The following is a 114917-nucleotide window of genomic DNA, read 5'->3' as shown; positions in this document are numbered from 1 at the left end:
CTGGGTTGGGGTCTGAAGAACCCACAGTCCGCTGAAGTGGGCCGCAGTGATGCACGCCGGCTCCGCCGGAAGCGAGCGAATGGAGATCAGCTGCGTGTCCGCACCGGGCAAGGCATAGACGCCGCGGGCTACCCGGGACACCGATCCCGCGGCCATCGCCGTCTTGAGCTGTGAATCGGAGACGCCCGCCGCAGCAATGTATTTGGCGCGGGCGACGCCGTCATGATTCGAGAGCACCTCGAGGATATTGGCCATTTACCCATCGTGGAGCCGCGGGCTGCGCCCGCGTAGTCGGATATCGCGCTATGTGGACAACCGCTCGGGCCGGTCAGGGCTGCAGCGGACCCGGACTGGGGAGGACTGGACATGTCCCGCGTACCGGCCCTGCGGCGGACAAGATGCCATTGTGCCCGGTCGAGCCAATGAAAAATGAGCATGTCCATCGGCCAGGGGTAGTGCCGAACAGATCCAACCATGAGGACTGGACATGTCCCGCGTGCCTACCCTGCGGCGGACAAGATGCCATTGTGCCCGGTCGAGACAATGAAAAATGAGCATGTCCCCTGAGGACAGCCGTGGGCGGGCCCTAGCCGGGCGGCCGACGGTACCGCCGGCACCAGGCGAGCATGGCCAGGGTGATGCCTGCGATGCCGAAGACCCAGATATTGCCCGAGGTGTCGCCGAGGACCAGGCGCTTGCCTGTTTCCAGGGTGGACCACCAGCCGGTCAGCGCGTAACAGAGGACACCGCATACCGCCGTCGGGACGACTGAACGGAACGCCGCCCCGAGCCAGAGCTGGACCGAGCCCAGCAGCACGAGCGCCGCGACAGCGCCCCACGGGACGTCCACGCCGTCCAGCACCAGATCATGCCGGTGCAGGGCCGTGCCTGCCAGGGCAACAAAAAGAGCTGCCGGTACGGCGGCGGCAATACCGCCTGCCATACCGGCAGCTCCCTTAATCACGTTTCAGCCAAAGCCCGGGGACCGGGATTAGACCTTGGCGCGGGCGCGGTTGGACTTGGCGCGCTGGTTGACGTCCAGGATGAGCTTCCGAATGCGGATGGATTCCGGAGTGACCTCGACGCACTCGTCTTCGCGGGCGAACTCGAGTGACTCTTCGAGGGTCAGGTCGCGCGGGGGCGTCAGGTTCTCGAAGGTGTCCGAGGAGGCTGCACGCATGTTGGTGAGCTTCTTTTCCTTGGTGATGTTGACGTCCATGTCGTCGGCGCGGGAGTTCTCGCCGACGATCTGACCTTCGTAGACCTCGGAGGTGGGCTTGACGAAGAAGGAGCCGCGCTCCTGCAGGTTGATCATGGCGAACGGCGTCACAACACCGGCGCGGTCGGCGATCATCGAACCGTTGGTGCGGTACTCGATCGGGCCGGCCCAGGGCTCGTAGCCCTCGGAGATGGACGCTGCGATGCCGGCGCCGCGGGTGTCCGTGAGGAACTTGGTGCGGAACCCGATCAGGCCACGGGCCGGAACGATGAACTCCATGCGGCACCAGCCGGTGCCGTGGTTCGCCATGTTGGTCATGCGGCCCTTACGGGCGGCCATCAGCTGGGTGACGGCGCCGAGGTACTCTTCGGGCACGTCGATGGTCATGTGCTCCATCGGCTCGTGCACTTTCCCGTCGACGGTCTTGGTGACAACCTGCGGCTTGCCGACGGTCAGTTCGAAGCCTTCGCGGCGCATCTGCTCAACCAGGATGGCCAGCGCGAGCTCGCCACGGCCCTGGACTTCCCAGGCATCAGGGCGCTCGGTCGGGAGCACCTTGATGGAGACGTTACCGATCAGTTCCTTGTCCAGGCGGTCCTTCACCTGGCGGGCCGTGACCTTGGCGCCCTTGACCCGGCCAGCCAGCGGCGAGGTGTTGATACCGATGGTCATGGAGATGGCGGGATCGTCAACGGTAATCAGCGGCAGCGGCTGCGGGTTGTCGACGTCGGTCAGGGTTTCACCGATGGTGATCTCCTCGATACCGGCGACGGCGACAATCTCACCGGGGCCGGCGGACTCGGCGGGTACGCGGTCCAGGGCCTTGGTGGCCAGCAGTTCGGTGATCTTGACGCTCTTCATTTCGCCGTTGGCACGTGCCCAGGCGACGGTCTGGCCCTTGCGCAGGGTGCCGTTGTAGATACGCAGCAGCGCGAGGCGGCCGAGGAACGGGGAGGCGTCCAGGTTGGTGACGTGGGCCTGCAGGACACCGTTCGGGTTGTAGGTCGGTGCCGGGATGTGCTCGATGATGGCCTGGAAGAGCGGCTCGAGGTCCTCGTTGTCGGGAGCCGAACCGTCGGCCGGCTGCTCGAGGGACGCGCGGCCAACCTTGGCGGCGGCGTAGACGACGGGGACGTTGAGGATCTTGTCCAGGTCGAGGTCCGGAACTTCGTCGGCGAGGTCGGACGCCAGGCCCAGGAGCAAGTCCATGGACTCGTGGACGACTTCTTCGATCCGTGCGTCGGGGCGGTCGGTCTTGTTGACCAGCAGGATCACCGGCAGGTGCGCGGCGAGAGCCTTGCGCAGCACGAAGCGGGTCTGGGGCAGCGGGCCCTCAGAAGCGTCGACGAGGAGGACGACGCCGTCGACCATGGACAGGCCGCGCTCGACCTCGCCACCGAAGTCGGCGTGGCCGGGGGTGTCGATGACGTTGATGGTGATGGTCTCGCCCTTGGAGGACGGTCCGTTGTAGGCCACGGTGGTGTTCTTGGCCAGGATGGTGATGCCCTTTTCACGCTCGAGGTCACCGGAGTCCATGACCCGGTCCTCGAGGTGGTTGTGCGCGGCAAAGGAGTTGGTCTGCTTGAGCATGGCGTCGACCAGCGTGGTCTTGCCGTGGTCAACGTGGGCCACAATCGCGACGTTGCGCAGGTCACTGCGCGATGCAGTGGCTACCGCGGTGTTGGTGGTGGTTTCAGACATGCGTTATTGCTCGATTCAGTGGTGAAGTCAGCTGTTGTATCGCGACATTTCCAACCGGAACGCACGACGGATAAGTCCCTTTGGCACAGGGCACCTTCTACCATTCTAAACGCTAGGTCATTTATTGGCCTAAAATGCGAACCGGGCGCTGGCCCTCGCGGGGTCGCCGGAGCAAGACAGGCGCACGGAAGTGCTTTATTACCTGTGAGTAAAATCACTGGATTTTCCGGCGCCCATGCACCATCATTGCTCTGATAGCAGCAAGCAAGCCCGGAGTCATTCATGCGAAACGCCTCGGCCGTGTCCAGCTTTGTCGCAACGATGATCGCCGTAGGCGTAGTTCTTGGCGGCTGCGGGACGGCCTCTTTTTCACCTGCGAACGACGCAGGCTCTTCCGTTGTGGACTCTTCCGACGGCGGATATTCTGGCGCAGGCTCTGCGGGCGCCCCCCTGACCGCCCGCCAGGCCGGAGCCGCCAACGGCGCCGGCGTGCCGGTCGCTGCAGGATCCGCGGTGGAAACGCGCATTGGCGCCACCATCGACCCCGCCGATCTGCCGGGCGGCTCGATCTACCGCAATCCAGCAAACGGCCGCAGTGAGATCATCGTCAAGAACACCAGCAACGTCGCCGTGCTCATTGGCGATTCACAGTCGGAACCGTCCTTTGGCTGGCCCAGGCAGGGTCTGGCCGCCGCCGGGTACAAAGTCTTCTTCTGCGGCCGGGGCGGCACCGGCTACGTGGCGTCGAACGGCAAGACCGGCAACTACATCGACGCGCTCCAGCGCGGCGACTGGAAACTCCCGTACGGCACCCCTCCCCTCGTGGTGCTCGAAGGCGGCGGGAACGACGCCGCGCGCGGGGCCTCGAACGCGCAGATCGTCGCCAACGCCGAGCGGCTGATCGCCAGCATCCAGCAGCGCTATCCCGCGGCCCGGGTAATCATGGTCGGAACGCTCGCGCGGGGTGCCCACAACGGCGGTGGGCGCCGGTCCGAAGTGGACACACTCCTGGGCAAGGTGGCGGACCGGCACGGGCTGACGTTCGTGAGCGCGGGCGACTGGCTCACCCGGTACAACCTCACGGGTTCGATGGCGGACGGGGTCCACCTGAACCGGCAGGGCCACGCGGCCCTGGGCGCCGTTTTCTCCCAGCGGCTGGAGTCACTAGGCCTTGACTACGCAGACCCCGGCATGCTCGCCGGGTTGTCCCGCTAACGCCGGTCCTCCCGCCAGGGTTATCCAGGGCGGGCACGCCCAGGATAAAAGCAAAGGAGCCGGCGCCCGCCCCAACGGGCGGACACCGGCTCCTTGCTGCTAGCGGCGGACTTGTTCAAGTCCTAGGGGAAGCGGCTCAGGCCACTTCAACCTCCGGCGGCAGCATGAGACCGGCGCCGGGAATGGCGTTGAGCAGCGCCCGGGTGTAGTCCTGCTGCGGCGCATCGAAGACGTCGTCCGTTGAACCCGTCTCCACCAGCTTGCCCTTCTCCATGACGCAGACGTGGTCAGCGATCTGCCGGACCACCGCGAGGTCGTGGGTGATGAACAGGTAGGTCAGGCCGAGCCGGGACTGCAGTTCGGCAAGCAGGTTCAGCACCTGTGCCTGCACCAGCACATCCAGGGCCGAGACGGCCTCGTCGCAGATGATCACCTCGGGATCCAGTGCCAGGGCGCGGGCGATCGCGACACGCTGGCGCTGGCCGCCGGAGAGCTCGTTCGGGTACCGCTGCATGGTGGACTGCGGCAGCGCCACCTGATCCAACAGTTCCCGGACCTTCTTCTCGCGGCTGGCCTTGTCCCCGATCTTGTGGGTCCGCAGCGGTTCCTCGATGGTCCTGAAGATGTTGTACATCGGGTCCAGCGAACCGTACGGATCCTGGAAGATCGGCTGCACGCGGCGCCTGAAGGCGAAGATCTCCTTGCTGTTCAGCGTGGAGGTGTCCACGCCGTCAAAGATGATCTTGCCGGAGGTCGGCGCCAGGAGGTTCAGGACCATTTGCGCCACCGTGGACTTGCCGGATCCCGACTCCCCCACGATCGCCGTCGTGGTTCCCCGCTTGACGCTGAAGGAGACGTCGTCGACGGCGGTGAAGTCCGTGGACTTGCCCAGGCCCGAACGGAGCTTGAAGACCTTCCGCAGGTTCTGGATCTGCAGGACCTCGTCCGTCTTGGACGGCTCAACCACGCCGGTCTCGCTCGGGGCGAGCATGTCCTCGGTTTCCACGCCCAGTTCCTTGGCGGCCTGGATGCGGCGGGACGCGAGCGACGGCGCCGAGGCGACCAGCCGCTGGGTGTACGGGTGCTGCGGGTTCTGCAGCAGCTCCAGGGAGGGCCCGGATTCGACAACCTGGCCGCGGTACATGACTACCACCTGGTCGGCGCGCTCGGCGGCGAGGCCGAGGTCGTGCGTGATCAGCAGCACCGCGGTGCCCAGTTCCGTGGTCATCCTGTCCAGGTGATCCAGGATCTGGCGCTGCACGGTGACGTCGAGCGCCGACGTCGGCTCGTCCGCGATGAGCAGGCGCGGCTGGCAGGCGAGCCCGATCGCGATCAGCGCGCGCTGGCGCATGCCGCCGGAGAACTCGTGCGGGTACTGCTTGGCGCGGCTACCAGCGTCCGGCAGCCCGGCCTGGGACAGGACCTTGGCGACGTCGTCGGGGCCGCTCGGGAGACCGTTGGCCTTCAGCGTCTCTCGGACCTGGTCGCCGATCTTCCACACCGGGTTGAGGTTGGACATCGGGTCCTGCGGGACCATGCCGATGCTGTTGCCGCGGAGTTCGATCATCCGCTTTTCGCTGGCGTTGGAGATGTCTTCGCCGTCGAACAGGATCTGGCCTGCAGCGACGCGCCCGTTGCCCGGGAGCAGGCCAATAGCGGCCAGCGCGGTAGTGGACTTGCCGGAGCCCGACTCGCCCACAATCGCAACCGTTTCACCCGGCATGATGGTGAGGTGGGCGTTGCGGACGGCGTTGACCTCGCCGTTGCTGGTGGTGAACCCGATGGCCAGGTCCTTGATTTCAAGCAGCGGGCGCTCAGTGACGTCTTCAGCTTCCAGGATTTCAACAGAGGCGCTCATGGTGTCCCCTTTCATCGCTTGCGGGCTTTGGGATCGAGGGCATCACGCAGGGCATCGCCCAGCATGATGAAGCTCAGGACAGTGATGGACAGCGCGATGGCCGGGTAGAGCAGCGGCATCGGGTTGGACCGGAGCGAGGATTGCGCCGCCTGGATGTCGTTGCCCCAGGACATGACGCTGGGCGGCAGCCCGATGCCCAGGAAGGACAGCGTGGATTCGGCCACGATGAACGTGCCCAGGGAGATGGTGGCCACGACGATGATCGGTGCCAGCGAGTTCGGCAGGACGTGGCGCATGAGGGCACCGAACTTCGAGACGCCCAGCGAGCGGGCGGCCGTGACGAAGTCGGCGTTCCGGACCTCGATGACGGCGCCGCGGGTGATGCGCGCGATTTGGGGCCAGCCGAAGATGATCAGGATGAGCACCAGCGTCCAGACCGTTTTGTTTGTCCGGAACGCAGGCAGCTGCATGAGCACGATCGCGCCCAGGATCAGGGGCAGGGCGAAGAAGATGTCATTGATGCGTGCCAGGACGGAGTCGATCCAGCCGCCGTAGTAGCCGGCCACGGCACCCAGGATGCCGCCGATCAAGAGGACCCCGATGGTGGTCAACAGGCCCACTGTGACCGAGGAGCGCGTGCCGAAGATGACGCGGGCGTAGACGTCGCAGCCCTGCTGGGTGAAGCCCAGGGGGTGGCCCGCGGCGGGGCCGGCGTCGGAGTTGGCCAGCTGGCACGCCTCCGAGGTCGGGTCGATCGGCGAGAAGAGCCCGGGGAAGAGGGAGACCGCCAGGACCACCAGGATCAGGAATGCTGAGATGAGAAAGAGCGGCTGCTTGCGCAGGTTCTTCCAGGCCTCGCCCCAAAGGCTCAGCGGTGCGGCTTCGTCCTTGACCCGGTCCGTTACCTGGAGCGGGGTCTCGGAGACATCGGCCACGAAGTGCTCGGACCGGCGGACCGGACGGGTGGCAACGGTGTGCCGTGCGGTGGTGGTGTTATCAGGAGTCATAACGGATCCTCGGGTCAAGCCAGCCGTACAGCAGGTCAACGAGCAAGTTGGACAGGCAGTAGATCAGCACCAGGACGGTGACGATCGAGACCACGGTGGGACCCTCGCCGGACAGGACGGCCCGGTAGAGCCGGTTGCCTACGCCCGGGACGTTGAAGATTCCTTCCGTGACGATTGCCCCGCCCATCAGGGCGCCGAGGTCGGCGCCGAGGAACGTAATGACGGGAATCAGGGAGTTGCGCAGGATGTGGACCCGGACCACCTGGAAACGGGAGAGGCCCTTGGCGGTGGCGGTGCGCACATAGTCGGCGTTCATGTTTTCAATGACGGACGTGCGGGTCAGGCGGAGGACATAGGCGAAGGAACCCAGTCCAAGCACAATCGCCGGCAGGATGAGGTCCTGGACGGTCGCGGCAGAACTGACGGTCGGCTTGGCCCAGCCGAGCTGGACGCCGATGGTGAACTGCAGCAGGAAGCCCAAAACGAAGATCGGGATCCCGATCACGATCAGGGAGGCGACCAGGACCGTGGCGTCAAAGAACTTGCCCTTGCGCAGGCCAGCGATGAGGCCGAAGACAATGCCGAAAACACCTTCGAAGATCAAGGCCATGATGGCCAGCCGCGCCGTGACGGGGAAGACCTCGCCAAGCACTGTGGCGATGGGGCGTCCGGAGAAGTCCTGGCCGAGGTCGAACGTGAAAATGCTCTTGAGGTAGAGCAGGTATTGCATCCAGAACGGCTGGTCCAGGTGGTACTGCTCCCGCAGTTTGGCGGCCACGGCCACGTTGACCGGCTTGTCGCCGAACAGTGCCACGATGGGGTCCCCGGGCAGGCTGAAGACCAGGAAGTAGACCAGCAGTGTTGCGCCCAGGAAGACGGGAATCAGTTGCAGGAAACGCTTGAGGATGTATGTCGGCATCAGCGAGTCACACCCTCGTTGGCAGGCATCCTGTCCAGGGATGCGGCGGAGTTGTTCATCAAAGAACCTTTTCACTATGGATGCAGACCGGCGCCGGTTCGTTCACGGCGCAGGGCTGCGAAAAGTTCGCCCGGAGAGCCGGGCATCAAGAAAATAAATGGCGGGAAAACACGACGACGGCGGAGGCCCCATAAAGGGCGGCCCCCGCCGTCGTTTAGGTGTTACTTACCGGTGACGTTGTAGTACAGCGGGACGCCGTCCCAGCCGTAGTCAACGTTGGAGACCTTGTCGCTCCAGCCGCCCTGGGCAACCTGGTACCACAGGGGGATGGCCGGCAGGTCCGTCAGGAGGATCTCCTGGGCCTTGTTCATGGCCTTGTTGCCATCGCTGACCGACGAGGCGTTCAGGCCGTCAGAGACGGCCTTGTCGAACGTCGGGTTGGCGTAGCCAGCGTCGTTGGAGCCGGCACCGGTCTTGTAGATCGGTCCGAGGAAGTTGTACAGCGACGGGTAGTCTGCCTGCCAGCCGGCGCGGATGGAGCCGGTGAGGGTCTTGGCGGTGGCGTCGTTGCGGGCTTCCTTGAAGGTAGCGTACGGCTTGCCTTCAACCTTGATGCCGAGGGTGTTCTTGAGCTGGTTGACAACTGCCTCAACCCAAGCCTTGTGTCCGCCCTTGTCGGCGTTGTAGGCAATGGTGAAGGTCTCGTTGGAGTCCCACTTCTTGATCGCGTCGGCCTTGGCCCAAGCTTCCTTAGCCTTGGTGGCGTCGAACTTCAGGTTGTCGGAACCGGCGATCGCGTCGCTGTAGCCGTCAAGCACGGGGGCTGTGAAGTCCTTGGCGGGCTGGCGTGCGCCGTTGAAGATCACCTTGGTGATCTCGTCGCGGTTGATGGCCATGGAGATCGCCTGGCGGCGGAGCTTGCCGGCCTCACCGCTCCATTCCGGCAGGTATTCCGGGATGGCGATGGTCTGGTTGCCGGCGTACGGCTTGTTGATGGTGCGGTCGCCGAGGTCAGACTTGAAGTTCTTCAGCTGGCTGGTCGGGATGGTCTGCAGGATATCCAGATCGTTGGACATCAGCGCCTGGTAGGCCGAGTCGTCGTTCTGGAAGATCTTGAAGGTCACGCCGGCGTTCTTGGCCTTGCGCGGGCCGTTGTAGTCCGGGTTCGGAACGAGCTGGATCTGCACGTTGTGCTGCCAGCCGCCGTCCGCAAGCTTGTACGGGCCGTTGCCGACCGGCTTCTCGCCGAAGCCCTTCGGGTCCTTCAGTGCGCCGGAGGGAACCGGAACAAACGCGGTGTAGCCGAGGCGAAGCGGCCAGTCGGATTCCGGCTGCTTCAGTTCAACGGTGAACGTCTGGTCGTCAACCACCTTCAGACCGGACATGGTCGTGACGGTGGAGCCTTCCTTGCTGGCTTCGTCGTAGCCCTTGATGCTTTCGAAGAAGCCACCGCTGAGCTGGGCGTTCTTGGCTGCGGCGCCGAAGTTCCAGGAATCGACGAAGGTCTTGGCCGTGATGGCCTCGCCGTTCGTAAACTTCTGGTCCTTCTTGACCTTGATGGTGAAGTGCTGGCCGTCCTTGCCCTCGATGGACTCGGCGAGTTCGTTGACCGGCTTGCCACTGGGGTCGTAGCTGACCAGGCCCGCGAAGATCATGTCGATGACCTTGCCGCCGCCAACTTCGTTGGTGTCGGCCGGCATGAGGGGACGCTGGGGTTCGGAGCCATCGGCGAAGATCACTTTGGTGGTGTCTCCGCCGGTACTGCCGCTACCGGTTGCAGAGCCGCTGGCACCGCATCCGGTCAGGGCGAGGGCGGCGATAGCCACCATGCCCAGTGCTTTGGAAGTGCGCGAAAAACGCATTCCGCCTCCTATGAGTTGTGGGAGTTCGTGAGGGAAAAACTTATGCTTCCCCGTAAGCAGGCACAGGGGTATCCCCTGTGACGTGGCCTACATATGGAAGTAGCCTAGCCCTTAACTGTCCAAATGTTGGAACTCCGTTGCCAAACCGTGATCCGACAATCTCATGACGGTTAACGTCAAGCGCGATGTATTTCAAGTCACACGCTACCGGCTGGTACTATATGTCCGCCGTGTGACCCGGGTTACCCGCGATTAACTGGAATCTGGCGGTTCTTAGCCCCCGGGGCACGCCTCAGCCCGCCCACGGGCACACCTCAGCTGGCCCCGGACAGCAGCTGCGCACGCAGTTCGCGGCGCTCGCGCTGCTTGTCCGGATCCGGCAGCGGAACGGCCGCCAGGAGCCGCTGGGTGTAGGGCTCCTGGGGATTTCGGAGGATCTGGTCCCGGGTCCCCTGCTCCACGATCCTGCCGCGCTGCATCACACAGATCCGGTCCGCGAGCACGTCCACCACTGCGAGGTCGTGGGTGACGAAGAGGCAGGCGAATCCCAGTTCCTTCTGCAGGTTCTGGAAGAGGTCGAGCACCTTGGCCTGGACGGAGACGTCGAGGGCGGATGTGGGCTCATCGGCGACCATCAACTTCGGCTTGAGCGAGAGGGCACGCGCGATCCCCACGCGCTGCTTCTGTCCGCCGGAGAGCTCGTGCGGGTAGCGGTTGCGGTAGTCCCGCGGCAGCTCGACCTGGTCCAGCAGCGCCTCAATCCGGTGCTGCAGTTCGGCGCCCTTCGCGGCCCGTGCCAGGAACATCGGCTCCCCGATGCTTTCCCCGATGGGCAGCCTGGGGTTCAGGGACGACGACGGATCCTGGAACACCATGCCCACATGCCGGCGCATCTCGCGGAGCTGGCGGCCGTTCTGCTTGGCGGCGGAAATGTCCTGCCCCACCACGCGCATGGTGCCTGCCGCCACCGGCAGCAGGCCGACGGCGGCCCGGCCGATGGTGGTCTTGCCGGAACCCGACTCGCCGACCAGGCCGACTACCTGTCCGGGATAGATGACCAGATTGGCCCCTTCCACGGCACGGAAGGCCGGCACCCGGCCCTGCTTCGGGTACTCGATCGCGACATCGCTGAGCTCCAGGACCGGCTCGCCCTTCGGCTTGGCCGCCTCGGCCACGGCCAGGGCAGCGGCATTTTCGCGCTCCCGCCGGATCAGCTCATCTTCCGGAATGGAGAGGATCTCGACGTGGGTCGCGGCGGCGAGAGGGGCGGTGACGTCCACGTCCGCCGCGGAATCGGCGCCACCCTGGCCCAGGTGCGGGACCGCGGCCAGCAGCGCCTTGGTGTACTCGTGCTGCGGGTTGTGGAAGATCTGCGCCGCCGTCCCGGTTTCCACGATCAGGCCCTTGCGCATGACGGCGATCCGGTCGGCGAGGTCTGCCACCACCCCCATGTCGTGGGTGATCAGCACAATGGCACTGTCCAGTTTGTTCCGCAGGTTGCGCATGAGGTCAAGGATTTCGGCCTGGACTGTCACATCGAGGGCCGTGGTCGGCTCATCGGCGATGAGCAGCTTCGGGTCGCAGGAGAGCGATTGCGCGATCATGGCGCGCTGGCGCTGCCCGCCGGAAAGCTGGTGCGGGTAGGACCGGAAGGCCTTCTCCGGATCGGGCAGTTCGACAAGTTCCAGCATGCGCAGGGCGCGGAGTCTGGCTTCTTCCGGGGATACTTCATTGTGCAGACGCACAGTTTCCACGATCTGCGCGCCCACGGTGTAGACGGGGTTGAGGGCCGTCATCGGCTCCTGGAAGATCACCGCGACGTCCTTGCCGCGTACTGCGCGGATATTGGCCTCGTTGCTCCCCAGCAGCTCACGGCCGCCGAGCTTGACACTTCCGCTCACGCGGCTGTTACTGGGCAGCAGGCCCAGGAGCGCCATTGAACTGGCGCTCTTTCCGGACCCGGACTCCCCCACGATGGCGAGGACTTCGCCGGCCCGGACCTCGTAGTTCAGGCCGATCGCAGCCGGGACCCATTTCTTGTCCACACCGAAATCCACGCTGAGATCCCGGACCTCCAGGACGGTTTCGCCTTTGCTAGGCGCGGGTGACGCCGGAGGATCGAGGGTGATGAAGTCAGTCATGATGGGCTATCCTTCCGCCCGGGCCGCCGGTGCACCGGGGATTAGTGCTGCGGCTCGGAATACTGAATTATTGGGGGCATGAGCTCTGCGCACGCCGGAAAAGTTGAAGTCTTCAAAGCACGAACCAACAAATGGTTCGCGTGGCTGTCCTGGGCGGTAGCCGCGTTCGGTGTTGTTGCCACGATCGTCATGGCAGGCCCGGCGGCGCTGGGCGGCGTCGCCCCGCTGGCCTTCATCGCTTTCATGGGCTGGCAATTGTTCTGGATGCCCTCCGTTGTGGTCCACGATGCCGGCGTCACCTTGGAAAATCCGTTCCGCTCGATTGAGGTGCCGTGGGCCGCGCTGGTGCACGTCGATACCCGCTTTGCACTGACGCTGGTCACCGCAGAGAAGAGCTACACGTCCTGGGCCGCGCCCGCCCCCGGCATCTGGGGCGGCCGCCACGCCCGCCCGGAAGACCTCCACGGCCTGCCGGCAACCAGCTACGGCCCCGGCAAGTCGGTCCGTCCGGGCGATCTGAAGACCACGGACTCGGGGCAGGCCGCCATGCTGGTGCGGGCGCGGTGGCATGAGCTGGTGGAAGGCGGGCAGCTCGCGGCCGGAGAGGCCTCCAGCACCGCCGCCACCGTCACTGTTCGCTGGGTGGCGATCGGCGCCGTCGTACTGCTCCTGGCGGCCAGCTACCTGGCGGTTACCGCCAGGTAGCCGGTGCCTGCACGGGGCCGGCATTTACTGGCCCCGTGTTCCGTCAGCCGGCCCGTCGTGCCCCGGCTCCTCGGGCCGGAACCCCGCTTGATCGGTGCCGTCCAGACCGGTCACAGTGCCTGCCTGCACGGCGGGTCCGCCGTGATCGGCAGCCTTCTTGGCATTGAACTTCTTCTGCCGCGGGTCAAAGGCGTCCCGCAGGCCGTCACCGATGAAGTTGATGCTGAGGCAGATGAGCACGATGAACATGCCCGGGAACCAAAAGAGCCACGGCCGGGTGGCAAAGGCCTGCTGGTTCTGCGAGATGAGCAGGCCCAGGGACGTGTCCGGAGCCTTGACGCCGACGCCGAGGTAGCTCAATGCCGTTTCCGTGAGGATCGCGGCGGACATTGTGAGGGTCACGTTCACAATCAGCACGCCGACGGCGTTGGGCAGGATGTGCTTGAAGATGATCCTGGCATTGCTGGCGCCGGAAATCCGGGCCGCATCGACAAACTCGCGTTCGCGCAGTGACAGGAACTCCCCGCGCATCAGGCGGGCCAGGGCGACCCAGCTGATCAGGCCCAAGAAGATTCCGAGGGCCAGTACGCCGTTGGTGCTGGCAAAGGAAGCAAACCAGCTTCCCTGGTCCCGGCGGCCGGCAAGCTGGGCCATGACGGCAGCCAGAAGCAGGGCGGGAATGATGATAATGACGTCGGTCAGGCGCATCAGGATGGCCTCGGCCCAACCCCGGAAGTAGCCGGAGATGGCACCGACCACCACGCCGATCAGGCCGGCGATGAGGCCGATCACGATCATGATGGTGATGGACTGCTGCGCACCGCGCATGGTCATGGCGAAGAGATCGCGGCCGATCCGGTCCTGGCCGAACGGATGTTCGCCCCAGGCCGGGGGCCACAATGAGGAGGTCGGTGCGCCGCCGTTGACGAGGGGGGAGACTTGCTCGTGCGTGTACTTCCACCAGCCGGGGATGCCCAGGTAGCCCACCGAGGTGAAGGCCAGGATGAAAATGAACGAGAACACCACGAGGCCGATGATGGCGCCGGAGTGTCCGAGGAACCGCTTTCGGACAATCTGGCCCTGGCTGAGGCCCTTTGCCTCGAGGACCGGCTCAATGCCGGCCGCGGCTGATATCCGCGAGGCTGCATCTTCGGCCATGATGACTTCCTGCTGACTTGGCTGGCTCATGATTTTACCCTTACGCGCGGATCCAGTGCGGAGTAGGCCAGGTCCGCAATGAGGTTGAAGACCATGGCCGTAATGGCGACGCAGATAAAGACGCCCATAACCGGGTTGGGATCTACGTGCGCAATCCCGTCCAGGAACAGGAAGCCCATGCCGCGGACCGAGAAGACGGTTTCGGTAATGACGGCGCCGCCGATCAGTGCTCCGATGTCGAAGGCGACGATCGTGGCGATCGGAATCAGGGCGTTGCGGAAGGCGTGGCGCATGACAACGGTCCGCTCGCTCAGGCCCTTGGCCCGGGCCGTGCGGATGTAGTCCATGTTCATGATTTCCAGCATCGAGGAGCGCGTGAACCGAGTGTAGCTGGCCAGCGAAATGAGGATCAGGGCCAGGGTGGGCAGGATCAGATGGGTGAACGAGTCAAGGCTCAGGACCCAGAAGTCGCCCTGGATGTTCGGTGTGGTGGCACCGATGGTGGCGATAGGGCGGCCGCGCACTCGGCTGTTATTGAAATAGGTGGGCCATGCCTGCATGTAGCGGTCCAGCAGGATCAGGAAGCCGACTAGGAACGAGGTGATGGCTGCCGCCCGCATGGACTGCCCGCGGTCGTAGCCTCCCACCAGATAGCCGATGCCCATGCCGATCAGTACGAAGGCGATCGCCAGCAGCACGATCATCACGAACGTGGCCTCGTTGAGCAGCGGCTGAAGGAGGAAGTACAGCACGACGCCGACGCCGACGGCAATGAGGGCGGACTGCAGGGCCTTGCGGTTTTTCAGCCCGGCGGAGAGCAGGGTCACAGCGAAGGCGATGCCCGACCCGGCGATGGCGATGACCACGGGGCCAAGGCCCGGCGTCTTGAACCATTCGGTGGCGGAAAAGTAGACGAGCACCGCGCTGACGAAGACGAAGGCGACAGCTCCGGCCAGCAGCCGGCGCTTCATGGCCCCGCCCGCCGCGATGGCTGTCAGCGCGCCGGCGACGACGCCGATGCCAAGCGCCACTGTCAGCGGCACCTCGGGGTTTCGCAGGAAGTCGTTAAAGCCGATTGCGCCGAATTCCTTGAGCAGGACGGCCACCCAGAAGATCGGCAGGGAGAAGAACAGGAAGGCCATGAACGTCACGCCGTAGTCCAGCGTGCTGTACTGCCGCAGGGCGGTGATGATACCCAGGGTGATGCCGATCAGGATGGCGAGCACAGTGGCCCCGGTGACCAGGGTCAGGGTCTGGATGAGCGCGTTGCCGAGGGCTTCAGTGACGGGCTGGCCTGCGATGTTTTTCCCGAGATCGCAGGTGTTGGCGAACGGGATGACGCACTGGATCGCGCCGCCGAACCACTTGAAATACCGCAGCGGGGCAGGGGTGTCCAGCTGCAGGAGCTCGGTCCTCGCGTCCATGAGCGCCTGCTTCTGCGGCGAGGGGTTGTCGCGGAACTGTTCAAGGGGATCTCCGGACGCCGCTGTCAGGAGATACACGAAGTAGGATGCGCCGAGAAGAATGAGGGCGGCAGTCACAAGCCGCCGGAAGATGTAGGTCACCATTGGAATAGAACCTCGGAGTTCGGGCCCGGGGATTGCCCGGACCGGTCGCGGAGTTTGGCCGGTTCCAGCCGATGTGGCGGCGGGGCCACGGCATCGCTAGGATATCGCCAGAAAGGCGTCGGGACCGAAGAAGCTGTGGTCCCGACGCCTTTCCAGCAGTGTTACTTGGGGTCGCGGGCTACTTCTGTGCCCATTCCCAGAAGTTCCACCAAACGCCGGTCTGGTTCGGCATGTACTTCACACCGGTGATGCGGTCGCTGTACGCGTCCACGCCAACCGACTGGAAGAGCGGAAGGCCATAGGCTGAATCCCAGATCATCTTGTCGATCTGCGTTACGAGGCCGTCCTGCTTGCTCTTGTCGGTGGTGACGATCAGTTCATCCATCAGCTTGTCCGCTGCCGGGTCGCTGAACTTGTTGAAGTTGGAGTCGTTGCCGGACTTGAAGATCTGCGGAACGCCGGACACGCCGACGCCCGAGTTGCTCCAGCCAAAGATGGTGGCGTCGTAGCTGCCGTCACCGAGGGCCTTGCCCCAGTCAGACTTGCCCAGGCCGCCGTCGACGATCTTGAAGCCGGCCTTCTTGGCGGACTCGCTGATCAGGGAGTAGGCGTCAACACGGTTGGGGTTGTCCTTGTTGTACATGATGCGGACCTCAGGGGTGGCACCGTTGAGGAGCTTCTTGGCACCCTCGATGTCCGCACCCTGGTACGCGGAGGAACCGTTGCTCTTGGCGGAGTCGGCGTACGGGGCCTGATCCGGAACGAAGAGCTGCGAGTCAAGCGGTGCAGCCTGCGGATCGAGCTTTTTGACGATCTTGTCGACGATGTCCGTGCGCGGGATGGCCTTCATGAACGCCTCGCGGACGTTCTTGTCGGCAAACGGGCCCGAATAGTTCAGGTCGATGTGGTCGTAGGCGAGCTGGTGGCCGACGTCGACCTTCACGCCCTGGCTTTCGAGTGCCTTGAGCTGCTCCACGGTGTCGGCGGACGCCTGCGGGGCAATGATGTCGGCCTCGCCGTTCTTGAGCGCCTGGACCTGGGCCGGTGCCTCGCCGATGTAGCGGACGGTGATCTCGTCCAGGTTGGCTGTCGGACCCCAGTTGTAGTCCTGGTTCTTGACCATGGTCAGGGACTGGTCCTGGTTGACGCTCTTGACGATGAACGGGCCGTTGGAGAGGTAGAGGCTCGGATCAGCCGGCAGGGTCTTGGTGTCGAAGCCGGTGTTCCACATGTCAGCCATGGCCTTGAGCTTGGCGTTCGCCGGCTTCGGGGCCTTGGCGTCGCCGCGGGGCATGCCCTTCAGGAGGTCAATGAACGCCTTCGTGTCCGCCAGACCCGCCTTCTTGGCCAGGACGTGGGCCGGGATGTCGATGCCCGGGCCGCCAAGGGCGATTTCCCAGTCAGCGAACGGCTTGGAGTACTTCAGCGTCATGCTGCGGCCGTCCTCGCCGAGTTCCGGGAAGTCGGTGAGGGCAAGACCGGTGGGGTCACCTGCGTACGAGAAATAGGACGTTCCGGTTTTCGCTTCCGCATTCGCGTCGTTGTAGTAACCGGAGAAGGCGGCCCACTGCAGCACAAGGTCGGCCGCGGTGACGGGCGTGCCGTCAGACCACTTCACGCCGTCGTTGATGGTGTACTTGACCGTCAACGGATTGTCGGAGACCTTTTCCATCTTGCCGAACTTCTCGTTACGGACAACGTTGAGCTTGTTGTCGATGTAGTAAAAGCCCGAGTGCGTGGCATAGCTGATCTTCGAGTTGATGTCAGTGTTGCCGTCGGCCGTGTTCGGGTTGAACGTATTGAATGCGTTGACCTCTACTACGGTTGCCGATCCGCCTTGTTTGCCTGCTGCGGCCGCGGTGGTCGGGGTTGTCCCGCCGCTGTTGCCTGCGCAGGCGCTGAGGGCGATGGCAGCTGCTGCCGCCACGCCCACTGCTTTGGAAATACGACCCAAGCGCATTCCGCCTCCTTGTTTCTGTGGTGTGGGTGAGACCGGCGCCGAAAGCGCCAGACAGACGTCCACACTCCCCCAGCGGCAGTGTGGTCCGTCTCACATGGCATGAAGCGTAAACCCCGAAGGCCACTTGGAGCCACCAAAGTTGACCCACCGTAAAGTTCGTTACCGAGCTGCAACGTTGGACACGGTCCGCAAAGCCGGCTTTCCATAAAAGCATTGACTGCTGCGCAGCAAAAAGATAAAAGAACCGCACACAGAAAAAGCCCCGATCCGAAAATCGAGGCTCCTCCAGTTAATCGTTAATTACTTGACAGAATTACCGCTCTGCCGGGCGGGGGACGTCAAACGTTGAAACGGAATTCGACGACGTCACCTCACGGAAGAACGCCTGGCCCCACTGCCCTGCGATCACAGCCGAGGCCAGGTTCCCGCGTCCGTTCCGGGACCATCGTCCGTTCAGGGCGATCCAGCAGTGGAGCGATTCCTCATCCCACACAGATACGTCGTGTCTAACCGGCGCAGACTTGGCTTCGGCCGATTCCTGCCCGTTGACCTGCGGCATCAGTATCTCGGGTGAACCTTCAGTTGTCCCCAGTACTCCGGTATGACGCGCGCGAACCTGTCCCCCGTTGCCAGCCACTCGACCAGTTCTTGCGACTGAGCCTCGTCCTGGAAGTCGCCGGGACGGTTGATGGTCAGCTTGCATGCCTTGCTGTCAGGCCTGTCGTCCCATTCGAGGAGGGAACCGAGATCGGTTTCGATGGCGCGACGCTGCGCCAGCAACTTCGACAAGCGTAGAATCGTGTTGTGGCCGGTACTGCGGCTCGCCCGCCATCGTTTCGTTCCCGCCGCCAGCTCCTGGCGCCAGCATCCGGCGTGGGCAGGCACCGGATGGCCATACGGTTGGCAGTGCTTACACTGGGACTTCTGACGGTCGCGCTGGCAGCTTGCAGCTCACCGGCGGGCAGCCCGTCCCCAACGCCCACCGCGGCATGGTCGCTGGCCGCATTGGGTGATTCCATACCGGCGGGCACCGCCTGCGATTGCACGCCGTACCCGCAGCTCAGCGCCTCGGACTTGTCGTCACCGGACGGACCTGCGGTCACGGCTTCAAACGAGGCGGTCGCCGGATTCACCAGCTTCGACCTGCTTCACCAGCTGAGCAACGCAAGCGCCACGATCGACCAGGTCAAGGCTGCGCGCCTGGTGGAGATCGAAGTGGGCGCGAACGACGTGGCGCCTTCCAGCTCGTGCGGAACCGACGTGGCCTGCTACCAGCCCAAGATCACGGATCTCAGGGCGAACCTGCACGCCATCGTGGACCGCGTGCACGAACTCTCCGCCGGCCACGCGGTGAAAGTAGTGCTGCTGGACTACTGGAGCGTCTGGCTTGGCGGCCAGTATGCACAACAGCAGGGCCAGGCCTACGCAGACGCGGCGGCTAGCGTCACCGACAAGGTCAACACGGAGATCCGGGAAGTCGCGGCGCAGACCGGGTCGCCGTACGTCGACCTGCGCGCGGCGTTCAAAGGCCCCGACTACGCCTACGACGAAACCCATTACCTGGCCACCGACGGCATACATCCCAACGCCACCGGCCACCAGCAGATCGCCGCCGCCCTTGGTGAGGTGGCGCAGAAACGGATGCAGCCGTGAGGGCTCCTCCATCCGGCCGGGCCAGCCTGCTGCAGCGACCAGATTACCCCGGCTGCACGATAACCCCGGACTTTGGCAAATCCCTGACGGGGCCGCTCAGCGCCCGCGGAGGCGCACCCTGAGCCATCGGGGAAGCACGGCTGAACTCTGGGCATGAGCGATCCGCAGACTGTGCCGGATGCTTCGTCAGAGCCACCCGGTCGCCGGCGCGACCGCCCTGGCGGCATTCGCGTGCACACTGGTCGCGGTGGTGCTCATCTGGAGCGCGCCTCGTGACTGCCCGTTCCACGCTCGTCGGGCAACGTGACGGAGCAGCTCATCTGCGCGGGCGTGACAGCGTCGTCCCAACCCAATTCGGCGCCCCGGTCCGGCATTATCTGGATATCGGAAGTGACACTGCGAACAGCAAGCTGCTCCGGGAACGTCGTCCCCGCGAAGGCCCTTCAGTGGCGCAGCGAGGCACCCTGCCGGAGGACATCAACGAGGCAACGAACCGGCCTTCCCTGAGGTGTTGCTAGCCGCTAGCGCGCTGGGCAAAGAGGTTGCGCTCCTGGGAGGAACTGGCCGCGCAGACGTACCAGGAGATCCGGCCCTTGCGCACGTAGATCGCGCCGCAGCCAGAAGCCTGCCCTCGTGCCGTGCCAGGTAAAGCACGCAGCTGCCCGGGTCCGCGGCATTCAGGGACCACCGGTGCATCCCCTCGAAGTAGGACACGGGCCGGCTGGGGGAATCGTCAAAAAGCGCATGGCCGCCAAGAACATGTGTTCTTGGCGGCCATCGCAAAAGGGCTCAGGAGCTATACGTTGAATCTAAATTCGACCACGTCGCCGTCGGCCATGACGTATTCCTTGCCTTCGATCCGGACCTTGCCGCGGGCCTTCGCCTCGGCCATGGAGCCTGCCTCGACCAGGTCATCGAACGAGACGACCTCGGCCTTGATGAAGCCGCGCTGGAAATCGGAGTGGATCACGCCGGCCGCCTGCGGGGCGGTGTCGCCCTGGCGGATGGTCCATGCCCGAGTTTCCTTGGGGCCGGCCGTCAGGTAGGTCTGCAGTCCCAAGGTGTGGAAGCCGACGCGGGCCAACTGGTCCAGTCCGGATTCATCCTGACCGTTCATTTCCAGCATCTCGCGGGCTTCTGCCTCGTCGAGCTCCACCAGATCGGACTCAAGCTTCGCGTCCAGGAAGATGGCATCGGCCGGAGCCACGAGGGCTCGCAGTTCCGCCTGCTTCTCCGGGCTGCCGAGGATGCCCTCGTCGGAGTTGAAGACATAGATGAACGGCTTGGCCGTCAGCAGGCCGAGTTCCTTGAGGTGCTCCATCTCCAGCTTGTCGCTCTTGATGGAGGAGAAAATGGTGTCGCCGCGTTCCAACACTGCCTGCGCCGCCAGGATGGCCGCGAGCTCGGCCGCATCGCGCTTCTTGATCTTTACTTCTTTTTCGATCCGGGGGATGGCCTTTTCGATGGTCTGCAGATCGGCCAGGATCAGCTCGGTGTTGATCGTCTCCATGTCGGAACTGGGATCAACCTTGCCGTCGACGTGGATGACGTCCGGGTCATCGAACACGCGGACAACCTGCGCGATGGCCTCGGCCTCGCGGATGTTGGCGAGGAACTGGTTACCAAGGCCCTCGCCCTCGGAAGCGCCCTTGACGATGCCGGCGATGTCCACGAAGGACACGGCGGCGGGCAGCAGGCGCGCGGAGCCAAAGATGCCGGCGAGCTTTTCAAGCCGGGCGTCCGGCAGATTCACGACGCCGATGTTCGGCTCGATCGTGGCGAACGGGTAGTTCGCCGCGAGGACCTGGTTGCGGGTCAGTGCGTTGAAAAGGGTTGATTTGCCGACGTTGGGCAGTCCGACGATGCCAATAGTAAGTGCCACGAGCATATATTCTACCCGCACGGACCGGTGATCGTTGCGGCGGCCGGTGAGGGCCGGCGAGCGGGATGGCATGACGGCCTGCACGGCCGGCCTGCACGCACGTTCCTGGGTGTAAGTCCGGGGCGTTCCGGGCGTCGCAGCCAAAACTGTCACAGGGGCATGCCACAGTGAAGTCATGGATGCTTTTGCACTGATTCTTGCCCTGCTCATGCTGCTCACGGGCGCCGTTGCCGGCGCCGCCGTCGTCTATGTTCTGCTCCGCCGGCGCTATCTGGCCGTGGAACAGGACTTTGACGGCGTATCGGCCCGGCTCTCCGACGTCAGCGCCCAGTTCGCCGCCGCCGACGCCGAGAGGCGCCTTCTCGCGGCACAGAACCGGGAACTGGGCGAGTCCCGGAACCAGGACGGCAGTGTGCTCCGGGCGCTGGCGCCCGTGGCGGAGAAGCTCACGGCCGTGCAGCAGCAGGTGTCCCTGCTCGAACGCGACCGGCTGGAGCAGTATGGCCAGCTGGCCCAGCAGCTGCAGGAGGCCCGCCTGTCCGATGAGCAGCTGCTGCGCTCTACGCATGCGCTGGAGTCGGCCCTGCGCTCCAACAGCGCCCGCGGCCAGTGGGGCGAGGTCCAGCTGCGCCGGGTGGTCGAGGCAGCAGGCATGCTCCGGCATGTGGATTTCCATGAACAGGTCCACAGCGGGCAGGCCCACAGCTCCGGGCCGGACGGCAGCCTCCGGCCCGATCTCGTGGTGCAGCTGCCCGGGGACAAGCAGCTCGTTGTCGACGCAAAGGTCCCGCTGGCGGCGTATCTCGCCGCCCAGGACCTCGGAGCCGCCCAGTCGGGCCAGCAGTCCTCGCAGCTGCCCGGCAGCCAGCAGGCGCACCTCGCGGCGCATGCCAAGGCCCTCAAGACCCACGTGGACGCGCTGGGCAGCAAGAAGTACTGGGACATCCCCGGCAACTCTCCGGAGCTGGTGGTGTGTTTCCTGCCGGCGGAGTCCATCCTGGCCGCCGCCCTCTCGGCGGACCCGGCCTTGCTCGACTATGCCCTGTCCAAGAACGTGGTCCTGGCCTCTCCCGGGACGTTGCTGGCGGTGCTGAAGTCGGTGGCGTTCACGTGGCGGCAGGACGTGTTGACGGACAGCGCCCGGGAGCTCTTCGAACTGGCACGGCAGCTCTATGACCGGATGGGCACCCTCGGCGAGAACGTCACCAAGCTGGGGTCATCGCTGAAGACTTCGGTGGAGCGGTACAACTCCATGGTCGGAACCCTTGAGGCCCGGGTCCTGCCCACGGCCAGGAAGCTGAACGCCCTCGAATCCGCCGGTCTGGTCACTCCGCCTGCAGTCGAGGTCACGCCGCGGGCAGTGGCGGCCCCGGAGCTGCAGCCCCGGCACCAGTCCGAAGAGTCCGCGGCTTAGGACTGGTGCCAAGGGTTTTCGGTGCCCGGGACTGGTCAGTACCTGCGACTGATCAGCGCCTAGGACTGTTCGGGGCGGGTGCCGCGGCCGCCGAGGGCGCGGGTGACGTCGCCGGCCTGCTTCAGGGTGGCCCGGAGTTCCTTCGGCAGGGAGAAAAGAAGGTCTTCCTCGGCCGTGACGACTTCCTCGACCGATCCGTAGCCATAGTCGGCCAGGAGCCGGAGCACGTCCTTGACGAGAACTTCCGGGACAGAGGCCCCGGATGTCACGCCCACCGTGGCGACGCCCTCGAACCAGGTCTCGTCGACCTCGTTGGCGAAGTCCACCCGGTAGGAGGCCTTGGCACCGTATTCCAGTGCCACCTCCACGAGGCGGACGGAGTTCGATGAGTTGGCGGAGCCCACCACGATCACGAGTTCCGCCTGGGGCGAGATCTTCTTGATCGCCACCTGGCGGTTGGTGGTGGCGTAGCAGATGTCGTCGCTGGGCGGATCCTGCAGGGTGGGAAACCGTTCCTTGAGCAGGCGCACAGTCTCCATGGTTTCGTCCACGCTGAGGGTGGTCTGCGAGAGCCAGATGACCTTCTCCGGGTCGCGGACCGTGACCTTGTCGACCTCGTGCGGGCCGTTGATGATCTGGATGTGCTCAGGAGCCTCGCCGGCGGTGCCTTCCACTTCCTCATGGCCGTCGTGGCCAATCAGCAGGATGTCGAAGTCATCTTTGGCGAACCGGACGGCTTCGCGGTGCACCTTGGTGACCAGCGGGCACGTCGCGTCAATGGTACGCAGGCCGCGGTCCTCGGCGGACTGGACGACGGCGGGCGAGACACCGTGCGCGGAAAAGATCACGAGGGCCCCTTCCGGGACCTCGTCGGTTTCATCGACGAAGATGGCGCCCTTCTCCTCCAGGGAGCTGACAACATGGACGTTGTGCACGATCTGCTTGCGGACGTAGACCGGCGGGCCGTAGTGCTCCAAGGCTTTTTCCACCGCGATGACCGCACGGTCAACGCCGGCGCAGTAGCCGCGCGGGGCGGCCAGCAGGACCTTTTTGGGACCGGCGACAGGTGCCGCCGCCAGAACATCTTCCGGTGAACGCCGCCGGCGCGGAACGGATGGCATCGGAACGGAAACAGCGGTGGAGGTCATGCCCCCCATGCTACCGGTGTTCACTCTTGCCCCGTTTGCGGCCTCCGGCGACGCGGACAGCCACACCTGCGGCCAGCAGGGCTGCCCCCGCCACTGCAGTAGCGACGATCCACTGGCCAAAACTGGCAGAGCTCGCCACGACAAACTCGTTCTTGAAGAGCTCCGCCACATCGTTGCCGCTCGAGGTCCCGGCGACGGCGGCGCTGGCGACATCGCTGGCCAGCTTCCACGCCCCGGCGAGCACCAGCGCTCCGACGCCCATGCCGACCAGGACGGTCCACCGACGTCGGGCCGCAACGAACGCCAGGACGAAGGCGATGCCGGCGCCGACGGCAACGGCATAACCCATCGGGGCGAAGACGGTGACGCGTTCGATCAGCTGGCGCTGGTTGGACTGCCCGATATGGATCAGCACCTGGGCGGGGGCCTCCATCGGAAGCTTGGTGGCTTCGGTTACCTGCTTGGCCACCAGCCCGACAAGCGGTGCGACATCCAAAGTTAGCGACGACGTGCCGTCAACCTCCGGCGGCAGCGTGCTGGGGTCGGCGAACGTGAGGCGGTGGCTCTTGCGCAGGGTTTCAGCCCAGGCCTCGGAGTAGCCGGGCAGTCCCGTGAGCGACTGTGCCGCTTTGTCCAGGACCGGCCGGGCAAGCTCGGTGAGGGCCTCCGGGATGCCGGCGCTGGAGGCCAAGCCGTCGACGGCTGCCGTGGCCAGCCGCTGCTGGAACGCCGGGTTCTTGCCCAGGGGTGCGGTCAGGGCAACAAAGCCCTCTTCCTGGACAATGTTGCGGTCCGCCCACATGGCTGGAACAGCGACAGCTGCCATCAGTAGCCCGACAAGGACGGCGGCGGCAGAGACAAAAGTGCGCAAGGGGTTCCTAGGAGGTCGATGGCGGTCCCTCCCATCCTAGGGCGGGGCAGGGCGCGGCCATAAAGTCGGGCCCCGGTGGTAGAGCTATGGATAGAGTTGAAAGAGACAACTTCCGGCTGCCGGCCGGCTCACCCGCCGGGGAGCGGGCCGCCGGCAACCCCCTCGGGCAAAGGACACGCACGCAAATGCACAGGGCTTTCCACAAGGCACTCCACAGGGCACCTTCGGCCATGGAGCCCCGGCGTGTCTGAGGACGTGGCCGCGGCCACCACGCTACCGGCCACAGCGGCTGAAACCAGCCCGGACAACCCCTGGCCGCTGCAGTTGCTGTCCCAGAAGCTCAAGATGCACATCGACCGTGCGCCCTCGGCATGGGTTGAGGGGCAGGTGATCGAGCTCAACCGTCGCGGCAGCAACGCCTACCTGACGCTCCGGGACATCGACGCCGAAATCTCGCTGCCGGCGTCGGTCTGGACCACCGTGCTGGACCGCCAGGCCGCTCCGCTGGAACGCGGTTCCCGGGTTGTAGCCCTGATCAAGGCCGAATTTTGGCTCAAGACGGGCCGGCTGAACATGTCCGTGAAGGACATCCGGCCTGTGGGTCTCGGCGACCTCCTCGCCAGGATCGAGCGGCTGCGCCAGGCCCTCGCCGCAGAGGGGCTCTTTGCCGATGCCCGGAAGAAACGGCTCCCCCTGCTCCCGCACCGGATCGGCCTGATCACCGGCCGGGACTCTGACGCCAAGAAGGATGTGCTTCGCAACGCTGCCCTGCGCTGGCCCGCCGTCGAATTCGAGATCCGCGAAGTAGCGGTCCAAGGCAACACCGCCGTAGCCCAGATGATCGCGGCATTGCGGGAGCTCGACGCCCACCCCGTGGTTGACGTCATCGTCATCGCCCGCGGTGGAGGCGCCCTCGAGGACCTGCTGCCGTTCAGCAGCGAGGAGCTCATCCGGGCCGTCGCGGACGCGTCCACCCCCGTGGTGAGCGCGATCGGGCACGAAGCGGACCGGCCCATCCTCGACGACGTCGCAGACCTGAGGGCCTCAACGCCCACCGATGCCGCGAAGAGGATCGTTCCGGATGTCGCAGAAGAGCTCGTCCGGGTCCGGCAGGCACGGGATCAGCTCCGTCGTGGAGTCACCCGGCTCGTTGAACGCGAGGGCGACCGGTTAGCGTCCCTGCGCTCCCGTCCCGTGCTGCTCTCCCCCGATGTCATGATCTCCCAGCGCCACGACGACGTCGAGCGGCTCAAAGTCCGCTCGTTCTCGTCCATCAGCGCCGCCGTCGTGCGGGCAGCGGACCAGCTGGTCCACCTCAAGGCGCAGGTGCGCGCGCTCTCGCCGCAAAAGACGCTGGATCGCGGCTACGCGGTGGTCCAGCTCGCCGGCTCCGGAACGGCCCCCGCGACGCACCGGGACGTGGTGCGGCACCCCTCGCAGGCGCCCGCCGGCACCGACCTTACTGTGCGGGTGGCCGGCGGCCGGTTCACCGCCCAATCCACCGGCGGCGAGGCGCCGGCCGAGGACTGACCCAGCCGACCAAAGCCGGGTAGCGCTTGATCCGGCGTCACTTTCGGGAATCAGCCGCCAACCCGGCAGCACCACTGCACAGCACCACTGAAGAGCACCATCGAACAGACACCGCGGAAGCAGAAACCGCGACAACCAAGGAGCATCCGCATGGCAGAAGAATCCAGCCCGAACGCCGACATCGAGGCCCTCAGCTACGAGGACGCCCGCGAGCAGCTGGTCGCAGTGGTGGGCAAGCTGGAGGCCGGCGGCGCCAGCCTGGAGGAATCGCTCGCGCTGTGGGAACGCGGTGAGGCACTGGCCAAGCGCTGCGAACAGTGGCTCGAAGGCGCCCGCAAGCGGCTCGCCGCTGCCCGGGACCACGCCGCGGATAAGGGCTAGGCGACGAACTCCGCCGCGGCGTGCCGGTTCCCTCCGTATTAGGAGCGCTCGACCAGATTCCGTTCCAGATCGACGTCGAACTCCGGATCCGGCCACTTCAGCTTCAGCCCTTCCAAGGCGTCCAGCATCAGCTGCTGCACCGCGATGCGGGCGTACCACTTCTTGTTGGCCGGCACGACGTACCAAGGCGCGATGTCAGTTGCCGTCTCCTCGAACGCCTTCTCGTACGCATCCATGTAGTCGCTCCAGAAGGCGCGCTCCTTGAGGTCGGTGCTGCTGTACTTCCACACCTTGGTTTCGTCATCCAGCCGGGCGAGCAGCCGGTCCTTCTGCTCGTCCCGGCTGACGTGGAGCATGACCTTGACCACCGTGGTCCCGGCTGCCGCCTGCCTCGCCTCGAATTCGTTGATGGCCTTGTAGCGCCGCTCCAGTTCCTCGGGGCTTGCCCAGCGGTGGACCCGGTGAATAAGGACGTCCTCGTAATGCGAGCGGTCAAAAACGCCCACCATGCCGGCCGCCGGCACTGCCTTCTCGATCCGCCAGAGGAAATCGTAGGATTTCTCCTCCGGGGTCGGCGCCTTGAAGGACTTGAGCTGGACACCCTGCGGGTCCATCTGGCCCATTACATGCTTGACGATCCCGCCCTTGCCTGCAGTATCCATCGCCTGCAGGACGAGCAGGACGCGCTTGGTGCCGCCAAACCGGGATTCGGCGAAAAGCTGCTCCTGCAGGGTGGTCAGCTTGCCATCGAGTTCTGCCAGGAGCGCCTCGCCGTCGGATTTCCCGCCCGGGTAGCCCGGGGTGGAGTCCGGGTCGCAGTCCTTCAGCTTGAATTTTTTTCCGACGAGCAGCGTCTCGGCGGGGTGCCGCTCGAACATCACAGCATCTGTCATGGAAAGCCTCTTTCCAGTTTCGTGCAGCCGCTGCGCGGGCGAGTCCCCGAACTCCGCTGCTGATCGAAGCCTAGTTCCCCTTGTACCGGCTCAGGAAGTCCGCCATGCGGTTGATCGCTTCCTCGAGGTCCTTGACGTTTGGCAGCGTCACCATCCGGAAGTGGTCCGGCCGGACCCAGTTGAACGCCCTGCCGTGGGACAGGAGGATCTTCTGCTCGCGGAGCAGGTCCAGGACGAATTTCTCGTCGTCGCGGATGTGGTAGACCTCGGGGTCCAGCTTCGGGAACAGATACATCGCCCCGCGGGCCTGCTGCGTGCTGACGCCCGGGATGGCGTTGAGCATGTCGTAGGCCTTGTTCCGCTGCTCTAGGAGGCGTCCCCCGGGCAGGATCAGATCGTTGATGCTCTGGTAGCCGCCGAGTGCGGTCTGGATGGCGTGCTGGGCCGGGACGTTGGCGCAGAGGCGCATGTTGGCGAGAAGGTTGATGCCCTCGAGGTAGTCGGCGGCGTCCTTTTTCGGGCCGGAGATGGCCATCCAGCCGGCCCGGAACCCGCAGACCCGGTAGGCCTTGGAGAGACCGCTGAAGGTCAGGCACAGGACGTCGTCGCCGGTGAGCGAGGCGAGGTTTACGTGCACCGCGTCTTCGTAAAGGATCTTCTCGTAGATTTCGTCGGCGAAGAGCACGAGGCCGTGTTTCTCGGCGAGGGCGACGATCTTTTTCAGCGTCGCTTTCGGATACACCGCACCCGTGGGGTTGTTCGGGTTAATGATCACGATGCCCTTGGTGCGAGGGGTGATCTTCGCTTCCAGGTCCTCAAGGTCCGGCTGCCAGCCGGTTTCCTCGTCGCAGAGGTAGTGCACGGGCTTCCCGCCGGCCAGGGCAACCGAGGCAGTCCACAGCGGGTAGTCCGGGGTGGGGATGAGGACCTCGTCGCCGTCGTCGAGCAGGGCCATAAGCGACATCGTGATCAGTTCGCTGACGCCGTTGCCGAGATAGACGTCATCGACGTGGATGTTCTGGATCCCGCGGGTCTGGTAGTACTGCGAGACGGCGGTGCGGGCGGAGAAAATGCCGCGCGAGTCGCTGTAGCCCTGGGCGTGCGGCAGGTGGCGGATCATGTCCACCAGGATCGCGTCCGGCGCTTCAAACCCAAACGGGGCCGGGTTTCCGATGTTCAGTTTGAGGATCCGGTGACCCTCCGCCTCCATCTGCTGGGCGGCCTGAAGAATCGGTCCACGGATGTCGTAAAGGACATTATGAAGCTTGGTGGACTGCTTGAATTCTGCCATCCATCAAATATGCCATATGGAGGATGTACTTCCGCTGAGACATGACTCACACACGGACCCGGCAGTAACAACAACGACGCCGGTGCCCGGACTGCAAGCCGGGGCACCGGCGTCGTTGGCAGGTCAGTCGTGGCCAGCGGCCAGACAGGGGGCGCCGCGGCATGTTGCCACGGCGGTCCCGCAGTGCCGGCTACTGCTTGACGATGCCCTTCTCCTTCAGCCACGCGTCCGCCGCGTCCTTCGGGTTCTGCTTCTGGCTGCCGCTCACGGCACGGTTGAGGTTGATGAGGTCTTCCGTGGTGAGGACCTTGGAGACGGAGTTGAGGGCTTCCTTCGCTTTGTCCGTCATCTTGGCGGTGTTGTACAGCGGCAGTACCTGCTGGGCGATGAAGTTGTTCTTCGGATCCTCCAGCACCACGAGGTCGTTGTCCGGGATGGACGGGGTGGTGGTGTAGATGTCCGCCACCTGGACCTGGTCCGAGAGCAGGGCCTTGAGCGTGACGGCGCCGCCGCCGTCGCTGAACGGTTCAAGCTTCTTCGGGACGCAGTTGTAGTTCTTCTTCAGGCCGGGCAGCCCGTACGCGCGCTCGGCGAAGGTCGCCGGGGCGCCGATCACGAGGTCGCTGCAAACCTTCGCCATGTCTTCGATGGACTTCAGCTGGTGCTTCTCGGCAGTGGCCTTGGTAACCACCATGGCGTCCTTGTCCTCGGCTTTGGAGGCATCCAGCACGGCCAGGCCCTGCGGGAGCTTGGTCGGGAGGGCCTTCGCAATGTCCTCGGCCGAAACCTCGGTGGCGTCCTTGTTTACGTACAGCAGCAGGTTGCCGCTGTAGTCGGGCACAACATCCACCGACCCGTCCTGGACTGCTTTGATGTAGACCTCGCGGGAGCCGATGTTCGGCTTGGTGCTGGCCGTGACACCCGCGGCGTTCAGGGCGCCGGCGTAGACCTCCGCCAGGATCTGGCTCTCCGGGAAATCGGCGGAGCCGATCACCAGGGCGCCGCCTGAACCGGAGGCGCCGCCGCTGGCCGGGGCCGAGCTCAGCGGGTTGGATGAACCTCCGCAGGCGGACAAGGCCATAGCCAGGCCGACGCCGGCGGCCACCGCGCCGAACGCGCGCCTGCCGAGGGCTTGTTGGCGGGATTCCTTCATGACTTACCTCCTTGAAGAACAGTCCCCGCGAGTACGGGGTCTGTGAGATCAACCGCAGCCTGCTGGCTGCGGTTTGGCTGGGTCGAGGCGCCCCGTGACAGGAACAGCCTCTGAATCAGGGCGAGGACAAGATCGACGGCGATGGCGAGGGCGGCGATCAGCAAGGAGCCGCCCAGCATTTGCGGGAAGTCGGAGAGCACGAGCCCGTCGAACAGGTAGCGGCCCAGGCCGCCCAGGTTGATGTAGGCGACCACGGAAACAGTCGCGATCACCTGGAGCACCCCGGTCCGGAAGCCTCCGTACATCACGTGCAGCGCGTTGGGGAATTCCGCCCGGAACAGGACCTGCCATTCGGTCATGCCCATGGCGCGGGCGGCGTCCACTACATTGCGGTCGACACTGGAGATCCCGGCGTAGGTGCCGGCCAGCAGGGGCGGCACGGTCAGGATCACGAGGGCCCAGATTGGCGGCATCAGACCGATGCCGGCGAGCAGGACGAAGAGGGTCAACAAGCCGAGGGTGGGCAGGGCGCGCAGCGCGCCGGCGAGTGCCACGATGGCAACCCGCCCGCGGCCGGTGTGTCCGACGTAGAGGCCTATGGGGACGGCGATGGCGATGGCGATCAGCATCACCAGGCCCGTGTAGAGCAGGTGCTCGGTCAGCCGCGTCGGGATTCCGGCGCTGCCGGACCAGTTCTCCGGATTGGCGAGCCAGGCAAAGGTGTCCGTGACGACATTGCTCATGCGTTTCCCCCTCCGGTCTTGGGGCGTGAAAGCAGCAAGGCCCCATCAACGGCGCCAGCCGTGTCCTCACCGGCGCCTGCATCTGAACCGGCGCCAGCACCCGTCGCCGCAGCGGCCCGGGTCCACGGGGTTAGCAGTCGTTCGAGCAGGACGAGGATGGCGTCCATCAGCAGCGCGAGGATCAGGATGGCGATGATGCCCACCACAACCTCGGTGACGAAATCACGTTGCAGGCCGGAGGTGAAGAGCATTCCGAGGTTGCCGATCCCGAGCAGTGCCGCGACGCTGACCAGCGAGATGTTGCTGACCGAGACCACGCGCAGCCCGGCGAACATGACTGGCAAGGACAGCGGCAGATCGATCTGCATGAAGCGGGCGAAGGGTTTGAAACCCATCGCGACGGCCGCCTGCCGGAGGTCCTCGTCCACCGAGTCGAAGGCATCCAGCGCGGCGCGCACCAGCAGGGCAACGGCGTAAATGGTCAGGGCCACGACCACGTTGACCGGATCTAGGATCCGCGTTCCGAGGATGGTCGGCAGGATGATGAAGAGCGCCAGGGACGGGATCGTGTAGAGCAGCGAGGACCCCGTGAGCACGGTGGACCGGAACCCGCGGTTTTGCCGGGCGAGCTGGGCCAGCGGGATGGCAATGAGGACCCCGAACACCATCGGCAGGATGGCCAGGATGAGGTGCTGGCCGGCGAGGCTAAAGACCTCCGCCCTGTTGGCCAGGAACCACTCCATCAGAGCCCTCCGTGCCGGATGCTGCGGTCTGACTCAATCACAGCGAGCACTTCCGTGGCCACGATAACCCCGGCCACGCGGCCGTCGTCGTCCACGGCGACGCCGAGGCCCGATGGCGAGGACAGCGCCGCGTCCAGGGCCCGGCGGAGCGTGTCCCCCTTGCGGAACAGGGAGCCGCCCGGGACCATCGCCGGACCGGCTGCGGTGGCACTGCCGGGCCCGGCCCAGCCAAGGGGACGGAGCGCGTCGTCAACCACCAACTGCCAGCCGTCGGAGCTGCCCGCCTCCCGGAGCCGTTCGGCCGTGACAGTGCGGACCGGGTGGATGGTGACCCCGTCGGAGGGGCTGAACGCAAGGTGCCGGAACCCGCGGTCGCGGCCCACGAAGGCGGCCACGAATTCGTTTGCCGGGGCCCGCAGGATTTCCTGCGGGGCGGCGTACTGCGCCAGCTTCCCGCCGACGGCGAATACGGCCACTTTGTCGCCCAGGACGGTGGCCTCGTCGATGTCGTGAGTGACAAAGACGATCGTCTTGGCCAGGTCATGCTGGAGGCGGAGCAGCTCCTTCTGCAGTTCATCGCGGACCACCGGGTCCACGGCGCTGAAGGGCTCGTCCATCAGCAGCACCGGAGGATCGGCCGCGAGCGCCCGGGCCACGCCCACGCGCTGCTGCTGGCCGCCGGAGAGCTGCGATGGGTACCGCTTGCCGAGGGAGGATGCCAGCCCGACGACGTCGAGCAGTTCCTGAGCGCGCTTGCGGGCGTCGGCTTTGGACACACCGTTAAGCCGTGGAACGGTGGCGATGTTGTCCAGCACTGAGCGGTGCGGCATCAACCCGGAAGATTGCATGACGTAGCCCATGGACCGGCGCAGCTGGGCGGCCGGCACTGAAGTGACATCAGCCCCGTCGACGGTGATGACGCCGGAGGTGGGTTCCACCATGCGGTTGATCATCCGCAGGGAGGTGGTCTTCCCACAACCGGATGGTCCCACGAACACCGTGATGGCGCCCTTGTCGATCGACATGGTCAGCCCGTCAACGGCGGGCTGGCCACCTTGGTACTGCTTCGTGACGTTCTGGAACTCGATCATGGCTTCGGCCATTTCCGGGCTTACCTAACTGTTGGCGGCAACATCGACAGAGACCAGCCAGCTTCATCAGTTTGCTGGCCATAAAGCAGTTAGCACTTAGAGTAACGAGCACTCATGACATTGTCATGAAAATGCAGTCAGCGGCGCCGCGGCTCCCGTAAGGCTTCGGAAGCACAACGATTTCGGATGGGTGGCGCACCGGAAATGCTTCCGGTGCGCCACAGGGACCGTAGGTGTCACCGCGGGACGTGCCTCAACGGGCCCGCCGCCGGCCGCCCTTAGCCCCACTCTTGCCGCTGCCATGACTGCCTTTGCCTTCGCGGTCGCGCGCATTTTCCTGGCTGTCCCGCTGGGCCGACCGCTGGCTCTTGGCCGCCACCACAATCTTTTGGTGCCATTCGCGCTGGTAGGCCCGCCGCGCGGCCGCGTCGTGGCGGCGGGCCAGGGCGGCGAGTTCGCGCTGCAGCTTCAGGTAGCTGGCCCAGCGGCGTTCGGCCAGGACGCCGTCGGCGAGCGCAGCCTGGATGGCGCAGCCGGGCTCCCGGTCGTGCGCGCAACCCGAGAAGCGGCAGTGCCCGAAAAGCTCTTCGAGGTCGCCGAACATCTCCTCCATTCCGTCCTCGGCGTCGAAGATCCCGAAGCCGCGCACCCCGGGTGTGTCCATCAAGACGGCGCCGCCGGGCAGGGGAACGAGCGCTCGGGACGTGGTGGTGTGCCTGCCCTTACCGTCGCCGGCGCGGACTGCCCCGATCTCTTGGGTCGCTGCCCCGGCGAGGGCATTGATGAGCGTGGACTTGCCGGCGCCCGAGGGCCCCAGCAGCACCAGCGTGCCGCCGGGCGGCAGATGGCCCAGCAGTTCGTCGAGCCCGTCGCCGTTCTCGGCGGAGGTGGTGACGACGTCGACGCCCGCCGATTGGCGTACGACCGCGCCCACGACGTCGTCCGCGAGGTCCGCCTTCGTGATGATCACGAGCGGCGTGGCACCCGAGTCCCAGGCCGCGACCAGCGTCCGTTCGAGCCGGTTGTGCGTGAGCGGACGGTCCACCGGAACGACGATCCCGACAACGTCCATGTTGGCGCCAAGGACCTGCGCCTCGGAGGAGGCTTCGAAGGCACGCTTGCGGCTCAGCTCCGAGTGGCGCGGCACTATGCCCACGATGGCGGGCTCCCCCGCCGCGTTCGAGCCCAGCCAGACCCAGTCCCCGGTGGCGGGAAGCTCCCCGCCGCGCGGATAGGGCAGGTGCGCGGTCCCGTCGCCGTCGGCCACCAGGACGAGGTTGCGGTCCACCCGGATGACGCGGCCGGGGCGGTGGCCGCCCGGCACGGGATGGGCCGCGAACCGCTCCGCGACGCCGGCCGTGTAACCGTAGTGGACTGGCCCCTCGGGGCCGCCGTCATTTGCGGGCAGGACTGAATTGGGCCCGGCTGAATCGGGCCCGGCTGAATCGGAGAGGGATGAATCAGATGAATCGGTGAAGAGGGCGCGGCGGGCGCCCGGCGATGCAGCAGGTGTAGTCAACGAAAACCCTTTGATGGGGCCCCGTGATGCGGCGCAGTTGCGCGGTGGCGTCAAGAGACGCCGAGTGCGTGGAGACTAGCGCTGGATGGCTAGGCTGCGCCGTGGGACGGGGCAGGAGTAATGACATGGCTTGTATCGGTGCGCTGCGCGCTCAGAAATATCGCATTCATTGCTTCCACCTCCCCGTCGTTGGCCGGTTTGCTGCGGCCGGCCCTGTCTGATCCCGCCTGATCCCGCCCACGGACTGCACCTACGTTTATTGGGTTGCTGCGTTTCTGTCCGGCGGTTTCTACAGAATAGCCATGGGGCCTGCGCCTGGCTAGCGATTTAACCGGAAAGTTTTCCGTTCAGCGGCCTCTCGCGGTACAGGCGCAGACCGGCATCCACCAGCGAGACCCGGTTCAGCTCGGCCACGGCATCCAGCGGAATCCAGGCCGCGTGGGTGGTGCTCCCGTTCACCTCGTGGCGCAGCTCCCCGCCCGTTATCCTCGCCTCGTAGACCAGCCGGAGCGACTGGAAGTCCCGCTCGCCGCCGTCGAGCCGGACTTCGGATGGCCAGTGCCCGACGTCGATCCCCAGCATGGCCCCGACCTCGGCGTCGTAGCCCGTTTCCTCGTGGATCTCGCGGCGGCAGCCGTCCACCGGGTGCTCGGCCAGGTCAAGGCCGCCGCCTGGCAGCGTCCAGCCCTCGCGGCCGTCCTGCTTCCAGTACGCCAGGAGGATCTCGGCGTCACGGATGATGACGGCGTAAGCGGCAGGCCGGGTGTCGAATTGCATGCTCATCCCTCCAGCGTAGTAGCCGGTGGATTGCCTCCGGCTATTCCTGTTCCGCCACTAACTGGAGCACCCCGAAGACGGGCTCCTGCTCCAGGACCCGGACATCGGTGATCCCCGCGGCGGCGAGTGCCGCGCGGAAGGACTCCTGCAGCCGCGGCACGTTCATGCCGAGCCCGCCGCCCAGAATGACGGGACCTTCGAGGCCCAGCTGCCGGACGGTCTGCGCTGCCAGGTCGGCGAGGTCGCTCCCGGCTTGGTCCATGAGGGCCTGGCTCGTCGCGTGACCGGCGTCCGCAGCTTCCACCACGAGCCGGGCCTGCTGGGCCCAGAAGCGGCGTCCGGTCGCGGGCGAGTGGAACAGTGCGATCAGCATGTTCGGGTGGTCCACGCCGCAGGATGCCAGCAGGGCGCTGGTGAGTTCGTCCGGCTCCAGCCCCTGGTTCATCCGCCGCAGGCTGTGGCGGACGGCCTCCCGGCCCAGCCAGTAGCCGCTGCCCTCGTCGCCGAGCAGGTAGCCCCAGCCCCCGGCCCGGGCTTCCTCGCCGCTCCCGTTCCTGCCCCACGCGGCCGAGCCAGTGCCGGCGATCACTGCGACGCCGGTGCTGGCGCCGCCTGCAGCGAGCAGCAGCCGGGTGTCATGGACCACCGTGATCCGCGCGCCGGGCACGTGGGGGGCAATCAGTGCCGCGAGCGCCGCGGCGTCGTCGTCGGTGTCGATGCCGCCGGCTCCGACGTAAACCTGGCCGACTGCTCCCCCGCCGATCATGCCGAAGAGTTCCGCCAAGTTGCGGGCCGCTTCCTCAAGGCTGACGTTCTGGACATTGGAGCTGCCCACGGATTCGTCGGCCACCGGCATGCCGTCCTCGAACCGGACGCCCCTGGTCTTGGTGCCCCCGATGTCCAGGCCGATCACGGCGCCCGTCATCGCCGCGGCGGATGACGTGGTGGAAGATGGAACGGAGTCCGCCGCCGGCGGGAAGTCAGTGTTAGTCACTGGAACAGGTTACTGAATCGCTGCAAGGAGCCCGCAATGCCCCACGACCTTTTCGGCACCCCCGTGATCGCTGCGCCCATGGCCGGGGGAACGTCAACGCCGGCCTTTGTCGAGGCCGTGCACCGCGCCGGCGGCCTTGGCTTCCTGGCGGCCGGCTACAAGAGCGTGGCGGCCATGCAGGCGGAAATCCGTTCCGTCCGGGAGTCCGGCGCCCGCTTCGGCATGAATGTGTTCGTCCCGGATCCGGCCCAGTTGCGGCCGTCCGCGGCACTGTTGGCGGAGCTTGAGGACTACCGGCTGCAGCTGCAGGCCGATGCCCGGCGATACGGTGTGGAGCTCCCGCAGTTGCGCGTCGATGACGACGACGAGTGGCAGGGAAAGATCGATGCCCTGCTGGCGGAGCCCGTGGAGCTGGTCAGTTTCGCCTTCGGGCTGCCCGGCGTCGACGTTGCCCGTGCTCTGCAGCGGGCGGGATCGGTGGTGCTTGCCACTGTGACCTGCGCGGCCGAGGCCGTGCAGGCGGCAGAGCAGGGCGTGGACGCCCTGGTGGTGCAGCACACGAGCGCCGGAGCACACAGTGCGGCGTTCCTACCGGGGTCGGTGGCACAGCTAGAAGGAACACAGCTTGGCGGGACACCGCTTGGCAGGACGGCGGCGGGCACGACGGCGGAGCTGCTCGCGGAGGTGCGGTCCGCCGTCGACCTGCCGCTGGTGGCCGCGGGCGGCATCATGGACGCGGCAGGGCTCGACGCGGTGCTGCGCGCCGGAGCGGCAGCAGGCCAGATCGGCACCGCCTTCCTCCGCACGGACGAAAGCGGCGCCAGGCAGCTGCACAAGGATGCACTGGCGGACCCGCATTTCACCCGCACCCGGCTGACACGCGCCTTCACCGGCCGGCAGGCCCGGGCCCTGGAGAACGAATTCGTCCGCGACCACCCCGAGGCACCGGTTGCCTACCCTGCGATCCACCACCTGACGGCTCCCCTCCGGGCCGCCGCCGCCGCAGCCGGCGACCCGGAGCGCCTGAACCTGTGGGCGGGCTCGGGCTGGCGGCAGGCGCAGGCTGGACCCGTCGCCGCCGTCGTGCACGGGCTGCTCGCCGGCCGCTGACCGCCGCTGCCAACCGCAGCCCAGCCCGCCACAGGATCCCGAATTCGCCGGAAACGTGCGAAACCGCCGCTTCCTTCCGGCGTCCTCGGCCCCTTCCGGCGACTTCGACAACCATGGTGCACGCTTCCGGCGACTTCGGCGCATGGCGCGGGCCCGGCTCCATCGCCCCGGCTCAGCCGTCCGAGCGTTCGCGCACGAAGCCTGCCAGGAGTGCCGGCCCGTCGCGCAGCACGAGTTCGCGGAACAAGCGCACGGGATCGGACTCGGCATCGGCTCCGCCGCGGCGCTCCCGCCACGCGAGGCCGATCTCGCGGAACGCCAGGGCCGAATCCAGGGGAATTTCCACCCACCCGGGCCCGCCGTCGTCGGCTCCCGCGCCAGCCGGCTGGTGGGGGCTGTCTGGTGCGGCTCTGCCGGGTGCGGAGCCGCCGGGCGGCAGGATGCTGACGCCGAGGCCGGCCGAGACGAGCCCGCGGACAGTGTGCGAGTCCTGGCTCTCGAAGGCAATGCGAGGGCGGAACCCCGCCTCCCGGAACAACGCATCGGTCAGCGAGCGCATGCCGTAACCGGACCCCATCGCCACGAACGGCTCCTGCCGGATTTCGGCGACGCGGGCCCGACGGCGGCCGGCCAGGGGGTGCCGGTGGTGCACCACCAGACGCAGCGGTTCCCGGTACAGCGCGGCCGACCCGATTCTCTTGCCTGGCGTGGCTACGGGGGCCGTGAGCGCCAGGTCCGCGGAGCCGGCGGCCAGTTCCGCGAGGCAGCCGTCCCGTGCGCCCTGGCTGAGGTCAAAAGCAGTCTGCGGGTGCCGGCTCCGGAACGCACTGATGAGCAGCGGCAGCATCGCCTCGCCAAAGGTGTGCTGGAACGAAACCGCGATCCGGCCGCGGACCACTTCCGATTCGTGCCGGACAAGATCCAGCCCCGTCTGGAATTCGTCCAGGGCGGCCTCGATGTGGGGCAGGAGTGCCTTCGCCGCGGGCGTGAGCCGCACACCGCGGCCGTCCCGGATCAAGAGCTCCGTCCCCACGATGGCGCTGGCCCGCGCAATTGCACGGCTCACCGTCGACTGCGGCAGGCCCAGGAGCTCGGCCGTCTCGGTAATGTGCTCGGTCCGCCCCAGTTCTGCCAGCAGCGGCAGGAGGGGCAGCAGCTGAACCAGCTGCTTGTGTTCGACGTCCATGTTCCACTCCCCGTGCACTGTTGCATTTTTGCTATCTATCCTATGGAAATCATGCATTGGAAGCATTCCTCGATCAGGTTTAGCCTGAGGGCATGCCACGCTTTTCCGCGCCCTCCGGCGCAGGGCCCCGTCCCGGCCCCGATCCTGCAGCTGATCCTGCGGCTAACGCTGCTGCGTGGGCGGGCCATCCGAAGGGCTCGGCGGCCTACCGGCGGATCCTCGCCGGGCTTGCCTTTGCCGGCGTCGCGACCTTCGCCCAGCTCTACTCCACCCAGGCGGTGCTTCCCCTCCTGGCGGCGGATCTCCGCATCTCGGCCGCCGAGGCCGCGCTGACCATCTCCCTGGCGACGGTGGGGCTGGCCCTGACGGTGCTTCCATGGTCCTTCCTGGCCGACCGGATCGGCCGGGTCCGGGCAATGATGTGGGGCATCTCAGCTGCCACCGTCCTGGGCCTGCTGGTCCCCCTGGCCCCCAGCTTCCCCGTGCTGCTGGGTCTGCGAATGCTGGAGGGAATGGCCCTCGGCGGCATTCCTGCCATCGCGATCGCGTACCTCAACGAGGAGGTCAACAAGGCCCACGCCGCCCTCGCCGCCGGGAGCTACGTTGCCGGGACAACCCTGGGCGGCCTTGCCGGTCGGCTGGTGGCCGGACCCGCCGGCGAACTGTGGGGATGGCGGGCCGCGGCCCTGGCCGTCTCCGTTTTGGCCACCGGGGCAGCCGTCCTGTTCCTCGTTCTGGTGCCGCGGGCCCAGGGGTTCACCGTTGCGGCCGCGGGCGGCTTCCGGGGCGCCATGGGCACGCTGGCCCGCCATGCCCGCAATCCCCGGCTGCTCGCCCTGTACGTCCAGGCGTTCCTGCTCATGGGCGGATTCGTGGCCGTCTACAACTACCTCGGATTCCGTCTGTCCGGGGAACCGTTCAACCTGCCGGCCACCGCGATCAGCCTGATCTTCCTGGCCTATCTCTCCGGAACCGTCTCGGCGCGCTGGGCAGCGGGGCTGACGTCCCGGTTCGGCCGGCGCACCGTCCTGATCGCCGGCACCGCGCTGATGGCGGGCGGCCTGGCCCTGACGCTCACGGAACTGCTGGTCCCGATCCTGGTGGGACTGCTGCTGTTCACGGGCGGCTTCTTCGCGGCACACAGCATCGGTTCCGGCTGGACCGGACTGATCGCCACGACAGGCAGGGCGCAAGCCGCCTCGCTGTACAACCTCGCCTACTACCTCGGCTCCAGCGTGCTTGGCTGGGCCGGCGGCCTGATCTTCCAGCGGCTTGGCTGGACGGCCCTTGCCCTGACGGTCATCGGACTGGCCGGCGCGACGGCGGCAATCACCGCCGTCGCGCATCCCGCGTCGGTTCCCGCAGCCGCCGGCCGGGCTGCCCGCAACGGGAGCAAGGCCGCCGGCGGGGCCACGGTGTCCGGGTAGACGTCGGGTCCGGCCAGGTGCCGGGTCCGGCCAGGCCGTCGTCTCCGCGGGCTACCGCGTGGCCTCGATCGCCTGAACGAGGTCGGCGACGATGTCGGCCGGGTCCTCCAGGCCCACCGAGATCCGCAGCAGGTTCGCGTGCGGCTTGGCCGCTGTCTCGACCGGCCGGTGGGTCAGGCCGGCGGGGTGCTGGATGAGCGTGTCGATCCCACCGAGGGAGACGGCGTGCGTGATCATGCCGACGGCGGCCGGGATCCGTTCGGCGTGCTCGGCGCTGGCGAGCTCGAAGGCCATGAGCGATCCAGGGCCGGACATCTGGGTGCCGACGAGGCCCTGCGGGTCACATTCAGAAAGTCCCGGGTAGTAGACCCGCTTCACGAGCCCGTGGCCGGCCAGGGCAACCGCGACCTTTTCGGCGCTGGCCTGCTGGGCGCGGACCCGCACGGGGAGAGTCGCCAGCCCGCGGTGCAGCAGGTAGGCCGGCCACGGGGTCAGGATTCCGCCCGTCACAGCCCGGATCTGGCGCAGGCGAACGGCCCATTCAGAGCCTGCGGCCACCACACCGCCCATGGCGTCACCGTGGCCGCCCAGGAACTTCGTGGCGCTGTGCAGCACCATCGCGGCACCGTGCTTGTAGGGCTGCTGCAGCACCGGGCTGGCGAAGGTGTTGTCCACCAGGAGCGGCACACCGTCGGCAGCGGCAGCCACCCGGGCGATGTCCACCAGCTCAAGGGTCGGGTTGGCCGGCGTCTCCAGGATCACCAGGCCGGTGTCCGGCCGCAGGGCGCCGCGGACGCCCTCCGGAGTCGTGAAGGTGACCTCGTTGCCGAGGACGCCGGAGGCGAGCAGGTAGTCGCTGCCGCCGTAAAGGGGCCGCACGGCGACCACATGCTTCTTGCCCGCCGCCACAACCGCGAGGAGCACCGCGCTCAGCGCCGCCATGCCGGTGGCAAAGGCGACAGACTCGGGCGTGCCCTCCAGGACGGCGACGCCCTCTTCGAACCGCGCCACCGTGGGGTTCCACAACCGCTGGTACACAGTGCTTTGCCCCTCCACGTGTGCCCCGCCCGTGGCCATGTGCTCGTACGCCAGGCCGCCGTCGTGCACGGACGGCAGCGGTGCCGTCGTGGACAGATCGATGGGCACCGCGTGCACACCCAGTTCCGTGAGCCCGTTCCGGCCCGCATGGACCGCCAATGAATCTTGAGAGAGCACCCTAACTCCTTACGAATATTCGCCATTGAATTCCGCAAGTATCTGGTAATAATTCGAGTATCTGTAGGGGTTATGAATGGAACTGTCGGATAGTGCCGTTTATGATGAATAGACAACACTACGAGGAGGATCCGTGAGCAGCAGTGCGAAGAATGTTCGGCCGGGGGCCGGCGAACCGCTGGACGCGATCGACGAGCGCCTGCTCGCTGCCCTCGTCGCGGATGCCCGCATCTCGAACAAGCAGCTGGCAGAACTCGTGGGGATCGCGCCGTCGACCGCGCTGATGCGCACCCGCGCCCTGTCCGAGCGCGGCATCATCGAGGGCTTCGAGGCCAACCTGAGCCTGTCCGCGATCGGACGCTCGGTCCAGGCCCTCATTGCGGTCCGGCTCCGGGCCCACGACCGCGAGCAGATCGACCGTTTCACGGCCCGGGTGCCCAAGCTCCCGGCGGTGCTCTCAACCTTTCACACGTCCGGTTCGGTGGACTATCTGCTGCACATCGCCGTGGCCACCACCGAGGACCTCCGGGACTGGGTACTGGACAACCTGGCCACCGACCCCGTGGTGGGCCACACCGAAACCACGCTGGTCTTCGCCCACATCCAGGGCAACCACGGCCCGCTGCCGTAACAGCGGCCGCCGGAAGGCCAGACCCGCGAGCATTATTATTGCCGCGGGCGCTCTTACTGCCGTGGGCGCTCTTATTGCCCACGGCGCACTGGCGGCGCCGGCAGGCTAGACCCGCTGGCGCAGTGCCGTTCGCAGCGTCACGGCCGCCAGCGTCAGCGCGGCCGCGGCACACACCGTGACGAACCCGGCGACGGCGGCCTGCAGCCCGACCATCCCGGCCGCGAGCCCCAGCCCGATCACCGGGATGGCGCTGCCCAGGTACGTGATGACATAGACCGTGCTGATGATCTGGGCGTGCCGGGCGGGCTCCACCTTGCCGGCGACGTCGTTGAAGACGGTCCGGAAGGCCACACCTTGCCCCACGCCTGCAGTGATGCTGGCCAAGATCAGCAGCCACGGGCTGCTCCAGGCGGCGGCCGCGGCGATGAGCAACACGGAAACGCCGAGGACTGCCAATCCGGCGGACACGGCAAACCGGCCCCGGATGGCCAGCAGTTGGCTCAGGGCCGAGGAGCCCAGCGTCAGCCCGGCCAGCAGGCCGATCAACGGCCGCGAATCGGCGTGGACAATCTGGGCGAAATAGCCGGGCGCGAGCGAGAGGCAGAAGCCAAAGACCGTGAAGCTCAGGAAGCCCACGGAGGAGGCCAGCCAGAAGGCGCCGCGCGCGTCACTCGAAACCGACGGCCGCCGCGGCGCCAGGACACGCAGCGGCTGGGGACCGGCATGCAGGCTGATGGCGGGCCGCGCCTTGAGCAGGTAGAGGGGCACCAGCACGGCAGCGAGGACGAAGGAGTGCAGGTAGTAAGGCGTCGACGTCGAGCCCGGCAACAGTGACAGCATTCCGCCGATGGCAGGGCCGGCGGCGACGCCACCGGCCGAGGCCAGGAGCGTGAACCGGGAGGCCCACTCCGGCCGGCTGGGCAGGAGTTCGCGCAGGGCGGCTGAGCTGGCGCCGGTGGCGAGGGCTACGGCGATGCCCTGCAGCGCGCGCCCGGCGCAGAGCGCCGCGAGGCTGTCCGCAGTGGCGAAGACCAAGCCTCCGGCCAGGCCCACCAGGACCGCGAGAACGAGGGCGGCGCGGCGTCCGATGTGGTCGGACCAGTGACCGGCCAGGACCAGGGTGGCCACGAGCGCCAGGACGTAAGCCGAGAACGCCACCGTAACGTCGAGCGCCGTAATCCCCAGTTTTGCCTGCAGCATCGGGTACAGCGGCGTCGCCAGGTTCGCGCCGACGAGCAGCGTAAAGATCACGACGCCTGCCATTACGAGCCGTGCGGTGGTGGAAGCGTCCCAGCCCCAGCGGTCAGCTGTGGCCGGGCGCATGCGGAGTTCGCTGAAGACAGTCATGGCTGTGCCCTTGCAAAATGCAGGGCCGGGCTTTCCCTGTTGTGGGGGAAGCGCCCGGCCCGGTCGAAAGATTGGTCCCTAAAGAATGCAATACCAATGATCTTCATGGCTAAATTCTGTGCCAAAATTGAGCAAAACAGTCATTCTCGGACTGTTGAAGTGAACCGGAGTGATGATTTGAACAGTCTGGACCCTACGGACCTCAAGATCCTGCTGGAATTGATCCGGGATCCCCGGATCCAGATCGGCGACCTCAGTGATTCCCTGGGCATCGCCCGGAACACCGCCCAGTCGCGCGTGCGGCGCATGCTGCGCTCGGGCGTACTGCACGCCGGCGGCCGCGAAATCGATCTGGAGGCGGTGGGCTACGACGTCGTCGCCTTCGTGACGATTGAGGTCAACCACCGGGAGCTCGACGGCGTCGTCGGGGCCCTGCGGCTGATCGCCCAAGTCCTGGAAGTCCATGAGATCTCCGGGCGCGGCGACGTCTGGTGCCGGGTGGTGGCGACGGACACGCACAACCTCCAGGCGGCCCTCCGGTCCATCCTTCGGATCAAGGGAGTCATCCGCACCGAGACCGTACTGGCGCTGCACACCCATATCCCCTACCGAACCGAACCTCTGATCAGCCGGCTCGTCCAAGGCAACGAGCTGGCTCCCGGCCGGTCCGCGTCGCGGCGGGCCGGTTCCGCCGAACTCCAGGTGAACAAAGGATAATGTCCCGGTGACTATCATCGACAACGCCGTCTACGTTGACGGCATCCGCAGCGCCGAGCCGACGAACCTCGAGCAGACTTTCGAGACCCTGACCGAGCGCGGCGGCATGGCCTGGATCGGTCTCTACCGGCCCACGCCGGACGAAATGGCGGCCGTGGCCGCGGAATTCGACCTGCACGGGCTGGCGGTGGAGGACGCCATCTCCGCCCATCAGCGCCCCAAGCTGGAACGCTACGACGACAACCTGTTCACTGTGCTCCGGCCTGCCCGGTACTTGGACGAGACCGAGACCGTGGAGTTCGGCGAACTGCACATCTTCACGGGCCGGAACTTCGTGGTCACCGTCCGGCACGCCGAGACGAAAGTCGTGGGCCAGGTCCGGCACCGGATGGAGAGCCGGCCCGACCTGCTGCGCCACGGCCCCGAGGCCGTCCTGTATGCACTCATGGACCAGGTGGTGGACGACTACGGTCCTGTGGTGGCCGGGCTGGAAAACGACATCGACGAGATCGAGGACCAGCTCTTCAGCGGCGATCCCCTGGTGTCCCGGCGGATCTACGAACTCGCCAGGGAAGTCATCCATTTCCAGCGCGCCATCCACCCGCTCCCGGCAATGATGCACCAGCTCCGGCGGGGCTTTGAGAAGTACCGGGTGGACACGGAACTGCAGCACAGCCTGCGCGACGTCGAGGACCACGTGGAGCGGCTGATTTCCCGCGCCGACTCGTTCCGTGACCTGCTGCAGAACGCGCTCACCCTGGACGGAACCCTGACAGCCAACCGCCAGAACGAGGCCAGCGCGGAACAAAACGAGCAGGTCAAGAAGATCTCCTCGTGGGCCGCGATCTTCTTCGCGCCGACATTTGTGGCCGGACTCTACGGCATGAACTTCGACAACATGCCGGAGTTGCACTGGACGCTGGGCTACCCGATGGCAATCGTGCTCATGGCCGGCACTGCGGCGCTGATGTACGCCATCTTCAAGAAAAAGGGCTGGCTTTAGCCGGAAGCGCGGCGCTCCCGGACCTGGGCCAGGAGCCGCCGGAACGCCAGGATAAAGACGACCTCGACCAGCACCATGAGCCCGAATAGCAGCCACTTCCCGCTACCAATGAAAACGACGGCCCCAATAAGGACCAGAATGCTTCCAAGCGCCAGGGAGTAGACGGCAAATCCGAGGGCAACCCGGGCGCTGCGGACGCCCGTGCGGAAACCGAAGCCTTGCGGTTCCCCTCCGGGGTAGCCGGCGACCCGGTCCGGGCCGGCAGGCTTGAGCTGGTCGAACTCCTCCCACGGGTCGCGGTCGTGCTCCTGGTTGGTCATGTTTCCATTATCTCGCTGCCCGGATCGCCGCGCCCGGGTCTATCGTCCCGCCCGGTCCTCCCGACGTTCCGTCAGGCCGCCAGTACGTCGACCTCGCCGGGTTCCGCGCCGTCGCTGCCGAAGACCAGCTTGCGGGTGGCGATTTTCTCGGTGAAGAAGCGATCGTGGCTGACCACGACTACCGCCCCGGGGAAGTGGAGCAGCGCCCGCTCCATCACCTGGGTGCTGGACATGTCCAGGTGGTTGGTGGGCTCGTCCAGGAGCAGCACCGAAGCGCCGGACAGCAGGCACTGGGCCATGGCGACGCGGGCTTTCTGGCCGCCGGAGAGGTTTCCGATCTTCTGTTTGAGGTCGGCCTCGGAGAACTGGAACATCGCGAGGAACCTGTTGACGGACTTCTTCGTGGCGCTGAAGGCGAGGCTGTCCGGCAGTGCGTTGACGGCGTGCGAAACGGTGTCGGCGTCGTCGAGTTCTTCCAGCATTTTGTTGTACGAAACGAAACCGGGCCCCTTGGCCCAGACCACCTCACCGGAATCGGTCGGTTCCTCCCCGGTCAGCACTTTCAGCAGCGTGGACTTGCCACTGCCGTTGGAGCCCAGGACCACAATCCTGTTGCCACGGCGGATCTCAAAGCTGAGGTCCTCGAACAACACTTTCTCGCCATAGGACTTGCCCAGTCCTTCGACCCGGCAGAGGACATCCTTCACGTGCAGCCCGCCGTAGATCTCCGTGACGATCTGGTCCACGGGCCGGGGCGTGCGCGCTTTCTTGATCTTGGCCAGCTGGTTCCCCAACCCGCGGCTGGCGGCCTTGGCGGCCTCGCGGCGGTCGGCGATGCCCTCCGCTTCAAAGGCGAGGAGCTCGGACTCATGGACGAACTGCGCCTCGAGCGTTTTGAGCCGGAACTGCTTCTGCACAACGTACTCGGCGAAGTTTCCCGGGTATTCGTGCAGATGGAAGTTCTCCACCTCGATAATCCGGGTAACCACCGCATCGAGGAACTTCCGGTCGTGCGAGACGATGATCGCCGCGCCGCGGTAGTCGCGGAACCAGTTTTCGAGCCATTCGACGCCGGCTACGTCGAGGTAGTTGGTGGGCTCGTCCAGGAGCAGTACGTCCGGACCCTCCAGCAGGATCTTGGCCAGGGCAGCGCGGTTGCGCCACCCGCCGGAGAGTTCGTCAATCGCGCACGTGCGGTGAGCCTCGCTGAACCCCAGCGTGGTCAGGACGGTGGCGATGCGCCGCGTGTAGTCCCATCCGTCGAGACGGTCCATGTCCTCGAACAGCTCGGCCTGGCGCCCGATCAGCCGGTCCAGCTCTGCTTCTGCGGGGTCTGCCGCGATGGCGGCGTCGATGGCTGCCAGCTCGGCCTCGGCGGCCTTGATCTGGACGAACAGTCCGTCAAGGACCTCAAGGATGGTCGCCTCGCCGTCCAGCTCGGAAAACTGGGAGAAGTACCCCACCCTGGTTCCCTGCTCCACGGTGACTGTTCCGGTGTCCGGGGAGACCTGGTCCAGGATGAGCTTGAGGATGGAGGTCTTCCCCGAGCCGTTCTTGCCGATCAGGCCCACCCGGTCCCCGGGCTCGAGGCGGAAGAACGCCTCACGAAGGATCTGTGTGTTGTCGAAGCGGACGCCGACGTCGTGCAGCCGGATCAGACTCATTGCTGCGCGAGACGGTTGCGGACGATTTCGCTGACGGCCTTGCCGTCAAAGCGTCCGGCCACCGTAGCGGTGACGGGCTTCATCACTGCACCCATTTGGCGCATGGACAACTCGACGCCGTCGGCCTTGAGCGCCGCAATGGCCTCGTCCACGATCGTCTCGACTTCGGCCGCGGTGAGTGGCTTGGGCAGGTAGGCCTCGATCACCTCGGCTTCGGCGATTTCGGCGGCGGCACGCTCTGCTTCGCCGGCTTCGGTGTAGATGCGGGCAGTGTCGCGGCGCTTGGCGGCTTCCTTCTGCAGGAGGGCAGTCACCTGTGCGTCATCCAGCACGATTGGCGTCTTGCCCGATTTTTCCCGGGTTTCGATCTCGCCGAGGACGTTGCGCACGGTGGTGAGGGCAACCTTGTTGCGGTCCTTCATGTGGCTCACGACGTCGGCGTGCAGGCGTTCTTTCAGGGTGGTCATAATTCTCCTCGTGTTACTGACAAGGCTAGCGGCAGAACCCGTTAGCCCCGATCGCCGAGATTATCCACTGCGCGTCCTCGTCCGGGACGGCCGGGCCCAGGCTTAGGCTGATCGCATGCCGCCAACGCCTGCCCCGACCCCCGTTCCGGTTGAAGTCTTCCTCCACTCAAGTCCGGCCGAGTGGTGGCAGATCGTTGCCGCGCTTGCCCCTGTTGCGGTGCTCGTAGCGGCAGCTGTGGGAGCGTTCATGGCCTGGCAGACACTGCGCCAGAAGGCCATCGCCGATGACCGCGCCGAGTGGTGGAAACGGACGCAATGGGCGCTGGACAGCGCCCTGGACGAGGACGAGGACACCAGAGCCCTAGGGCTGGCAGCGCTGGAGGTGCTCGCCAGCAGTGAGTTGGCCCGGAACGAGGAACTCGAACTCCTGGACATCGCGTGGAAATCCGTGAACGGGTTCGAGGAACGTCTCGCTCCCCAGCACATCCCCGTGAAGGCTCCCAGCCCTGCGACCGCCTCGCAGCACCGGGTTCAGGTCGCGGCCGCCAGGCTGCGCGTCACACTCGACCGGCGCCTGGGCCGGCCGACACCGGTCCAGACAAAGACCCTTGCCAAGGAAGAGCTCTAGCGGGTCCGTCCTCGAGTGGGAGCCCCAGGATGATGGCCGCGCAGACGCACTCGGGGCCGCACGTAGGGCAAAGGTAACCGGCCAGTTTCTGGTCGTCCGCCCAGTAGCTGGGGATCGTGGCCAGCTGCGCAAATCCGGCCCGCTCCAACATCCCCAGGGACGAGTGCTGCGGATCGGCCGAGACCCACGACGCGGAGACGACGTAGCGGCAACCGCCAGCCTCAAGAAAGTCCAGGCAGGCCGCCAGCATGATCGTGCCCAGGCCCATCCCCCGGGCTGCAGGGCCGACAACAATGGACTTTATTTCGCCGACCCGCCGCCCGCCCAAGCCGGCGCCGGCGGTGGCCGGGCGCAGGCGGACTCGCAGCGCCGTGTGGGACGTCTGGTCCAGGATGCGGGCGGTTGTTGCGCCAAGGAGCTCGCCGTCCCGGCTGCGGGCCCGGATGAGGACTCCCCGTCCCTCAACCGTGAGTTCCGCCAAGGCCGATGGGCGGACGAAACCAGAGCCGAGGGATTCGTTGAGGAGCGCTGCGGCTTCGGCGGCCACGGCGGGCCCCGGCGCGCCGACGTGCAGACTGACGTTCGATGCCGTCCGTGTCCTGGACTCTGCGGCTGTCATGTTGCTCCTGATTTCAAAGCTTCCAGGTCCGCCAGGTCCTGGTCCGTGGGTTCGGTCCGGTCGATGATGAGTGCCTGCCTCATGGGCCCCAGTTCGGCCCGCGTGATGACGTACGTTGCTGCGTTCACAGTCAGGGTTCCATTGAGCCCGGGCGCTTCCCGGCTCTTCAGCGGCACCACCCATGAGTCTTGGTCGCCGGTGACCGGCCAGCCGGCGTCCAGCTGCCAATCATCGTCCTCCCGGCCCAGAAATGTCGAATGACGGGGCAGCACCAGGGACCACGGCGGTTGGGGTGGCGGGTTCGTCATGGCCAGGCAGGCCTCGGCCGACCCGTTGGCCTGGACGATTCGCGATCCGTGCGGGGTCATCTGGAAGGCGGGGCCTCCGTCAATCCTGACGTCCCAGTACCCGGCCCCGAAGTAGCGGAATGTGCCCCGCTCCCCCGCGTGGCCCGGAGACGCCGAAAATTCGGTAGCGAAACGGCCGGCAAGAAAGCCCGGGTCTGCGCCGACCATGAGATTGATGAGCTGGCTGTGGTTCGGGATCATCGTCACTCTCCCCCAAGAGTACGGAAGCTGCTGGCAATGGCCGCGGCTTTGCCCGCAAACCTAGCACGTGAAATCGACCCCGGGCGGCTTCCTGGAGAATATCTTGATGCCGTATTCGGTCCGGGGCTGACACATGAATCTCAGCAGCCTATGGAAGGGGGGACCGGCGGGCGGCGCGGGCCGATGGCATCAGCCTTGAAAGGGGTGGAGCTAAGGAGATTCGAACTCCTGACCTCTTCGATGCGAACGAAGCGCTCTACCAACTGAGCTATAGCCCCGAAGCAACGCCGGTCCTGAGGGAACGGCGTTGCCGGTGTCCCTAGGCTACAAACCATCGGCGCTGTTTTCCAGCCAGCCGCGGAATGTCTCGTTGCCGTGTCGCGCCTCCGGCACCAGGTTCAGCCCCTCGCGCAGATAGCGGCCCATCGCGCCGGGCAGCGGCAGGCGCACCAGTTGGCCCTTGACGCCCGTGGCCCGCTGCCACTCCCGGGCAAAGTCGGCCATGTCCTTGGACTCCGGGCCGCCGAGGTTCAACACCCGGTGCCGCGGTCCCGCAACCGGAACCGCTGCCGGTTCCAGGGCGGTTTCCAGGAGCACCGCTGCCGCGTCCGCCGGTGACACCGGCTGGAAGCGCGCGCCTCGCACCACGGGGATGACTCGCACCTTGGAGCCGGCGCCGAACATCATCGCCAGCAATGAGTGAAACTGGGTGGCACGGACCACCACTGTCTCCAGTCCGGACAGCTCATAGACGTGTTCTTTGGCGGCCTTCGACCGGTAGAAAGCGGACTTGCTGCGATCGCAATTCACGATGGACAGCATGACGGCCCTGGCCGCACCCGCATCCTGGGCGGCGGCCAGAAGACGGGCGCCGCCGTCGGCGAAGTTCTTGCGCGCCTTCCCGGAGCGTCCCTCCAGACAATCGATCACGACGTCGGCGCCCGCCAGGGCGGCTGCGACGCCTTCGCCCGTCGTCACGTCAGCGCGGAAGTATTCCGCGCCCCCGATGTTGGCGGAGGTGCCGGCCGGCGGTGGGTTACGGCTGAGGACGGCCACCGAGTGCCCGGCCTCCAGCGCCCGGCGCACCACTTCACGGCCAACTTGGCCGGTTCCGCCGGCGACACAGATCCTTGTCATGACCAGAGGCTACCGCAACGAAGCCCGCCAGCGATGCTGCGGGGAAACGAAAACCCCGGGCAGCCGTTTCTGGCTGCCCGGGGCGAAATCTCCGGAGGAACAGACCGGATCAGGCGCGCCGCCGCTGGAGGACATCGTCCAGGTTGCTCAGGGCGCTCTGGGCCTTGCTGAGTTGCTTTGACTCGGAATCGTCGGCGGCCTGCGGATCCGACGCGGCCGGCCGCGCGGAGGCCTGCTTGAGGGACGGCTTCCCGACGGCCTTGGGCGCTTCAGGGAGGTCCAGGGGCATGGGGGCTGCTCGTTCGGCCTTGGCCGCTTCGACGTAGGTGGGCTTGGGAACCTCGACGGGCTCCCAGCTGGAGCCCTCCGTAGCGCCCGCCGTTTCGGCAGCCACAGCCGCCGAGGTATCCCCCGAGGCTGCCGCTTCGGCGAGGGCGGCCTGGCGGAGCTCCAGGGCGGTCAGCGGCTTCGGCGCCGGCTCGGGCGTGACCCGGCCGGCTTCCGCGTCAAAGAGCGGGCTTTCCGGCCGGGCACCGGGACGGACGGCAGGAAGGGAGGGGTCCTGCTCGGGCACGGAGGTCGGGGCAGTGGCACGTTCCGGGCCGCCCATGGCGGCACGGAACGCGGCGTTCATTTTCCGCCGGCGGTCGCGGACAGCCAGGCGGCGGAGCAGCGCCACGGCGGCGACGGCGCCCAGCAGGGCAATCGCCGGGAGCCAGCCCGAACCGATCCCGAAGAGTCGAAGGGCAGCGGATATCATTCCCGTGAGGAGGGACAGAAGCCCGGCTACCGCCAGCATCAGCCGTCCCCAACGAATCCGGAACGCCGGGGAGGTAGCTGCAGAGATCGGAGTCCCCCCAGAGGTCGCCGCGGTGCTGGCACCAGCACCTGGGGTGCCGCCGGCCGGTTTTGCGCGCTGGGCGCTGCTCATGGGTTTCTCGTGCTGCGCTGCCATTTTCATAACCTTCCCCGCATGCGGCTCTGCTGGTTCCATGTCTATGACGTCCGCCAGAAAGTCGCCTGCAGGCTGCAACTGGTGACGCCCGTTCCGGAGAACGTAAGGCGCCACCCACACGATCCAGAGCGCAACTGCAATGACAAGGATCACAGAGCTGCTAAGAGGGAAGTCCACACTCAAAACCGTATGAGGTATATGGGGTACTGCCCCGCATTGTCAGAGGTGTGTCGCGCGCGGGGCGGCCACTGGCACGCGTCGGGGCGTCGTGGCTGGTCAGGCGGCCATCACAGGTTCAGCCCTGGTGGGTCCTCAGCCACCGTGCGAGGAGGCCTTCCGGCACTTCCTCAGCTGTGAGCGCGAAGGTACGGTGGTCCGCCCATTCGCCGTTGATGTGCAAGTACCTGGGCCGGAATCCCTCGTCACGAAAGCCGAGTTTCTCCACCACCCGCAGGCTGGGCGCGTTCTCCGGCCTGATGTTGATCTCCATGCGGTGCAGGCCAAGGGTGCCAAAGCAATAATCCGTTGCCATGGCCACGGCGGTCGGGGCAATCCCCCGGCCGGCCCGCTCCTTGTCGACCCAATAGCCCAGGGTCGCCATCATGGCCGATCCCCACACGATGGAGGAGACCGTCAGCTGCCCCACGATCACGGGGGCCTGGTGGCCGGGCGTCCATTCAGCGATCACGAAGGGCAGGGCAGTGGCCTGTGCGGCCTGGGCCTTGAGCGAGCGCACCATCTGCCGGTAGTCGGGCAGGCCGCCGCCGGGGGCGGGGTTTGACGCCTCCCAGGGGGCCAGCCATTCGCAGTTACGGGACCGGAGTGCAGTCCACTCCTTGCGGTCCCGGTACCGGATCGGGCGCAACACGATGTCGCCACTCTCCAGAGTCGCCGGCCAGGTAAAGCTGCCCCCCACGGGAATTACTTTGTGAGGCTGGGGGCCAGGCTGGAGGCGAAGCCGGGCAGCCATTCGCGCAGACCCGGACCGAGGTCCTCACTGTCGCAGGCGAGCTGGACGCAGGCCTTGAGGTAGCTGAGCTTGTCGCCGGTGTCGTAGCGGCGGCCGCGGAACACAACGCCGTACACGCCGTAGCCCTCGCCGGTGCCGGCGGATAGTTCCTGCAGCGCGTCCGTCAGCTGGATTTCTCCGCCACGGCCGGGCGCGGTCCGTTCTAGGACTTCAAAGACGGCCGGGTGCAACACATAGCGGCCAATCACGGCGAGGTTGGACGGGGCGTCCTCGACGTCGGGCTTCTCCACCAGCTGATTGATGCGGACGTAGTCCTCACCGCCGATCGCCTCGACGTCGGCGCAGCCATAGGCGCTGATCTGGGACGGATCCACCTCGATCAAAGCGACCACTGACCCGCCCGTCTTGGCCTGGACCTCGATCATGGTGCTGAGCAGCTCATCGCGGGCGTCGATGAGGTCATCGCCCAGGAGGACGGCGAACGGCTCCTGCCCGACGTGCTGCTTGGCCCGGAGGACGGCGTGGCCGAGGCCCATGGGATCGCCCTGGCGGACGTAGTGGATGTCACCGAGGTTGCTGGCGGCCTGGATGGACTCAAGCTTCGCCGTGTCGCCCTTCGCCTCGAGGGTGGCCTCCAGCGCCGGAACGCGGTCGAAGTGGTCCTCCAACGCCCGCTTGTTGCGGCCAGTGATCATCAGGATGTCGTTCAGGCCGACATTCACGGCCTCCTCGACGACGTACTGGATGGCCGGTTTGTCAACGACAGGCAGCATTTCCTTGGGCATGGCCTTCGTCGCCGGAAGAAACCTGGTACCAAGGCCCGCGGCGGGGATGACGGCCTTACGGACGGAAGCGTTGGGTGTATTCACTCGACTAATCTAACGGAGGGACCAATCATTGCGTAATTATCATACGAACCGCCCGGCCGCCCTCCCCGGCGGGTCGCGGCCGCACGAGGCAAGAGGACGGGCCAGTATGGCGTCAAAAGAGGAAATACGCTCCAGCCACAGGGCGGTGCGTTCCGTACTGCCGCTGGCCGCACAAGATGCCGCCGCGGCCGGCATCGCACGCTATGGGCTCCAGTGGGCCTCCGGACTGGCCCGCGGCCGCCAGGGCATATTTGCGGCGTACCTCGGTGTGGGCGCCGAACCTCCCACACTGCCGCTGCTGACTGCCCTGACCGATGCCGGGCACCGGGTGCTGCTGCCGGTTTGCGAACCCGAAATCGAGCTCAGCTGGGTGTACTGGACTCCAAAGTCCGGTTTTGTCCGCAGCCGGTACGCGCCCATCCAGGAGCCCGTCGGGCAGCGCCACGGCACCGAGGTAATGCGCGACGCCACCGCAATCATCCTCCCGGCCACCGCCGTGGATATCTCGGGCAACCGGATCGGACAAGGCGGCGGCTACTACGACAAGTTCCTTGCCGCCCTGGCCACCCTGTCCCCAGCGTCCGGCGACGCGTCCGAGGCAACGGCGCTGCCGACTGCCGCCGTCGTCTATGACACGGAGGTGCTGCCGGCGGGCAGCATTCCCGCCGAGTCGTTCGACCGGAAGGTCGACGCGGCCGTGACCCCGGGCGGGATCATCCGGCTCGGCTGATGCCGCCCAGGCAGATATGGGGTCGTGCCAAGGTGATAGAATTAGCACTCAGGCCCTGCGACTGCTAAGGGCGGAACCGGCCGATAGGCATATCGGCAGTGATTCCGGTCCGGCAGCACGGGACCTGCTCGTTTGCCCCAGAGTGAGGATTTCCAGTGCCCACGTATGCATACGCCTGCAAGGACTGCAGCCACGCCTTCGAGATCGTGCAGTCGTTCAGCGACAACTCCCTGACGTCCTGCCCCGAGTGCCAGGGCACGCTGCGCAAGAAGTTCAACAGCGTCGGCGTAGTGTTCAAGGGCTCCGGCTTCTACCGGACCGATTCACGCGCCGCCAAGGGCAGCACCGTTTCCCCGGCTCCTGCAGCTCCGGCGGCCACCCCCGCGCCTGCACCCGCCGCCGCGGGCTAGCAGGGAATCTGCCGGTTTCGGGCTGCCCCTTCGACGCCGGCCCGCCAGTACCCGGCCCGCCAGGTGGGCCGCGGCCGGCTGAGTCAGCGTAATCCTTGGGCCTGCTGGCCGTTGTCCACATAGGCGGTTCAGTGGCTCCCGCCGATGCGTGCGGCTCCGTAGCGTGGCGGCATGGCTCCTTCACTCACCGCGGTTTCCCCGTCTTCGTTGTGGACGTCGTACCCGCCTTTGTCCTGGGTCTCGTCCCTACCCGCCCGCCCAATGCCTGTGGAAGGCTCCGGCCGCTGGGCCCGCGCGGTGTTCCGCCCCGCCAACTTTCATGCCGCCACCATGTCCGCCGCTGGCCGTCCGTTCCGGAGCCGGAACCCGCGCACGGATCCCCCCGGTCAGCGGCCGCCCCGCGGCCGCCCCGCGCAGCACCGTTTGCGCGGCTGGTTGAAGCGGAACCGGCGGCTTATCGCGGCCCTCCTGTTCTGCATCCCCGCGGGCCTGACGGTTCAGCAGCTCACTCCCGCGCCCGCTGACACCGTCATTGCTTTCGCCGCAGCGGCAGACCTTCCCGCCGGGAAGACCCTGGTGCCCGGCGATGTCAGCAGCGTCAGCGTGCCGCCGGGCCTCGTGCCTGCCGGCAACCCCGGCACCGAGGCCGCGTTCGAGGGAAAACAGCTGGCCGCACCGCTGCGCCGGGGCCAGCTTCTCACCGACGCCCAGATCCTGGGCCCGGGCCTGCTCGCGGGAAGCCCGCCCGGCTCTGCGGCCGTGCCGCTCAGGATGGCGGATCCGGCCTCCGTCCAGCTGGTCTCCCCCGGGCAGCTCGTCAACGTGGTGCTCACCGGCGGCAACGGCCTTGACCGAGCCGGCGAAAGCCAAATCCTGGCCGAAGCCGTTCCGGTGCTCTGGACGTCAGTGCCTGGCGGCAAGTCAGGGCCGTGGCCCGCCACCGCGGAGACTGACGGGCTGGTGGTAGTAGCAGCGGCGGCCGATCAGGCCCGAAGACTGGCGGGGGCATCAACCCAAGGCAAGCTGTTCTTCGTGCTTGTGGCGGCCGCGCCGGGCTAGCGCCCGGGCAGTCGTCCGCCGGCCTGAAGCCCGGGCAGTCCGCGCCGCCGGTCGCGGCCTGCAACGCTACCCGCGGGCTCGGCGGTGCCCGCTACCAACGTCAGCCCCAGTGCGGTGGCTTCTGCTCTTGGAGCCACGCGTCATGATCGTAATTGTCAGGTTGGTCGCCCCAGCGCCGGGGGTCGTCTTCCGCAGCCTTGTTCGGCAGCACGCCTTCGGGGACGGCGGCCTGTGCCTCCGAACGGCGGGAAGCCTCCGTGGCTGCTTCCTGGTCCGGCCCGTCTCCCGCCAACTCGCCGGCCTTCGGCTCAGCGGTCCTGGGCTCAGCGCCGCCGGTCGCGTCGCCCTCGCTAGGGCCGGTGTTGCTGGTGTTGTTGGTTTTGCCTTGGATGTCGCCGTCCGCACTCATGTCGCCGGCCTCCTTACTGCCTGTATTGCCTGTCATTCCTGGTGCTGGCTCCTGCCGGCGCGATTCCTGGCCCGCAGCTTCGGAGCCCCGGACTACCCGTCCCGCGGGTTCGGCCGCCACGTGGTACTCCGCGGCCCGCGCCTCGTCAATCGCCAGGTGCTCGATGTCGTCGTCAAAGAACCCGTGCGATGTCCGGAGCCGGCTGGGAATGGGAGGCTTCTCCAACCCGAGGTAACCGCCAATCCGATCGGCGCAGGCCGAGGGGTCGGTGAAGACCTCTATGGTCCACAGTGGCATGTAGCGCCAGCCAAGCCGTTCCAGGAGCTGGGGCCGGAGTCGGCTCCGTTCCCGGACGCTCATCCGCCGGTACTGGCCGGTGCCATCCGACTCGATCGCCACCGGACGGGGAATCTCCGCATCATCCTGGCCGATCGTCGTCATGGGATCGGCGGCCGCCACCATGTTCAGGACGCCGTCGTATTGGTGCCACACCCGTGCCCCGCGTGCGCGCAGCCGGTCGCCCAGGTCGGCCACCAGCGGATCGGCGCCGAGCGCCTGCTCGCTGGCCGCGGCCCGGGAGGCGGGGCTGCCAAGATCAGTATTGCCAGCGATCTCACGGTCCAGCAGTTCGTAGAAGTCCACGGCGCCGTGGCTGAGGCGGCTGACATCGAGGTCTTCGGGGCGGAAGCAACTGAGCACGTGCAGGGACCGGCGGGCACGGGTCATGGCCAGTGCGAATTTGGCGCGGCCCCCCTCAGTGGAGAGCGGCCCGAGGCTGTGGAGGGTGCGCCCATGCGGGGTGCGGCCGTAGCCCGGGGAAAAGATGACGTGGTCACGGACCAGGCCCTGGGCCCGTTCCAGATCCACCACGCGGAAGGACTCGTCCCCCGCTGTGAAGAAGCTGCCGAGCATGGGGTAGTTGGGCAGCTGTGCCCTGATGGCCTCGCCAATCCGGGCGGCGTGGCGAAGGCTGCCGGTCACCACGGCCAGCGAGGTCCGGGGCCGGAGTCGGGCGTGTTCGAAGACGAGTTCCACCGCGCGGTTGACCTCGGCAACAACCGATTCAACGCCGTCGTGGTCGGCGCTGGGCAGCCCCGTGCCGTCGGGGAGATACTCCACGCTGAGGGTACGGTCCAGGCCCGTGGCGGATTGTCCTTCAGGGAGCCTGGTAAGTTCCCCGCCGTAATAACCCTTGCTGAGCTGGCGGACCAGATCTTCATCGACCGCACGGTAGACAGTCCGCAGGTTCCTGATCGGAAGCACGGCGGACAGCGCCCGGTACGAGCTCTCAACGCTTTGGTAGGAGCTCTCCCCCGCCGCGAGCCGCTCGACGCCCACCGTAAAGGTCCGGGGGCTGGCGATCTGTTCGTCGCCGAAGGCGATGACCTGCCGGGAGCGGGCGATGGCCGGGAGGACTGCCTGCAGCGAGGTCGTCTCCGCGTCCAGGATCACTACGGCGTCGAAGGTCTGCTCGATCGGCAGGAGGCCCGTCAGGAGGTAGGGGCTGACAGACCATACCGGCACGAGGGTGGGCAGCAGTTCCCGCGCCTGGCCGCTCAGGGCTGCCAGGGTCACCCGGCCGTCCTTGAGCAGGCTGCGCAACAGCTCGGCCTGGCGGGGGTACGCCGCGATTGCCGTACGCCAGCGTTCGGACAGGTTCCATCGCAGCCGGGCAGCGCCGCTGGCGATGTGGGCGTTGTCGGCGAGCCGGTATTCGGCCTCAAGCTGGCGCAGGGCGTCGCCGTCTGACATGGCGAGATAGTCATCGCCGCTGATCATGGCTTCCAGGGCCGACTGCCACCAGGCCAGCTCCAGCTCGGCGGTCACCGATCGCTCCGGAACCTCGCGCTCGGCAAGGTCAGCGAGGAGCTCGCCGAGGCCGTGCTCACGCATGCTCTCGACAAGAAGGGTGCGCTCCGGCAGGGTTTCCAGGGTCGCGGTGTCGGCGACAAGCCGCCGCACCCGGGGCAGAAGTTCGTCGTACGGCGCGCGGTCCAGGTCGCCGCCGGCGGGGGTGTGCTTGACCGCCTGGCCGAGTTCGGCCAGTTCCGCAGCGAGTTCCCGGTACAGGCCCGAGATTTCGGCCAGCCCCGACGGCACCGCCGGGTGCCGCTGCGTGGTGGCGTACCCGGACCAGGCGGCGCGCTGCTCTTGCACGAGGATCAGGGAACTGTGCAGGTCCGCGATGTGCACACCGGGCCGGACGTACTCCTTGGCCACCCGGCGCAGGCGTGAGCGCTGCATGGACGGCATCTCGATCCCGCGTTCCCTGCGCCAACTGGAGGACGCCGTGGCGGAGATCAAATCATGGACGGGCCGGTCAAAGATGTCGGGAGTGAACTTGTCCAGGCTCTCGCGGACGGCCACGAGCAGTTCGATCTGTTCGCCCCATTCGGCGAAGGTCCCGCCGAGCCGGATCTCTGCGTGTTCCGAAACGGCGTCCATGCGGCCGCGGAGCAAGGGCAGTTTCTCTGCCACGGACTGGGCGACGTTCTGCGCTTCCTGCGTCTCCTTGCGCGTGAGCAGGCGCGCGCCGTGCCAGGGACTGGTGGTCGACGCGCGGCTGAAGCTGCCGAGCTCGGCAGCGCGGCGGAGCCGGCCGGCCAGCTCCTCGCGGTCGCGGATGTTGTCCAGCACGCTGCGCTTGAGCCGGACCGTCGTCGCCGGCGCCGGCTGGATGGAGGTCAGCTCTGCCAGCGACTGCATGGCCTCGTACGGCGAACAGCCCCAGCGCGCCCGGACGTTGTGCAGGGAGGCGACATGCTCCATCAGGGCGTGGCGGTGCCCGGTCAGTGTGGCGTGCAAGTTGCTCAGCTGCGGCTGGAGCGACTTCTCGTTGCGGACGATCGCCCGGACCAGCTGGCCCTTGAGCTGCAGCGGGTTGGCGTTGCCGGTCAGCTGCAGGAGCACGGAATCCAGGCCAAGACCATCGAGCTGTGCAGAGATCTCGGCGAGGCTGGCCCGCCTGTCCCCCACCACCAGGACGGATTTGCCCTCGTCCACGAGGGCGCCGACGGTGTTAATGACCGTCTGGGTCTGGCCGGTGCCGGGAGGGCTGCTGACCACCAGCGAGTCGCCGGCGCGGACGGCGTCGATGACATACTGCTGGTCCGTGTCGGCGTCGAGCAGCAAGAGCTCCTCGGCGGGGTCCCGCTCATCCGTGCTGGGGAAGCGGCCGGGCACCAGCACGGGCACATCGACCCGTTCGCCGGAACCGGACCGTGCCAGCGCGGTGACAATGGGGTTGTTCTGGTTGATCCACGGATCATCGAGGTTGCCGGAGAGATCGGAAAAGGTGGAGACGAGCAGATTGTGCTCGATCTCCGCGCCGTGGATCGGCTGGACCAGGGTGCCCAGGCGGTCCAGAACGGGCTGGGGGTCATAACGGGCCGTGCTGTACGCCATCCGCGTGACCGCGTTGACGTCAAAGACGATCCCGTGAACTGATTTGAGGTGCCGGACCAGCGCCGGGTTTATTTGCGCCTGTTCGGTGAGTTGCAGTTCGTAGTCGTCCTCACCGGGGCGCACCGTGAGGGAAATGGCGGTGAGCATGACCGGGGCAGAGATCCGTTGTGGCTTGCCCCCCACAGCGGAGGTCCAGACGACGGTGCCGGCCGAGAAATAGCCCGCGTCGATGCCGCGGTCATTGGCGAGTTCGAAGATCTTGGAGCGCAGGTTGCGCGATGCTCTGGCCGCGACGACGTACTGCTGGCGGTCGCGGATCAGGGTGGAGAGCCGGGTTCGCCGGCCTGCCATCAGCTGGGCGAGCCCTGACGGATGGGCATGGGTGAGGTCGATCGAGCCTTCGGGCGTCTTGGTGAAGCGCAGCATGGTATCTGCTCCGGTGACGGGCTTGAGCCCCGACAGCCATTTCCTGAACTCCTCGGAGCCCTCGGGGTGGCCTTGACCAACTGACACTGCTGCCTTCTTTTCTGTGCTCGACTTCTCTGTGCCGGACCGTGGCGGGCTCGACTCTGGCGCGTTCGGCGTATGAACGCTCGTCTGTGTTGCGTTCGCGCTTTCCCTGGCCGCGTTTTGTGTGCTCGCGGTTGTCTGGCTCGCGCGGGACGCCTTGGACCATACCGGCATGCTTTCGAGGGTAGCCCGAATCCCCCGCACGTGAGGCGCCGCAACACTGGGCGGCGCGAAATTCGGCTTGAATTGTCAGGAACAAAAATGAAAAGGCCGGCCTCGAAAGGCCGGCCATTCACATTGCTATTCCCACTCGATGGTTCCCGGCGGCTTGCTGGTCACATCCAGCACCACGCGGTTGACGCCGTCCACCTCGTTGGTGATCCGGTTGGAAATCCGGGCCAGGAGATCGTAGGGCAGCCGCGACCAGTCGGCGGTCATGGCGTCCTCGGAGGACACGGGGCGCAGGACAATCGGGTGTCCGTAGGTGCGGCCGTCGCCTTGGACGCCGACGCTGCGGACGTCCGCCAGCAGCACCACGGGCATCTGCCACACTTCGTCATCCAGTCCGGCGGCGGTCAGTTCGGCGCGGGCGATCGCGTCGGCCTTGCGGAGCAAGTCCAGGCGTTCCTGGGTGACATCGCCGACGATCCGGATGCCGAGGCCCGGGCCGGGGAAGGGCTGGCGTCCGACGATTTCCTGCGGCAGGCCAAGCTGGGCACCGACCGCGCGGACCTCGTCCTTGAACAGGGCGCGCAGCGGCTCAACGAGTTCAAACTGCAGGTCCTCGGGGAGCCCGCCCACGTTGTGGTGGCTCTTGATGTTGGCCGCACCTTCGCCGCCGCCGGATTCGACGACGTCGGGGTACAGGGTGCCCTGGACGAGGAACTTGATCTTGTCGCCGTGCGCCGCTGCCTCGGCGATGATCGCCAGTTCGGCTTCCTCGAAGGCGCGGATGAATTCGCGGCCGATGATCTTGCGCTTGGTCTCGGGATCGCTGACGCCGGCGAGGGCGCTCAGGAAGCGCTCCTGCTCGTTGGCCACGTAGAGCTTGACGCCGGTGGCGGCCACGAAGTCGCGTTCGACTTGTTCGGCTTCACCCTCGCGCAGCAGCCCGTGGTCCACGAAGACGCAGGTCAGCTGGTCGCCGACTGCGCGCTGGACCAGGGCGGCGGCCACTGCCGAGTCGACGCCGCCGGACAGGCCGCAGATGACCCGGGAGTCGCCGATCTGGTCGCGGATGCGCTGGACCTGTTCTTCCAGGATGTTGCCGGTGGTCCAGTTCGGTTCCAGCCCGGCGCCCTTGAAGAGGAAGTTTTCCAGGACCTGCTGGCCGTAGGCCGAGTGCTTGACCTCGGGGTGCCACTGGACGCCGTAGAGGCGCTTGTCCTCATTGGCGAACGCGGCGACGTCGGCGCCGGCCGTCGTCGCGAGGACCTCAAAGCCCTCGGGGGCCTCATGGACGGAGTCGCCGTGGCTCATCCAGGTGCTCTGGTGCTGGGGCATGCCGGCCAGGATGGACCGGCCCTCGCCCAGGGTGGTGGTCTCGGTGGCGCCGTATTCACGGAGCCCCGTCTGGGCCACCTTGCCGCCCAGGGCGTTGGCCATAGCCTGGAAGCCGTAGCAGATGCCGAAGACCGGGACACCGGCCTCGAAGAGGTCGGCGCCGACGCGGGGGGCGCCGTCGGCGTAGACGCTCGAGGGGCCGCCCGAAAGGATGATCGCGGAGGGGTTCTTGGCCAGCAGCTGCTCGGTGCTGTACGTATGCGGAACCACTTCCGAATACACATTCGCTTCCCGGACGCGGCGGGCAATCAGCTGCGCGTACTGGGCACCGTAGTCAACAACCAGTACGGGCCTGTGGGACGTCTGGGGTGCAGAGGGAGTAGTCACCCCACTAGCCTACTTTGCACCGCTGCCCGCCCGCACATTGAGAAGCCGGAGCGGGCCCCGAATCACGGGCGGAGGTAAGCGAACTCACACGTCCGACGGCGGCTACCGGCGTCGTGGCCCCCTCCAGAACCGCCGGGGTTCAGAATCACAGGCGTTCAGTACCGCCGGCGTTCAGTACCGGGCCTAGTACCGCTGCGGTGCCTGCGGGTTCGCCGCGAGTTCGGCCTCGACCTCTGCGTGGAATTTCTTCTCGACGAAGAAGGACAGGAACGGCACGACGCCGCCCAGGGCCATCACCACCAGCTTGGTGAACGGCCAGCGCATGAGCGACCACAGCCGGAAGTTGGAAATCAGGTAAACAACGTACATCCAGCCGTGCACGATTAGGACCGTGATGGAGAGGTTGACGCCCCCGATCACCCCGGCAGGCTCGGCGTCGGCGAATCCGAGGCCGAACGGCTGGCCGGTGATGGCGTTGGTGCCGCCGGCGAAGAGGTACTGCCCGAAGCCGTACCGGGCGATCAGTTCGGCGCAGAGCAGCAGCAGCATGGTGCCGGTCAGGTAGGCGAGCACCTTGTAGAACTTCAGGGCGGACCGGATTTGGGCCTCGGTGCCGCCAAAGCGGCGCTTCTTGCCGGCCTTCCCCGTGCCGTTGGTTGTCTGCGGCTGGATGGCGGGCTGGGGCTCGATCATGATTGCACTCTCGGGTTTGTGGGGTGGGGGGCTGTGGGATGCGGGTCGGTGGCCTGTTCGGCGTTATGGGGTTCGGCCGTGGGCTGCTGGGCTGGATCGGGTTCTGCTGGATGAGGTTCGGCCGGGTGGGGTCCGGCGTGGGGCTCGTCCCCGCCCAGTTCCTCGTCGAGCTCGTCTTCGAGGTCCCGGCGGTAGTCGTCCTTGACCAGCCGCCACCAGATGAACAACGCGAAGCCGGCAAAGACCACCCATTCCACGGAATAGAAGAGGTTCAGCCAGTTGAGCTGCTGCGCGGGCGGCTGCGGGCCGATCCGGAGCGGCTTGACGTCGCCGCCGGCAGCGGAGGGCCCGACGTCGGTGCCGCCGGACAGTTCGGTGCTCGCGGCGACGAAGCCCGGGTAGCTGCTGACGTTCCAGTCATTGATGAGCTCGGCGACCGAGACGGCGGTGGCACGGCCGGGCCCGGGATCGGTGTTCGGCAGCGGGGACTCGGAGGGCAATAGCCGTCCTGTCAGTTCGATGGTGCCCGACGGCGGCGCCACCGCGTCGGCGGGATCCGCCACCCAGCCGCGCGCGACCGGAATCCAGGTCTGCGGCGTTGCCCCGCCGCCCAACAGCGCCGGGGCATTCTTGACCGCGAAGGCGGAGACGATCCAGTAGCCCTTCGCCCCGTCGTTGAGCCGGCCCGGGACCAGGACCTGCTTCTGGGGGTCGTAGGTGCCGGTGGCGGAGACCATCTGATCAGCCACCGAGCCGGGGAAGAATCCGCCCGGCTGCAGGACCGCGGTGAGCTGGCGCGTCTCCTCCGTGGTGGTGGAGACCGGGGCTTCCGCCTGCGTCGAACGGCCAAACTGCCACTGGCTGAGCAGCACAAAGACCCCGGAAATGGCGATCGCGAACACGAGTCCTGCGATCCAGCGGGGTTTGAGGGCAGTTTTCAGCACCCCTTAACCGTACTTCGTCCCTGTGTAGAACAGCGAAACGGGCCTCCTGATGGGCCTGCCCCTAGAGTGGGGCAGCCGGGTCCCTGCGTGGCGACGGAGTCGACACGAAAGGGCCTGCCCCTAGAGTGGGGCAGCCGGGTCCCTGCGTGGCGACGGAGTCGACACGAAAGGGCCTGCCCCAATCTTTAGTGGTCGAAGAACACCAGGCTGGAGTTGATGAGTTCGGCGATTACTTCGGCGTCGTAGGCGCGGCGGAGCGACTCGCGGAAGGACTCCTTCGACAGTGAGCGTGCCAGTGTCGCGAGCACTTCCAGGTGATCGGAGAAGGAGCTTGCCGGGGTGGCGATGAGCAGAATCACTGTGGCCGGGCCGTCCGCTGCGCCGAAGTCGAGCGCCCTGCCGTACTTGGTGATGCCGACCGCGATGGAGGTCTGGGAGACCAGCTCGCTCCGGGCGTGCGGCAGGCCAACACCCCCGGGCAGGCCGGTGGCGAGCTGGTGCTCCCTGGCGTTGACCTGTTTGAGGAAACCCTCCAGATCGGAAATTCGTCCGGCCGCGTGCACGCGTTCAGCGAGCTGGGATGTGGCGTCGAGCTTGTCCGAGGCATCCATTTCGAGGATCACCATGTCGGGTGTGGTGAGCTCGGCGTCGTACCGGTCCAGTGGTTCCGCCAAGAGATGTCCCTTCGAAGTGGCGTCAGTGCACGCCGGCCGGCAGTCCAATGACTAGCGTTGTAATCTGCACTGCCGGCCGGCGCTGCGTCTCAGCGCAGGGGCACGATGTCCTCCACGCCCAGCCGTGCGGCGTCGGCGGATTCGTCGTCCGGCTGCTGCTGGCTCAGGCGCTCGGCATCAACCCGGGCCAGATAGTGCTTGATCTCGCCCTCACGCTGCGCATCACTCCAGCCGAGAACGTCTCCGATCAGTTTAGCGACTACCGGGGCGGCGGACACACCGCGGTCCCACGCCTCGATCGAAATCCGCGTGCGGCGGGTCAGGACGTCCTGGACATGGCGGGCGCCCTCGTGCGTGGCCGCGTAAACGGCTTCGGCGGCCAGGTAGTCGTCCGCGCCCGGCAGCGGCTCGGCCAGTTCCGGGTTGCCGGCGATGAGCGCCAGCACCTCAGGCGTCATGGCACCGTAACGGTTGAGCAGGTGTTCGATCCGGGCCACGTGGACGCCGGTCTCCTCGGCCATCCGGTTCCGCTGGTTCCACGCGGCCTTGAAACCGCTCGCCCCCAACAGCGGGACGGACTCCGTGCAGCTGGGCGGGACGCGCTCGTCCATGCTGCGTGTTGCCTCGTCGACCGCATCCTTGGCCATGACCCGGTAGGTGGTCCATTTACCGCCTGCCACCACCACGAGGCCCGGTACGGGGTGGGCCACCACGTGTTCCCGGGACAGCTTCGCGGTGGAATCGCTTTCCCCGGCAAGCAGTGGACGCAGTCCCGCGTAGACGCCCTCGACGTCCTCTCGGGTCAGCGGGCGCTTGAGGACCTTGTTGACGTGCTCCAGCAGGTAGTCGATGTCCTTGCTGGAGGCCGCGGGGTGGGCCTTATCGAGGTGCCAGTCGGTGTCCGTGGTTCCGATGATCCAGTGCCTGCCCCAAGGGATCACGAACAGGACGGACTTCTCGGTACGCAGGATCAGCCCCACCGTGGACTGGATCCGGTCGCGGGGCACCACGAGGTGGATGCCCTTGGAGGCCCGCACCTTGAGCTGCCCGCGGTCCGTCACCATCGCCTGGGTTTCGTCGGTCCAGACCCCGGTGGCGTTGATGACCTGCTTGGCCCGGATTTTGAAGCTGGAGCCGTCCTCGTGATTGACCACCTTGGCGCCGACCACGCGCTCGCCTTCGCGCACGAAGTCGACAACCGACATCTGGTTGACCGCATGGGCGCCGTAGTGCGCAGCGGTCCGCACGAGGTTGGCGACGTACTTGGCGTCGTCTACTTGCCCGTCGTAGTAGCGGATGGAGCCGACGAAGGCGTCGTCCTTGAGGCTGGGGGCGGCGCGCAGGGTTCCGCGCCGGGTCAGGTGTTTGTGGAAGGGGACGCCGCGGCTGTGCCCGCCGGTGATGGACATCGCGTCGTAGAGGGCGATTCCGGCGCCGATGTACGGCCGTTCCACGAACTTCTTGTGGAGCGGGTACAGGAACGGGACCGGCCGGGCCAGGTGCGGTGCCAGCACGGAGAGAATGAGACCGCGTTCGTGTAGCGCCTCTTTGACCAGCGCGAAGTCGAGCATTTCGAGGTACCGGAGGCCACCGTGGATGAGCTTCGAGGAACGAGACGACGTCCCCGCGGCCCAGTCATTGGCCTCGACGATGCCGACGCTGAGCCCGCGGGTGACGGCGTCGAGGGCGGCGCCGGCGCCCACAATGCCTCCGCCCACGATCAGGATGTCGAGCTCTTTACCGGGGGCGGTGCTACCCCTGAGCACCGTGATTGAAGCCTCGCGTTCCGCAGGTCCAAGGGCACCTCCGGCCACGGCAGAACCGCCGGGAAAACTGTTCATGTCACGCCTCCATCCGGGTCAAACCTCGTTAGGGCACCAGACTACGTCCAAGTATCCCGGATGGGCAGGGTCAAACAACCGCCAGCGTGGGGTTCAGTTGCCGGCGTAGGGCGAGACGACGACGTCGACGCGCTGGAATTCCTTCAGGTCCGAGTAGCCGGTGGTGGCCATCGAACGGCGCAGCGCTCCGATGAGGTTGGAGGTGCCGTTGGTGTGGTGGCCGGGTCCGAACAGGACTTCTTCGAGCGGGCCCACCGTTCCGACGTTGACCCTGTCGCCGCGGGGCAGTTCGAGGTGGTGGGCTTCCTGGCCCCAGTGCCAGCCTTTGCCGGGGGCTTCGTCGGCGCGGGCCAGGGCGCTGCCCAACATCACAGCGTCGGCGCCCATGGCGATGGCCTTGACGATGTCACCGGAGGATCCCATCCCGCCGTCGGCGATCACATGGACGTAGCGTCCGCCGGACTCGTCCATGTAGTCGCGGCGGGCGGCCGCGACGTCGGAGATGGCGGAGGCCATCGGCGAGTGGATGCCCAGGGCGCGGCGGGTGGTGGTGGTCGCTCCGCCGCCGAAGCCGACCAGCACGCCGGCGGCACCGGTGCGCATCAGGTGCAGGGCCGGGGTGTAGCCGGCCGCTCCGCCGACGATCACGGGGACGTCGAGTTCGTAGATGAACTGCTTGAGGTTCAGCGGCTCGTGGTCCTTGGAGACGTGCTCGGCCGAGACCGTGGTTCCGCGGATGACGAAGATATCGACGCCGGCGGCCAGCACGGTCTTGTAGTGTTCCTGCGTGCGCTGCGGGGTCAGTGAGCCGGCCACCGTAACGCCGGCGGCGCGGATCTCGGCGAGGCGCGAGGTGATCAGCTCGGGCTGGATCGGCGCCTGGTAGAGCTCCTGCATGCGCCGGGTGACGGCGGGGCTGTTGGTCTCGTCCGTGAGGCCCCCGATCTCGTCCAGCACGGACTGCGGGTTCTCGTACCTGGTCCACAGGCCTTCGAGGTCGAGCACGCCGAGTCCGCCGAGGCGGCCCAGGGCGATGACGGTTTCCGGCGACATGGCCGAATCCATCGGCGCCGCGATGACGGGCATCTCGAACTTGTAGGCATCGATCTGCCAGGAGACGGAGACGTCCTTGGGGTCACGGGTGCGCCGGTTGGGGACGATCGCAATGTCATCCAGGGAGTAGGCACGACGCCCACGCTTGCCTCGGCCAATCTCAATCTCGTAAGTCACTGCTCTAGGTTATCCCAGCGGACGCGGGGCGCCGCTTCGGCGTACTGCGGCGTCATGCTGGGGCGGTACGGACAGCGCTGGATTTCCGTTGGACGCGTTGCCGGGTCCCCGGCATCGGGGCGCCACCTCACTCGCCGCTGACGTTCTCGGCATCCGGGACCGTCAGCTGGGACTCGAACATCCGGAAGTAGCGCCCGCGGAGCGCCACGAGTTCCTTGTGGGTGCCTTGTTCGACGATGCGGCCGTCCTCGAGCATGTAGACCACGTCGGCCTTCTCGATGGTGGCGAGCCGGTGGCTGATGGCGATGATGGTGCTGCTGCGGTCCGCGAAGAGCCGCGTGAAGATCCGGTGTTCGGCCAGCGCGTCGATGGCCGACGTCGGCTCGTCCATCACCATGAAGGTGGCGTTGCGGTAGAAGTTCCGGGCCATGGCCAGGCGCTGCCACTGCCCGCCGGAAAGCCCGGAGCCCTTCCGGCCGCGCGGGTCCTCCATCCAGTTGCTGACGTGGTTGTCCAGGCCGTTGGGCAGCTTGTTGATGAATTCGAGCGCTTCGGCATCCGCGGCGGAGCGGCGGACCCGTCCGTCGTCGATGGGCGAATCGACGTCGCCGAAGAAGATGTTCTCCGCAGCGGTGGCGAACTCGTACTTGAGGAACTCCTGGCTGAGCACCGCAAGGTGCCGGTGCCAGGACGTGACGTCGACGGCGGCGAGGTCGACGCCGTCGAGCATCACCTGCCCGGAATCGGGCCGGTACAGCCCGGCCAGGATGCGGATCAGGGTGGACTTGCCGGCGCCGTTCTCCCCCACGATCGCGATGTGCTGGCCCTGCCTGATGGTCATCGAAATGCCGCGGATCACTTCCAGTTCGCTGCCGGTGTAGGTGAAGCGGATGTCCCGCAGTTCCACCGTTTTGGGCGCCTGCAGCAGGGGCGGGGCGTGGCCGGACTGCACGGGCAGCGCCATGAAGAGCTCGTAGTCCTTGAGGTTTGCCAGGTCCTCGTCGATCGAACTGAGCGAGGAGACGAGGTTGTTGGCGGTGGACAGGGCGCGGCTGACAATCTGCTGAACGTACAGGAACTGCCCCACCGGCTGCGCGTGGGCGATGATCTGGCCCACCACCCAGATCAGGGAGACCACCTCGGCGCCGTACTGCAGGGCATCGGCCGCGAGCTGTCTGGGAATGTAGCGCTTCTGGAAGTCCAGCCGGCGCTTTTCGTCGGCGTCCCGCAGAGTGGAGCGCAGCCCCATCAGGTGGCCGACGATCCCGTAGAGCCGCATCTCGGCGATGTGCTGCGGGCGCAGCAGGTTGGTTTCGATCATCCTGCGTTGCCTGCGGGAATCGACCTGGGTGTTCCAGTGCGCGATCTGTTCGCGGGAGAGCTTGAACTGCAGGTAGACGCTGGGCACGATCGCGACCAGGACGATCACGGCGATCCACCAACTGACCAGCAGCAGCGCGCCGATGGCCAGGAGCACGGAAACGAGCTGGGTGAAGATGGCGGCGATCCGGTCCAGGACGCGGGCATAGGAATCGGAGAAACGCTTCGCCCGGTCGTACAGGTCCACAGTCTCTTTGTCGTCGTAGCGCCAGAAGTCCAGGGTCAGGAAGCGCTCGTACATAAGATCCCCGACGATCGCGCCGACCCGGAAGCTCATGAGCTGCTGGATGTAGCGGTCCACGCTGCTGAACGAACCCCAGAAGAGCCCGAGTGCCGCAGTGATGATGACGTAGACGATCGCCTGGGCACCGGCGGCGGCGTCGCCCGCGTAGGCGGCGGCCAGCGCCGTGGTGGTCAATGCGGCGAAGTACGTTGTGACCAGCGGCAGCAGTGCCGAGATCAGCGAACCGAGGACCTTCATGATGACGGCGGCGGGTGAGGCCCGGAAGCTCACCCGCAGCACCTGCGCCACGGCTTGGGCGTAGGGCTTGAGCGCGAGCTTGCGTTTGGGCGCACGTGCCGGCAGGAGTTCGGACATGCCTCCAGCCTAGTTCCGGGCGCAAACACGAACAGGCCGTGAGGAGAATCCCCCCACGGCCCGTTCGCTGAAGTTCCGGCGGTTTAGCGCGACCCGTAGTTCGGGGCTTCGACCGTCATCTGGATGTCGTGCGGGTGCGATTCCTTGAGCCCGGCCGCGGTGATGCGGACGAACTTGCCGCGCGCCTTCAGCTCGGCCACGGTCGGGGCACCGGTGTAGAACATGGTCTGGCGGAGGCCGCCGACCAGCTGGTACGCCACGGACGACAACGGACCGCGGTACGCCACCCGGCCCTCGATGCCTTCCGGGATGAGTTTGTCATCGCCGGAGACGTCGGCCTGGAAGTAGCGGTCCTTGGAATAGGAGGTGTTCTTGCCGCGGGTCTGCATAGCGCCAAGGGAGCCCATGCCGCGGTAGCTCTTGAACTGCTTGCCGTTGACGAAAATCAGGTCGCCCGGTGATTCGTCGCAACCGGCCAGGAGCGAGCCGAGCATTACGGTGTCGGCGCCGGCGACCAGCGCCTTGCCGATGTCACCCGAGTACTGCAGGCCGCCGTCGGCGATCAGCGGGACGCCGGCCGGGATGGCGGCTTTCGCCGACTCGTAGATGGCGGTGATCTGCGGGACGCCGACGCCGGCCACCACGCGGGTGGTGCAGATGGACCCGGGACCGACCCCGACCTTGATGCCGTCGGCACCGGCGTCGATCAGTGCCTGGGCACCTTCACGGGTAGCGGCCTGGCCGCCGATGATGTCCACGTGCGCCGCGACGGGATCGGACTTGAGCCGGCGGATCATCTCCAGCACGCCCTGGGAGTGGCCGTTGGCGGTGTCCACGAACAGGGCATCCACGCCGGCGTCGATGAGCGTCATGGCGCGTTCCCAGCCGTCGCCGAAGAAGCCGATCGCCGCGCCGACGCGCAGGCGGCCTTCGTCGTCCTTGGTGGCGAGCGGGTACTGCTCTGCCTTGGTGAAGTCCTTGGTGGTGATCAGGCCCTTGAGCCGGCCCTGTTCGTCCACGAGCGGGAGCTTCTCGATCTTGTTCGTGGCCAGCTTGTGCGAGGCTTCCTCGCGGCTGATGCCGACGTGTCCGGTGACGAGCGGCATCTTGGTCATGACGTCGCTGACCAGCCGGAGCGGGAAGTCAGACTCGGGCACGAAGCGGGTGTCGCGGTTGGTGACGATGCCCAGCAGCCGGTTGCCCTCGTCCACCACGGGGAGACCGGAGACGCGGTAGCGTGCGCAGATCTCGTCCAGCTCGGCCAAGGTGGCCTCGGGGCCGATGGTCAGCGGGTTGGTGATCATGCCGGATTCGCTGCGCTTGACCCGGTCCACCTGGTCGGCCTGGTCGGCGATGGAGAGGTTGCGGTGCACGACGCCGAGGCCGCCCTGGCGGGCCATGGCGATGGCCATCCGGGACTCCGTGACAGTGTCCATCGCGGCGGAGAGCAGCGGGGTCTGGACCGTGATGCGCTTGGAGATCCGGGAGGACGTGTCCGCCTCCGAGGGGATCACGTCGGTGTGGCCGGGCAGGAGCAGGACGTCGTCGTACGTCAGGCCGATGAAGCCGAAGGGATTGTGTTCGGGCTGGGTCATGAGTGCGCCTCTTACCTTGGGTTACGGGGTTCACGGGTAGGGGTTGCAACAGATGACCAGCCCGTCATTACGGGTCTGGTCTGTGCAGAAGGTCATGCAGAAGGTCATGCAACAGGTCGTGCAGAAGTCCTGAATAAATAGTAGAACCTTGGCGGCGATAGCCATATTCCGGGGCAGTAATGTGCGGCTTCAATGTGAGCAGTACCGTGCCGCACGGCTCCCCCGCACTGCTTCGGCACTGCGGGCCGGCCCGGGCAGGTCAACGGGCGCGCAGGTCAACGGGCGCGGCCGGCCTGCCCGGCCTAGTTCCAGCCGGTGGCGGCGAGCAGCCGCTTCTCGAACATGGGGATCATGGTCTGGACATAGGTCTTGGTCAGGTGATTGTCGTCCTTGTAGACGTACACGTTGCCGACCACCGCGGGGCAGGTTCCGTTGGCGCAAATGAAGTCGCTCATGTCCATCAAGGCCAGCCTGGGCACCTGGCCGCGGTACGCGTCGAGCGGCGAGGACCCCGCGAGCGATTCCTGCTGAGGCACGTTGCATTCCGCCGCGTCCTCGCCGTTCTTCTGGACGCACTCGGGCATGTTGATGTTAAAGCGGGGGTTGTCGCGGATGCCCACCACGTCCATGCCGGCGTCGGTGAAGGGTTTGATGCCCTCCAGGTACTGCGGCACTTCCGTCTCGAACGGCGCTTCCTTGTGGGTCAGGGACGCAACCGTGAAAACGGCGTCGGGCCGGTGGTCCAGGACGTACTGCGTGCTGGCCCTGTTGAAGGCGTTGCAGTCCGTGTCCCGCTCCGGGGACTCCCCACCGAAGCGGCAGTTGCCCTTCAGGAGGGTGACCACTTCCCAGCCGTGGCTCTTCGCGATGGGACCAAGGGCCGCCATGTACTGCTGGGCATGGGAGTCGCCGAGCACCACGATCCGCTTGGTGACCTTCTCCGGCTTGTTGTTCTGCAGGCAGCCCTGCAGCAAGGGGTCGCTGGCGACGTTACCGTCCGTGCACAGCCCGTCGATGTCCGCCCATTCGTTCTTCATCGCGGCCGGCGCGGGGATGGTTTTCGCCTCCGGCGTGGGTTTGCCGGCGTTTTCCGGTGCCAGTGCGGCCGCACCGGGGGTCAGTTCCTTGGGCTGGGATGCCGCCTCGGCCTCGTCGGCGACGAGTTGGCTCTGCCACACGGCGACGGGACCGGCCAGCAAGGCACCACAGGCGGCAATCACGACGGCGGTCCGCCAGGCGCGGAGCTTGGGCCAGTGCCACTCACGCAGCGGCTTCTCGACGAAGCGGGTGGTGAGCACGGCCAGAACGACGGACACGGCAACGATGCACAGCCCCTGGAACAGGTTTGGCGCCGTGATGCCCGCCCCGGCGAGGGCCAGGACCAGCAGCGGCCAGTGCCAGAGGTAGAGCGCATAGGAGTTGTCCCCCAGCGCCACCAGTGGTTTCCACGTCAGGAAGCGGTCGACGCCGAACCGGCTGCCGCTTTGACCGGCGGTGATGATCGCGGCGGCCGCCAGCGTGGGCCACAGCGCGATGAACCCGGGGAAGGAACGGTCCACGGTCAGCAGCAGTCCGCAGGAGAGCAGGGCCACCAGCCCTGCCCAGCCCAGTACGACGCGCAGGATCTTGCCCGGCTTCAGGTACGGCAGGGCGAGGGCCAGGAGGGAGCCGAGGGCGAACTCCCAGAGCCGGGCGCCGGTGTCGAAGTAGGCGTGTGCCTGGTTCGTTGTGGTCTGCTGAATCGAGTACGCGAGAGACACGGCGAAGACGGCGCCGAAGGCCACGGCCAGCAGGGACCGGTAGCGCAACAACGCATGGTCCTCGCCGGTCCCGCGGCGGAGCATGCGCTTGAGCAGCCGGGAAAGAACGGCCGTGCCGGCGAAGACGAGCGGCCAGAGCACGAACACCTGGCCCTGGATCGAGAGTGACCAGAAGTGCTGGAGCGGGCTCGCGCCCGAATGGTCCTGGGCGTAGTAGTCCACGGCACTGTCAGCCAGGAGCCAGTTCTGCCGGTACAGCAGGGAGGCCCAGGCCTGCTCAAGGACGTCGGGCCAGCGGCTTTGCGGCAGGATGGCCCAAGTGCCGGCGAGGACGCCGAGGATCACCACGACGACGGCCGGCAGAAGGCGCTTAAGCAGATGCAGCCAGTGGCTCAGCAGCCGGAGCGGCGCGCCGCTTTCGACCTTCCGCGTGAAGCTGAGCGTCATCAGGAATGCCGAAATGAGAAGGAAGATGTCTACGCCGCCGGAAACCCGCCCCAGCCACACGTGGTACGTGACCACCATGAGGACCGCGAGGGCGCGCAGGCCCTGGACTTCGGGGCGGTAGCTTGATTTTCGGCTCGCCGGAGAACCTGCGTCCGCCCTTGGTGGGGTGGCGATGGTTCGCTCGCTCGACACAGATAACCCTTCCGGCCAGTTTCCAAAACACCAATGTTACCGAAACGTAATTTTCTTGGCCAATCACCGGCGCCCCCGCGGGTACCCCGGAAGCCCTGGCAGGGAGCCTCCACGCGCCCGGCCGGCGGCGTCTGGCGCGGCGCGGAAGCTAGGCTGGGACGAGTCTGAGGAGGCCGCCAAGTGATCGTGCAGCTGCGCATTTGTGTCCCGGGAGAGTTGACCGGAGTTGTTGTCGAAAGTACTACAAGTCACGTCGGAGTCTCGGAAGTCGCGCTGGCCAAGGGTGCTTCCGTCCTGCCCCCCGGCGACGTTATCCAGGTCCTGCTGGCGCGCGAATCAGTGGAGGGGCTCGTGGAGAAGCTCCACGTCCTCGATGTCCAGCAGCGCGGATCAATTTCGGTCCTAGAACCGGACCTGGTGCTCTCGGCCCGGGCCGACCGGGCGGAGGCGGAGGCGCCGGGTGAGGGCGCGGACGCCGTGATCTGGGACGAGGTGACGCGGCAGACCGGCGAAGATTCGCGCCTGACGTGGAGTTTTCTGGCCTTCCTGGTCCTGGCGACCCAGCTGGCGGCCATCGGCATCGTGACCGACTCCACCATTGCGATCGTCGGCGCCATGGCCGTGGGCCCGGAGTTCGGCCCCCTGGCTGCGCTGGCCGTGGCCCTGGTCCGGCGCGAGCGGCGGCTCGGACGCGACGCGGCCGTGGCACTCGGCGTCGGCTTTCCCGTCGCGATGCTGGCTGCCGCCCTGGCGGCGTGGCTGTCCGTGCCGCTCGGGCTGTTTCCCAGTGACGCGCTCAACCGCGGTTCAGCGGTTGAATTCATATACCATCCGGGCCCGTACTCCCTGATCGTCGCCATCCTTGCCGGCATAGCCGGAATGCTGTCGGTCATCAGCCGGCGCTCGGCGGCGCTAATCGGGGTGTTCATCTCGGTCACCACAGTGCCGGCGGCGGGATTCGTGGCCGTGGCCCTGGTCCTGGGCGAGTACCAGAAGGCCGCCGGCTCCGCCCTGCAGCTGTTCCTGAACCTGCTGGGAATCGTGGTGGCCGCCGTCGGGGTTCTCATTTTCTACCGGCTGGTGACCAAGCGGCTGTCGCCGGACGCCGCACTGCGGCTGCGGCGCAGGGCGGACCGTTCACGGCGCTGACGGCCGGGCGTTTGGCCGCCCGCTGGGGGCCGCGGGGCCGTCCCCTAGGGCCCGCGGGAACCAAGGACAACAGGAATGTCGGGGTCTTCGCGCCGGAATCCGGGCGATTTTGCAGGCGAACCCTGCAGACGCGCAGCAGAGCCGGCCCGGCAGAAACGTAGCGTGGCAGACAAAGTGGCAGACAAAAAGGACGGCCCGGCATGATGCCGGACCGTCCTTTGTGTGTACAGAGGCTAGTGCTTGTGCCCTGCGTGCTCGTCTTCGTCAGCCGGCTTCTCGACCACGAGGGTTTCCGTGGTGAGGACCAGCGCCGCGATGGATGCCGCGTTGCGCAGGGCCGCACGCGTCACCTTCACGGGGTCGATCACGCCGGCGGCGATCAGGTCTTCGTATTCGCCGGACTTGGCGTTGAAGCCCTGGTTCACCGCGGATTCGGCCACCTTGGCGACCACGACATAGCCGTCGAAGCCGGCGTTCTGCGCGATCCAGCGCAGCGGCTGGGTCAGGGCGCGGCGGACGATGCCGACGGCCGCAGCCGCGTCACCTTCGAGGGCCTGGACGGCCGCGTCCTCGTCGAGCGCCTTCAGCGCGTGGATGAGGGCGGAACCGCCGCCTGCCACGATGCCTTCTTCGAGGGCAGCGCGGGTCGAGGACACAGCGTCCTCGATGCGGTGCTTCTTTTCCTTCAGCTCAACCTCGGTGGCAGCGCCAACCTTGATCACGCCGATGCCGCCGGCCAGCTTGGCCAGGCGTTCCTGCAGCTTTTCCTTGTCCCAGTCCGAATCGGTCCGGGTCAGCTCGGCGCGCAGCTGGGCAACGCGGGCAGCGACGTCTTCGGCCGAACCGGCGCCGTCGACGATCGTGGTGTTGTCCTTGGTGACCGTGATGCGGCGTGCGGTGCCAAGCACCTCGAGGCCAACGGTGTCCAGGCTCAGGCCCAGCTCCGCGGAGACAACCTGCGCACCCGTGAGGGTCGCGATGTCCTGGAGCATGGCCTTGCGGCGGTCACCGAAGCCCGGGGCCTTGACGGCGACGACGTTCAGCGTGCCGCGGATGCGGTTGACGATGAGCGTGGAGAGGGCCTCGCCCTCGACGTCTTCGGCGATGATGAAGAGCGGCTTGGAGCTCTGCAGCGCCTTTTCCAGCAGCGGCAGGAAATCCTGCACCGAGGAGATCTTGCCCTGGTTGATCAGGATCAGGGCGTCCTCGAGGACGGCTTCCTGGCGTTCCGCGTCGGTGACGAAGTACGGGGACAGGTAGCCCTTGTCGAACTGCATGCCCTCGGTGAGGACCAGCTCGGTCTGCGTGGTGGAGGATTCCTCGATGGTGATCACACCATCCTTGCCGACCTTGCCGAACGCCTCGGCCAGGAGCTCGCCGACCTCGTCGCTCTGGGCGGAGATTGCGGCAACGTTGGCAACCTGCGTGCCTTCAACCGGGCGCGCGTTCTCCAGCAGGCGGGCGGCGACGGCCTCGACCGAAACCTCAATGCCGCGCTTGATCTCGCCCGGTGCGGCGCCTGCCGCTACGTTGCGCAGGCCTTCCTTGACCAGGGCCTGGGCCAGGACGGTGGCGGTGGTGGTGCCGTCACCGGCAACATCGTTGGTCTTGGTGGCGACCTCCTTGGCAAGCTGCGCGCCAAGGTTCTCGTAGGGGTCGTCCAGCTCGACTTCGCGGGCGATGGTCACGCCGTCGTTGGTGATCGTGGGGGCGCCCCACTTCTTGTCCAGTACGACGTTGCGGCCGCGCGGGCCCAGCGTGACCTTGACGGTGTTGGCGAGCTTATCGATGCCGGCTTCAAGCGACCGGCGGGCAGCGTCGTTAAACGCAAGCTGCTTTGCCATGGTTTTGTCCTTTCAAGACAGAACCCCGCGCAACTGATCCATTCAATGCGAAAGGATCGGCTGCACGGGGTCCAAGAGAGTTACTTTACGACGATCGCCAGAACGTCGCGGGCGGAGAGCACGAGGTACTCGGTGCCGCCGGTCTTGACTTCGGTTCCACCGTACTTGGAGTAGATGACGACGTCGCCAACGGCAACATCGATGGGAACGCGGTTGCCGTTGTCATCGAAGCGGCCGGGGCCTACTGCAACAACTTCGCCTTCCTGGGGCTTCTCCTGCGCGGAGTCCGGGATAACCAGGCCGGAAGCCGTGGTCTGCTCGGCTTCGAGCGGGCGGACAACAATACGATCCTCAAGAGGCTTAATAGAGACCGACACTCGGACCTCTCCTTTTCGTCAGCAAATTTGTGGACTATGAAGCGCTGATGCCAAGGCGCGCAGACCGTCGTCGCGGTGCCGGCAGCGTGCCTGGCGGAACGCGCTTCATGTGTTAGCACCCTCCTAGGGAGAGTGCTAATGACGACTCTATGTAGATAGTTAGCACTCGGTCAAGGCGAGTGCCAGAAATTCGTTCCGGGTGAACATCTACCCGGTGGGACATGCCCATTCTTTACTGCGGCGAGAGGACACTTGGGCACCCATGCTCGCTGTCCGCGCTGAGGGATGGACATGTTCAGCGGTTGCGGGCTACCCGGGAGGACATGCTCACTCCTGGTGCTGAGCGATGGACGTGCTAAGCGGATGCGGGCTACCCGGGAGGACATGCTCACTCCTGGTGCTGAGCGATGGACGTGCTAAGCGGATGCGGGCTGCCCAGGAGGACATGCTCACTCCTGGTGCTGAGCGATGGACGTGCTAAGCGGATGCGGGCTGCCCAGGAGGACATGCCCAATCTTTGCTGCGGCGAGAGGACACCTGGGCATCATGCGCTCTTCTCGCGCTGAGCGATGGACATGCCCCACGGTTGCCGGCTGCCCGGGAGGACATGTCCACTCCGGATGCCGAGGGAAGGGCATGGCCCGTGACCGCGTGGCCGGTTGTCCCGTGACCGCGTGGCCGGTTGGCCGGTTGGCCCGTGGCCGAGTGGCGGCTTGTGCCGTGACCGCGTGGCCGTCGCTAGCCCGCGCCTACTGGCCTGCGAGGTCTTCGAAGTCCACGTCCTGGCCGTCGTCTTCGTCCGTGTTCCGGCCCTCGTCGTTCCGGTGCCGGTACATCAGCACGGCCCCGGCGGCGGCCAGCAGGACGCCTGTGACGAGGGCGATGATGCCGCCGAGCCGGGCGGCGGCATAGGTGTCCCGGATGGCCCGGGCCTCGTCCGTGGCGTCCTGGACGTTCTTGCCGCCGACGGAATATACGGTGGCGTTGAAGGAATCGAGGAAGAAGATGATCACCAAGAGGGCAATGCACACGACGGCGATCACAGCGCCGGCGATCAGTGCCGGCCGGGCGTAGCGGGCCAGCCCCTGCGGGCTGCGGCGCCCCTGCCCGGCGTCGTCATTCCCGGCGTCGTCGTTCCCGGCTGTGTCCTGCCCGGTTGTGTCCTCTGAGATGCTGTCGCCTGCGCCGCTGTCTTCCATCCGTCAAGCCTAGCCCCCGTGGTCCGGTCACAGCGTGCCCGCGGAGCTCAACTACGCTGGATGGCATGACTGACGCACCGCAGGAACATATTGCCCCGATCCTCACGCCCGAGGGCTGGGAGCTGCTGGCGTCGCTGGGCCCGTACCGCGAGGACGAGGCCTTCCGCCTGACCGCGGCGCTGCGCAAGGCCGGCCACTCCCCCGAAATGGTCTCGGCCGTGCTCACCCAGTCCCGGCTGCGGACCAAGGCCGAGGCCAAATTCGGCGAGTTCGCCCGGCAGATGATCTTCACCAAGGCCGGCCTGGAGCAGGCCACCCGGCTGACAGTCGCGGCGCGGCACGCGCAGCGGTTCGCGGAGGCCGGGATCGGCCACGTCGCCGACCTCGGCTGCGGACTCGGGGCGGACGCGATGGCCCTGGCCTCCCTGGACCTCGTGGTTACCGCCGTGGAGATGGACGAGGCCACGGCCGCCTGCGCCACGATGAACCTGATCCCGTTCCGCAACGCCACCGTGGTCCACGCGGATGCCACTTCGGTGTCGCTGGAGGGGGTCGACGGCGTTTGGCTGGACCCGGCCCGGCGCACCACATCCACTTCGGGAACCAAACGGATCTGGGATCCGGAGGATTTCTCCCCGCCGCTGTCGTTCGTCGAGACGCTTGCCGGCTCCGGCCGCGCCGTCGGCGTCAAGATGGGGCCCGGCATGCCGCACGATTCCGTGCCGGCCGATTGTGAGGCGCAGTGGGTCTCCGTGGGCGGGGACGTGACCGAGGTGGCCCTGTGGTTCAACGCAGTGCGGCGCCCCGGGGTGCGGCGCGCCGCCCTGGTGCTCGGCCCGCAGGGTGCGGCCGAACTCACCAGCGGGGAAAACTTCGACGGCGGCCCGGTGGCGCCCGTGGGTCCCGTGGAGGGCTATCTGTATGAGCCCGACGGAGCAGTGATCCGAGCCGGCTTGGTGGCCGACGTCGCCCTCCAGCTGGGCGGGCACCTCGTGGACGAGCACATCGCCTACATCTGCGCCCCGGACCTGCAGGACACCCCGTTCGCCAGGGGCTACAAGGTCCTGGAGGTAATGCCGTTCAACGTCAAGGCGCTCAAATCCTGGGTCAAGGACGAAGGGATCGGCGTCCTGGACATCAAGAAGCGCGGCACGGCCGTTACGCCGGAAGAGCTGCGCAAGCAACTCCTGCCCGGCGGAAAGCCGGCCGGTTCAAAGGCTAAGAGCAAAAAATCAGCCACCCTGGTCCTTACCAGGATCGGCGAGGACCGGGTCGCCATCTCGGTGGAGCCCGTCTAATCCCTTCGCGGCAGGATCCCGGAAGAAGCGGCGAAGCGGCCGGAATCCAGGACTAGCGGGCTACTGGGCCCGCATGAACTCCTCAGCTGACCTGATCTGCTCGTCCGTGGGCCGGATCCCGGTGTAGAGCACAAACTGCTCCAGCGCCTGGATTGTGGCCACCTCGGCTCCGGTGATCACGGTCTTGCCGGCCGTGCGGGCGGCCTTGATGAGCGGCGTCTCGGCCGGGAGGGCGACGACGTCGAACACCACCTTTGCGGCGTCGATGGCCTCCTGCGGGAAGGACAGCGCCTCGGCGTCCGGTCCGCCTGCCATACCAATGGGCGTGACGTTGATGAGCATGTCAGCCGCGCCGGTGCCGGACAGCGCCGAGCCCAGCTCCGCGCTCCAGGCGAAGCCGTACTGGTCGGCCAGGGCGCGGCCGGAGACTTCGTTGCGGGCCACGACGGTCACGTCCTTGAAGCCGGCATCCCGCAGCGCCGCGACGGTGGCCTTGGCCATGCCGCCGGAGCCCAGGACCAGCACCGAGTAGTCCGTGGGGACGGCGTTGCTGTGCAGGAGCTGCTCGATTGCGGTGTAGTCGGTGTTGTAGGCCGTGAGCCGGCCGCCGTCGTTGACGATGGTGTTGACCGAATCGATGGCCTTCGCCGAGGGGTCCATGACGTCAACGAGGGCGATCACGTCCTCCTTGTAGGGCATGGACACCGCGCAGCCGCGGATGCCGAGGCCGCGCACTCCGGCGATCGCCTGGGCGAGGTCGGTGGGGGCGAAGGCCTTGTAGATCCAGTTCAGGCCAAGCTGCTCGTACAGGTGGTTGTGGAAGCGCGTCCCGTTGTTGCTGGGCCGGGCCGAGAGCGAGATACACAGCGTCATGTCTTTGTTCAGTATGGGCACAGCTCCATTAAACGCCAGGATGGGTCCGGCCACCCCGGCCGGCGCACCCCAAGCCGTAACATGAACGTCGCTGACCAGCCGCTTTGTGAAGACACTCACGCGCCAGCGGTGTCTTTGACGCCGTCCGGTAGGGCGCCCCTGCACTAGACTTGGACCACCCGTAGCCCTGCCCGCCGCCGGGCCGGCGCTCTGGTGTGGGGAAATGTCGCGTGCCACCGCCGGTGACACGCCTAGGGCACGTCCGAGGGTTGCCAGCGCATTTCCCGCCTGGACCGCGCCCAGCGACAGCAAAACAGTGAAGGGACCACATGAAGATCGAGTTCGCTTCATCCAGGCAGTCGACTCTTGGCGTGGAATGGGAGCTGGCGCTCGTCGACGCCGAGACCGGTGAGCTTGCCTCCGTAGCGAACCAGGTGCTCCGCGGCGTCGCTGCCCGGCATCCCGAACTCAATGAGGACGACGAGCACCCGCACATCAAGCAGGAGCTGCTGCTGAACACCGTGGAGCTCGTCACGGGTATCTGCACCACCGTCGCGGAAGCCAAAGCGGACCTGAACAGCTCGCTCGCGGCCGTCCGGGAGGTTACCGATCCCATGGGCGTGGAAATCTTCTGCGCCGGGAGCCATCCCTTCAGCCCGCCCCAGCTGCAGCCCGTCACGGACAAGGAACGCTACGCCAAGCTCATCGACCGGACCCAGTGGTGGGGCCGGCAGATGGTGATCTACGGCGTCCACGTGCACGTCGGCCTGGACAGCCGGGACAAGGTGCTCCCGGTTCTGGACGGCCTGGTCAATTACTTCCCGCACTTCCAGGCGCTCTCCGCGTCCAGCCCGTTTTGGGGCGGCGAGGACACCGGCTACGCCTCGCACCGCGCCCTCATGTTCCAGCAGCTGCCCACCGCCGGGCTGCCGTTCCAGTTCGCCAGCTGGGACGACTACGAGGCCTACGTGCAGGACATGTTCACCACGGGTGTCATTGACACGCTCTCCGAGATCCGCTGGGACATCCGTCCCGTTCCGGCCCTGGGCACCATCGAGATGCGCATTTGCGACGGACTGGCGACCCTCGAGGACGTCGGCGCGATCGCTGCATTGACGCAGTGCCTGGTGGACGAATTTTCCACCACGCTGGAAAACGGCGGCACCATTCCCACGATGCCGCCCTGGCATGTCCAGGAGAACAAGTGGCGCGCGGCCCGGTACGGTCTGGACGCAATCATCATCCTCGACGCCGAGGGCAACGAGCAGCTCGTGACGGAGCACCTGCGCGAGACGCTCAAGCGGCTTGAACCGGTGGCGGCGAAGCTGGGCTGCAGCGCCGAACTGGCCGACGTCGAGAAGATCATCGAGCGCGGCGCCGGCTACCAGCGCCAGCGCCGGGTTGCCGCCGAGCACGGCGGTGACCTGCGCGCCGTCGTCCTGGATCTGGTCAAGCAGATGCGCCAGGGGCCGGAAGCCTAACTCCGGCGCGCCAAGGCCCGCACGGGGGCGGGCGGAGTTCCAGCCGGCCGGCCGCTCGGCGCGCCGACCCCTCGGCCCGCCGGCCGCTCAGGCGGAGACTGTCGTGACCGGCATCGAGGAGTCCGGGGCAAAGCCGATCCCGCTCGGTTCCACTCCGGCCATCACCAGTTGCGCCCCGAGTGCCGCCACCATGGCGCCGTTGTCCGTGCACAGCGGCAACGGCGGCACTGTCAGCCGGATCCCGGCGGCACTGCAGCGCTGTTCGGTGAGCTGGCGCAACCGCGAGTTGGCCGCGACGCCCCCACCCAGGAGGACCTCCGTGATTCCGTTCTCGCGGCAGGCGAGCACGGCCTTGGCGGTTATGACGTCCACCACGGCTTCCTGGAAGGCAGCGGCGATGTCCGCCACGGGGACCTCCTCGCCGCGGGCCTCGAACTGCTCCACGCAGCGGGCGACGGCGGTCTTGAGTCCGCTGAAGGACCAGTCGTAGCGGTGCGGCCCGGGTTCCTCGGCGGTGCCCATGTACTTGGGCTGGGTGAGGCCGCGCGGGAACCGGATGGCCTTGGCGTTGCCGGTGCGGGCGAGCCTGTCGATGGCCGGACCGCCCGGGTAGCCCAGGCCCAGGAGCCGCGCCACCTTGTCATAGGCTTCGCCGGCTGCGTCATCGATCGTGGACCCCAGCAGCTCGACGTCGTCCGTGATGCTCCGGATCCGCAGGATCTCGGTGTGGCCGCCGGACACCAGGAGGGCGCCCATGTTCTCCGGCAGGGCGTGCTGCGCGGTTTGCGCGATCGCGTGCGCCGGGGTGTGCGGCGTCGTTGTGCCGCCGCCCTGCTGCAGGAGCCCGACGCCGACGTGGGCGACAAGGTGGTTGATGGCGTAGAGGGGTTTGCCGGTGGCGACGGCGAGCGCCTTGGCCGCGCACACCCCCACCATGAGCGCCCCCGCCAGGCCCGGCCCGGCGGTGACGGCGATCGCGTCGATGTCCGCGAGCGTTACGTCCGCCTCCGCGAGGGCCTCCTCGAGGGTGGGGACGAACGCGTCGAGGTGGGCGCGGGAGGCGATCTCGGGAATCACGCCGCCGAAGCGGACGTGTTCGTCCATGGAGGAAGAGACGGTGTTGGTCAGCAGGGTGGTCCCCCGGACGATGCCGACGCCGGTCTCGTCACAGGAGGATTCGATGCCGAGCACGAGCGGCTGGGTGCGGTTCATGGTCGGCCTGCTTCCTTGGGCTGGGGGCTGAGTTGTTCGCGGGGCAGCTGGAGCCGCATGATCAGGGCGTCGACGCCGTCGCGGTAGTAGCGGGGCCGGACGTGGATCTGTTCGAAGCCGAAGCGCCGGTAGAGCTGCTGGGCGCGGGGGTTGTCCGCCCTGACCTCGAGCAGCACGTCTTGCGCATGGCGGCGTCGGCTTTCCACGATCAGCTCGGTGAGCAGGGCCGAGCCGATGCCCTTGCCTTCCTGTTCGGGCACCACGGCGATGGTCTGCACGTCCGAGATCGGTTCGATGCACATGAGCCCGGCATAGCCCACGATCCCGCCGTGAACCTCCGCCACGAGGTAGCGCCGGGTATCCGTCTGCGCCAGCTCGTCGTGAAACATCTGCAGCGGCCAGGCGTCCACGGGAAACAGCCGGCGCTCCAGCGCGTGGACCTCCGGGATGTCCACGGGTTCCATGTCCCGCAAGGTGACCCCGCCGGGCAGCCTGAGCGGTGCGGCATGTTCCCGGCTCACAGGGCACGCTTCCGGGGTCCGGGCACCTGGGCGTCGGACTCGCGCAAGTACAGGGGGCTGGAGTCCAGGAGCTGTTCCCCCGCCGCGAGCCGGGCGAGTGCGAACTGGCCCAGCGAGAGGGCTTCCGGCTGCCGGGTGCTGAATTCGGCAACCGCCTTGACGACGTCGGAGTACATTCCTGCGCCGGCACCGTAGACGGGCAGATCCGGTAGATCAGCCGCGAATCCCACGTGCGGGCCATCCGCCAGGTGCGGCAACTGGGCATCGGTGAGGGTATACCGGGCCCAGTACACTTCCTTGCGGCGCGCATCGGTGGCGACAATGAATTCCGCGGCCGAGTCGGTGGATTCGGCTACTTCCAGGGCGATCGCGTCCAGGCTCATGACGCCGTACAGCGGCTTGCCCCAGACAAAGGCGAGGGTGCGGGCGGTGACGATCCCCGAGCGCAGTCCCGTGAACGGTCCGGGGCCGACGCCGGTGACGATTGCGTCGACGTCGCGGCCGCTGACGCCGCCCTCGGCCAGGAGCTCGTCGATCCCCGGGGCCAGGACCTCTGCGTGCGTGCGTGTGTCTTCGGTGGCGAAGCTGGCGAGCACGGATTCCGGTGCGTCATCGGAGACCAGCGCGGCGCTGGCGACGGCGGAGGTGTCGATGGCGAGGATCAGCATCAGGAGTTCCGTTCCGGGGTCTGGGGCGTGGTCTCGGGCACGGCTGCGGTAGTGGGCACGGGCCTGGTGGCGGGCACGGCTGCGGTGGCGGGGACGGGCCCGACGCCGGGCAGCGCCGGCGCTTCGGCCCAGCGCGGGCCGAAGCCGCGGATCACCACGGTCCGCGGCTCGTCGTCGTCGTCCGTGTCGAAGTCCAGTACACCGGGATCGGCGGCCGCACGCGGAGCCCCGGCGGGATCAGCCGTGGCGCCTGTGCCCGCGGCGCCTCCGCGGGGGCGGTGGAGTTCCACTTCAAGCCTGCTCTCGCTCAGGTGTTCAACCCGGCCGGAGCCCCATTCGACCACCGTTACGGCGCTGTCCATGGTGTTTTCAAGATCGATGTCATCGATTTCAGCGGCCGACTCCAGCCGGTAGGCGTCCACGTGCACCAGGTCCGGACCGCCCGGCCGGGGCCCTCCGGGGAGATTGGGGTGGATGCGCACCAGGACAAAGGTCGGCGAAATGATGCCGGCCCGTACGCCCAGACCCTCCCCCAGCCCCTGTGTGAAGGTGGTCTTGCCGGCGCCCAGTTCGCCGGTCAGGACCAGCAGGTCGCCCGTCTGCAGTACTGCGCCCAGGGCCGCGGCGAGCGCGTGCGTCTCGGCCGCCGTCCGGACCTCGATGCCCCGTTCCCACGCTGGCCCGCTCACGGTCGCTCTCCGCCGGTGGAGGGCTCTTCGTGAAGGTAGCGGCGCGGCACCCGGGGGCTGATCCTGGTGACTATCTCGTAGTTGTTGGTGCCCGCGGCCCTTGCCCAGTCATCGGCCGTCGGGCCGCCGTCGGCGCCGTCGCCGAACAGCACCGCCTCGGCCCCGAGGATGCTGGGGCCGCCGGCCGCCACGTGGCGGGGTCCAAGGTCGATCACCATCTGGTCCATCGCGATGCGCCCCACCACCGGGTAGTTCACGCCCTCGACCCGGACCGGGCCGCCGGTGGCGATGCGCGGCACGCCGTCGGCGTAGCCCAGCGGGATGAGCCCGAGCGTGCTGACGCCGTCCGTGCGGTAGTTCAGCCCGTAAGAAACCCCCTGGCCGGCGGGCACGTCCTTGCAGTGCGAAACCACGGTGCGGACCGTCATGGCCGGGCGCAGCCCGAGCTCGGCCGGGCTTTGTCCTTCGAAGGGGGACAGCCCGTACAGCCCCAGGCCCACGCGGACCAGGTCAAAGTGGGTGTCGGGCCGGGAGAGGGTGGCCGGGGTGTTGGCCAGGTGGCGGACCTCGGGGTCCACGCCAGCGTCATGGGCGACGGCCAGCACCTGGCGGAACGCGGCGAGCTGCTCGTCGGTTTCGGGCCGCTCGGGCTCGTCGGCGACGGCCAAGTGGGAGAAGATCCCCACGACCCGGAGCAGGCCCTGGTCCTGGTGTTCCATGGCTTCGCCCACCAGGCTGTCCCAGGCGTCGAGGGTGGCGCCGTTGCGGCCGAGGCCGGTGTCGACCTTCAGGTGGACACGGGCGGGGCGTTCCTGTTCGCGGGCGGCGGCCACAATCCGGTCCAGTTCCCAGCCCGAGCAGCCGATGTCGATTCCGGCGGCCACTGCGGCGGCGAAGTTGCTGTCCGGGGTGTGCAGCCAGGCCAGCAGCGGCGCCTCGATCCCGGCGGCGCGCAGGGCGAGGGCCTCGGAGATGTGGGCGACGCCCAACCAGCTAGCGCCCGCACCGAGGGCCGCCCGGGCCACCTGGACCGCACCATGCCCGTAGGCGTCGGCCTTGACCACGGCCATGACCTGCGCGGGTGAGGCCACCGCTGCGAGATGGCGGACGTTGTCCCGGATGGCGTCGAGGTCGATTTCGGCGGAGCGCTCCTCAGCGTGTGCCGGCACTGCCGCCGAGCCGGGCAGGAGATCGCCTGTTGCTGCTTGGTAAGTCACTTAACGATTCTAGGCGCGGCGCCGCAGGCCGAATAATCGGCGGCCCGGCGCCTCGGCTGGACATGCCCTCCCTCCCCGCGGGACATGCCATTCTTCGCGCCCAAGACCGGGCACGACGGGTACAGGTCCAAGCCCTGGCCCCAGCGGAGGACATGTCCACTGGTGACGTAACTCTGAAGGGGACATATCCAGTGGTGACAGGGACCGGCCCGGCCCGCCGCGGGACATGCCCAATCTTCACGCCCACGAAGCCGAACAACGGGTACAGGTCCAAGCCCTGGCCCCAGCGAGGGACATGTCCACTGGTGGCAGGAACAAGGCCAAGCACCCACCGGCGGACATGCCCATTCTTCACGCCCACGAAGCCGCATAACGGGTCCAGGTCCAAGCCCTGGCCCCAGCGGAGGACATGTCCGCTGGGGCCAGGAACCTCAGGGGGACATGTCCACTGGTGGCGGGAACCTCAGGAGGCCATGTCCACTGGTGGCGGGAACCTCAGGAGGCCATGTCCACTGGTGGCGCAACCCCGAAGAGGACATGTCCACTGGTGACAGGGACGAACCCGCCCCAGGCCAGTTACGCGTCAGACAGGTGGGCAATGGTCGCCGTCGCCCGCCGTTGCGCCTCAGGCGGGACATCGCGCACGATATCTTCCAGGAATCGGTAGCGGCGAAGCCACTGGCTGGCTTGCCGTTCCTTCCGGGCGTTGGCCCGCTGCCACCAGTCGGCAATGTCTCCCCATCCGGGCGCGGCGAGCGAGCCGCCCACCTCCTGGACGGCCAGGGCGGCGCACAGATTGGCGAAGCGGAGCCGGTCGCCCAGCGGCCAACCGGCCAGCGACCCGACAATGAATGCCGCACCGAAGCAGTCTCCGGCACCGGTGGGATCGTAGGCCCGGACTGGCAGGGAGGGGACCCATTCCTCCTCCCCCGTTTCCGAATCCACGGCCATGGACCCCTGGGCGCCGAGGGTGACCACCGCCACCGGAACCCTCTCCGCGAGCGAGTACAACGCGGACCAAGGGTCGTCCCGGCCGGTGAAGTTCATGGCCTCGTGCTGGTTCGGCATGAAGGCGTGGAAGTACTTCAGGTTTTCCAGCCGGGTAGGGGACCACGCGCCGGTGGGGTCCCAGCCGACATCGCCGAACAGCCGGACGCCGTTCTTGTGCGCGTCGACGGCCCACGGTTCAAGTTCCTCGCCCAGTTCGGCGACGGCTGCGAGCGCCGGCGGCGGGCATCCGACCAGCTCGGTGGAGGTCACTGGTGCCGGGTGCCCGTGCGTCACCATGGACCGGTCCTTCTCCACGCTCAGGGACACGGTGACAGGCGAATGCCAGCCCGGCACACGCCGGGACAGCGACAGGTCCACATGTTCCTGGGCGGCCAGGATCTTCCAGTTGTAGTCGCCGTAGCCGTCATCGCCGAACACGGCGGCAAGACCGGTCCGCAGTCCGAGCCGGGAGGCGGCGATCGCCTGGTTGGCGACGCCTCCGGGGCAACTGCCCATCCCGTCGCTCCAGATTTCCGTTCCGGGCTGCGGCGCGTGGGGCAGCCCGGTGAAGATGATGTCCTGAAACACGGTCCCGGTCAGGAGCAGATCAAAACCGTCCGCGGCCGGGCTGCGGACGGCAGAGAGCGGATCAAAGCGCCGCGCCGGGGTCGCGTCCATATACGGCACACTACGCTGTACCGCCGTGAAGGGAAACCGCGGGAAGCGGGGCCCTGACCAGCGGGGAATAGACTGTCCGCATGCGGCTCACGATCGCCGGCGGGGGCGGGTTCCGGGTCCCCCTGGTCTACCGGGCGCTCTCTTCCGGCCCCTTCGCGGGGCTGGTGCGGGAGCTGGTGCTCTACGACGTCGACCCCGCCCGGCTGGCGGCCATCGAGGCGGTCCTGGCCTCCCTGGCCCAGCAGGGTCCGCCGGGTACCGGCCCGCAGGTCCGTGCCGTGTCCTCGCTCCCCGAGGCCCTCGACGGCACCGACATGGTCTTCGCCGCCATCCGGCCCGGCGGCACGGCCGGGCGGACCGCCGACGAGCGGATCGCCTTGGACCTCGGACTCCTGGGCCAGGAAACCACCGGCGCCGGCGGCATCTCTTACGCGCTGCGGTCCATTCCGCCGATGCTGCGGCTCGCGGAAGAAATGCGGAGCCGCTGCCCCGCGGCGTGGCTGCTCAATTTCACCAACCCCGCCGGCATGGTCACCGAGGCCCTGGTCCCGGTGCTCGGGCCCAAGGTGATCGGGATTTGCGACTCCGCCAGCGGCCTGGTTCACCGCGCGGCGCGGGCTGCCGGCGTCGCGTTGCCGGAGGGCACGCTCGGCGGCGTGGGCTACTACGGCCTGAACCACCTCGGCTGGCTGTACCGGCTGGAGGCCACAGGCCGGGACGCCCTCCCGGAACTGCTCGCGAACCCTGCGGCGCTGTCGGGGTTCGAGGAGGGCCGGCTGTTCCCGCCCGGATTGCTGGCCGGCCTTGGCTGCCTGCCCAATGAATACCTCTTCTACTACTACGACACTGCTCGAGCGGTGGCCGGCATGCGCGCAGCAGAGCAGACCCGGGGGGAATCCATCGCCCGACAGCAGGCCGAGCTCTATCCCCGGCTGGCTGCCGCCGGGCCGGAGGCTTTTGCGCTTTGGGACGCCGCCCGCCGCTCACGCGAGGAGGGCTATCTGGCCGAAGCCCGCACCTCGGGCGAACGCCGTGATGAGACCGACCTCGCAGGCGGCGGCGGCTACGAGCGGGTGGCCCTGGCGGCCATGCGCGCCCTCGCCGGAGGCGGGGCCGCGGACTTGATCCTCAACACACGCAACGCGGTCGACGCCGCAGCGTCCGCGGGGCCCGCAGAACCGGACGCGGGCGCCCGCTCAGCAGCGCAGGCAGTGCCGGCCGTCCCGGGACTGCCGGTCGACGCCGTCGTCGAAGTTCCGTGCAGGGTGACGCCCGACGGCGCTGTGCCGGTCCCGCAGGACCGTCCGGGACCGGCTCAACTTGAGCTGATGCAGCGCGTCAAGGACGCCGAACGGCTCGTGGTGGAGGCGGCGACGACCGGCCGGCGGGAGGCAGCCCTTGCCGCGTTCGCCAGGCATCCCCTCGTGCATTCGGAGGTCCTCGCCGGCAACCTGCTGGCCGGCTATGAGGCCGCCTTCCCGGAGCTGGGCCGCCTCTGGCACCGCGGCCAGTAACGGCCCGCGGCCAGTAACGGCCCCGCCAGTAGCGGACCGGCGGCCAACGGACCGGCAGGGAGCGGGCTGGTACGCCTACAGCTTTCGGTACATCACGTGCAGGCCCACGTAGCCCAGTTCCGGATGATTGAACGCCTCGGGAATGGTCGCGAGCACCTCGAAGCCCATCGATTTCCAGGCGGCAACGGCCCGGACATTGCTCGCCACCACGGCGTTGAACTGCATGGCCTTGAACCCGGCGTCGCGCGCGGCGTCGAGCGAATAGGCACAGAGGGCCCGGGCCAAGCCGCGTCCCGCCTGGGCGGGATGGACCATGTAGCCCGCGTTGGCCACATGGCTGCCCCCGCCGCCCTGGTTGGGGTGCAGCTCGCCGGTGCCAAGGATGGCACCGGCTGCCCGGTCACCGTCACCGTCACCGTCACCCGCGCCCTCATCGGGCCCGTTTGCGACGGCGACGAACGTCTGGCCCGGCGCCTGCTTGAACCAGCGCCCGCGCGCCTCGTCCTCGGCGGTGTCCCGGTCCCACGTAAAAGTCTCCCCGGCCCGGATGACCGGTTCCAGGATCGCCCAGATGCCTCGCCAGTCCTCCGGGCGGGCCTCCCGGATTGTCCAGCCGGCTGCAGTATCAGGTTCTGTCGTTGCGCTCACAGCGGCCACGTTAGCAGGACACCCCTGTCTGGGCACGGACCGGCTTCGAGATGCGGAAAAGGCCTCGGAAACGGCCCTCGACGGTGACCCGGGGACGTGCCCGTGAACCGGCCAGCACTTCAGGAGTAATGTTTTATCGACATGCAGTCTGCAGAGGAAGGGGAACCGTGTCGCTGATCCGCCGCGTCGCTTTCCTTTCCCTGCACACCTCGCCCATGGAGCAGCCCGGCTCCGGCGACGCAGGCGGAATGAACGTGTACGTCCGGGCGCTGGCCGCGGCCCTGGCCGAGACCGGCGTGGAAGTGGAGATCTTCACCCGGTCCACCTCAGCCACGCAGCCCGCCGTCGAACACCCGTCCCCGGGCGTGTGCGTGCACAACGTCCTCGCCGGCCCGCCACGGAAGCTGCCGAAGGAGGAGCTTCCGGGGCTGCTGCACAGCATGGTCGCCGAGATTGACCGGATCCGCCATCTCCAGCCACACGGCCGGTACGACGTCATCCATTCCCACTACTGGGTCTCCGGGGTGGCCGGGCTGGAGCTCGCTGAGTTGTGGCGGCTGCCCCTCGTCCACACCATGCACACGATGGCGAAGGTCAAGAACCAGCTCCTCGAGTCCGGCGAGCAGCCCGAACCGCGGCGGCGCGAGGACGGCGAGCACCGGATTGTCGACGGCGCCACCCGGCTGATCGCCAATACCGGCACCGAAGCGGCCGAGCTGGTCTCGCACTATAACGCCGACATCGACCGCATCGACGTCGCGCCGCCGGGCGTCGACCTGGCGGTCTTCACACCGGCCTTCAGGAACCGCGCCCGGGCCCAGCACGGCATCGCCCCCGGCAAGTTCCATCTGCTGTTTGCCGGCCGGATCCAGCGGCTCAAGGGCCCGCAGATCCTGGTCAAGGCCGCCGCGCTCCTGCGTTCCCGGCGCCCGGACATCGACCTGCAGCTAACCATTCTGGGCGCCGTCAGCGGCGCCAAAGACTTCAACCTGAAGACGCTGATCAGCGCCGCCGGAATGGACGACGTCGCCACCCACCATCCGCCGGTAAACGCCCCGGAGCTGGCGGGCTGGTACCGGTCCGCCGACGTCGTGGTGATGCCGTCGTACAGCGAGTCTTTCGGCCTGGTGGCATTGGAGGCGCAGGCCTGCGGGACGCCAGTCCTCGCCACGAAAGTGGGCGGCCTCTCCCGCGCCGTCCAGGACGGGCGGACGGGGATGCTGATCGAGGGGCACAAGGCCAGCGACTGGGCGGACGCGCTCGAAGAGCTCTTCGATGACACCCAAACCCGCACCGACATGGGGCGCGCCGCCGCGATCCACGCCGAGGATTTTGGCTGGCAGCGCACCGCCGCGATCACGCTGGAGAGCTATCACACCGCCGTGAGCCAGTATTTTGGAAGCCTGACCATCCCGGTGGGCCACACACCCTGAACCGGATCCGCCCCACCCCGCACCGGCAACACCGGTCCGGGACCAACCCGCCGACGCCACGAGCCGAAGGACAACGATGTCTGAGACCACCACTGCCGGGAAAAACGTACCTAGCGACCTGGAGATTGCCCAGCGGGCAGTCATGAAGCCGATCGAGGAGATTGCGGCGGCCGCCGGCATCAACCCGGACGCGCTGGAACTCTACGGACCCTACAAGGCCAAAATCGATCCGGCGAAGCTGACCGTTCCCGCGGGCTCCCCCACCCGGGCCCCCGGCAAGGTGGTGCTTGTTTCCGCGATGTCGCCCACCCCTGCGGGTGAGGGCAAGTCCACCACCACGGTGGGGCTCGCGGACTCCCTGGCCCGCGCAGGGCACAGTGTGATGATCGCGCTCCGCGAGCCCTCGCTCGGCCCCATCCTGGGCATGAAGGGCGGCGCCACCGGCGGCGGCTACTCCCAGGTGCTGCCGATGGACCAGATCAACCTGCACTTCACCGGCGACTTCCACGCCATCACCTCGGCCAACAACGCCCTCATGGCCCTCGTGGACAACCACATCTTCCAGGGCAACGAGCTCAACATCGATCCGCGCCGGATGACGTTCAAACGGGTCCTGGACATGAACGACCGGTCCCTCCGGGAGGTTGTGATCGGCCTGGGCGGCCCGGCCCAGGGCACACCGCGGCAGGACGGCTTCGATATCACCGTGGCCTCGGAGATCATGGCCGTGTTCTGCCTCGCCACGGACCTGAACGACTTACGCGAACGGCTGGGCCGGATCACGTTTGGCTACACCTACGACCGGCAGCCCGTAACGGTGGCCGACCTCGGCGTCCAGGGCGCCCTGACCATGCTGCTCAAAGACGCGATCAAGCCCAACCTCGTGCAAACCATCGCCGGCACCCCCGCGCTGGTGCACGGCGGGCCCTTCGCCAACATCGCCCACGGCTGCAACTCCCTCATCGCCACGCAGACGGCCCGCAGCCTGGCGGACATCGTGGTCACCGAGGCCGGCTTCGGCGCGGACCTCGGTGCCGAAAAGTACATGGACATCAAGTCGCGGATGGCCGACGTCGCCCCGTCCGCCGTCGTCCTCGTGGCCACCGTCCGGGCGCTCAAGATGCACGGCGGCGTGCCGAAAGACCGGCTCACGGAGCCGAACGTGGGGGCGCTGACCGCCGGCGTCGCCAATCTCCAGCGCCACATCCGCAACGTGGAGAAGTTCGGGATCATCCCGGTCGTCGCGGTCAACAAATTCGCCACGGACACCGCGGAGGAGCTGGATTGGCTGCTTCAGTGGTGCGCCGCGGAGGGTGTCCAGGCTGCGGTGGCCGATGTCTGGGGCCGCGGCGGTGGCGGCGACGGCGGGGACGAGCTCGCGGCGAAAGTGGCGGCCGCGATCGACGCCCCGCACAGCTTCCGGCACCTGTACCCGCTGGACATGTCCGTCGAGGACAAGATCCGGACCATCGTGCAGGAGGTCTACGGCGCCGATGGCGTGGACTTCTCGGTGCCGGCCATCAAACGGCTGGCGGAGATCGAGAAGAACGGCTGGTCCGGGATGCCTGTGTGTATGGCCAAGACCCAGTACTCCTTCAGCGACGACGCCACCCGGCTCGGCGCCCCCAAGGGCTTCACCATCCACGTCCGGGACCTGATCCCCAAGACCGGCGCGGGCTTTATCGTGGCCCTCACCGGCGCGGTGATGACCATGCCCGGCCTGCCCAAGGTCCCGGCAGCGATGCGCATGGACGTGGACGGCGCCGGCAACCCGGTCGGCCTCTTCTAACCCGGCCCCACTCCCCCGTTGCTCTATCCCTCTGGGTTGCCATTCCGGGCCTTTGACCGCTCAGAGTGATAGGGCAACCGGGGCCCTGTGGATAACCGGAGCGGGGACCCGGCGTTCGGACAAGAATGGTCCGCGTGCATCCACCAGCACCCCTGCGGGCCCACCTTTCCACGGCACCCTTCACGGTCTATGAGGCGCGGGCCGCGAGCTTGGGCGGTTAGTGCGTCGGCTCCGCCCTGAACTGGAGAACCGCACGGAGCCATGGGCCACACTCCCCGAGCTGAACACAATGTTGAAGCGCCACCCAAAGCTCAAGGGAATCGTGAAAGCGCGCGCGGCGACGGAACTGATCAGGCCCGGCGCCGACTCGGCCCCCGAGACATTCCTGCGCCTGGCCCTGACCGCAGCCGGGCTGCCGGAGCCGGAGTTGCAGCTCCGGATTGTGCCGGAAGATCCCTACTCCCCCGCCGCGGACCTCGGCTACCGCCGGCAGCGGGTGGCCATCCAGTACGACGGCGGCCACCACCTGACCCGCGAACAGCAGTCCCGGGACAACCGCCGCGACGAATCCTTCAACGCGGCTGGCTGGCGCTATTTCAAATTCAACACCGACGATCTGGCAGATGACGTCCGCGGCGCGGCCCAACGAGTCCGGTCCGCGCTTCGCCCCCGTTAAACGCCGGTTGCCCGATCACTTACAGCGGCCAAACCAGAGGTTTGGGAGCGCAAGTGATAGGGCAACCGGGGTGAGAGAAGGCGGTTAGCGCTCCAGGTCTCCGCGGATGAAGGCCTCAACCTTTTCACGGGCGAGGTCGTCGTTGAACTGCTCCGGCGGGGACTTCATGAAGTAGCTCGACGCGGAGACCAGCGGGCCGCCGATGCCGCGGTCCAGACCGATCTTGGCGGCGCGGATGGCGTCGATGATCACGCCGGCGGAGTTGGGCGAGTCCCAGACTTCGAGCTTGTATTCCAGGGACACCGGGGCGTCGCCGAAGTTGCGGCCTTCGAGGCGGACGAAGGCCCATTTGCGGTCATCGAGCCACTGGACGTAGTCCGACGGGCCGATGTGGACGTCCTTGGCCGCGAGCTCTGCCTCGACGTTGGAGGTGACGGCCTGGGTCTTGGAGATCTTCTTGGACTCCAGGCGATCGCGCTCGAGCATGTTCTTGAAGTCCATGTTGCCGCCGACGTTCAGCTGGTACGTGCGGTCCAGGGTGACGCCGCGGTCCTCGAACAGCTTGGCCATGACGCGGTGCGTGATGGTGGCACCGATCTGGCTCTTGATGTCATCGCCCACGATCGGCACGCCAGCGGCGGTGAACTTGTCTGCCCACTCCTTGGTGCCGGCCAGGAACACCGGCAGGGCGTTGACGAACGCCACGCCGGCGTCGATCGCGCACTGGGCGTAGAACTCGGCGGCCTGCTGGGAGCCGACCGGCAGGTAGCAGACCATGACGTCAACCTTGGCGTCCTTGAGGGCCTGGACGACGTCGACCGGCTCCTCCGGGGACTGCTCGATGGTCTCGAGGTAGTACTTGCCGAGGCCGTCCAGGGTGTGGCCGCGCTGGACGGTGACGCCGGTCGGCGGGACGTCGGCGATCTTGATGGTGTTGTTTTCGCTGGCCAGGATGGCGGCTGACAGGTCCTGGCCCACCTTCTTGCCGTCGACGTCGAACGCGGCAACGAACTCGACGTCGCCGACGTGGTACTGGCCAAACTCCACGTGCATCAGGCCCGGAATCGTGGCCTTGGGGTCGGCGTCCTTGTAGTACTGGACGCCCTGGACCAGTGAAGTGGCGCAGTTACCTACGCCGACGATTGCAACACGAATCGGATGTGAAGACACGGAACTCCTTTTGAGAACAAGGGTGACCGGCGCGGCCGCACTCTGTTTACTGCATCAGTTGTGCGGGCGGCAGGCAGACACGGCACCATAAGGCGCCCTTAGTAGTCTAATCAACACTGCCGGGGCCGCGGTTGTTCCCGGCGGCCCCGGCGTGTGTATTAAGTGCGTGTATTAAATTCGGGCTAAGTGCGCGTACCGGCTACTTCTGGGCCCACAGGTTGATGTCAGACTCGACGGCGAACTCATCGATCGCGTTGACCTCATCGGCCGTGAAACCCAGGTTGTTGATCGCAGACAGGGTGTCCTCGAGCTGCCCGACGCTGGAGGCGCCGACCAGTGCGGACGTGACGGACGAGCCCCTGCCCTGCTCGCGCAGGATCCACGCGATGGCCATCTGCGCGAGGGACTGCCCGCGGCTTTCGGCGATCCGGTTGAGCCCGCGTATGCGGTCCAGCTTGTCCTCCGTGATCATGCCTTGGTCCAGGGACTTGTCCTGGGCGGCGCGAGAGTCGGCCGGAATGCCCGCCAGGTAGCGGTCGGTCAGCATGCCCTGCGCCAGCGGCGAGAAGGCGATCGACCCTGCGCCAACCTGGTCGAGCGCCTCGAAGAGGTTGGGGCTGCCGTTCTCGGTCCAGCGGTTGAGCATGGAATAGCTGGGCTGGTGGATCAGCAGCGGCGTGCCGAGTTCCTTCAGGATCCGGGCCGCCTCGAGGGTCTGTTCCGGCGTGTAGGAGGAGATGCCGGCGTAGAGCGCCTTGCCGGAGCGCACGGCCTGGTCCAGGGCACCCATGGTCTCCTCCATCGGCGTCTCGGGGTCCGGGCGGTGGCTGTAGAAGATGTCTACGTAGTCCAGGCCCATCCGGCCCAGCGACTGGTCCAGGCTGGCCAGCAGGTACTTCCGCGAGCCAAAGTTGCCGTAGGGGCCGGGCCACATGTCGTAGCCGGCCTTGGTGGAGATGATCAGTTCATCGCGGTACGGCCTGAAGTCGTCCTTGAAATGACGGCCAAAGTTAGTCTCGGCGCTGCCGTAGGGCGGGCCGTAGTTGTTGGCGAGGTCGAAGTGGGTGACGCCCAGGTCGAAGGCGCGGCGCAGGATGGCGCGCTGGATCTCGAACGGTTTGTCGTCGCCGAAGTTATGCCACAGGCCCAGCGAGATGGCAGGGAGTTTCAGGCCGCTGCGCCCCACGCGGCGGTAGGGCATGGAGTCGTAGCGGGTATCAGTTGCCAAATATGTCATACGTCATATCCTGCCTTAGTTGGTGAGAATCGCGGCGCTGTGACCGGGGAGCTCGAGCCGGCCGGCCGGCTCACCGGCGGACGGGTCCCCTCCGGGAGCCTGCCCTGCGCCGGAAGATGAGTCCAGCCTGACGGCGTCGTCCGTGGCCAGCGCGAGAGTGCCCCCGCGGACCGGAAGCCGCCGCCCCTCCGCGGAAAAGTTCATCGCCACCTCGGTGCGGCCGCGGCGCAGCAGCAGCCAGCCCTGGTCGTCGCTGACGTCGACGACGGTGTCCTCGAAGCCGGGTTCCGTCAGGTCCGGCGTGGTGCGGCGCAGCGCGATCAGCGCCCGGTAGAGCTCCAGGAGGCGCGCGTGGTCTCCTCCGGAGGCTTCGGCCCAGTCGAGCTTGGACCGGGTGAAGGTCTCCGGATCCTGCGGATCGGGCACGACGGCGGGGTCCCAGCCCATGCGCTCGAACTCCCTGATCCGTCCCTCGGCTGTCGCCCTGCCCAGCTCGGGCTCCGGATGGGAGGTGAAGAACTGCCACGGGGTGGTGGCCCCGTATTCCTCGCCCATGAACAGCATGGGTGTGAACGGCGAGGTCAGGGTGGCGACGGCGGCCAGCGCGAGCTGCCCGTAGCCCAGCGTCTGGGACAGCCTGTCCCCGGTGGCCCGGTTGCCGATCTGGTCATGGTTCTGGCTGCACACCACCAGCGCGGCCGGGTGCACCCGTGCCGGGTCGATGGGCCGGCCGTGGTGGCGGGCGCGGAAGCTGGAGTAGCTGCCGTCGTGGAAGAACCCGCGCTCCAGGACCCTGGCCAGCGAGCCCAGCGAGTCGAAGTCGGCGTAGTACCCGGTAGTCTCGCCGCTGACGTTGACGTGGACGGCGTGGTGGAAGTCATCGCTCCACTGCCCGGCCAGCCCGTAACCGTTGGCACCCCGCGGGTAGAGCAGGCGAGGGTTGTTCAGGTCCGATTCCGCGATCATCGTGGCCGGGCGTCCGGTCTCGGCGGAGATATCGTCCGCGAGGGCGCCGAAGTCTTCGAGCAGGTGAACGGCGCGCTCGTCCTTGAAGGCGTGCACGGCGTCCAGCCGGAGGCCGTCCACGTGGTAGTCCCGTAGCCACATCGCCGCGTTGTCCAGGATGTAGCGGCGCACCTCGTCCGACTCCGGGCCGTCCAGGTTGACGGAGTCGCCCCAGGTGTTGCCCTCCCCCGACTTCAGGTAGGGCCCGAATCGTGGAAGGTAGTTTCCGCTGGGGCCGAGGTGGTTGTAGACCACGTCCTGGATGACGCCAAGGCCTGCGGCATGGGCGGCGTCGACGAAGCGCTGGTACGCGGCGGGCCCGCCGTAGCCTTCGTGCACGGCGTACCAGAGGACGCCGTCGTATCCCCAGTTGTGCGTGCCGTTGAACCCATTGACCGGCAACAACTCCACGAAGTCGATGCCCAGCTCCGACAGGTACTGCAGCTTCCCCGCAGCGGCGTCCAGCGTTCCCTCCGGCGTGAAGGTGCCCACGTGGAGTTCGTAGATGACGGCGCCCTTGAGCTCCCGTCCGGCCCACTCGCGGTCAGCCCACTGGTGGTTTCCGGCGTCGAACGTGCGGGAGAGCGCGTGGACGCCCGCGGGCTGGCGGCGGGACCGCGGATCCGGCAGCGGGGTCTCGTCCCCATCCACCAGGTAGCCGTAGTCCACTTCCCCGGCGGCGGGCGCCCCGGGGGCCGTCCACCAGCCGCGCGCCTCCCCGCCGCGGCGGGTCATTTCATACTTCCGGCCGTCAGCGAGGAGCGTAACCGCCTGAGCGTCGGGTGCCCAGAGATCGAATCGTTCGCTTCCGTGTGCAGGCAAGGTCATGGCATTCTTCCGTTCCCCAAAATGTCGGTACTTACCAAATGTCGGTACTGAAAGGACTGCTTAGGCGGTGGGCACCAGGAGGGCCACCGGGTAGTCCCGCAGGATCTCCCGCACGGCTACGGTGCCCGGACCGTGCGTGGAACCGGTCAGTTCATCGGCCATGGCCGCGGCGAGCTCGATGGTGGTGTCCTGCCATCCGCCCCGCTGCTCCAGGCCGCGGGGCAGCCGGGTGGCGAGCGTCAGCGCGCCCGGGGCTGAGGGTGTTCCGCGGTCAAAGGCGAGCAGGTGTGCTGCAGCGGTGCCCGTAGCCGTGACCGGCGTGTACCCGGTAAACAGCTCCGGCCGGTCCCGCCGCAGGCGCAGGGCCCGCGAGGTGACGAGGAGTTTCGCCGCCTCGTCCAGGAACGACGCCGGACGCTCACCGGCGTCAAGCGCGGCGAGGGCGCGCCGGCGGGCGCCGAAGTCGAACGGCCGCCGGTTGTCCGGATCGGTCAGCGAGCGGTCCCAGAACTCGGTGCCCTGGTACACGTCCGGCACCCCGGGCATGGTGAGCTGCACGAGCTTGGCGCCGAGTGAGTTGGCGGCCCCGTACGGCTCCAGCAAGGCTACGAGAGACTCCAGCTCTGTTGTCACCTCCGGCGTGTCGAAGGCGGCGTCGACGGCGGCTGACAGCTTCGCCTCGAAAGCCTCGTCCGGATCGATCCAGTTGGTCGAGTTCCCGGCTTCCCGGGCGGCTTTCTGGGCGTAGGACTGCAGCCGGTCGCGGTCCGCGGGCCAGGCGCCGGCGATGGCCTGCCACAGCAGGTTGGCCAGCGGCCCGTCCGGCAGGGGCGCCAGCTTCTGCAGCCGCTGCAGGGAGGCGTGCCATTCCGGCGCGAGCTCCGCGAGGACCGAGATCCGGGCGCGGGTGTCCTCGCTGCGTTTGGTGTCGTGGGTGCTGAGGGTCGTCATGGACAACGGCTGCGCGGCCTGGCGGCGGGCCATCCGGTGGTGGAACTCCTCCGGCGCCACCGCAAACTCGGTGGGGTCGGCACCGACTTCCGTCAGGGTGCCCAACCGTGTGTACCGGAAGAACGCGGTGTCTTCCACGCCCTTGGCCATCACCATCCCGGAGGTCTGCTGGAAGCGGATGCCCAGTTCGGCGTCCGCGCCAGGACCAGCATCAAGCAGGAGCGGCAGGAGCACGCCGATGGCGCCTTCCAGTTCGGGGCGACGGCGGAGCGCGAGCTCGCAGGCCTCCTTGAGGACGTCTGCACCCTCCGGAAGGTAACTCCGGTAGACCGGGAACGCGGCAATGATTTCGGATAGCGCGTCCGCCGCGGCCTCTTGGGCCAGCCCTGCCTCGGCCGGGACCAGCCGTGCCAGCCGCAGCATTTCCGAGTGCAGGATTCCGTCCGTGATCCGTCGTTTGGTGCCGCGGATCATGTCCTCGTAGTCGGCAGCGCCGCCGCGCAGTTCGGCGTCGAGGGCGTCGAGCGGGCCCTGGCCGGCGGCGTCGACGAACACCCGGTCGACGTCCGCGAGTGCGTCGTAGCCGGTGGTGCCCTCGCACTCGAAACCGGCCGGCAGGCTCTCGCCTGGTTCCAGGATCTTCTCGATCAGCAGGTAGCTGCCGCCGGTGACTTCGCGCAGCCGGTGCAGGTATCCCTCTGGGTCGGCGAGGCCGTCCGGGTGGTCGATCCGCAGCCCGTCGACGAGCCCTTCCCGGAACCACCGCACAACCTCGGCGTGGGCTTCATCGAAGACCTCGGGAAGCTCCACCCGGATCCCGGCCAGGCTGTTGACGGCAAAAAACCGGCGGTAGTTCAGGTCCGTGTCCGCCCGGCGCCAGCCGATCAGCTCGTAGTGTTGCCGGTCGTGGACCGCGCGGGGGTCATCGCCCTCCGTGTAGGTGCCCTCGGCCAGCGGAAAGCGGTGGTCATAGTAGCGCAGTTCCCCGTCACGGATTTCGAGCGCGTCAACGTCCGAGTCCGCGCCGAGCACGGGGATCCGTACGCGGCCGCCGCCAAAGTCCCAGTCGACGTCGAACGCCTGCGCGTAGCGGGACTGCTGCCCCTCCTTTAGGAGGGACCACCACCACGGGTTCTGAATCGGCGTCGCGACGCCGACATGGTTGGGCACGATATCGACCAGCACGCCCATGCCGGCTTCCCGCGCGGCCGTCGACGCCGCCAGCAGGCCTTCAGCGCCGCCCCGGTCCGGATCAATGGCAGAGGGATCGGTGACGTCGTAACCGTGGTCCGATCCCTGCTCCGCCGTGAGGATCGGGGAAAGATAGATCCAGTCCACGCCCAGCGACTTCAGGTACGGCACTGTCTGCGCGGCGTCCTGCAGCGTAAAGCCGGGACGGATCTGCAGCCGGTACGTGGAGACCGGCGTCCTCATGAGGCCGGACCCTTCTTGGACCGCGGCTTCTTGCCGGCCTTGGTCGAGGCACGCTTGCCCGGGGCGCGCTTCGCCGGAGCGGCCGTATCGGCGGCGGCCTTAGCGGCAGCCTCCGAGGCGGCAGCGGCCTCAGCCTCGGCGGCCTCAGCGGCAGCCCCCGCAGCGGCCTCGGCCTCGGCGGCCGCCGTAGCCGCTGCCGTGCCCTCTTCCTCGTGCTCGGCCATCGCGGCCAGGGATGCAGCCGCGGAGTAGTCCACTTCCACCTCGGGACCGGAGTGTGCCCGGAGCACGACCATCGACTTGGCCGCCAGCTTCACCACGGAACCAGCCTTGAGCGGTTCCTCGGTATCGGCCTGGTCTGCGGTATCCACCAGCACGTCCCAGAACCGTGAGTACTCCTCGGACGGCAGCGCAAAGTCCACGTCGTCGTCGTGGGCGTTGAAGCCGAGCAGGAAACTGTCGTCAGTGATCCGGCGCCCGCGGGAGTCCTGTTCCTGGATGCCGTGTCCGTTGTAGAACACGCCGATGGTCCGGCCGAAACCGCTGCCCCAGTCCTCCGGGAGCATTTCGGTACCGTCCGTTTTCAGCCAGACGATGTCCGGGAGCTTCTCGCCCTCGCCACGGCGCACCGGGCGGCCGTCGAAGAAGCGGCTGCGCCGGAAGGTCGGGTGGTCGTGTCGGATCTTGTTGACTACGGCGGTGAACTCGACCAGTGGCTGGTCCATCGCGTCCCAGTGGATCCAGCTCAGTTCGGAGTCCTGGCAGTAGGTGTTGTTGTTGCCCTGCTGGGTGCGGCCGAGTTCGTCGCCGTGCAGGAGCATCGGGACGCCCTGGGAGAGCAGCAGGGTAGCGATGAAGTTGCGCTGCTGGCGGGCGCGGAGGGTCAAGACGTGGTCGTTGTCCGTATCCCCCTCCTCGCCGCAGTTCCAGGAGCGGTTGTGGGATTCGCCGTCGTTGTTGCCCTCGCCGTTGGCGTCGTTGTGCTTCTCGTTGTAGGAGACGAGGTCGCGCATGGTGAAGCCGTCGTGGGCCGTGACGAAGTTGATCGAGGCCACCGGGCGCCGGGCGGAGCTCTCGTAGAGGTCGGCCGAACCCGTCAGGCGCGAGGCGAATTCGCCCAGGGTGGACGGTTCGCCGCGCCAGAAGTCACGGACGGTGTCGCGGTACTTGCCGTTCCACTCGGTCCACTGCGGCGGGAAGTTGCCCACCTGGTAGCCGCCGGGGCCGATGTCCCACGGCTCGGCGATCAGCTTGACCTGGGAGACGATCGGGTCCTGCTGGATCAGTTCGAAGAAGGTGGAGAGCTTGTCGACGTCGTAGAACTCGCGGGCCAACGTTGAGGCGAGGTCGAAGCGGAACCCGTCCACGTGCATTTCAGTGACCCAGTACCGCAGGGAGTCCATCAGCAGCTGCAGCGAGTGCGGGTGCCGGACGTTGAGGGAGTTTCCGGTTCCGGTGTAGTCCATGTAGTGCTTCAGGTCATCGTCCACCAGCCGGTAGTAGGCCTGGTTGTCGATGCCCTTAAACGACAGCGTGGGGCCGAGGTGATTGCCTTCCGCGGTGTGGTTGTAGACCACGTCCAGGATCACCTCGATGCCGGCCTTGTGCAGTTCGCGGACCATAGCCTTGAACTCCTGGACCTGGTGCCCGACGTCGCCGGAGGAACTGTAGGTGTTCTGCGGAGCGAAGAAGCCGATGGTGTTGTAGCCCCAGTAGTTGTTGAGGCCCTTCTCCTCCAGGGTGCCGTCGTTGACGAACTGGTGGACGGGCATGAGCTCGATCGCAGTGACGCCGAGCTTCTTCAGGTGCTCAATCACCGCCGGGTGCGAGACGCCGGCATAGGTGCCGCGCTGTTCTTCGGGAATTTCCGGGTGGAGCTCGGTCAGGCCCTTGACGTGGGCCTCGTAGATGACCGACTGGTGGTATGGGATCCGCAACTGGCGGTCGCCGTCCCATTCGAAAAACGGATTGATGACCACACCGTGCATGGTGTGGGGGGCCGAGTCCGTGTCATTGCGGGACGTGGGATCCCCGAAATTATAGGTAAAGAGCGCCGGGTCCCAGTCGATCTGGCCCTGAACGGCCTTGGCATAGGGGTCCATCAGCAGCTTGTTGGCGTTGAACCGGTTGCCGTTTTCCGGCTCGTACTCTCCGTGGACGCGGTAGCCGTACTTCTGTCCGGGCTGCACCTGCGGCAGGTAGCAGTGCCAGACGTAGCCGTCCACCTCGGACAGTTCGATCCGGGTTTCGGTCAAGTCGTCAGCCAGGAGGCACAGTTCCACCCGCTCGGCGCGCTCGCTGAACAGGGCAAAGTTGGTTCCAGTGCCGTCAAAAGTGGCTCCCAGTGGGTAAGCCGTTCCGGGCCAGACTTCCATGTGTACTCCTCGTGCGTGACGAATTATTCTCTAGACAGACTACTGGTAAGTAGGATTAGCATTTGTCCGGGCGCACTGAGGCGTCCGTTTATTACAGTTCGCGCATCACCTCCGGAACGGCATGGGCGATGGCCGTTGCTGTCACCGGCCCCCCGCGGGAAGCCCGGACTCCGGCGCGGCCGTGGACGCTGGCCGCCATCGCCGCGATCGCGGCCCATCTGGCGTCGGGATCAATGCCATGCCCACCGAAGCGCCCGACGTCGGCACCCAACTGGGCCAGCAGTGCACCGATCACTCCTGCCAGGACGTCGCCGCTGCCCGCCGTGGCGAGCCAGGGCGTACCCTCGGCCTGGCTGAAGAAGTCCTGGAAGGGGGAGGCCACCAGGGTCGTGGCACCCTTGAGCAGCACTGTGGCTTCGGTCAGACCCGCAGCCCGCCGCACGGCGCTGAGCGTGGATGCCTCTACCTCGGAGCGGTCCAATCCAGCCCCGAGGCGCTGAAGCAAGGCTGACAGTTCGCCGGCGTGGGGTGTCAGGATCACTTGCGGGGCCAGCACGTCAGGCAGGGCGGGCAATGCGCCGGCGTCGGCGATCGTCGGCAGGCCCGAGTCTGCGGCGTCGCGGGCGCGCTGCAACTGCTGCACATCGGAGTCATCCAGTCCGGAGCCAACGAGCCAGGCCTGGACGTGCGTGTCGGCCACGGCGCCGTCGCCGCACACCACCTCGGGGCAGGCCTGGCGGACCAGGTCGGCGACGTCCGGTGGCCCAAGGTAACGCACCATGCCGACGCCGGCGGCCAGGGCGCCCTTGCAAGCCAGCACCGCGGCGCCGGGATAGGCGCGGGAGCCTGCGACCACGCCAAGCACCCCCCTGGAATACTTGTGCGCCCGCCGCTCCGGGCGTGGCAGGAGGGCGGAAAGGTCCCCGGCCTCAAGCCGTCGCAGGGCCGGCCATGGCAGCGCTCCTTCGATTCCGATCGGAACGACCTGCACGCGGCCCGTAAAGTCGGCGCCGGGGTCCGCCAGCAGGCCTGCCTTGGCGGCACCAAACGTCACCGTCATGTCAGCGGCCAGCACCGGCGTGTGCGCCTCCCCCGTGTCCGCGTCGACGCCGCTGGGGATGTCGCAGGCCACGACCAAGGGGAAACGGGAGCCCGGCCGGGTGCGCTCCAAGGCCGCGACCAGCCCGGCCGCCGGCCCCCGCAGCCCGCCCTGGGCCCCGGTCCCGAGGATTGCGTCAATCACGACGTCGGCACCGCCGGCCATCGCGACGAGCTCGGCCACGTTGTCCCCCGTGAGGACCACGGCGTGCCCGCCCGCTTTCCGGAACGCCGCCAGCCCGGCGTCGTGGGCCGCGCCGGCTGTGAGCACCGCCGTCGTCCGCATGCCGCGGCGGGCCAGCAGCGCGGCGGCGAATAGCCCGTCCCCGCCGTTGTTGCCCTTGCCGGCCAGCACGGCCACGCTGGAACCGTACAGCCGCTGCCCGCGGCCGCGCAGGGCGCCAATGATGGCGTTGGCGAGGCCGTAGGCGGCCCGCTGCATGAGAACAGCGCCCGCACCGGAGCCCAAGGTGTCGTCGAGAAATGGCTTCTCGGCTTCTCGTACCTGGGTTCCGGTGTAGGCGCTGATCATGGTTTCAGTCCATTCGCGGTCGCTGGGGGAATGCCTCGCGCTCAGGCCGGCTCGGCCTGAACGGCTCTCTCAGCCTTCGGCGACAACTGTCGCGGTGGCGATCCCGCCGTCGTGGCTCATGGACAAGTGCCAGCGCTTTACGCCCTTAGACTCCGCCACAGCCAGCACGGTGCCTTTGACCTGGATGGTGGGACCGTTCTGGTCCAGCCCGATCCAGCAGTCCTGCCAGTTCATGCCGGCCGGAGCCCCCAGCACCTTAGCCACGGCCTCCTTGGCCGCAAACCGCGCGGCGAGGGAGCGTGTGTTCAGTTCCCGCTCGGCGGGGACGAACAGCCTGTCGCGCAGGCCGGGGGTGCGCTCGAGCTGGCGCCCGAACCGCTCAATGTCTACGACGTCTACGCCTATGCCAACAATCATGGCGTTATTCTACGGTCACGCTCTTGGCCAGGTTGCGCGGCTGATCCACGTCATACCCCTTGGCCGAGGCGAGTGCGAGGGCGAAGATCTGCAGCGGAACCGTTGCGAGCAGCGGCGCCAGGAGCGTGGGAGTCTCCGGGATGTAGAAGACGTGCTCGGCGTACGCCTTGACGGCCTCGTCCCCTTCCTCCGCGATCACGATGGTCCGGGCGCCACGGGCGCGGACTTCCTGGATGTTGGAGACCACCTTGGCGTGCAGCGAGTCGCGGCCGCGCGGGGACGGGACCACCACGAAGACGGGCTGGCCTTCCTCTATGAGGGCGATCGGGCCGTGCTTGAGCTCGCCGGCGGCGAAGCCCTCGGCGTGGATGTACGCGAGCTCCTTGAGCTTGAGCGCACCTTCCATCGCCACCGGGAAGCCGACGTGGCGGCCCAGGAACAGCACGGACTTGGCCTCGGCCATGGACCGGCCGAGTTCCTTGATCTGGTCCTCGTTGTCGAGGATGCGCTGGATCTTGGCCGGAATCTTGCCCAGGTCGGCCAGGATGTCCTTGATCTCGCCCTGGAACTTGTTGCCGCGCAGCTGTGCCAAATAAAGGCCCAGCAGGTAGGCGGCCGTGATCTGGGCCAGGAACGCCTTGGTGGAGGCCACGGCAATCTCGGGTCCGGCGTGCGTGTACAGCACGGCGTCCGATTCCCGCGGGATGGTGGACCCGTTGGTGTTGCAGATGGAAACCGTCTTGGCGCCCTGTTCCTTGGCATAGCGGACCGCCATGAGGGTGTCCATGGTCTCGCCGGACTGGGAGATGGAGACAATCAGCGTGTTCTCATCCACGATCGGATCCCGGTAGCGGAATTCGTGCGAGAGTTCGACCTCGGTGGGGATCCGGCACCAGTGCTCAATGGCGTATTTCGCAACCTGGCCGGCATAGGCGGAGGTGCCGCACGCCAGGACGATGATCTTGTCGACGTTCTTGAGCAGCTGCGGATCAACACGGAGCTCATCAAGGGTCAGCTTGCCGTGGATGTCGGAGCGGCCCAGCAGGGTCTGCAGCACGGCGTCCGGCTGGTCGTGGATTTCCTTTTCCATGAAGGACGGGAAGCCGCCCTTCTCCGCGGAGGCAGGGTCCCAGTTGACGTGGTATTCCTTGCCCTCGGCGGGGGCACCGTAGAAGTCGGTGATCTCCACGGCGTCCGCCGTGATCGTGACGATCTGGTCCTGGCCGAGTTCCACGGCGCGCCGGGTGTAGTCGATAAAGCCGGAGACGTCGGAACCGAGGAAGTTCTCGCCGTCGCCGAGGCCGACGACGAGCGGGGAGTTCCGGCGGGCCGCGACCACCACGTCAGGCTGGTCGGCATGAACGGCGAGGAGCGTGAACGCTCCCTCAAGCCGCTGGCAGGCAAGCTGCATGGCCAGGGTGAGGCCGCCATTGGTGACGTCACCGCCCAGCTGATTCCGGTAGATGTCCCCGAGCAGGGCAGCAGCTACTTCCGTGTCGGTCTCGGATTCGAAGGTGACGCCCTTGCCCACGAGTTCCAGCTTGAGCTCGGCGAAGTTCTCGATGATGCCGTTGTGGATCAGGGCCAGCTTGCCGCCGTCGGACAGGTGCGGGTGCGCGTTCTGGTCCGTCGGGCCGCCGTGCGTGGCCCAGCGCGTGTGGCCGATTCCCGTCAGGGATTCCGGCAGCGGGCGGTTGTCCAGCTCCGTGATGAGGTTGCTCAGTTTGCCCGACTTCTTCCGGGAAGAAATGGTGCCGTCGGCAACCACCGCAATACCCGCGGAGTCGTAGCCCCGGTACTCCAAGCGCCGCAATCCTTCAAGGACAACGTCCAAGGCATTGTGTCCAGCATTTACCCGGCCATCTGAGTGGCCCACATATCCAACGATTCCACACATGGTCATTAGCCTAGCGGGTTTCCGGGAGGGAGGACGTGGGACAGCGGCTCCTGAACGCCCCGGCGCGGGGCCGTGGAGGGCCCTGCCCCGGCTCTCACCGGCCAGTCCATTTCGCTCTCGGCGCTGTGGAGGGCAGAATCTCTAGGGTGACTTTGCAACGCAATGAAGCGAACGGGGAAGGTGTCTCGCCGTTCGTGGAGCTGGACCGGCAGACCTGGTCCCGGCTCGCTGCCCAGATGGAGCAGCCCCTCAATGAAGAGGATGTGTTCCGCCTTCGCGGCCTCGGGGACCCCCTCGACATCAAGGAAGTGCGCGAGGTCTATCTGCCGCTGTCCCGGCTCCTGCACCTTTATGTGGAAGCCGCCGGCCAACTCCACTCAGCCACCACCACCTTCCTCGGCGAAACCACCCAGCGCACGCCGTTCGTGATCGGCGTGGCCGGTTCGGTGGCCGTGGGCAAGTCCACCATCGCCCGCGTCTTGCGGGAAATGCTTCGCCGCTGGCCGGGCACCCCCAACGTGGAGCTCATCACCACGGATGGATTCCTCTACCCGCTCGCTGAGCTCAAGCGCCGGCAACTGCTGGAGCGCAAGGGGTTTCCGGAGTCGTACGACCGCCGGGCCCTGCTGCGCTTCGTGAGCGAGATCAAAGGCGGCGCCGAGGAAGTCCGTGCCCCCTGGTATTCCCACGTCACCTACGACATCGTCCCCGGCAAGGAAGTGGTGGTCCGCCGGCCGGACGTGCTGATTGTCGAGGGACTGAACGTCCTGGCGCCGGCCCGGCCGCGGCAGGACGGCCGGCAGGGCCTGGCCCTGAGTGACTTCTTCGACTTCTCCATCTACGTCGACGCGAAGACCTCGTATATCGAGGAATGGTACGTGGACCGGTTCCGCAAACTGCGGACCACGGCCTTTGCCCAGCCGGAATCGTACTTCCACCGCTATGCGACCCTCTCCGATGCCGAGGCCGAAGAGACCGCGCGCGAGATCTGGAAGCGCATCAACGAGCCCAACCTCGAGGAAAACGTCCTCCCCACCCGGGGCCGCGCGCAACTGGTCCTGACCAAGGACGCCGACCACTCCATCCGCCGGATGCTGCTGAGGAAGGTCTAGCACAGATGTGCTACGACGACGCGGACCGGGTGTTAGGGCGGCAGTCGGCCGGCCCGGATTCGCCGAGCCGGCGGGCCTTCAGCCGCCTCCTGCTGGCGGGCACCGGCCTCGCGGCGCTGTCCGCCTGCACCCCGGACCAGCCCCCCACGCCGTCAGGCACACCGGGGTCATCTCCCGGCCCAGGCACCGGCAGTGCGACGCCGACCGCCACAGCCGCGCCGTCGGGCTCGCCCGCGAGCACCCCGTCGGCGACGCCGACGCCCGCGACGCCGTCGGCCGTCCCGCCGTCGGCCACGGCACACCCGCCGTCGGCCACTGCGCCGGGCCGGCAGCATTCACTGACGGACCCCGCCAGCCCGTGGGTGATCGTCAACAAGCACCGGCCGCTCTCCCCTGCCAACTTTGTGCCGCCGGATCTGGTCCGGCCGGCCGTGCGGCTGGCTACCTCGGGCGAGGCGGCACTACTGAACAGCACCACGGCGGCCGCAGCGGAGAAGATGTTTGCTGCGGCGGCAGCGGAGGGCGTCATCATCACGCTGGCCAGTGGTTACCGTTCGTTCGCCACGCAGACGGTAACCTACGGCAGTTACGTCAATACCCGGGGACGGGCCGAGGCGGACACCGCTTCCGCCCGACCCGGGTACTCCGAACACCAGACGGGCTGGGCCTTCGACATCGGCGATGGCAGCGGCGCAGACGCCTTTACCCCACAGTTCAAGGACCGGCCGGCGGCAATCTGGGCCAAGGCGAACGCCCACCGCTTCGGCTTCGTGGTCCGCTACCCGTGGATGCTGCACCCAATCACCGGCTATTTCTACGAGCCATGGCACCTGCGCTTCATCGGCACCCAGGCGGCGACGGACATGTCCGCCCGCGGGATCGGCACGCTGGAACAGTACTTCGGCCTGGAGGCCGCCCCCGCCTACCGGTAAGGGCGACAACGGCCACAACGGGCCGACGGAACTGTTACAGGCTGGCTATTCCGGGACGAGCTCGAGGGCCAATTCGGTCCGGACCACTTGGGCCAGCCGCTCGGCGACGCCCAGGGCGGTTTCGTGGTCTGCGGCCTCCACCATTACCCGCACCACCGGTTCGGTGCCGGAGGGACGCAACAGGACGCGGCCGGTGTCGCCGAGTTCAGATTCGGCGATCGACACGGCGGCGGCCACAGCTTCATCGCCCTTGACCCGGGTACGGTCCACGCCTTTGACGTTGATGAGGACCTGGGGCAGCTTGGTCATCACCATGGACAGCTCCTTGAGCGGGCGCCCGGTGAGGGCCACTTGGGCTGCAATCTGCAGGCCAGTCAGCACGCCGTCGCCGGTGGTGGCGTGGTCGGCAAAAATCACGTGCCCGGACTGCTCGCCGCCAAGGTTGAAGCCGCCGTTGCGCATTTCCTCCAGGACGTAGCGGTCCCCCACGCCGGTTTCGCGCAAGCTGATCCCGGCGTCGCGCAGGGCGAGCTTCAGGCCGAGGTTGCTCATGACGGTGGCCACAAGGACATCGTCCTTGAGCTTTCCGGAGGCCTTGAGGGCGACGGCCAGGATGGCCATGATCTGGTCACCATCAACCTCGTTGCCTTCGTGGTCCACGGCAAGGCAACGGTCGGCGTCGCCGTCGTGGGCGATGCCGAGGTCCGCCCCGTGGTCCAGGACGGCGCGCTTGAGCGGGCCGAGGTGAGTGGAGCCAACCCCTTCGTTGATGTTGAGTCCGTCCGGCTCGGCGCCAATGACGATCACGTCGGCGCCGGCGTCCTTGAACACCTGCGGGGAACAGCCGCTGGCTGCGCCGTGGGCGCAGTCGAGCACTACTTTCAATCCGTCGAGTCGGTGCGGAAGCGTGCCGAGCAGGTGCACGATGTAGCGGTCCTCGGCGTCGGAGAAGCGCTGGATCCGGCCCACCTCAGCACCGACGGGCCGGAAGGGCTCCTTGCCGAGCTGTACTTCGATGGCGTCCTCGACGTCGTCGGGTAGCTTTTGGCCGCCACGGGCGAAGAATTTGATGCCGTTGTCCGGCGCGGGGTTATGGGAGGCGGAGATCATGACGCCGAAGTCGGCGTCGAGGTCGGCCACGAGGTAGGCGGCAGCCGGGGTGGGGAGCACGCCGGCGTCGTAGACATCGATTCCCGAGCTTGAGAGGCCGGCCTCCACGGCGGCCGCGATGAACTCGCCACTGGCCCGGGGGTCGCGGGCAACCACGGCGATCGGCCGCTTCCCGGTCGTGTTGCGGTCATGGCCAAGTACGACGGCGGCGGCCTGGGCTAGCTGTAACGCGAGCTCTGCGGTGAGCAACCCGTTCGCCAAACCCCGGACTCCATCGGTTCCAAATAATCTAGACATCGACCCAAGCTTAGTCGATGGCCCGGGCAAGTCCTGCTTTAACGGCGAAAGCCCGCCCCGCCGAGTGGCAGAACGGGCTTTCGTGCAAGCGCCAGAAACGCTTGGAAGCAGATTAACGCTTCTGGACCCGAGCGCTAAAAAGCGCCGAGGGCCCCAATCGCCGGTCGCGCCAGCGGCCGACGATTGGGTAGGCGCATTTTTAGCGCTTGGAGTACTGCTGAGCCTTACGGGCCTTCTTGAGACCGGCCTTCTTACGCTCGATGACGCGGGCGTCACGGCGCAGGTAACCGGCCTTCTTCAGGGTGGCGCGGTTGTTCTCGGTGTCGATCTCGTTCAGCGAACGGGCGATGCCGAGGCGCAGGGCACCGGCCTGGCCGGAGATGCCGCCACCGTGAATGCGGGCGATGACGTCGTAAGCGCCGTCAAGATCGAGGATCTTGAAGGGCTCGTTGACGTCCTGCTGGTGCAGCTTGTTCGGGAAGTAGTTCGCCAGCTCGCGGCCGTTGATGGTCCACTTGCCGGTGCCGGGCACGATGCGAACGCGTGCAACGGCTTCCTTACGACGGCCAACTGCAGCGCCGGCAACGGTCAGTGCCGGGCGTTCCTTCTTGGGCGCTTCTGCTTCTGCAGGACCGCTCTCCGAGGTGTAGCTGGTCAGGTTTTCCTCAGCCACAACGGCCTCGGTGGTCTCTTCGTTCTGAGCCACGATTCTCCTTGTATAGATAAGTTGTTTGGTGGCCAGGACTACTGGGCGACCTGGGTGATTTCGAAAGTCTTGGGCTGCTGGGCGGCGTGGGGGTGCTCTGCACCGCGGTACACCTTCAGCTTGCCCAGCTGCTGTGCAGCGAGGGAGTTCTTCGGGAGCATGCCCTTGATGGCCTTTTCCACGGCGCGAACCGGGTTGGACTCAAGCAGCTCCGCGTAGTTGACGGAGGTCAGGCCGCCCGGGTAGCCGGAGTGGCGGTATGCGCGCTTCTGCTCCAGCTTGGCGCCGGTGAGGGCAACCTTTTCAGCGTTGATGATGATGACGAAGTCGCCCATGTCCATGTGGGACGCAAAGGTGGCCTTGTGCTTGCCGCGCAGCAGGATTGCGGTCTGGCTGGCAAGACGACCAAGGACAACGTCGGTGGCGTCAATGACGTGCCACTGGCGGTTGATATCGCCGGGCTTCGGGGTGTACGTACGCACGGTGTTTGCCTCGTTCTTGTTCTGGCGTTCTTGTTTTAGGCGTCACTCTTACGGTGCACCTACTATCTATGCGCTACCGGAACAGAGGTGAGGGCTCTATGTAACCAGTCATCCTTAGGTCTCGAATGTGCACGTTGAGTAGCTATCCTGCAACCGGATTCTCAAGCGGGCACGCACCATCGAGATAGGACACGCACAACGACTACCAAGAATAGCCTGCCACGGCCTCTTGGGTCAAAATGGGGTGTCCGGATGCATCCTGTCTGCTCCCTTAGTTCCACAGACTGTCCCGTGCCGGCCCGTCGCATCCCTGGAGGAACCGTGTCCGATCCCGCCACAGCAGGCTCCATCTCCATGCTGCTTGCACCGCCGGCCGGATCGTTCACCGGGATCCTCTTCATAGCCGGCGTCGCCCTCGCGGGCGCATGCCTCTCCTTTTTGGCCGAACTCCTCATCCGGCGTACGCTCCCCCGCCTTGGCGGACCCATGACAGTACACATGAGAATTACGACGGCGGCAGCCACCTCCGCGCTGTCCGCCCTGCTGGCCTGGCGCTTCGGGCTCTCCCCGGAGCTCCCCGCGTACGTCCTGCTGGCAGTGGCCGGCGTCCAGCTGGCGCGCATCGACCTGCAGCACCATCTTTTGCCCAACCGGATGGTCCTCCCGCTGTTGGGGGCCGGAATTGCGCTGCTCGGGGCCGCGGCCGGGGTGTCTGGCGAGGCAGGTAGCCTGCTACGCGGGGTGGCCGGCGCCTTAATATTGTTCGTTTTGTACCTCTTTCTGGCCCTGACCAGCCGAAACGGCCTCGGAATGGGTGATGTGAAGCTCGCGGCACCACTTGGCCTGTACTTGGGCTACCTAGGCTGGTCCCACTTGTTCTACGGCGGCGCCCTGGGGTTCGTCGCAGGCGGCCTCGTCTCCGTGGTCCTCTTGCTGAAAAACCGCGAAAACAAGCCGAAGGAAGTCCCCTATGGGCCCTCGATGCTCGCGGCCGGCCTGGCCGTCATCCTGCTGCTGCCCTAGGTAGCCTCCGCCTTCACCTGGGCCGCGAATTAAGTAAGACCGCTTATCAAACCAAGTAATCGGGCCCTGCCCCTACTTGGAAACTGAGTACACCTCTCATTTGCGGGCAGGTGGTGCCCACAATTTCCTTCCAAAAGTCGAGTATCGAACTTCATTGCCGTGCCGTTTGCGGCCATGCAAATGTTGTTCCAACGAAGCTCCAGCAAATAGGCAAAGGGGATTTGCTGGAACTTCGTTCACTATTCGCAAACTCTGGAAAAGGAAATTAAAATGACTGGTCTCATGGTCTCAATGCTCACTTTTGTCTCTGGAATCAAGAATCGCCTCACGGACGAAGAAAAGGGCGCCACCGCCGTTGAATACGGAATTATGGTGGCCCTGATCGCGGTCGTCATTATCGGCGCGGTCGCCCTCTTCGGCACCAGCCTACGAACCGTCTTCCAAGGCGTCACGACCCAGCTCAACCTGGTCCGGTAGCGGCCTCACCGCCCGCTGCCCTGCCGGCTGTCCGCCATACGGGGGCAGCCGGCAGAGTCGTTCCCGGCCTGGGATCTCTACATCCAGCCTGACGCCACAACGTGCGTCCACGCATTGTTGAGCTGTACGAAAAGGTGAGGAAGCAATCATGAAATCGCGTTTATTCGCAGGGCTAGCTGCGCTCGTGCTGGCGATCGCCGGCACTTTCATGCTGGTGAACTACGTGTCAAATGCCGACCGCCGAGCACAGGAATCGCTCGATCCTGTGGACGTTGTTGTCGTCGATACGCCGGTTCCGGCCGGAACAAGGGTGGAAGACTTAGCATCGCATGTCCGGGTTCGGTCCATCCCGGGTGCGGCGAAAGCCGACGGTGCCCTGACGTCGCTTGACGGTTCCAGCGGACAGGTCACGTCCGTTGCGCTGGAATCGGGAGAGCAGGTGCTCGCGAGCCGCCTGGTCGACCCATCCCAACAGACCACTCCGGGGGCCGTTAAAGTTCCTGAGGGAATGCAGGAAGTCACCATCCTCCTGCCGCCGGAAAGCGTTGTCGGCGGTACCCTCCGCGCAGGAGATCTGGTGGGACTCTACGTCACTCAAACTGACCCAGCGTCACCCCAGCAGGCCAGCACACAACTGGTCTTCGACAAGGTCCTGGTGACTGCCGTCCAGCAGGCGCCCCCGAGCAGCGGAAACACTGCGGATGGAACGTCCGCTGTTCCCAGCGGCTCCTCATTTGTGACCCTCGCCCGCAATTCTACCGACTCGGCCAAAATCATTCTCAGTGCCCGCGTCGGCAATATCTGGTTGACCAAGCAGACATTGAAAACCCCGGCCAGCGTACGCACGGCCGTCACTACCAGCGGGATCTTCCGATGAGCCGCTTCCTGGTCCTGACCTCATCAGCGGAGTTCGAGCGCCAGCTCGCCACTGCCCTGGGAGAAGCGCACGAGGTTCAGGTCCTTGCATCCGAAGCCGCGGGCGGCAGCCCGGGCCAGCTGCTGGCTCGAAACCTGGGCGGGGCCGTCGATGTACTGGTATTTGGCCCCGACATCAGGACAGAAAAGATGCTCGTCATGGCGGCAGGCCTCGAGCTCGGTTTCCCGGACATTGTGCTGGTGCTGGTGGCAATGGCGGCACCAGAGCTCACGCTGGCCGCCATGCGATCCGGCATCCGAGATGTCCTGCCACCGGATACGGAGGCTGGACGGATGCGGGCAGCGTTGGAACACGCTGCCGAAACGTCCAGGAATCGCAAGCAGATTGCCTCCGAGGAGGCAATCCAGAAACGCGTCCGCGGGCGGGTGATCTCCGTAATGTCCCCTAAGGGAGGGGTGGGTAAGACCACCGTTGCCACCAACCTGGCCGTCGGACTGGCCAAGCTGGCACCCATGGGGGCGGTTATTGTCGATCTCGACCTTCAATTCGGCGACGTAGCCTCGGGGCTGGGTCTGGAGCCCCAATATACGATCAATGACGCAGTGACCGGCGCAGCGTCGAGTGACGCCATGGTTCTGAAGGCCTTTCTTAGCCGGCATCCGTCTGGGGCCTATGCCATGTGTGCGCCGCGGCGGCCGGCGGAAGCTGACCTCATCAAGCCCGCGCATGTGATCACTCTGATCAACCAGCTCTCGCTGGAATTCCCCTATGTCATTTTGGATACGTCGCCGGGACTTGGGGAAGAAGTCTTGGCGGTGCTGGAACTAGCTACCGACGGCGTATGGGTTTGCGGGATGGATATTCCCAGCATCCGTGGCCTCAACCACGGGCTGGAGGTGCTGCGGCAACTCGACCTCATGCCCCCGTCCAACACGGTTGTCCTTAACTTCGCAGACAAGCGCAGCGGCCTATCCGTCCAGGACGTTGAAGCCACCGTTGGGCTGCCGGTCGACATCATCCTGCCGTGGTCGCGCACATTGCCGTTTTCAACCAACGCCGGCGTACCGCTGCTCCAGGAAAATCGCCGGGATCCTGCCCTGAAAGGGCTAAAAAACCTGATAGCCCTTCTCGGCCCGAATCCGTCGACCCCCGCCAGCAAGAACCTGAACCGAAGGGGCGAAAGCCATGAGTCTCGTTGATCGACTTGAAGCCATCCGGATTGCTCCGGCAAGCCTGGCGGACGCCGTCAACCCGCCCGGGACCGCCACGGTTGCAGTTCTCCCAACCGCCGAACCAGCGGGCAATCACCTCTTAGGCACGCTGGCCAAAGCACCGCAAACCGCGTCCTCGGATGCCCTGGCGGGGATCAAGAAGCGCGCGGCCGAAGAGCTGACGGCCCGTCTGGGCAGTCGGATCACCGACAGCAGCCTCGACGAAGGCGACGTGCGCCGCATGGTGCGCGAGGCACTTGCCTCCTTCATCGATGACGAACAGGTCCCCCTGACACCGGAAGAAAGGCGGCGTCTCATCCGGGAGATCGTGGACGAGGTCCTGGGCCTGGGGCCGCTGCAGCGGCTTCTTGACGACCCTCTCGTCTCCGAAATCATGGTCAACGGTTCTGACCGCATCTACGTGGAACGCGGCGGCCGGCTGCACTTGACCGGGACAACGTTTAGTTCGGATGCCCACCTGCGCAGGGTGATCGAAAGAATTGTCTCGCGGGTGGGGCGCCGCATCGACGAGTCCTCGCCGCTGGTTGACGCCAGGCTGCAGGACGGTTCGCGCGTCAACGCGGTGATCCCGCCCCTCGCGGTGGACGGCCCGTCCTTGACGATCCGAAAGTTCTCCGCCGTACCACTGACCGTCGAGGACCTGATCAGGTTCGACTCCCTCTCACCGGCCATGGCACAGTTGCTCCACGCATGTGTCCAGGCACGTCTGAATATCATCGTTTCCGGTGGTACCGGCACGGGAAAAACCACACTGCTCAACGTTCTCTCCTCGTTCATTCCAGACGACGAACGCATCGTCACCATTGAAGACGCCGTGGAACTGCAACTGCAGCAGGAGCACGTGGTCCGTTTGGAAAGCAGACCGGAAAATGTCGAGGGCCGGGGTGCCGTTGGGATCCGCGAACTCGTGCGAAATTCCCTGCGCATGCGGCCGGACAGGATCGTGGTTGGCGAAGTCCGCGGCGGAGAAGCCCTGGACATGCTCCAGGCCATGAATACCGGCCATGACGGTTCGATCTCCACCGTGCACTCAAACTCGCCCCGGGATGCAATAGCCCGCATGGAGACCTTGGTCCTCATGGCAGGGATGGACCTTCCCCTGCGGGCCATCCGCGAACAAATCGCCAGCGCAGTCCACCTGATCGTGCAGCTGAGCAGGCTGAAGGACGGAACACGCCGGGTCACCCACATCACAGAAGTCCTGGGTATGGAGGGCGAAGTCGTGACGCTGCAGGACGCTTTCGTCTTCGACTATGCGGCCGGCGTTGACCAGGACGGTCGATTTATCGGCAAGCCCATTCCCACGGGTGTCCGCCCGCGCTTCGTCGAACGGTTCGCCGACCTGGGAATCAGTGTCCCCGGCGAAATCTTCTTTCCCGCACCCCACAAGTCGGGGCGGTGAGCCCCCGTGTCCCATGATTCTGTTCTGCTTGCGGGTACCGTGCTCATTTTGCTCGCCGTGACCCTCGCCCTTTTTGGCGCGTTCCGTCCCC

98 protein-coding genes and 1 tRNA gene (2 of these 99 only partly in view) are annotated in these 114917 nt (G+C 66.8%); 30 read left to right on the top strand and 69 right to left on the bottom strand.

The features are described 5' to 3' along the window. The 3 genes from AC1DEM_RS01350 to typA all read right to left on the bottom strand — a co-directional run. Window positions 1-255, bottom strand: the 5' portion of a protein-coding gene (locus tag AC1DEM_RS01350) for a type IV toxin-antitoxin system AbiEi family antitoxin domain-containing protein (protein WP_476882749.1). Its footprint begins 309 nt before the window's first position; 255 of the gene's 564 nt are visible here — the first part of the coding sequence; it begins with the start codon at window positions 253-255; its stop codon lies off the left edge, out of view. Between the two features lie 331 nt (window positions 256-586). Beyond that, window positions 587-943: a hypothetical protein gene (locus tag AC1DEM_RS01345; protein WP_476882748.1), complete on the bottom strand. Its 357-nt coding sequence runs from the start codon at window positions 941-943 to the stop codon at window positions 587-589. Between the two features lie 48 nt (window positions 944-991). Further along, window positions 992-2920: a translational GTPase TypA gene (typA, locus tag AC1DEM_RS01340; RefSeq protein WP_277522627.1), complete on the bottom strand. Its 1929-nt coding sequence runs from the start codon at window positions 2918-2920 to the stop codon at window positions 992-994. A gap of 282 nt (window positions 2921-3202) precedes the next feature. Here typA and AC1DEM_RS01335 point away from each other — a divergent pair, with 282 nt between their 5' ends. Further along, entirely contained in the window at window positions 3203-4135 is a 933-nt protein-coding gene (locus tag AC1DEM_RS01335; protein WP_476882747.1) for an SGNH/GDSL hydrolase family protein, read from the top strand. 136 nt (window positions 4136-4271) lie between these two features. Here the strand turns inward: AC1DEM_RS01335 and AC1DEM_RS01330 are convergent, their stop codons facing one another. The 5 genes from AC1DEM_RS01330 to AC1DEM_RS01310 all read right to left on the bottom strand — a co-directional run bounded on the left by AC1DEM_RS01330 (window position 4272) and on the right by AC1DEM_RS01310 (window position 11922). Continuing rightward, window positions 4272-5993 carry an ABC transporter ATP-binding protein gene (locus tag AC1DEM_RS01330; RefSeq protein WP_476882746.1) on the bottom strand — a complete coding sequence of 574 codons (1722 nt, stop codon included), beginning with the start codon at window positions 5991-5993 and terminating at the stop codon, window positions 4272-4274. A gap of 11 nt (window positions 5994-6004) precedes the next feature. Continuing rightward, window positions 6005-7000 carry an ABC transporter permease gene (locus AC1DEM_RS01325; RefSeq protein ID WP_476882745.1) on the bottom strand — a complete coding sequence of 332 codons (996 nt, stop codon included), beginning with the start codon at window positions 6998-7000 and terminating at the stop codon, window positions 6005-6007. Then, window positions 6990-7919, bottom strand: coding sequence for an ABC transporter permease (locus AC1DEM_RS01320; RefSeq protein WP_476882744.1), 930 nt, complete (start codon window positions 7917-7919; stop codon window positions 6990-6992). Before AC1DEM_RS01320 ends, AC1DEM_RS01325 begins: the two co-directional genes overlap by 11 nt. Window positions 7920-8140: 221 nt before the next feature. Then, window positions 8141-9781: a peptide ABC transporter substrate-binding protein gene (locus AC1DEM_RS01315; protein WP_476882743.1), complete on the bottom strand. Its 1641-nt coding sequence runs from the start codon at window positions 9779-9781 to the stop codon at window positions 8141-8143. A gap of 314 nt (window positions 9782-10095) precedes the next feature. Continuing rightward, window positions 10096-11922, bottom strand: a complete 1827-nt coding sequence (locus tag AC1DEM_RS01310) for an ABC transporter ATP-binding protein (protein ID WP_476882742.1) — start codon at window positions 11920-11922, stop codon at window positions 10096-10098. 78 nt (window positions 11923-12000) lie between these two features. Between AC1DEM_RS01310 and AC1DEM_RS01305 the strand changes: the two genes are divergently transcribed. Next, on the top strand, window positions 12001-12627 hold the full coding sequence (locus AC1DEM_RS01305) for a PH domain-containing protein (RefSeq protein ID WP_476882741.1): 627 nt from the start codon (window positions 12001-12003) through the stop codon (window positions 12625-12627). A 24-nt stretch (window positions 12628-12651) separates the two neighbouring features. Here AC1DEM_RS01305 and AC1DEM_RS01300 read toward each other — a convergent pair whose 3' ends face one another. The 4 genes from AC1DEM_RS01300 to AC1DEM_RS01285 form a co-directional block, all read right to left on the bottom strand. After that, the gene (locus tag AC1DEM_RS01300) at window positions 12652-13785 is read right to left on the bottom strand and encodes an ABC transporter permease (protein WP_476882909.1); all 1134 of its coding nucleotides are present in this window, start codon (window positions 13783-13785) and stop codon (window positions 12652-12654) included. Between the two features lie 26 nt (window positions 13786-13811). Beyond that, complete coding sequence (locus tag AC1DEM_RS01295) at window positions 13812-15353, bottom strand: ABC transporter permease (protein ID WP_476882740.1); 1542 nt, start codon at window positions 15351-15353, stop codon at window positions 13812-13814. Between the two features lie 178 nt (window positions 15354-15531). Then, window positions 15532-17313: an ABC transporter family substrate-binding protein gene (locus tag AC1DEM_RS01290; RefSeq protein ID WP_476882739.1), complete on the bottom strand. Its 1782-nt coding sequence runs from the start codon at window positions 17311-17313 to the stop codon at window positions 15532-15534. Window positions 17314-17871: 558 nt separating this feature from the next. Then, window positions 17872-18102 carry a hypothetical protein gene (locus AC1DEM_RS01285; RefSeq protein WP_476882738.1) on the bottom strand — a complete coding sequence of 77 codons (231 nt, stop codon included), beginning with the start codon at window positions 18100-18102 and terminating at the stop codon, window positions 17872-17874. 117 nt (window positions 18103-18219) lie between these two features. Between AC1DEM_RS01285 and AC1DEM_RS01280 the strand changes: the two genes are divergently transcribed. Next, entirely contained in the window at window positions 18220-18966 is a 747-nt protein-coding gene (locus tag AC1DEM_RS01280) for an SGNH/GDSL hydrolase family protein (RefSeq protein ID WP_476882737.1), read from the top strand. A 796-nt stretch (window positions 18967-19762) separates the two neighbouring features. Here AC1DEM_RS01280 and ychF read toward each other — a convergent pair. Continuing rightward, entirely contained in the window at window positions 19763-20848 is a 1086-nt protein-coding gene (gene ychF, locus AC1DEM_RS01275) for a redox-regulated ATPase YchF (RefSeq protein WP_476882736.1), read from the bottom strand. Window positions 20849-21023: 175 nt separating this feature from the next. On the opposite strand from ychF, the gene AC1DEM_RS01270 reads away from it, so the two are divergent. Continuing rightward, the gene (locus AC1DEM_RS01270) at window positions 21024-22262 is read left to right on the top strand and encodes a DNA recombination protein RmuC (protein ID WP_476882735.1); all 1239 of its coding nucleotides are present in this window, start codon (window positions 21024-21026) and stop codon (window positions 22260-22262) included. A gap of 59 nt (window positions 22263-22321) precedes the next feature. Here AC1DEM_RS01270 and AC1DEM_RS01265 read toward each other — a convergent pair whose 3' ends face one another. Continuing rightward, window positions 22322-23410: a 4-hydroxy-3-methylbut-2-enyl diphosphate reductase gene (locus tag AC1DEM_RS01265; RefSeq protein ID WP_277522563.1), complete on the bottom strand. Its 1089-nt coding sequence runs from the start codon at window positions 23408-23410 to the stop codon at window positions 22322-22324. Between the two features lie 10 nt (window positions 23411-23420). Beyond that, a complete protein-coding gene (locus AC1DEM_RS01260; protein WP_476882734.1) occupies window positions 23421-24281 on the bottom strand; it encodes a hypothetical protein in 861 nt (286 codons plus the stop codon). A gap of 243 nt (window positions 24282-24524) precedes the next feature. On the opposite strand from AC1DEM_RS01260, the gene xseA reads away from it, so the two are divergent. Further along, window positions 24525-25811: an exodeoxyribonuclease VII large subunit gene (gene xseA, locus AC1DEM_RS01255; RefSeq protein WP_476882733.1), complete on the top strand. Its 1287-nt coding sequence runs from the start codon at window positions 24525-24527 to the stop codon at window positions 25809-25811. Between the two features lie 150 nt (window positions 25812-25961). After that, entirely contained in the window at window positions 25962-26192 is a 231-nt protein-coding gene (locus tag AC1DEM_RS01250) for an exodeoxyribonuclease VII small subunit (RefSeq protein WP_476882732.1), read from the top strand. Window positions 26193-26230: 38 nt separating this feature from the next. On the opposite strand, the gene AC1DEM_RS01245 is transcribed toward AC1DEM_RS01250, so the two are convergent. The 9 genes from AC1DEM_RS01245 to AC1DEM_RS01205 all read right to left on the bottom strand — a co-directional run bounded on the left by AC1DEM_RS01245 (window position 26231) and on the right by AC1DEM_RS01205 (window position 35327). Then, window positions 26231-27085 (bottom strand): polyphosphate kinase 2 family protein, encoded by an 855-nt coding sequence (locus tag AC1DEM_RS01245; protein ID WP_476882731.1) that lies wholly within the window; start codon window positions 27083-27085, stop codon window positions 26231-26233. A 70-nt stretch (window positions 27086-27155) separates the two neighbouring features. Then, a complete protein-coding gene (locus tag AC1DEM_RS01240; RefSeq protein ID WP_476882730.1) occupies window positions 27156-28376 on the bottom strand; it encodes a pyridoxal phosphate-dependent aminotransferase in 1221 nt (406 codons plus the stop codon). Window positions 28377-28566: 190 nt separating this feature from the next. Continuing rightward, on the bottom strand, window positions 28567-29529 hold the full coding sequence (locus AC1DEM_RS01235; protein ID WP_476882729.1) for an ABC transporter substrate-binding protein: 963 nt from the start codon (window positions 29527-29529) through the stop codon (window positions 28567-28569). Beyond that, entirely contained in the window at window positions 29526-30272 is a 747-nt protein-coding gene (locus AC1DEM_RS01230; RefSeq protein ID WP_476882728.1) for an ABC transporter permease, read from the bottom strand. The genes AC1DEM_RS01235 and AC1DEM_RS01230 overlap by 4 nt, the downstream gene beginning before the upstream one ends. Continuing rightward, window positions 30269-31015 (bottom strand): ABC transporter permease, encoded by a 747-nt coding sequence (locus AC1DEM_RS01225; protein ID WP_476882727.1) that lies wholly within the window; start codon window positions 31013-31015, stop codon window positions 30269-30271. Before AC1DEM_RS01225 ends, AC1DEM_RS01230 begins: the two co-directional genes overlap by 4 nt. Then, a complete protein-coding gene (locus tag AC1DEM_RS01220; protein WP_476882726.1) occupies window positions 31015-32118 on the bottom strand; it encodes an ABC transporter ATP-binding protein in 1104 nt (367 codons plus the stop codon). The genes AC1DEM_RS01225 and AC1DEM_RS01220 overlap by 1 nt, the downstream gene beginning before the upstream one ends. Window positions 32119-32359: 241 nt before the next feature. Further along, complete coding sequence (rsgA, locus tag AC1DEM_RS01215) at window positions 32360-33514, bottom strand: ribosome small subunit-dependent GTPase A (protein WP_476882908.1); 1155 nt, start codon at window positions 33512-33514, stop codon at window positions 32360-32362. A gap of 438 nt (window positions 33515-33952) precedes the next feature. Beyond that, window positions 33953-34408 carry an NUDIX hydrolase gene (locus AC1DEM_RS01210; RefSeq protein ID WP_476882725.1) on the bottom strand — a complete coding sequence of 152 codons (456 nt, stop codon included), beginning with the start codon at window positions 34406-34408 and terminating at the stop codon, window positions 33953-33955. Window positions 34409-34442: 34 nt separating this feature from the next. Then, on the bottom strand, window positions 34443-35327 hold the full coding sequence (locus tag AC1DEM_RS01205) for an N-acetylglucosamine kinase (RefSeq protein ID WP_476882907.1): 885 nt from the start codon (window positions 35325-35327) through the stop codon (window positions 34443-34445). A gap of 105 nt (window positions 35328-35432) precedes the next feature. Between AC1DEM_RS01205 and AC1DEM_RS01200 the strand changes: the two genes are divergently transcribed. After that, complete coding sequence (locus tag AC1DEM_RS01200; RefSeq protein WP_476882724.1) at window positions 35433-36506, top strand: nitronate monooxygenase; 1074 nt, start codon at window positions 35433-35435, stop codon at window positions 36504-36506. 172 nt (window positions 36507-36678) lie between these two features. Here the strand turns inward: AC1DEM_RS01200 and AC1DEM_RS01195 are convergent, their stop codons facing one another. Then, window positions 36679-37692, bottom strand: coding sequence for a LysR family transcriptional regulator (locus tag AC1DEM_RS01195; protein ID WP_476882723.1), 1014 nt, complete (start codon window positions 37690-37692; stop codon window positions 36679-36681). A gap of 92 nt (window positions 37693-37784) precedes the next feature. Here AC1DEM_RS01195 and AC1DEM_RS01190 point away from each other — a divergent pair, with 92 nt between their 5' ends. Beyond that, complete coding sequence (locus tag AC1DEM_RS01190; RefSeq protein ID WP_476882722.1) at window positions 37785-39119, top strand: MFS transporter; 1335 nt, start codon at window positions 37785-37787, stop codon at window positions 39117-39119. Window positions 39120-39170: 51 nt separating this feature from the next. Here the strand turns inward: AC1DEM_RS01190 and AC1DEM_RS01185 are convergent, their stop codons facing one another. Then, complete coding sequence (locus AC1DEM_RS01185) at window positions 39171-40334, bottom strand: trans-sulfuration enzyme family protein (RefSeq protein WP_476882721.1); 1164 nt, start codon at window positions 40332-40334, stop codon at window positions 39171-39173. A gap of 133 nt (window positions 40335-40467) precedes the next feature. On the opposite strand from AC1DEM_RS01185, the gene AC1DEM_RS01180 reads away from it, so the two are divergent. Next, window positions 40468-40965 (top strand): Lrp/AsnC family transcriptional regulator, encoded by a 498-nt coding sequence (locus AC1DEM_RS01180; RefSeq protein ID WP_476882720.1) that lies wholly within the window; start codon window positions 40468-40470, stop codon window positions 40963-40965. 105 nt (window positions 40966-41070) lie between these two features. Here AC1DEM_RS01180 and AC1DEM_RS01175 read toward each other — a convergent pair whose 3' ends face one another. Continuing rightward, window positions 41071-42312 (bottom strand): MFS transporter, encoded by a 1242-nt coding sequence (locus tag AC1DEM_RS01175; protein WP_476882719.1) that lies wholly within the window; start codon window positions 42310-42312, stop codon window positions 41071-41073. 177 nt (window positions 42313-42489) lie between these two features. On the opposite strand from AC1DEM_RS01175, the gene AC1DEM_RS01170 reads away from it, so the two are divergent. After that, window positions 42490-43029: an Lrp/AsnC family transcriptional regulator gene (locus tag AC1DEM_RS01170; protein ID WP_476882718.1), complete on the top strand. Its 540-nt coding sequence runs from the start codon at window positions 42490-42492 to the stop codon at window positions 43027-43029. A gap of 7 nt (window positions 43030-43036) precedes the next feature. Then, window positions 43037-44032, top strand: a complete 996-nt coding sequence (corA, locus tag AC1DEM_RS01165; RefSeq protein WP_476882717.1) for a magnesium/cobalt transporter CorA — start codon at window positions 43037-43039, stop codon at window positions 44030-44032. Here the strand turns inward: corA and AC1DEM_RS01160 are convergent. From AC1DEM_RS01160 to AC1DEM_RS01150, 3 genes are all read right to left on the bottom strand, one after another. Beyond that, entirely contained in the window at window positions 44029-44352 is a 324-nt protein-coding gene (locus AC1DEM_RS01160) for a hypothetical protein (protein WP_476882716.1), read from the bottom strand. The genes corA and AC1DEM_RS01160 overlap by 4 nt on opposite strands. A gap of 71 nt (window positions 44353-44423) precedes the next feature. Next, window positions 44424-46016, bottom strand: coding sequence for an ABC-F family ATP-binding cassette domain-containing protein (locus AC1DEM_RS01155; RefSeq protein WP_476882715.1), 1593 nt, complete (start codon window positions 46014-46016; stop codon window positions 44424-44426). After that, window positions 46013-46483 carry a GatB/YqeY domain-containing protein gene (locus AC1DEM_RS01150; RefSeq protein WP_476882714.1) on the bottom strand — a complete coding sequence of 157 codons (471 nt, stop codon included), beginning with the start codon at window positions 46481-46483 and terminating at the stop codon, window positions 46013-46015. Before AC1DEM_RS01150 ends, AC1DEM_RS01155 begins: the two co-directional genes overlap by 4 nt. A 115-nt stretch (window positions 46484-46598) precedes the next feature. On the opposite strand from AC1DEM_RS01150, the gene AC1DEM_RS01145 reads away from it, so the two are divergent. Next, on the top strand, window positions 46599-47111 hold the full coding sequence (locus tag AC1DEM_RS01145; protein WP_476882713.1) for a hypothetical protein: 513 nt from the start codon (window positions 46599-46601) through the stop codon (window positions 47109-47111). On the opposite strand, the gene AC1DEM_RS01140 is transcribed toward AC1DEM_RS01145, so the two are convergent. The 7 genes from AC1DEM_RS01140 to galU all read right to left on the bottom strand — a co-directional run bounded on the left by AC1DEM_RS01140 (window position 47041) and on the right by galU (window position 52209). Then, entirely contained in the window at window positions 47041-47730 is a 690-nt protein-coding gene (locus tag AC1DEM_RS01140; RefSeq protein WP_476882712.1) for an N-acetyltransferase family protein, read from the bottom strand. The genes AC1DEM_RS01145 and AC1DEM_RS01140 overlap by 71 nt on opposite strands. Next, window positions 47727-48278 carry a hypothetical protein gene (locus tag AC1DEM_RS01135; RefSeq protein ID WP_476882711.1) on the bottom strand — a complete coding sequence of 184 codons (552 nt, stop codon included), beginning with the start codon at window positions 48276-48278 and terminating at the stop codon, window positions 47727-47729. The genes AC1DEM_RS01140 and AC1DEM_RS01135 overlap by 4 nt, the downstream gene beginning before the upstream one ends. 205 nt (window positions 48279-48483) lie before the next feature. Continuing rightward, window positions 48484-48556, bottom strand: a tRNA-Ala gene (locus AC1DEM_RS01130). 46 nt (window positions 48557-48602) lie between these two features. Beyond that, window positions 48603-49415: an SDR family oxidoreductase gene (locus tag AC1DEM_RS01125; protein WP_476882710.1), complete on the bottom strand. Its 813-nt coding sequence runs from the start codon at window positions 49413-49415 to the stop codon at window positions 48603-48605. 109 nt (window positions 49416-49524) lie between these two features. Beyond that, a complete protein-coding gene (locus AC1DEM_RS01120; RefSeq protein ID WP_476882906.1) occupies window positions 49525-50523 on the bottom strand; it encodes a hypothetical protein in 999 nt (332 codons plus the stop codon). Between the two features lie 142 nt (window positions 50524-50665). Continuing rightward, window positions 50666-51286, bottom strand: coding sequence for a GNAT family N-acetyltransferase (locus AC1DEM_RS01115; RefSeq protein WP_476882709.1), 621 nt, complete (start codon window positions 51284-51286; stop codon window positions 50666-50668). A gap of 5 nt (window positions 51287-51291) precedes the next feature. Next, window positions 51292-52209, bottom strand: coding sequence for a UTP--glucose-1-phosphate uridylyltransferase GalU (galU, locus tag AC1DEM_RS01110; protein ID WP_476882708.1), 918 nt, complete (start codon window positions 52207-52209; stop codon window positions 51292-51294). A gap of 106 nt (window positions 52210-52315) precedes the next feature. Here galU and AC1DEM_RS01105 point away from each other — a divergent pair, with 106 nt between their 5' ends. From AC1DEM_RS01105 to AC1DEM_RS01095, 3 genes are all read left to right on the top strand, one after another. Beyond that, window positions 52316-52939, top strand: a complete 624-nt coding sequence (locus AC1DEM_RS01105) for a 5-formyltetrahydrofolate cyclo-ligase (RefSeq protein ID WP_476882707.1) — start codon at window positions 52316-52318, stop codon at window positions 52937-52939. A 155-nt stretch (window positions 52940-53094) separates the two neighbouring features. Beyond that, window positions 53095-53349 carry an FmdB family zinc ribbon protein gene (locus tag AC1DEM_RS01100; RefSeq protein WP_476882706.1) on the top strand — a complete coding sequence of 85 codons (255 nt, stop codon included), beginning with the start codon at window positions 53095-53097 and terminating at the stop codon, window positions 53347-53349. A gap of 435 nt (window positions 53350-53784) precedes the next feature. Then, entirely contained in the window at window positions 53785-54408 is a 624-nt protein-coding gene (locus AC1DEM_RS01095) for an RcpC/CpaB family pilus assembly protein (RefSeq protein WP_476882705.1), read from the top strand. A gap of 100 nt (window positions 54409-54508) precedes the next feature. Here the strand turns inward: AC1DEM_RS01095 and AC1DEM_RS01090 are convergent, their stop codons facing one another. The 10 genes from AC1DEM_RS01090 to AC1DEM_RS01045 all read right to left on the bottom strand — a co-directional run bounded on the left by AC1DEM_RS01090 (window position 54509) and on the right by AC1DEM_RS01045 (window position 71976). After that, complete coding sequence (locus AC1DEM_RS01090; RefSeq protein ID WP_476882704.1) at window positions 54509-58735, bottom strand: AAA family ATPase; 4227 nt, start codon at window positions 58733-58735, stop codon at window positions 54509-54511. A 297-nt stretch (window positions 58736-59032) separates the two neighbouring features. Next, window positions 59033-60622, bottom strand: coding sequence for a glutamine-hydrolyzing GMP synthase (gene guaA, locus AC1DEM_RS01085; RefSeq protein ID WP_476882703.1), 1590 nt, complete (start codon window positions 60620-60622; stop codon window positions 59033-59035). Window positions 60623-60805: 183 nt separating this feature from the next. Continuing rightward, window positions 60806-61315: a DUF3817 domain-containing protein gene (locus AC1DEM_RS01080; RefSeq protein ID WP_476882702.1), complete on the bottom strand. Its 510-nt coding sequence runs from the start codon at window positions 61313-61315 to the stop codon at window positions 60806-60808. Further along, window positions 61312-62259, bottom strand: a complete 948-nt coding sequence (locus AC1DEM_RS01075; protein WP_476882701.1) for an SURF1 family protein — start codon at window positions 62257-62259, stop codon at window positions 61312-61314. Before AC1DEM_RS01075 ends, AC1DEM_RS01080 begins: the two co-directional genes overlap by 4 nt. Before the next feature lie 185 nt (window positions 62260-62444). After that, on the bottom strand, window positions 62445-62933 hold the full coding sequence (locus AC1DEM_RS01070) for a PTS sugar transporter subunit IIA (RefSeq protein ID WP_476882700.1): 489 nt from the start codon (window positions 62931-62933) through the stop codon (window positions 62445-62447). 89 nt (window positions 62934-63022) lie between these two features. Then, window positions 63023-64774 carry a glycerol-3-phosphate dehydrogenase/oxidase gene (locus tag AC1DEM_RS01065; RefSeq protein WP_476882699.1) on the bottom strand — a complete coding sequence of 584 codons (1752 nt, stop codon included), beginning with the start codon at window positions 64772-64774 and terminating at the stop codon, window positions 63023-63025. Window positions 64775-64867: 93 nt separating this feature from the next. Beyond that, window positions 64868-66004 (bottom strand): GuaB3 family IMP dehydrogenase-related protein, encoded by a 1137-nt coding sequence (locus tag AC1DEM_RS01060; protein WP_476882698.1) that lies wholly within the window; start codon window positions 66002-66004, stop codon window positions 64868-64870. A 127-nt stretch (window positions 66005-66131) separates the two neighbouring features. Next, window positions 66132-67982 carry an ABC transporter ATP-binding protein gene (locus AC1DEM_RS01055; protein ID WP_476882697.1) on the bottom strand — a complete coding sequence of 617 codons (1851 nt, stop codon included), beginning with the start codon at window positions 67980-67982 and terminating at the stop codon, window positions 66132-66134. 83 nt (window positions 67983-68065) lie between these two features. Continuing rightward, window positions 68066-69577 (bottom strand): IMP dehydrogenase, encoded by a 1512-nt coding sequence (gene guaB / locus AC1DEM_RS01050; RefSeq protein ID WP_476882696.1) that lies wholly within the window; start codon window positions 69575-69577, stop codon window positions 68066-68068. Window positions 69578-69879: 302 nt separating this feature from the next. Beyond that, window positions 69880-71976, bottom strand: a complete 2097-nt coding sequence (locus tag AC1DEM_RS01045; RefSeq protein ID WP_476882695.1) for an acyltransferase family protein — start codon at window positions 71974-71976, stop codon at window positions 69880-69882. Between the two features lie 180 nt (window positions 71977-72156). On the opposite strand from AC1DEM_RS01045, the gene AC1DEM_RS01040 reads away from it, so the two are divergent. Next, a complete protein-coding gene (locus tag AC1DEM_RS01040) occupies window positions 72157-73125 on the top strand; it encodes a DUF389 domain-containing protein (protein ID WP_476882694.1) in 969 nt (322 codons plus the stop codon). 233 nt (window positions 73126-73358) lie between these two features. Here the strand turns inward: AC1DEM_RS01040 and groL are convergent, their stop codons facing one another. From groL to AC1DEM_RS01025, 3 genes are all read right to left on the bottom strand, one after another. Continuing rightward, window positions 73359-74969 carry a chaperonin GroEL gene (gene groL, locus AC1DEM_RS01035; protein WP_079550210.1) on the bottom strand — a complete coding sequence of 537 codons (1611 nt, stop codon included), beginning with the start codon at window positions 74967-74969 and terminating at the stop codon, window positions 73359-73361. 80 nt (window positions 74970-75049) lie between these two features. Beyond that, a complete protein-coding gene (gene groES / locus AC1DEM_RS01030) occupies window positions 75050-75346 on the bottom strand; it encodes a co-chaperone GroES (protein WP_018773735.1) in 297 nt (98 codons plus the stop codon). Window positions 75347-76095: 749 nt separating this feature from the next. Further along, window positions 76096-76545 carry a hypothetical protein gene (locus tag AC1DEM_RS01025; RefSeq protein ID WP_476882693.1) on the bottom strand — a complete coding sequence of 150 codons (450 nt, stop codon included), beginning with the start codon at window positions 76543-76545 and terminating at the stop codon, window positions 76096-76098. 65 nt (window positions 76546-76610) lie between these two features. On the opposite strand from AC1DEM_RS01025, the gene AC1DEM_RS01020 reads away from it, so the two are divergent. After that, window positions 76611-77843 carry a class I SAM-dependent methyltransferase gene (locus AC1DEM_RS01020; protein WP_476882692.1) on the top strand — a complete coding sequence of 411 codons (1233 nt, stop codon included), beginning with the start codon at window positions 76611-76613 and terminating at the stop codon, window positions 77841-77843. A 60-nt stretch (window positions 77844-77903) separates the two neighbouring features. Here the strand turns inward: AC1DEM_RS01020 and AC1DEM_RS01015 are convergent, their stop codons facing one another. Then, entirely contained in the window at window positions 77904-78737 is an 834-nt protein-coding gene (locus tag AC1DEM_RS01015) for a shikimate 5-dehydrogenase (RefSeq protein ID WP_476882691.1), read from the bottom strand. Window positions 78738-79045: 308 nt separating this feature from the next. On the opposite strand from AC1DEM_RS01015, the gene AC1DEM_RS01010 reads away from it, so the two are divergent. Then, a complete protein-coding gene (locus tag AC1DEM_RS01010) occupies window positions 79046-80197 on the top strand; it encodes a glutamate--cysteine ligase (RefSeq protein ID WP_476882690.1) in 1152 nt (383 codons plus the stop codon). An 87-nt stretch (window positions 80198-80284) separates the two neighbouring features. On the opposite strand, the gene tsaD is transcribed toward AC1DEM_RS01010, so the two are convergent. The 6 genes from tsaD to AC1DEM_RS00980 form a co-directional block, all read right to left on the bottom strand. After that, window positions 80285-81409, bottom strand: a complete 1125-nt coding sequence (gene tsaD, locus AC1DEM_RS01005; RefSeq protein WP_476882689.1) for a tRNA (adenosine(37)-N6)-threonylcarbamoyltransferase complex transferase subunit TsaD — start codon at window positions 81407-81409, stop codon at window positions 80285-80287. Continuing rightward, window positions 81406-81873 (bottom strand): ribosomal protein S18-alanine N-acetyltransferase, encoded by a 468-nt coding sequence (gene rimI, locus AC1DEM_RS01000; RefSeq protein WP_476882905.1) that lies wholly within the window; start codon window positions 81871-81873, stop codon window positions 81406-81408. The genes tsaD and rimI overlap by 4 nt, the downstream gene beginning before the upstream one ends. A gap of 53 nt (window positions 81874-81926) precedes the next feature. Beyond that, window positions 81927-82598, bottom strand: a complete 672-nt coding sequence (gene tsaB, locus AC1DEM_RS00995; protein ID WP_476882688.1) for a tRNA (adenosine(37)-N6)-threonylcarbamoyltransferase complex dimerization subunit type 1 TsaB — start codon at window positions 82596-82598, stop codon at window positions 81927-81929. Next, window positions 82598-83287 (bottom strand): tRNA (adenosine(37)-N6)-threonylcarbamoyltransferase complex ATPase subunit type 1 TsaE, encoded by a 690-nt coding sequence (gene tsaE / locus AC1DEM_RS00990; protein WP_476882687.1) that lies wholly within the window; start codon window positions 83285-83287, stop codon window positions 82598-82600. Before tsaE ends, tsaB begins: the two co-directional genes overlap by 1 nt. Continuing rightward, the gene (gene alr / locus AC1DEM_RS00985) at window positions 83284-84504 is read right to left on the bottom strand and encodes an alanine racemase (RefSeq protein WP_476882686.1); all 1221 of its coding nucleotides are present in this window, start codon (window positions 84502-84504) and stop codon (window positions 83284-83286) included. Before alr ends, tsaE begins: the two co-directional genes overlap by 4 nt. Window positions 84505-85080: 576 nt before the next feature. Then, entirely contained in the window at window positions 85081-86172 is a 1092-nt protein-coding gene (locus tag AC1DEM_RS00980; protein ID WP_476882685.1) for a carbohydrate kinase family protein, read from the bottom strand. Window positions 86173-86252: 80 nt separating this feature from the next. Between AC1DEM_RS00980 and AC1DEM_RS00975 the strand changes: the two genes are divergently transcribed. Further along, complete coding sequence (locus tag AC1DEM_RS00975) at window positions 86253-87686, top strand: family 4 glycosyl hydrolase (RefSeq protein ID WP_476882684.1); 1434 nt, start codon at window positions 86253-86255, stop codon at window positions 87684-87686. A 75-nt stretch (window positions 87687-87761) separates the two neighbouring features. Here the strand turns inward: AC1DEM_RS00975 and AC1DEM_RS00970 are convergent, their stop codons facing one another. Beyond that, entirely contained in the window at window positions 87762-88334 is a 573-nt protein-coding gene (locus AC1DEM_RS00970) for an N-acetyltransferase family protein (protein WP_476882683.1), read from the bottom strand. A gap of 167 nt (window positions 88335-88501) precedes the next feature. On the opposite strand from AC1DEM_RS00970, the gene mshA reads away from it, so the two are divergent. The 3 genes from mshA to AC1DEM_RS00955 all read left to right on the top strand — a co-directional run bounded on the left by mshA (window position 88502) and on the right by AC1DEM_RS00955 (window position 92232). Continuing rightward, window positions 88502-89767: a D-inositol-3-phosphate glycosyltransferase gene (gene mshA / locus AC1DEM_RS00965; RefSeq protein WP_476882682.1), complete on the top strand. Its 1266-nt coding sequence runs from the start codon at window positions 88502-88504 to the stop codon at window positions 89765-89767. A gap of 76 nt (window positions 89768-89843) precedes the next feature. After that, entirely contained in the window at window positions 89844-91556 is a 1713-nt protein-coding gene (locus AC1DEM_RS00960) for a formate--tetrahydrofolate ligase (RefSeq protein ID WP_476882681.1), read from the top strand. Window positions 91557-91878: 322 nt separating this feature from the next. Then, entirely contained in the window at window positions 91879-92232 is a 354-nt protein-coding gene (locus AC1DEM_RS00955) for an endonuclease domain-containing protein (RefSeq protein WP_476882680.1), read from the top strand. An 84-nt stretch (window positions 92233-92316) separates the two neighbouring features. Here AC1DEM_RS00955 and AC1DEM_RS00950 read toward each other — a convergent pair whose 3' ends face one another. The 8 genes from AC1DEM_RS00950 to glmS all read right to left on the bottom strand — a co-directional run bounded on the left by AC1DEM_RS00950 (window position 92317) and on the right by glmS (window position 105176). After that, window positions 92317-93402, bottom strand: a complete 1086-nt coding sequence (locus AC1DEM_RS00950; protein ID WP_090575433.1) for an inositol-3-phosphate synthase — start codon at window positions 93400-93402, stop codon at window positions 92317-92319. A 199-nt stretch (window positions 93403-93601) separates the two neighbouring features. Then, window positions 93602-94639, bottom strand: a complete 1038-nt coding sequence (gene mgrA, locus AC1DEM_RS00945) for an L-glyceraldehyde 3-phosphate reductase (RefSeq protein ID WP_476882679.1) — start codon at window positions 94637-94639, stop codon at window positions 93602-93604. Between the two features lie 15 nt (window positions 94640-94654). After that, window positions 94655-96472 carry a malto-oligosyltrehalose trehalohydrolase gene (gene treZ / locus AC1DEM_RS00940; protein WP_476882678.1) on the bottom strand — a complete coding sequence of 606 codons (1818 nt, stop codon included), beginning with the start codon at window positions 96470-96472 and terminating at the stop codon, window positions 94655-94657. 60 nt (window positions 96473-96532) lie between these two features. Continuing rightward, on the bottom strand, window positions 96533-98857 hold the full coding sequence (gene treY, locus AC1DEM_RS00935; protein WP_476882677.1) for a malto-oligosyltrehalose synthase: 2325 nt from the start codon (window positions 98855-98857) through the stop codon (window positions 96533-96535). Further along, window positions 98854-101232, bottom strand: a complete 2379-nt coding sequence (gene glgX / locus AC1DEM_RS00930; RefSeq protein ID WP_476882676.1) for a glycogen debranching protein GlgX — start codon at window positions 101230-101232, stop codon at window positions 98854-98856. The genes treY and glgX overlap by 4 nt, the downstream gene beginning before the upstream one ends. Before the next feature lie 91 nt (window positions 101233-101323). Then, a complete protein-coding gene (locus tag AC1DEM_RS00925) occupies window positions 101324-102862 on the bottom strand; it encodes an NAD(P)H-hydrate epimerase (RefSeq protein WP_476882675.1) in 1539 nt (512 codons plus the stop codon). Window positions 102863-102931: 69 nt separating this feature from the next. Continuing rightward, complete coding sequence (locus tag AC1DEM_RS00920) at window positions 102932-103279, bottom strand: holo-ACP synthase (protein WP_277526245.1); 348 nt, start codon at window positions 103277-103279, stop codon at window positions 102932-102934. A 4-nt stretch (window positions 103280-103283) separates the two neighbouring features. Beyond that, window positions 103284-105176, bottom strand: a complete 1893-nt coding sequence (glmS, locus tag AC1DEM_RS00915; RefSeq protein ID WP_476882674.1) for a glutamine--fructose-6-phosphate transaminase (isomerizing) — start codon at window positions 105174-105176, stop codon at window positions 103284-103286. Window positions 105177-105322: 146 nt separating this feature from the next. Between glmS and coaA the strand changes: the two genes are divergently transcribed. Continuing rightward, the gene (gene coaA / locus AC1DEM_RS00910; RefSeq protein WP_377985309.1) at window positions 105323-106288 is read left to right on the top strand and encodes a type I pantothenate kinase; all 966 of its coding nucleotides are present in this window, start codon (window positions 105323-105325) and stop codon (window positions 106286-106288) included. 5 nt (window positions 106289-106293) lie between these two features. Next, the gene (locus AC1DEM_RS00905) at window positions 106294-107220 is read left to right on the top strand and encodes a M15 family metallopeptidase (protein ID WP_476882673.1); all 927 of its coding nucleotides are present in this window, start codon (window positions 106294-106296) and stop codon (window positions 107218-107220) included. A gap of 45 nt (window positions 107221-107265) precedes the next feature. On the opposite strand, the gene glmM is transcribed toward AC1DEM_RS00905, so the two are convergent. From glmM to rplM, 3 genes are all read right to left on the bottom strand, one after another. Beyond that, window positions 107266-108627 (bottom strand): phosphoglucosamine mutase, encoded by a 1362-nt coding sequence (gene glmM / locus AC1DEM_RS00900; RefSeq protein WP_476882672.1) that lies wholly within the window; start codon window positions 108625-108627, stop codon window positions 107266-107268. A gap of 199 nt (window positions 108628-108826) precedes the next feature. After that, entirely contained in the window at window positions 108827-109333 is a 507-nt protein-coding gene (gene rpsI / locus AC1DEM_RS00895) for a 30S ribosomal protein S9 (protein ID WP_226760362.1), read from the bottom strand. Window positions 109334-109371: 38 nt separating this feature from the next. After that, window positions 109372-109815, bottom strand: coding sequence for a 50S ribosomal protein L13 (gene rplM, locus AC1DEM_RS00890; protein ID WP_015937805.1), 444 nt, complete (start codon window positions 109813-109815; stop codon window positions 109372-109374). 321 nt (window positions 109816-110136) lie between these two features. Between rplM and AC1DEM_RS00885 the strand changes: the two genes are divergently transcribed. The 6 genes from AC1DEM_RS00885 to AC1DEM_RS00860 all read left to right on the top strand — a co-directional run. Then, window positions 110137-110838 carry a prepilin peptidase gene (locus tag AC1DEM_RS00885; RefSeq protein WP_476882671.1) on the top strand — a complete coding sequence of 234 codons (702 nt, stop codon included), beginning with the start codon at window positions 110137-110139 and terminating at the stop codon, window positions 110836-110838. A gap of 270 nt (window positions 110839-111108) precedes the next feature. Then, window positions 111109-111315: a Flp family type IVb pilin gene (locus AC1DEM_RS00880; protein WP_476882670.1), complete on the top strand. Its 207-nt coding sequence runs from the start codon at window positions 111109-111111 to the stop codon at window positions 111313-111315. Window positions 111316-111499: 184 nt separating this feature from the next. Beyond that, complete coding sequence (gene cpaB / locus AC1DEM_RS00875; protein WP_476882669.1) at window positions 111500-112192, top strand: Flp pilus assembly protein CpaB; 693 nt, start codon at window positions 111500-111502, stop codon at window positions 112190-112192. Further along, window positions 112189-113391 (top strand): CpaE/TadZ family protein, encoded by a 1203-nt coding sequence (locus AC1DEM_RS00870; RefSeq protein WP_476882668.1) that lies wholly within the window; start codon window positions 112189-112191, stop codon window positions 113389-113391. The genes cpaB and AC1DEM_RS00870 overlap by 4 nt, the downstream gene beginning before the upstream one ends. Then, window positions 113378-114826 (top strand): CpaF family protein, encoded by a 1449-nt coding sequence (locus AC1DEM_RS00865; RefSeq protein ID WP_476882667.1) that lies wholly within the window; start codon window positions 113378-113380, stop codon window positions 114824-114826. Before AC1DEM_RS00870 ends, AC1DEM_RS00865 begins: the two co-directional genes overlap by 14 nt. A gap of 57 nt (window positions 114827-114883) precedes the next feature. After that, window positions 114884-114917 carry the 5' portion of a type II secretion system F family protein gene (locus AC1DEM_RS00860; protein ID WP_476882666.1) on the top strand. 860 nt of this gene lie beyond the right edge of the window, so the window shows 34 of its 894 coding nt (coding positions 1-34); its start codon is at window positions 114884-114886; its stop codon lies off the right edge, out of view.

The sequence above is a fragment of the Arthrobacter sp. 05T420 genome (assembly GCF_056396305.1).
This window is presented reverse-complemented; position numbering and strand designations above follow the sequence as displayed.

What these genes read in the sequence shown, in the direction of transcription:
- AC1DEM_RS01300 (WP_476882909.1), bottom strand. Translation starts at nt 13,785, where the DNA reads ATGGCCGAAGATGCAGCCTCGCGGATATCAGCCGCGGCCGGCATTGAG.
- AC1DEM_RS01235 (WP_476882729.1), bottom strand. Translation starts at nt 29,529, where the DNA reads ATGAAGGAATCCCGCCAACAAGCCCTCGGCAGGCGCGCGTTCGGCGCG.
- tsaD (WP_476882689.1), bottom strand. Translation starts at nt 81,409, where the DNA reads ATGAACCGCACCCAGCCGCTCGTGCTCGGCATCGAATCCTCCTGTGAC.
- AC1DEM_RS01080 (WP_476882702.1), bottom strand. Translation starts at nt 61,315, where the DNA reads ATGATCGAGCCCCAGCCCGCCATCCAGCCGCAGACAACCAACGGCACG.
- AC1DEM_RS01010 (WP_476882690.1), top strand. Translation starts at nt 79,046, where the DNA reads ATGAAGATCGAGTTCGCTTCATCCAGGCAGTCGACTCTTGGCGTGGAA.
- treY (WP_476882677.1), bottom strand. Translation starts at nt 98,857, where the DNA reads ATGAGGACGCCGGTCTCCACGTACCGGCTGCAGATCCGTCCCGGCTTT.
- AC1DEM_RS01160 (WP_476882716.1), bottom strand. Translation starts at nt 44,352, where the DNA reads ATGACCAACCAGGAGCACGACCGCGACCCGTGGGAGGAGTTCGACCAG.
- AC1DEM_RS00870 (WP_476882668.1), top strand. Translation starts at nt 112,189, where the DNA reads ATGAGCCGCTTCCTGGTCCTGACCTCATCAGCGGAGTTCGAGCGCCAG.
- AC1DEM_RS01265 (WP_277522563.1), bottom strand. Translation starts at nt 23,410, where the DNA reads ATGACCTCCACCGCTGTTTCCGTTCCGATGCCATCCGTTCCGCGCCGG.
- AC1DEM_RS01270 (WP_476882735.1), top strand. Translation starts at nt 21,024, where the DNA reads ATGGATGCTTTTGCACTGATTCTTGCCCTGCTCATGCTGCTCACGGGC.
- AC1DEM_RS01320 (WP_476882744.1), bottom strand. Translation starts at nt 7,919, where the DNA reads ATGCCGACATACATCCTCAAGCGTTTCCTGCAACTGATTCCCGTCTTC.
- AC1DEM_RS01295 (WP_476882740.1), bottom strand. Translation starts at nt 15,353, where the DNA reads ATGGTGACCTACATCTTCCGGCGGCTTGTGACTGCCGCCCTCATTCTT.
- AC1DEM_RS01190 (WP_476882722.1), top strand. Translation starts at nt 37,785, where the DNA reads ATGCCACGCTTTTCCGCGCCCTCCGGCGCAGGGCCCCGTCCCGGCCCC.
- glgX (WP_476882676.1), bottom strand. Translation starts at nt 101,232, where the DNA reads ATGGAAGTCTGGCCCGGAACGGCTTACCCACTGGGAGCCACTTTTGAC.
- AC1DEM_RS01105 (WP_476882707.1), top strand. Translation starts at nt 52,316, where the DNA reads ATGGCGTCAAAAGAGGAAATACGCTCCAGCCACAGGGCGGTGCGTTCC.
- AC1DEM_RS01055 (WP_476882697.1), bottom strand. Translation starts at nt 67,982, where the DNA reads ATGTCCGAACTCCTGCCGGCACGTGCGCCCAAACGCAAGCTCGCGCTC.
- AC1DEM_RS01200 (WP_476882724.1), top strand. Translation starts at nt 35,433, where the DNA reads ATGCCCCACGACCTTTTCGGCACCCCCGTGATCGCTGCGCCCATGGCC.
- AC1DEM_RS01220 (WP_476882726.1), bottom strand. Translation starts at nt 32,118, where the DNA reads ATGGCCGAAGCCATGATCGAGTTCCAGAACGTCACGAAGCAGTACCAA.
- AC1DEM_RS00905 (WP_476882673.1), top strand. Translation starts at nt 106,294, where the DNA reads ATGTGCTACGACGACGCGGACCGGGTGTTAGGGCGGCAGTCGGCCGGC.
- mgrA (WP_476882679.1), bottom strand. Translation starts at nt 94,639, where the DNA reads ATGACATATTTGGCAACTGATACCCGCTACGACTCCATGCCCTACCGC.
- AC1DEM_RS01065 (WP_476882699.1), bottom strand. Translation starts at nt 64,774, where the DNA reads ATGAACAGTTTTCCCGGCGGTTCTGCCGTGGCCGGAGGTGCCCTTGGA.
- AC1DEM_RS01325 (WP_476882745.1), bottom strand. Translation starts at nt 7,000, where the DNA reads ATGACTCCTGATAACACCACCACCGCACGGCACACCGTTGCCACCCGT.
- AC1DEM_RS01240 (WP_476882730.1), bottom strand. Translation starts at nt 28,376, where the DNA reads ATGGCAGAATTCAAGCAGTCCACCAAGCTTCATAATGTCCTTTACGAC.
- AC1DEM_RS01210 (WP_476882725.1), bottom strand. Translation starts at nt 34,408, where the DNA reads ATGAGCATGCAATTCGACACCCGGCCTGCCGCTTACGCCGTCATCATC.
- AC1DEM_RS01150 (WP_476882714.1), bottom strand. Translation starts at nt 46,483, where the DNA reads ATGACCACCCTGAAAGAACGCCTGCACGCCGACGTCGTGAGCCACATG.
- AC1DEM_RS00975 (WP_476882684.1), top strand. Translation starts at nt 86,253, where the DNA reads ATGCGGCTCACGATCGCCGGCGGGGGCGGGTTCCGGGTCCCCCTGGTC.
- AC1DEM_RS01195 (WP_476882723.1), bottom strand. Translation starts at nt 37,692, where the DNA reads ATGGACGTCGAACACAAGCAGCTGGTTCAGCTGCTGCCCCTCCTGCCG.
- AC1DEM_RS01250 (WP_476882732.1), top strand. Translation starts at nt 25,962, where the DNA reads ATGGCAGAAGAATCCAGCCCGAACGCCGACATCGAGGCCCTCAGCTAC.
- AC1DEM_RS01330 (WP_476882746.1), bottom strand. Translation starts at nt 5,993, where the DNA reads ATGAGCGCCTCTGTTGAAATCCTGGAAGCTGAAGACGTCACTGAGCGC.
- AC1DEM_RS01230 (WP_476882728.1), bottom strand. Translation starts at nt 30,272, where the DNA reads ATGAGCAATGTCGTCACGGACACCTTTGCCTGGCTCGCCAATCCGGAG.
- AC1DEM_RS01290 (WP_476882739.1), bottom strand. Translation starts at nt 17,313, where the DNA reads ATGCGCTTGGGTCGTATTTCCAAAGCAGTGGGCGTGGCGGCAGCAGCT.
- rimI (WP_476882905.1), bottom strand. Translation starts at nt 81,873, where the DNA reads ATGGAACCCGTGGACATCCCGGAGGTCCACGCGCTGGAGCGCCGGCTG.
- AC1DEM_RS01175 (WP_476882719.1), bottom strand. Translation starts at nt 42,312, where the DNA reads ATGACTGTCTTCAGCGAACTCCGCATGCGCCCGGCCACAGCTGACCGC.
- AC1DEM_RS01145 (WP_476882713.1), top strand. Translation starts at nt 46,599, where the DNA reads ATGCCGCCAACGCCTGCCCCGACCCCCGTTCCGGTTGAAGTCTTCCTC.
- AC1DEM_RS01315 (WP_476882743.1), bottom strand. Translation starts at nt 9,781, where the DNA reads ATGCGTTTTTCGCGCACTTCCAAAGCACTGGGCATGGTGGCTATCGCC.
- AC1DEM_RS00980 (WP_476882685.1), bottom strand. Translation starts at nt 86,172, where the DNA reads ATGGACGCGACCCCGGCGCGGCGCTTTGATCCGCTCTCTGCCGTCCGC.
- AC1DEM_RS01335 (WP_476882747.1), top strand. Translation starts at nt 3,203, where the DNA reads ATGCGAAACGCCTCGGCCGTGTCCAGCTTTGTCGCAACGATGATCGCC.
- glmS (WP_476882674.1), bottom strand. Translation starts at nt 105,176, where the DNA reads ATGTGTGGAATCGTTGGATATGTGGGCCACTCAGATGGCCGGGTAAAT.
- treZ (WP_476882678.1), bottom strand. Translation starts at nt 96,472, where the DNA reads ATGACCTTGCCTGCACACGGAAGCGAACGATTCGATCTCTGGGCACCC.
- AC1DEM_RS01020 (WP_476882692.1), top strand. Translation starts at nt 76,611, where the DNA reads ATGACTGACGCACCGCAGGAACATATTGCCCCGATCCTCACGCCCGAG.
- AC1DEM_RS01305 (WP_476882741.1), top strand. Translation starts at nt 12,001, where the DNA reads ATGAGCTCTGCGCACGCCGGAAAAGTTGAAGTCTTCAAAGCACGAACC.
- AC1DEM_RS01155 (WP_476882715.1), bottom strand. Translation starts at nt 46,016, where the DNA reads ATGAGTCTGATCCGGCTGCACGACGTCGGCGTCCGCTTCGACAACACA.
- guaB (WP_476882696.1), bottom strand. Translation starts at nt 69,577, where the DNA reads ATGACCCAGCCCGAACACAATCCCTTCGGCTTCATCGGCCTGACGTAC.
- glmM (WP_476882672.1), bottom strand. Translation starts at nt 108,627, where the DNA reads ATGTCTAGATTATTTGGAACCGATGGAGTCCGGGGTTTGGCGAACGGG.
- AC1DEM_RS01135 (WP_476882711.1), bottom strand. Translation starts at nt 48,278, where the DNA reads ATGATCCCGAACCACAGCCAGCTCATCAATCTCATGGTCGGCGCAGAC.
- AC1DEM_RS00865 (WP_476882667.1), top strand. Translation starts at nt 113,378, where the DNA reads ATGAGTCTCGTTGATCGACTTGAAGCCATCCGGATTGCTCCGGCAAGC.
- AC1DEM_RS01345 (WP_476882748.1), bottom strand. Translation starts at nt 943, where the DNA reads ATGGCAGGCGGTATTGCCGCCGCCGTACCGGCAGCTCTTTTTGTTGCC.
- AC1DEM_RS00920 (WP_277526245.1), bottom strand. Translation starts at nt 103,279, where the DNA reads ATGATTGTTGGCATAGGCGTAGACGTCGTAGACATTGAGCGGTTCGGG.
- AC1DEM_RS01140 (WP_476882712.1), bottom strand. Translation starts at nt 47,730, where the DNA reads ATGACAGCCGCAGAGTCCAGGACACGGACGGCATCGAACGTCAGTCTG.
- AC1DEM_RS00925 (WP_476882675.1), bottom strand. Translation starts at nt 102,862, where the DNA reads ATGATCAGCGCCTACACCGGAACCCAGGTACGAGAAGCCGAGAAGCCA.
- AC1DEM_RS01245 (WP_476882731.1), bottom strand. Translation starts at nt 27,085, where the DNA reads ATGACAGATGCTGTGATGTTCGAGCGGCACCCCGCCGAGACGCTGCTC.
- AC1DEM_RS01310 (WP_476882742.1), bottom strand. Translation starts at nt 11,922, where the DNA reads ATGACTGACTTCATCACCCTCGATCCTCCGGCGTCACCCGCGCCTAGC.
- AC1DEM_RS00880 (WP_476882670.1), top strand. Translation starts at nt 111,109, where the DNA reads ATGACTGGTCTCATGGTCTCAATGCTCACTTTTGTCTCTGGAATCAAG.
- AC1DEM_RS01205 (WP_476882907.1), bottom strand. Translation starts at nt 35,327, where the DNA reads ATGACGGGCGCCGTGATCGGCCTGGACATCGGGGGCACCAAGACCAGG.
- AC1DEM_RS01025 (WP_476882693.1), bottom strand. Translation starts at nt 76,545, where the DNA reads ATGGAAGACAGCGGCGCAGGCGACAGCATCTCAGAGGACACAACCGGG.
- AC1DEM_RS01125 (WP_476882710.1), bottom strand. Translation starts at nt 49,415, where the DNA reads ATGACAAGGATCTGTGTCGCCGGCGGAACCGGCCAAGTTGGCCGTGAA.
- typA (WP_277522627.1), bottom strand. Translation starts at nt 2,920, where the DNA reads ATGTCTGAAACCACCACCAACACCGCGGTAGCCACTGCATCGCGCAGT.
- AC1DEM_RS01225 (WP_476882727.1), bottom strand. Translation starts at nt 31,015, where the DNA reads ATGGAGTGGTTCCTGGCCAACAGGGCGGAGGTCTTTAGCCTCGCCGGC.
- tsaB (WP_476882688.1), bottom strand. Translation starts at nt 82,598, where the DNA reads ATGCTGATCCTCGCCATCGACACCTCCGCCGTCGCCAGCGCCGCGCTG.
- groL (WP_079550210.1), bottom strand. Translation starts at nt 74,969, where the DNA reads ATGGCAAAGCAGCTTGCGTTTAACGACGCTGCCCGCCGGTCGCTTGAA.
- AC1DEM_RS00960 (WP_476882681.1), top strand. Translation starts at nt 89,844, where the DNA reads ATGTCTGAGACCACCACTGCCGGGAAAAACGTACCTAGCGACCTGGAG.